Annotated in this window: 115 protein-coding genes and 2 pseudogenes (2 of these 117 running past the window's edge); 57 read left to right on the top strand and 60 right to left on the bottom strand. The window is 64.6% G+C overall.

Going from position 1 to position 108262, the window contains the following annotated elements:
* Positions 1-128 carry the 3' portion of a class II aldolase/adducin family protein gene (locus AC1RZR_RS15295; RefSeq protein ID WP_481828817.1) on the top strand. It extends 700 nt beyond the left edge of the window, so 128 of the gene's 828 nt are visible here — the last part of the coding sequence; its start codon lies off the left edge, out of view; the stop codon is at positions 126-128.
* 41 nt (positions 129-169) lie between these two features.
* Here the strand turns inward: AC1RZR_RS15295 and AC1RZR_RS15290 are convergent, their stop codons facing one another.
* A complete protein-coding gene (locus AC1RZR_RS15290; protein ID WP_481828816.1) occupies positions 170-754 on the bottom strand; it encodes a TetR/AcrR family transcriptional regulator in 585 nt (194 codons plus the stop codon).
* A gap of 203 nt (positions 755-957) precedes the next feature.
* Between AC1RZR_RS15290 and AC1RZR_RS15285 the strand changes: the two genes are divergently transcribed.
* Positions 958-2109, top strand: coding sequence for an alpha-hydroxy acid oxidase (locus tag AC1RZR_RS15285; RefSeq protein ID WP_481829066.1), 1152 nt, complete (start codon positions 958-960; stop codon positions 2107-2109).
* 6 nt (positions 2110-2115) lie between these two features.
* On the opposite strand, the gene AC1RZR_RS15280 is transcribed toward AC1RZR_RS15285, so the two are convergent.
* Positions 2116-2322 carry a hypothetical protein gene (locus tag AC1RZR_RS15280; protein ID WP_477278452.1) on the bottom strand — a complete coding sequence of 69 codons (207 nt, stop codon included), beginning with the start codon at positions 2320-2322 and terminating at the stop codon, positions 2116-2118.
* Between the two features lie 113 nt (positions 2323-2435).
* On the opposite strand from AC1RZR_RS15280, the gene AC1RZR_RS15275 reads away from it, so the two are divergent.
* Positions 2436-3974, top strand: a complete 1539-nt coding sequence (locus AC1RZR_RS15275) for a winged helix-turn-helix domain-containing tetratricopeptide repeat protein (RefSeq protein WP_477278450.1) — start codon at positions 2436-2438, stop codon at positions 3972-3974.
* 391 nt (positions 3975-4365) lie between these two features.
* Complete coding sequence (locus tag AC1RZR_RS15270) at positions 4366-5859, top strand: winged helix-turn-helix domain-containing tetratricopeptide repeat protein (protein ID WP_481828815.1); 1494 nt, start codon at positions 4366-4368, stop codon at positions 5857-5859.
* 290 nt (positions 5860-6149) lie between these two features.
* Here the strand turns inward: AC1RZR_RS15270 and AC1RZR_RS15265 are convergent, their stop codons facing one another.
* Positions 6150-6845, bottom strand: a complete 696-nt coding sequence (locus AC1RZR_RS15265) for an alpha/beta fold hydrolase (protein WP_481828814.1) — start codon at positions 6843-6845, stop codon at positions 6150-6152.
* A 176-nt stretch (positions 6846-7021) separates the two neighbouring features.
* Between AC1RZR_RS15265 and AC1RZR_RS15260 the strand changes: the two genes are divergently transcribed.
* Complete coding sequence (locus AC1RZR_RS15260; RefSeq protein ID WP_481828813.1) at positions 7022-8566, top strand: winged helix-turn-helix domain-containing protein; 1545 nt, start codon at positions 7022-7024, stop codon at positions 8564-8566.
* Positions 8567-8614: 48 nt separating this feature from the next.
* Here the strand turns inward: AC1RZR_RS15260 and AC1RZR_RS15255 are convergent, their stop codons facing one another.
* Entirely contained in the window at positions 8615-10237 is a 1623-nt protein-coding gene (locus tag AC1RZR_RS15255; protein WP_481828812.1) for an ABC-F family ATP-binding cassette domain-containing protein, read from the bottom strand.
* Positions 10238-10495: 258 nt separating this feature from the next.
* Between AC1RZR_RS15255 and AC1RZR_RS15250 the strand changes: the two genes are divergently transcribed.
* The gene (locus AC1RZR_RS15250) at positions 10496-10789 is read left to right on the top strand and encodes a hypothetical protein (RefSeq protein WP_481828811.1); all 294 of its coding nucleotides are present in this window, start codon (positions 10496-10498) and stop codon (positions 10787-10789) included.
* 10 nt (positions 10790-10799) lie between these two features.
* Complete coding sequence (locus AC1RZR_RS15245; protein WP_481828810.1) at positions 10800-11087, top strand: hypothetical protein; 288 nt, start codon at positions 10800-10802, stop codon at positions 11085-11087.
* A gap of 22 nt (positions 11088-11109) precedes the next feature.
* On the opposite strand, the gene AC1RZR_RS15240 is transcribed toward AC1RZR_RS15245, so the two are convergent.
* Positions 11110-11709 (bottom strand): YdeI/OmpD-associated family protein, encoded by a 600-nt coding sequence (locus AC1RZR_RS15240; RefSeq protein ID WP_481828809.1) that lies wholly within the window; start codon positions 11707-11709, stop codon positions 11110-11112.
* A gap of 205 nt (positions 11710-11914) precedes the next feature.
* Between AC1RZR_RS15240 and AC1RZR_RS15235 the strand changes: the two genes are divergently transcribed.
* Together AC1RZR_RS15235 and AC1RZR_RS15230 are read left to right on the top strand one after the other, a co-directional pair.
* A complete protein-coding gene (locus tag AC1RZR_RS15235; RefSeq protein ID WP_481828808.1) occupies positions 11915-12259 on the top strand; it encodes a VOC family protein in 345 nt (114 codons plus the stop codon).
* A gap of 100 nt (positions 12260-12359) precedes the next feature.
* Complete coding sequence (locus AC1RZR_RS15230; RefSeq protein WP_477278434.1) at positions 12360-12968, top strand: hypothetical protein; 609 nt, start codon at positions 12360-12362, stop codon at positions 12966-12968.
* Positions 12969-12996: 28 nt separating this feature from the next.
* Here AC1RZR_RS15230 and AC1RZR_RS15225 read toward each other — a convergent pair whose 3' ends face one another.
* A complete protein-coding gene (locus AC1RZR_RS15225; protein WP_481828807.1) occupies positions 12997-13470 on the bottom strand; it encodes a cupin domain-containing protein in 474 nt (157 codons plus the stop codon).
* Positions 13471-13535: 65 nt separating this feature from the next.
* Between AC1RZR_RS15225 and AC1RZR_RS15220 the strand changes: the two genes are divergently transcribed.
* Both AC1RZR_RS15220 and AC1RZR_RS15215 read left to right on the top strand, forming a co-directional pair.
* Positions 13536-13997, top strand: coding sequence for a MarR family winged helix-turn-helix transcriptional regulator (locus AC1RZR_RS15220; RefSeq protein WP_481828806.1), 462 nt, complete (start codon positions 13536-13538; stop codon positions 13995-13997).
* A 107-nt stretch (positions 13998-14104) separates the two neighbouring features.
* Entirely contained in the window at positions 14105-14833 is a 729-nt protein-coding gene (locus AC1RZR_RS15215) for an SDR family oxidoreductase (RefSeq protein ID WP_481828805.1), read from the top strand.
* 25 nt (positions 14834-14858) lie between these two features.
* Here AC1RZR_RS15215 and AC1RZR_RS15210 read toward each other — a convergent pair whose 3' ends face one another.
* Positions 14859-15821 (bottom strand): LysR family transcriptional regulator, encoded by a 963-nt coding sequence (locus tag AC1RZR_RS15210; protein ID WP_481828804.1) that lies wholly within the window; start codon positions 15819-15821, stop codon positions 14859-14861.
* A 22-nt stretch (positions 15822-15843) separates the two neighbouring features.
* Entirely contained in the window at positions 15844-16749 is a 906-nt protein-coding gene (locus AC1RZR_RS15205; RefSeq protein WP_481828803.1) for a S1C family serine protease, read from the bottom strand.
* A gap of 258 nt (positions 16750-17007) precedes the next feature.
* On the opposite strand from AC1RZR_RS15205, the gene yghU reads away from it, so the two are divergent.
* Positions 17008-17874: a glutathione-dependent disulfide-bond oxidoreductase gene (gene yghU, locus AC1RZR_RS15200; RefSeq protein ID WP_481828802.1), complete on the top strand. Its 867-nt coding sequence runs from the start codon at positions 17008-17010 to the stop codon at positions 17872-17874.
* 51 nt (positions 17875-17925) lie between these two features.
* On the opposite strand, the gene AC1RZR_RS15195 is transcribed toward yghU, so the two are convergent.
* The 3 genes from AC1RZR_RS15195 to AC1RZR_RS15185 form a co-directional block, all read right to left on the bottom strand.
* Complete coding sequence (locus tag AC1RZR_RS15195; RefSeq protein ID WP_481828801.1) at positions 17926-18723, bottom strand: hypothetical protein; 798 nt, start codon at positions 18721-18723, stop codon at positions 17926-17928.
* A gap of 398 nt (positions 18724-19121) precedes the next feature.
* Positions 19122-19424 carry a DUF1236 domain-containing protein gene (locus AC1RZR_RS15190; protein ID WP_481828800.1) on the bottom strand — a complete coding sequence of 101 codons (303 nt, stop codon included), beginning with the start codon at positions 19422-19424 and terminating at the stop codon, positions 19122-19124.
* A 693-nt stretch (positions 19425-20117) separates the two neighbouring features.
* Positions 20118-20336 carry an exopolysaccharide production repressor protein gene (locus tag AC1RZR_RS15185; RefSeq protein WP_481828799.1) on the bottom strand — a complete coding sequence of 73 codons (219 nt, stop codon included), beginning with the start codon at positions 20334-20336 and terminating at the stop codon, positions 20118-20120.
* Positions 20337-20642: 306 nt separating this feature from the next.
* Between AC1RZR_RS15185 and AC1RZR_RS15180 the strand changes: the two genes are divergently transcribed.
* On the top strand, positions 20643-21356 hold the full coding sequence (locus AC1RZR_RS15180; RefSeq protein WP_481828798.1) for an SOS response-associated peptidase: 714 nt from the start codon (positions 20643-20645) through the stop codon (positions 21354-21356).
* Here the strand turns inward: AC1RZR_RS15180 and AC1RZR_RS15175 are convergent.
* Together AC1RZR_RS15175 and AC1RZR_RS15170 are read right to left on the bottom strand one after the other, a co-directional pair.
* The gene (locus AC1RZR_RS15175; protein WP_477278413.1) at positions 21353-21613 is read right to left on the bottom strand and encodes a hypothetical protein; all 261 of its coding nucleotides are present in this window, start codon (positions 21611-21613) and stop codon (positions 21353-21355) included. The two genes, AC1RZR_RS15180 and AC1RZR_RS15175, sit on opposite strands and share 4 nt — an antisense overlap.
* Positions 21614-21616: 3 nt before the next feature.
* Positions 21617-21877 carry a hypothetical protein gene (locus AC1RZR_RS15170; protein ID WP_481828797.1) on the bottom strand — a complete coding sequence of 87 codons (261 nt, stop codon included), beginning with the start codon at positions 21875-21877 and terminating at the stop codon, positions 21617-21619.
* Between the two features lie 139 nt (positions 21878-22016).
* Here AC1RZR_RS15170 and AC1RZR_RS15165 point away from each other — a divergent pair, with 139 nt between their 5' ends.
* On the top strand, positions 22017-22193 hold the full coding sequence (locus AC1RZR_RS15165) for a hypothetical protein (RefSeq protein ID WP_481828796.1): 177 nt from the start codon (positions 22017-22019) through the stop codon (positions 22191-22193).
* Positions 22194-22665: 472 nt separating this feature from the next.
* Entirely contained in the window at positions 22666-22872 is a 207-nt protein-coding gene (locus AC1RZR_RS15160) for a hypothetical protein (RefSeq protein ID WP_481828795.1), read from the top strand.
* A 209-nt stretch (positions 22873-23081) separates the two neighbouring features.
* On the opposite strand, the gene AC1RZR_RS15155 is transcribed toward AC1RZR_RS15160, so the two are convergent.
* The 14 genes from AC1RZR_RS15155 to AC1RZR_RS15090 all read right to left on the bottom strand — a co-directional run bounded on the left by AC1RZR_RS15155 (position 23082) and on the right by AC1RZR_RS15090 (position 39346).
* Positions 23082-24302: an amidohydrolase family protein gene (locus AC1RZR_RS15155; protein WP_481828794.1), complete on the bottom strand. Its 1221-nt coding sequence runs from the start codon at positions 24300-24302 to the stop codon at positions 23082-23084.
* Positions 24303-24608: 306 nt separating this feature from the next.
* Positions 24609-25175, bottom strand: a complete 567-nt coding sequence (locus AC1RZR_RS15150; protein WP_481828793.1) for an isochorismatase family protein — start codon at positions 25173-25175, stop codon at positions 24609-24611.
* A gap of 43 nt (positions 25176-25218) precedes the next feature.
* The gene (locus tag AC1RZR_RS15145; protein WP_481828792.1) at positions 25219-26838 is read right to left on the bottom strand and encodes a WD40 repeat domain-containing protein; all 1620 of its coding nucleotides are present in this window, start codon (positions 26836-26838) and stop codon (positions 25219-25221) included.
* A gap of 148 nt (positions 26839-26986) precedes the next feature.
* On the bottom strand, positions 26987-27757 hold the full coding sequence (locus tag AC1RZR_RS15140) for an exodeoxyribonuclease III (protein WP_481828791.1): 771 nt from the start codon (positions 27755-27757) through the stop codon (positions 26987-26989).
* 4 nt (positions 27758-27761) lie between these two features.
* Positions 27762-28406, bottom strand: a complete 645-nt coding sequence (locus AC1RZR_RS15135; RefSeq protein WP_481828790.1) for an alpha/beta hydrolase family protein — start codon at positions 28404-28406, stop codon at positions 27762-27764.
* A 55-nt stretch (positions 28407-28461) separates the two neighbouring features.
* Complete coding sequence (locus tag AC1RZR_RS15130; RefSeq protein ID WP_481828789.1) at positions 28462-29139, bottom strand: hypothetical protein; 678 nt, start codon at positions 29137-29139, stop codon at positions 28462-28464.
* Between the two features lie 8 nt (positions 29140-29147).
* Positions 29148-30266, bottom strand: coding sequence for a tetratricopeptide repeat protein (locus AC1RZR_RS15125; RefSeq protein WP_481828788.1), 1119 nt, complete (start codon positions 30264-30266; stop codon positions 29148-29150).
* A complete protein-coding gene (gene ku / locus AC1RZR_RS15120) occupies positions 30263-31168 on the bottom strand; it encodes a non-homologous end joining protein Ku (RefSeq protein WP_378917904.1) in 906 nt (301 codons plus the stop codon). Before ku ends, AC1RZR_RS15125 begins: the two co-directional genes overlap by 4 nt.
* 233 nt (positions 31169-31401) lie before the next feature.
* Positions 31402-33900, bottom strand: coding sequence for a DNA ligase D (gene ligD / locus AC1RZR_RS15115; protein ID WP_481828787.1), 2499 nt, complete (start codon positions 33898-33900; stop codon positions 31402-31404).
* A 69-nt stretch (positions 33901-33969) separates the two neighbouring features.
* Positions 33970-34194 (bottom strand): hypothetical protein, encoded by a 225-nt coding sequence (locus tag AC1RZR_RS15110; protein WP_306280573.1) that lies wholly within the window; start codon positions 34192-34194, stop codon positions 33970-33972.
* A 112-nt stretch (positions 34195-34306) separates the two neighbouring features.
* Positions 34307-35524: a GNAT family N-acetyltransferase gene (locus tag AC1RZR_RS15105; protein ID WP_481828786.1), complete on the bottom strand. Its 1218-nt coding sequence runs from the start codon at positions 35522-35524 to the stop codon at positions 34307-34309.
* Between the two features lie 73 nt (positions 35525-35597).
* Positions 35598-36794 (bottom strand): GNAT family N-acetyltransferase, encoded by a 1197-nt coding sequence (locus AC1RZR_RS15100; RefSeq protein WP_481829065.1) that lies wholly within the window; start codon positions 36792-36794, stop codon positions 35598-35600.
* A gap of 48 nt (positions 36795-36842) precedes the next feature.
* Positions 36843-38135, bottom strand: a complete 1293-nt coding sequence (locus AC1RZR_RS15095) for an MATE family efflux transporter (RefSeq protein ID WP_481828785.1) — start codon at positions 38133-38135, stop codon at positions 36843-36845.
* A gap of 41 nt (positions 38136-38176) precedes the next feature.
* Positions 38177-39346 carry a glycosyltransferase family 4 protein gene (locus AC1RZR_RS15090; protein WP_481828784.1) on the bottom strand — a complete coding sequence of 390 codons (1170 nt, stop codon included), beginning with the start codon at positions 39344-39346 and terminating at the stop codon, positions 38177-38179.
* Positions 39347-39659: 313 nt separating this feature from the next.
* On the opposite strand from AC1RZR_RS15090, the gene AC1RZR_RS15085 reads away from it, so the two are divergent.
* Together AC1RZR_RS15085 and AC1RZR_RS15080 are read left to right on the top strand one after the other, a co-directional pair.
* On the top strand, positions 39660-40829 hold the full coding sequence (locus AC1RZR_RS15085) for a DUF1972 domain-containing protein (protein ID WP_481828783.1): 1170 nt from the start codon (positions 39660-39662) through the stop codon (positions 40827-40829).
* Positions 40826-42085: a glycoside hydrolase family 5 protein gene (locus AC1RZR_RS15080; RefSeq protein WP_481828782.1), complete on the top strand. Its 1260-nt coding sequence runs from the start codon at positions 40826-40828 to the stop codon at positions 42083-42085. Before AC1RZR_RS15085 ends, AC1RZR_RS15080 begins: the two co-directional genes overlap by 4 nt.
* Positions 42086-42259: 174 nt before the next feature.
* Here AC1RZR_RS15080 and AC1RZR_RS15075 read toward each other — a convergent pair whose 3' ends face one another.
* A complete protein-coding gene (locus tag AC1RZR_RS15075; protein WP_481828781.1) occupies positions 42260-43771 on the bottom strand; it encodes a winged helix-turn-helix domain-containing tetratricopeptide repeat protein in 1512 nt (503 codons plus the stop codon).
* Positions 43772-44114: 343 nt separating this feature from the next.
* Between AC1RZR_RS15075 and AC1RZR_RS15070 the strand changes: the two genes are divergently transcribed.
* Together AC1RZR_RS15070 and AC1RZR_RS15065 are read left to right on the top strand one after the other, a co-directional pair.
* Entirely contained in the window at positions 44115-44717 is a 603-nt protein-coding gene (locus AC1RZR_RS15070) for a DUF924 family protein (RefSeq protein ID WP_477278375.1), read from the top strand.
* 324 nt (positions 44718-45041) lie between these two features.
* Positions 45042-46001 (top strand): DMT family transporter, encoded by a 960-nt coding sequence (locus AC1RZR_RS15065; protein ID WP_481828780.1) that lies wholly within the window; start codon positions 45042-45044, stop codon positions 45999-46001.
* Positions 46002-46158: 157 nt separating this feature from the next.
* Here AC1RZR_RS15065 and AC1RZR_RS15060 read toward each other — a convergent pair whose 3' ends face one another.
* The gene (locus AC1RZR_RS15060) at positions 46159-47199 is read right to left on the bottom strand and encodes a LacI family DNA-binding transcriptional regulator (RefSeq protein WP_481828779.1); all 1041 of its coding nucleotides are present in this window, start codon (positions 47197-47199) and stop codon (positions 46159-46161) included.
* Between the two features lie 190 nt (positions 47200-47389).
* On the opposite strand from AC1RZR_RS15060, the gene AC1RZR_RS15055 reads away from it, so the two are divergent.
* Complete coding sequence (locus AC1RZR_RS15055) at positions 47390-47719, top strand: MoaF-related domain-containing protein (RefSeq protein WP_477278369.1); 330 nt, start codon at positions 47390-47392, stop codon at positions 47717-47719.
* Positions 47720-47752: 33 nt separating this feature from the next.
* On the top strand, positions 47753-48139 hold the full coding sequence (locus AC1RZR_RS15050; RefSeq protein WP_481828778.1) for a hypothetical protein: 387 nt from the start codon (positions 47753-47755) through the stop codon (positions 48137-48139).
* A gap of 127 nt (positions 48140-48266) precedes the next feature.
* Here the strand turns inward: AC1RZR_RS15050 and AC1RZR_RS15045 are convergent, their stop codons facing one another.
* The 4 genes from AC1RZR_RS15045 to AC1RZR_RS15030 are packed head-to-tail and all read right to left on the bottom strand — an operon-like array spanning position 48267 to position 52662.
* A complete protein-coding gene (locus AC1RZR_RS15045) occupies positions 48267-48824 on the bottom strand; it encodes a dihydrofolate reductase family protein (RefSeq protein WP_477278365.1) in 558 nt (185 codons plus the stop codon).
* Positions 48812-49180, bottom strand: a complete 369-nt coding sequence (locus tag AC1RZR_RS15040) for a hypothetical protein (protein WP_481828777.1) — start codon at positions 49178-49180, stop codon at positions 48812-48814. The genes AC1RZR_RS15045 and AC1RZR_RS15040 overlap by 13 nt, the downstream gene beginning before the upstream one ends.
* A gap of 25 nt (positions 49181-49205) precedes the next feature.
* Complete coding sequence (locus tag AC1RZR_RS15035; protein WP_481828776.1) at positions 49206-50552, bottom strand: VpsF family polysaccharide biosynthesis protein; 1347 nt, start codon at positions 50550-50552, stop codon at positions 49206-49208.
* A gap of 1 nt (position 50553) precedes the next feature.
* The gene (locus tag AC1RZR_RS15030) at positions 50554-52662 is read right to left on the bottom strand and encodes a GumC family protein (RefSeq protein WP_481828775.1); all 2109 of its coding nucleotides are present in this window, start codon (positions 52660-52662) and stop codon (positions 50554-50556) included.
* A 249-nt stretch (positions 52663-52911) separates the two neighbouring features.
* Here AC1RZR_RS15030 and AC1RZR_RS15025 point away from each other — a divergent pair, with 249 nt between their 5' ends.
* Together AC1RZR_RS15025 and AC1RZR_RS15020 are read left to right on the top strand one after the other, a co-directional pair.
* Positions 52912-54435 (top strand): glucosamine inositolphosphorylceramide transferase family protein, encoded by a 1524-nt coding sequence (locus AC1RZR_RS15025; protein ID WP_477278648.1) that lies wholly within the window; start codon positions 52912-52914, stop codon positions 54433-54435.
* 94 nt (positions 54436-54529) lie between these two features.
* Positions 54530-55750, top strand: a complete 1221-nt coding sequence (locus AC1RZR_RS15020) for an FAD-dependent oxidoreductase (RefSeq protein WP_481828774.1) — start codon at positions 54530-54532, stop codon at positions 55748-55750.
* 19 nt (positions 55751-55769) lie between these two features.
* Here the strand turns inward: AC1RZR_RS15020 and AC1RZR_RS15015 are convergent, their stop codons facing one another.
* From AC1RZR_RS15015 to AC1RZR_RS14995, 5 genes are all read right to left on the bottom strand, one after another.
* Entirely contained in the window at positions 55770-56624 is an 855-nt protein-coding gene (locus AC1RZR_RS15015) for a sugar phosphate isomerase/epimerase family protein (RefSeq protein ID WP_477278357.1), read from the bottom strand.
* Between the two features lie 5 nt (positions 56625-56629).
* A complete protein-coding gene (locus AC1RZR_RS15010) occupies positions 56630-57406 on the bottom strand; it encodes an ATP-binding cassette domain-containing protein (RefSeq protein ID WP_477278355.1) in 777 nt (258 codons plus the stop codon).
* On the bottom strand, positions 57403-58395 hold the full coding sequence (locus AC1RZR_RS15005; protein WP_477278353.1) for an ABC transporter permease: 993 nt from the start codon (positions 58393-58395) through the stop codon (positions 57403-57405). The genes AC1RZR_RS15010 and AC1RZR_RS15005 overlap by 4 nt, the downstream gene beginning before the upstream one ends.
* Before the next feature lie 81 nt (positions 58396-58476).
* The gene (locus AC1RZR_RS15000) at positions 58477-59466 is read right to left on the bottom strand and encodes a sugar ABC transporter substrate-binding protein (RefSeq protein WP_481828773.1); all 990 of its coding nucleotides are present in this window, start codon (positions 59464-59466) and stop codon (positions 58477-58479) included.
* Between the two features lie 76 nt (positions 59467-59542).
* A complete protein-coding gene (locus tag AC1RZR_RS14995) occupies positions 59543-60622 on the bottom strand; it encodes a LacI family DNA-binding transcriptional regulator (RefSeq protein ID WP_481828772.1) in 1080 nt (359 codons plus the stop codon).
* A 145-nt stretch (positions 60623-60767) separates the two neighbouring features.
* On the opposite strand from AC1RZR_RS14995, the gene AC1RZR_RS14990 reads away from it, so the two are divergent.
* The 3 genes from AC1RZR_RS14990 (at position 60768) to katE (ending at position 64653) form a co-directional block, all read left to right on the top strand.
* A complete protein-coding gene (locus AC1RZR_RS14990) occupies positions 60768-61799 on the top strand; it encodes a hydroxyacid dehydrogenase (protein ID WP_481828771.1) in 1032 nt (343 codons plus the stop codon).
* A gap of 377 nt (positions 61800-62176) precedes the next feature.
* The gene (locus AC1RZR_RS14985; RefSeq protein WP_019859538.1) at positions 62177-62392 is read left to right on the top strand and encodes a CsbD family protein; all 216 of its coding nucleotides are present in this window, start codon (positions 62177-62179) and stop codon (positions 62390-62392) included.
* A gap of 152 nt (positions 62393-62544) precedes the next feature.
* Positions 62545-64653: a catalase gene (katE, locus tag AC1RZR_RS14980; protein ID WP_481828770.1), complete on the top strand. Its 2109-nt coding sequence runs from the start codon at positions 62545-62547 to the stop codon at positions 64651-64653.
* Between the two features lie 57 nt (positions 64654-64710).
* On the opposite strand, the gene AC1RZR_RS14975 is transcribed toward katE, so the two are convergent.
* The gene (locus AC1RZR_RS14975) at positions 64711-64920 is read right to left on the bottom strand and encodes a hypothetical protein (protein ID WP_477278343.1); all 210 of its coding nucleotides are present in this window, start codon (positions 64918-64920) and stop codon (positions 64711-64713) included.
* A 329-nt stretch (positions 64921-65249) separates the two neighbouring features.
* On the opposite strand from AC1RZR_RS14975, the gene AC1RZR_RS14970 reads away from it, so the two are divergent.
* Positions 65250-65654: a hypothetical protein gene (locus tag AC1RZR_RS14970; protein ID WP_481828769.1), complete on the top strand. Its 405-nt coding sequence runs from the start codon at positions 65250-65252 to the stop codon at positions 65652-65654.
* Positions 65655-65699: 45 nt separating this feature from the next.
* Here the strand turns inward: AC1RZR_RS14970 and AC1RZR_RS14965 are convergent, their stop codons facing one another.
* The gene (locus tag AC1RZR_RS14965; protein WP_481828768.1) at positions 65700-65993 is read right to left on the bottom strand and encodes a hypothetical protein; all 294 of its coding nucleotides are present in this window, start codon (positions 65991-65993) and stop codon (positions 65700-65702) included.
* A gap of 270 nt (positions 65994-66263) precedes the next feature.
* Here AC1RZR_RS14965 and AC1RZR_RS14960 point away from each other — a divergent pair, with 270 nt between their 5' ends.
* Complete coding sequence (locus AC1RZR_RS14960) at positions 66264-66515, top strand: hypothetical protein (RefSeq protein ID WP_481828767.1); 252 nt, start codon at positions 66264-66266, stop codon at positions 66513-66515.
* A 99-nt stretch (positions 66516-66614) separates the two neighbouring features.
* On the opposite strand, the gene AC1RZR_RS14955 is transcribed toward AC1RZR_RS14960, so the two are convergent.
* Positions 66615-66830 (bottom strand): hypothetical protein, encoded by a 216-nt coding sequence (locus AC1RZR_RS14955; protein WP_481828766.1) that lies wholly within the window; start codon positions 66828-66830, stop codon positions 66615-66617.
* 476 nt (positions 66831-67306) lie between these two features.
* Here AC1RZR_RS14955 and AC1RZR_RS14950 point away from each other — a divergent pair, with 476 nt between their 5' ends.
* Entirely contained in the window at positions 67307-68050 is a 744-nt protein-coding gene (locus tag AC1RZR_RS14950; RefSeq protein WP_481828765.1) for a Crp/Fnr family transcriptional regulator, read from the top strand.
* Between the two features lie 4 nt (positions 68051-68054).
* On the opposite strand, the gene AC1RZR_RS14945 is transcribed toward AC1RZR_RS14950, so the two are convergent.
* Complete coding sequence (locus AC1RZR_RS14945; protein WP_481828764.1) at positions 68055-68444, bottom strand: hypothetical protein; 390 nt, start codon at positions 68442-68444, stop codon at positions 68055-68057.
* A gap of 41 nt (positions 68445-68485) precedes the next feature.
* Positions 68486-68746, bottom strand: coding sequence for a hypothetical protein (locus AC1RZR_RS14940; RefSeq protein WP_481828763.1), 261 nt, complete (start codon positions 68744-68746; stop codon positions 68486-68488).
* Positions 68747-69057: 311 nt separating this feature from the next.
* Here AC1RZR_RS14940 and AC1RZR_RS14935 point away from each other — a divergent pair, with 311 nt between their 5' ends.
* On the top strand, positions 69058-69720 hold the full coding sequence (locus tag AC1RZR_RS14935; RefSeq protein WP_481828762.1) for a hypothetical protein: 663 nt from the start codon (positions 69058-69060) through the stop codon (positions 69718-69720).
* A gap of 30 nt (positions 69721-69750) precedes the next feature.
* On the opposite strand, the gene AC1RZR_RS14930 is transcribed toward AC1RZR_RS14935, so the two are convergent.
* Positions 69751-70422, bottom strand: a complete 672-nt coding sequence (locus tag AC1RZR_RS14930; protein ID WP_477278327.1) for a GntR family transcriptional regulator — start codon at positions 70420-70422, stop codon at positions 69751-69753.
* Positions 70423-70561: 139 nt separating this feature from the next.
* On the opposite strand from AC1RZR_RS14930, the gene AC1RZR_RS14925 reads away from it, so the two are divergent.
* The 10 genes and pseudogenes from AC1RZR_RS14925 to AC1RZR_RS14880 all read left to right on the top strand — a co-directional run bounded on the left by AC1RZR_RS14925 (position 70562) and on the right by AC1RZR_RS14880 (position 81059).
* Positions 70562-71149 carry an amino acid synthesis family protein gene (locus AC1RZR_RS14925; protein WP_481828761.1) on the top strand — a complete coding sequence of 196 codons (588 nt, stop codon included), beginning with the start codon at positions 70562-70564 and terminating at the stop codon, positions 71147-71149.
* Positions 71142-72243: pseudogene (locus tag AC1RZR_RS14920) on the top strand (alpha/beta fold hydrolase); the annotation flags it as partial. The gene AC1RZR_RS14925 and the pseudogene AC1RZR_RS14920, both read left to right, overlap by 8 nt.
* Positions 72241-72666 (top strand): annotated as a pseudogene (locus tag AC1RZR_RS14915) (LLM class flavin-dependent oxidoreductase); the annotation flags it as partial. The pseudogenes AC1RZR_RS14920 and AC1RZR_RS14915, both read left to right, overlap by 3 nt.
* A complete protein-coding gene (locus AC1RZR_RS14910) occupies positions 72663-74141 on the top strand; it encodes an aldehyde dehydrogenase (protein WP_477278319.1) in 1479 nt (492 codons plus the stop codon). The pseudogene AC1RZR_RS14915 and the gene AC1RZR_RS14910, both read left to right, overlap by 4 nt.
* 82 nt (positions 74142-74223) lie before the next feature.
* Positions 74224-75258 carry an ABC transporter substrate-binding protein gene (locus AC1RZR_RS14905; protein ID WP_481828760.1) on the top strand — a complete coding sequence of 345 codons (1035 nt, stop codon included), beginning with the start codon at positions 74224-74226 and terminating at the stop codon, positions 75256-75258.
* A 67-nt stretch (positions 75259-75325) separates the two neighbouring features.
* Positions 75326-76186: an ABC transporter permease gene (locus AC1RZR_RS14900; RefSeq protein WP_477278315.1), complete on the top strand. Its 861-nt coding sequence runs from the start codon at positions 75326-75328 to the stop codon at positions 76184-76186.
* Position 76187: 1 nt separating this feature from the next.
* Positions 76188-76988, top strand: coding sequence for an ABC transporter permease (locus tag AC1RZR_RS14895; RefSeq protein WP_481828759.1), 801 nt, complete (start codon positions 76188-76190; stop codon positions 76986-76988).
* Positions 76985-78061, top strand: coding sequence for an ABC transporter ATP-binding protein (locus tag AC1RZR_RS14890; RefSeq protein ID WP_477278311.1), 1077 nt, complete (start codon positions 76985-76987; stop codon positions 78059-78061). Before AC1RZR_RS14895 ends, AC1RZR_RS14890 begins: the two co-directional genes overlap by 4 nt.
* Before the next feature lie 139 nt (positions 78062-78200).
* On the top strand, positions 78201-80279 hold the full coding sequence (locus AC1RZR_RS14885; RefSeq protein ID WP_481828758.1) for an acyltransferase family protein: 2079 nt from the start codon (positions 78201-78203) through the stop codon (positions 80277-80279).
* Between the two features lie 132 nt (positions 80280-80411).
* Positions 80412-81059, top strand: a complete 648-nt coding sequence (locus AC1RZR_RS14880) for a hypothetical protein (RefSeq protein ID WP_481828757.1) — start codon at positions 80412-80414, stop codon at positions 81057-81059.
* A gap of 72 nt (positions 81060-81131) precedes the next feature.
* Here the strand turns inward: AC1RZR_RS14880 and AC1RZR_RS14875 are convergent, their stop codons facing one another.
* Positions 81132-81881 (bottom strand): SDR family NAD(P)-dependent oxidoreductase, encoded by a 750-nt coding sequence (locus AC1RZR_RS14875; RefSeq protein ID WP_481828756.1) that lies wholly within the window; start codon positions 81879-81881, stop codon positions 81132-81134.
* 134 nt (positions 81882-82015) lie between these two features.
* Here AC1RZR_RS14875 and AC1RZR_RS14870 point away from each other — a divergent pair, with 134 nt between their 5' ends.
* A complete protein-coding gene (locus AC1RZR_RS14870) occupies positions 82016-82909 on the top strand; it encodes a LysR family transcriptional regulator (protein WP_481828755.1) in 894 nt (297 codons plus the stop codon).
* 80 nt (positions 82910-82989) lie between these two features.
* On the opposite strand, the gene AC1RZR_RS14865 is transcribed toward AC1RZR_RS14870, so the two are convergent.
* The 3 genes from AC1RZR_RS14865 to AC1RZR_RS14855 all read right to left on the bottom strand — a co-directional run bounded on the left by AC1RZR_RS14865 (position 82990) and on the right by AC1RZR_RS14855 (position 84558).
* Positions 82990-83592, bottom strand: coding sequence for a DUF6456 domain-containing protein (locus AC1RZR_RS14865; RefSeq protein WP_481828754.1), 603 nt, complete (start codon positions 83590-83592; stop codon positions 82990-82992).
* A gap of 80 nt (positions 83593-83672) precedes the next feature.
* Positions 83673-83978, bottom strand: coding sequence for a hypothetical protein (locus AC1RZR_RS14860; protein ID WP_481828753.1), 306 nt, complete (start codon positions 83976-83978; stop codon positions 83673-83675).
* Positions 83899-84558 (bottom strand): YdaU family protein, encoded by a 660-nt coding sequence (locus tag AC1RZR_RS14855; RefSeq protein WP_481828752.1) that lies wholly within the window; start codon positions 84556-84558, stop codon positions 83899-83901. Before AC1RZR_RS14855 ends, AC1RZR_RS14860 begins: the two co-directional genes overlap by 80 nt.
* A 74-nt stretch (positions 84559-84632) precedes the next feature.
* On the opposite strand from AC1RZR_RS14855, the gene AC1RZR_RS14850 reads away from it, so the two are divergent.
* Together AC1RZR_RS14850 and AC1RZR_RS14845 are read left to right on the top strand one after the other, a co-directional pair.
* Positions 84633-84935: a DUF982 domain-containing protein gene (locus AC1RZR_RS14850; RefSeq protein ID WP_481828751.1), complete on the top strand. Its 303-nt coding sequence runs from the start codon at positions 84633-84635 to the stop codon at positions 84933-84935.
* Positions 84936-85034: 99 nt separating this feature from the next.
* Positions 85035-85343 carry a DUF982 domain-containing protein gene (locus AC1RZR_RS14845; protein ID WP_477278647.1) on the top strand — a complete coding sequence of 103 codons (309 nt, stop codon included), beginning with the start codon at positions 85035-85037 and terminating at the stop codon, positions 85341-85343.
* Positions 85344-85518: 175 nt separating this feature from the next.
* On the opposite strand, the gene AC1RZR_RS14840 is transcribed toward AC1RZR_RS14845, so the two are convergent.
* Complete coding sequence (locus tag AC1RZR_RS14840) at positions 85519-86220, bottom strand: GcrA cell cycle regulator (RefSeq protein WP_481828750.1); 702 nt, start codon at positions 86218-86220, stop codon at positions 85519-85521.
* 612 nt (positions 86221-86832) lie between these two features.
* On the opposite strand from AC1RZR_RS14840, the gene AC1RZR_RS14835 reads away from it, so the two are divergent.
* Complete coding sequence (locus tag AC1RZR_RS14835; protein ID WP_481828749.1) at positions 86833-87528, top strand: XRE family transcriptional regulator; 696 nt, start codon at positions 86833-86835, stop codon at positions 87526-87528.
* A 55-nt stretch (positions 87529-87583) separates the two neighbouring features.
* Here the strand turns inward: AC1RZR_RS14835 and AC1RZR_RS14830 are convergent, their stop codons facing one another.
* A complete protein-coding gene (locus tag AC1RZR_RS14830) occupies positions 87584-87886 on the bottom strand; it encodes a hypothetical protein (protein ID WP_481828748.1) in 303 nt (100 codons plus the stop codon).
* Positions 87887-88072: 186 nt separating this feature from the next.
* Between AC1RZR_RS14830 and AC1RZR_RS14825 the strand changes: the two genes are divergently transcribed.
* Positions 88073-88441 carry a hypothetical protein gene (locus AC1RZR_RS14825; RefSeq protein WP_481828747.1) on the top strand — a complete coding sequence of 123 codons (369 nt, stop codon included), beginning with the start codon at positions 88073-88075 and terminating at the stop codon, positions 88439-88441.
* Between the two features lie 4 nt (positions 88442-88445).
* On the opposite strand, the gene AC1RZR_RS14820 is transcribed toward AC1RZR_RS14825, so the two are convergent.
* From AC1RZR_RS14820 to AC1RZR_RS14795, 6 genes are all read right to left on the bottom strand, one after another.
* Positions 88446-89462, bottom strand: a complete 1017-nt coding sequence (locus tag AC1RZR_RS14820) for an ABC transporter permease (RefSeq protein ID WP_477278285.1) — start codon at positions 89460-89462, stop codon at positions 88446-88448.
* Positions 89459-91111 (bottom strand): sugar ABC transporter ATP-binding protein, encoded by a 1653-nt coding sequence (locus AC1RZR_RS14815; protein WP_477278283.1) that lies wholly within the window; start codon positions 91109-91111, stop codon positions 89459-89461. The genes AC1RZR_RS14820 and AC1RZR_RS14815 overlap by 4 nt, the downstream gene beginning before the upstream one ends.
* 178 nt (positions 91112-91289) lie before the next feature.
* Positions 91290-92237, bottom strand: a complete 948-nt coding sequence (locus tag AC1RZR_RS14810; RefSeq protein WP_379098779.1) for a substrate-binding domain-containing protein — start codon at positions 92235-92237, stop codon at positions 91290-91292.
* A 264-nt stretch (positions 92238-92501) separates the two neighbouring features.
* Entirely contained in the window at positions 92502-92945 is a 444-nt protein-coding gene (locus AC1RZR_RS14805; protein ID WP_477278281.1) for an SRPBCC family protein, read from the bottom strand.
* A 79-nt stretch (positions 92946-93024) separates the two neighbouring features.
* On the bottom strand, positions 93025-94944 hold the full coding sequence (locus AC1RZR_RS14800; protein WP_477278278.1) for a diguanylate cyclase: 1920 nt from the start codon (positions 94942-94944) through the stop codon (positions 93025-93027).
* A gap of 233 nt (positions 94945-95177) precedes the next feature.
* The gene (locus tag AC1RZR_RS14795; protein WP_481828746.1) at positions 95178-96041 is read right to left on the bottom strand and encodes a LysR family transcriptional regulator; all 864 of its coding nucleotides are present in this window, start codon (positions 96039-96041) and stop codon (positions 95178-95180) included.
* A gap of 131 nt (positions 96042-96172) precedes the next feature.
* On the opposite strand from AC1RZR_RS14795, the gene AC1RZR_RS14790 reads away from it, so the two are divergent.
* Together AC1RZR_RS14790 and AC1RZR_RS14785 are read left to right on the top strand one after the other, a co-directional pair.
* Entirely contained in the window at positions 96173-97039 is an 867-nt protein-coding gene (locus AC1RZR_RS14790; RefSeq protein ID WP_477278274.1) for a class I SAM-dependent methyltransferase, read from the top strand.
* A gap of 114 nt (positions 97040-97153) precedes the next feature.
* On the top strand, positions 97154-97900 hold the full coding sequence (locus AC1RZR_RS14785) for a pseudouridine synthase (RefSeq protein ID WP_481828745.1): 747 nt from the start codon (positions 97154-97156) through the stop codon (positions 97898-97900).
* A gap of 62 nt (positions 97901-97962) precedes the next feature.
* On the opposite strand, the gene AC1RZR_RS14780 is transcribed toward AC1RZR_RS14785, so the two are convergent.
* Complete coding sequence (locus AC1RZR_RS14780) at positions 97963-98376, bottom strand: hypothetical protein (protein ID WP_477278270.1); 414 nt, start codon at positions 98374-98376, stop codon at positions 97963-97965.
* A gap of 334 nt (positions 98377-98710) precedes the next feature.
* Here AC1RZR_RS14780 and AC1RZR_RS14775 point away from each other — a divergent pair, with 334 nt between their 5' ends.
* The 3 genes from AC1RZR_RS14775 to AC1RZR_RS14765 all read left to right on the top strand — a co-directional run bounded on the left by AC1RZR_RS14775 (position 98711) and on the right by AC1RZR_RS14765 (position 101036).
* Entirely contained in the window at positions 98711-99457 is a 747-nt protein-coding gene (locus AC1RZR_RS14775) for an SDR family NAD(P)-dependent oxidoreductase (RefSeq protein WP_481828744.1), read from the top strand.
* 42 nt (positions 99458-99499) lie between these two features.
* Entirely contained in the window at positions 99500-100546 is a 1047-nt protein-coding gene (locus AC1RZR_RS14770) for an RNA polymerase subunit sigma-70 (RefSeq protein WP_481828743.1), read from the top strand.
* 76 nt (positions 100547-100622) lie between these two features.
* Positions 100623-101036, top strand: coding sequence for a VOC family protein (locus tag AC1RZR_RS14765; protein ID WP_477278264.1), 414 nt, complete (start codon positions 100623-100625; stop codon positions 101034-101036).
* 1 nt (position 101037) lies between these two features.
* Here AC1RZR_RS14765 and AC1RZR_RS14760 read toward each other — a convergent pair whose 3' ends face one another.
* On the bottom strand, positions 101038-101619 hold the full coding sequence (locus AC1RZR_RS14760) for a histidine phosphatase family protein (RefSeq protein WP_481828742.1): 582 nt from the start codon (positions 101617-101619) through the stop codon (positions 101038-101040).
* Positions 101620-101826: 207 nt separating this feature from the next.
* Between AC1RZR_RS14760 and AC1RZR_RS14755 the strand changes: the two genes are divergently transcribed.
* Positions 101827-102276, top strand: a complete 450-nt coding sequence (locus AC1RZR_RS14755; RefSeq protein WP_477278260.1) for a universal stress protein — start codon at positions 101827-101829, stop codon at positions 102274-102276.
* Here AC1RZR_RS14755 and AC1RZR_RS14750 read toward each other — a convergent pair.
* Together AC1RZR_RS14750 and AC1RZR_RS14745 are read right to left on the bottom strand one after the other, a co-directional pair.
* Entirely contained in the window at positions 102273-103022 is a 750-nt protein-coding gene (locus AC1RZR_RS14750; protein ID WP_481828741.1) for a sulfite exporter TauE/SafE family protein, read from the bottom strand. The genes AC1RZR_RS14755 and AC1RZR_RS14750 overlap by 4 nt on opposite strands.
* A gap of 27 nt (positions 103023-103049) precedes the next feature.
* Complete coding sequence (locus AC1RZR_RS14745) at positions 103050-103253, bottom strand: hypothetical protein (protein WP_477278256.1); 204 nt, start codon at positions 103251-103253, stop codon at positions 103050-103052.
* A 146-nt stretch (positions 103254-103399) separates the two neighbouring features.
* Here AC1RZR_RS14745 and AC1RZR_RS14740 point away from each other — a divergent pair, with 146 nt between their 5' ends.
* The 6 genes from AC1RZR_RS14740 to AC1RZR_RS14715 all read left to right on the top strand — a co-directional run.
* Positions 103400-104275 (top strand): LysR substrate-binding domain-containing protein, encoded by an 876-nt coding sequence (locus AC1RZR_RS14740; protein ID WP_481828740.1) that lies wholly within the window; start codon positions 103400-103402, stop codon positions 104273-104275.
* Between the two features lie 156 nt (positions 104276-104431).
* Positions 104432-104938 carry an Lrp/AsnC family transcriptional regulator gene (locus tag AC1RZR_RS14735; protein WP_379098735.1) on the top strand — a complete coding sequence of 169 codons (507 nt, stop codon included), beginning with the start codon at positions 104432-104434 and terminating at the stop codon, positions 104936-104938.
* The gene (locus AC1RZR_RS14730) at positions 104935-106095 is read left to right on the top strand and encodes a saccharopine dehydrogenase family protein (protein WP_481828739.1); all 1161 of its coding nucleotides are present in this window, start codon (positions 104935-104937) and stop codon (positions 106093-106095) included. Before AC1RZR_RS14735 ends, AC1RZR_RS14730 begins: the two co-directional genes overlap by 4 nt.
* A gap of 105 nt (positions 106096-106200) precedes the next feature.
* Complete coding sequence (locus AC1RZR_RS14725) at positions 106201-106989, top strand: ABC transporter substrate-binding protein (protein ID WP_477278250.1); 789 nt, start codon at positions 106201-106203, stop codon at positions 106987-106989.
* A gap of 102 nt (positions 106990-107091) precedes the next feature.
* A complete protein-coding gene (locus AC1RZR_RS14720) occupies positions 107092-107763 on the top strand; it encodes an amino acid ABC transporter permease (protein ID WP_477278248.1) in 672 nt (223 codons plus the stop codon).
* Positions 107760-108262, top strand: the 5' portion of a protein-coding gene (locus AC1RZR_RS14715; protein ID WP_481828738.1) for an amino acid ABC transporter permease. It continues 172 nt past the right edge of the window; the window shows 503 of its 675 coding nt (coding positions 1-503); the start codon lies at positions 107760-107762; its stop codon lies off the right edge, out of view. Before AC1RZR_RS14720 ends, AC1RZR_RS14715 begins: the two co-directional genes overlap by 4 nt.

The raw sequence follows: 108262 nt of genomic DNA, 5'->3' as shown, positions 1-108262 counted from the left end.
CACTGCAGGTCGACCCGGAAAATGCCCGTGCCACCCGCGCGGTGAACGGCACGCCCCTGGCCGGCTGGTTTCAATGCCAACCGCTCTGCGACCGCATCCTCAGGCAACAGCCGGATCTGCTTGGATAGGTCCGCGCGTGGTCGGCTGTTGGCCAGCGAAGGCTTGACCATCAGCCTCCAGCGGCAGGTCCATTTATGACCAGCCTTTTGGCGGCATCGGCCGCGGCGGTGCAATAGTCGCGGTCGCCATGGATCAGGATCATGACCATCGCACCCTCGACCAGCAGGAACAACTCGCGTGCCCGCTCGCGCGGCGATGCCACCTGCGCTTCGGCGAGAAGGGTTGCCAGATGCTGTTCCATCAAGGCTTTGTGCCGGCGCGCCATCGAGCGTGCCGGATGGCCGGAGAGATCGGCAAGCTCGATTGCCAGCCGGGTAAATCCCGATCCAGCCCAGCGCGGCTTGGCCGACCATTTGGCCAGTCCACCAAAGAGCTTGTCGACCAGTTGCTCCGGGCCGCCCGACAGGTCGATGCCGTAGGTCTGGAACTCGGCGAAGGCCCGCTCATGCTGTGATGCAAGCACCGCGGTCAGCAACGCGTCCTTGCTGTCGAAATGATAGTAGAGTGTGCGCTTGGTGACGCCTGCGGCACTCGAGATCTCATCCATGCCGACGCGAAAGAACCCCCGACGGCGAAAGAGCTTGTAGGCCGCCTGCAATATGTCTGGCCGGGTCTGGTCGGACGATCTGGGCACGGAGCGACGCTCATACCGATGGATGAATGTATACTCGCTAGTGAATTTACATCCGCGCGCGGGCGACATTCAATGGATCGGTCACAATATTCATCAGGGAGCCGACGATGGACAGGCTGGTCTCCGCAGTACCTGATCTTGGACAATCCACCGATGCTGCAACGTTTCGCGCCCAAATCAAGGCTTCAGCGGCGCCCTTGCGCCTGAAAAACATGACCTGCATCGAGGATCTTCGGCAAGCGGCCCGCCGCCGCGTTCCCAAGCCCTTTTTCGACTATGTCGAGGCAGGCGCCTATTCCGAACAGACCTTGCGCGCCAACAGCGCGGATCTGGAGCGCATGACGTTCCGCCAGCGCGTACTGGTCGACGTTTCGCAACGGGACACCGCGACAACGATCCTCGGCGAGAAGGCCTCGCTTCCGATAGCGCTGGCACCGATCGGCATTGGCGGGATGCAGTGGGCCGATGGGGAAATTCTCGCTTGCCGCGCCGCGCAGGCGGCCGGTGTCCCCTACACGCTCGGAACGATGTCGATCTGCTCGATCGAGGACGTTGCCGAGGCGGTCGAGAAGCCGTTCTGGTTCCAGCTCTATGTGATGAAGGACCGCGGCTTCGTGCGCTCGCTTGTCGAGCGTGCCGCGGCGGCCCGCTGCAGCGCGCTGGTGCTCACCGTCGACCTGCAGGTGCTGGGACAGCGCCACGCCGACGTGAAGAACGGGCTCTCGGTTCCGCCGTCGCCGAACCTGCGCAACCTTCTCGCACTCGCCACCAAACCCGCCTGGGCCTGGCGGATGCTCACCGCCAGGCGCTGGACGTTCGGCAATCTCGCCGGCCATGTGAAAGGCGAGCAAGGCGTCAAGGAACTCGCGGACTGGGTGTCGCATCAGTTCGATCCCACGCTCAACTGGAACGACGTCGAGTGGATCAGGAGCATCTGGCCAGGCAAGCTCATCATCAAGGGCATTCTCGACGTGGACGATGCGCGCACCGCCAGCAAGGCCGGCGCAACCGCGATCGTGGTGTCCAATCATGGCGGCCGGCAGCTGGATGGCGCACCATCGACGATCTCCAAGCTGCCGGAAATCGTTGAAGCGGTGGGCTGCGAAACCGAAGTGCTGTTCGATGGCGGCGTGCGGTCCGGTCAGGATGTGATGCGCGCGCTGGCACTTGGCGCGAGAGGCTGCCTGGTCGGCCGGGCATACATATACGGCCTTGGCGCCGGCGGAGAGGCCGGTGTGGCAACGGCCATTGAGATCCTTCGCAAGGAACTGTCCGTCACCATGGCGCTGACCGGCACAAGAAGTGTCGACGAAGTCGGCGTGCGGGTGCTGGACCAGCCGAGACCAACTGGATGACGGCCGTCACGATGTCCGGCGGGTCTGCCTGCCGTCCATGCCGTGGGGCACCTCGATTGCCTCGGCGCGGCGCTTCTGGCGGTCGATGTAATCCGTCATGTAGCGGTCGAGGGCGGCCCGGAATTCTACTTCGCGCGGGCGCGGTCTGCTCGCCGGAACCGCCTGGCTGGTCTCAGTCTCAAACTCGAAACGGTCAAAAACAACAGCGGACATTTTCGGCTCTCCTGTCTCGAAACGCGATGACAGGATGAGCCGGGCGCGCATTGTCGTCCCTGGCGCCTGGCCGAATAGTTCTAAAAAGCCCCGAAAATATGCTAGTTTGCACCATGGTGGGGAAGCGGTTTGCCTTCGGCCCGTTCGAGCTCAATCCGGAGGCGGGAACGCTGCTCCGGCAAGGCATGCCCGTTCCCGTCGGCTATCGCGGCGTGCTGCTGTTGGGAGCACTGGTGGAGCGGCCCGGCGAAGTGCTGTCCAAGGCCGAACTGATGGACGCGGCGTGGCCGCACGCGGCCGTCGAGGAAAGCAACCTCTCGGTCCAGATCGCCTCGCTCCGGAGACTGCTTGGATCGGGGTCGGACGACGCCGAGTGGATCGCCACCATCCCCCGTGTCGGCTACCGCTTCGGTGGCGTGGTGGATTGCCTCGACGCGGCCGCGGCCCCACCCGACAGCGCGGAGGCCGGGCCTTCGATCGCCGTGCTGCCCTTTGCCAATCTCAGCGACGATGCCGAGCAGCAATATTTCGGTGACGGCCTCGCAGAGGACATCATCACCCGCCTGGCGCGGCTGCGCTGGCTGTTCGTGTCGGCGCGCAACTCGTCTTTCACCTATGGCGGCAAGCCGGTCGACGTGAAGCAGATCGGGCGCGAGCTCGGCGTGCGCTATGTGCTCGACGGAAGCGTGCGCCGCTCAGGACAGCGGCTCAGGATCAACGCCAGGGTGAGCGACGCCGACGCCGGGCGCCAGATCTGGGCGGAGCGCTATGATGCGGAGATCGCCGACTTCTTCGCGCTGCAGGACGAGATTGCCGAGAGCGTGATCGGCGCCATCGAGCCCAGGCTCTACGTGGCCGAGCAGGAGCGGTTCCAGAGCCGGTCGCCCGGCAGCCTCGACGCCTGGGGGTTCGTGATGAAGGCGATGCCCTATGTCTGGACCTGGGCCTCCCTGCCGGATTTCGAGATCGCCGAGCGGCTGCTCAAGAAAGCCATCGACATCGACCCCGACTATCCGCGCGCCAACTGCCTGATTGCCTGGGGTCTCGCAGCAAAGGCGATGCTTGGGCTGGCTGATGCCGAAGCGGCCTTGCCGACCGCCCACGACATGGCGCAACGGGCAATCCGCAGCGACCCCGAGGACCCCTGGACGCACTTCGCCACGGGCTTCGTGCATATGGCCTCGCGCCGTTTCGATCCGGCCGTGAAGGCCTTGTCCGAGGCGATCACCCTCAATCCGAGCCTGGCCTATGCGCATATGATCCTTGGATCGACCTATGCCTATGCGGGGATGCCCGACGACGGCCTGCACCATGTCGCGCTGGCCGACAGGCTCAGCCCGCGCGATTTCACCCAGGCGGGCAGCCTTTCCGTCATTGGGCTCTGTCATTTCATGGCCGGGCGCTACGCCGAAGCAGCCGAGTTCGAGCGGCGGGCGGTGGATCTCAGGCAGAATTTCGGCACGGCCTGGCGCACATATGCCGCCTCGGCCGGCATGGCGGGCGATCGCGCCACCGCGGCCCACGCGCTATCGCAGGCACGACGCCTGCAACCAACCGTCTCCGTGGACTGGGTCGAGAAGTACCACCCCATCGTCCACGAAAAGGATCGTGCGCTCTATATCGAGGGGCTGCGCGTCGCCGGGCTCGACTGATCGGAGAGGCCGGCTCCGTCGTTGCGGAGAGATTCAGCAGAATTTCAGAAATTTTCCGGTACGCGCGCTTCCCTTGGCTTCATTGTTCTCACAACGAAACGGAGGAGGTCGAACATGTCACCGAATGAGAGCATGCGCCAAGCCGCCCGGCATGAACTCCTGGAATTTGCGTCCAGCGTCATGGCTGGGTCCCCTTGTGCCCCCATGCCTGGAACAATGTTCGAAATGCTCGAGATCATGGCCGTGGAGAGGCGTATGGCTTCCAGCCAAAGTGAAGGCGGGTCAAATTCTCCTGAACCCTTGACGTCCGCGCCGATTGAGACCCCAATCAGGCAGCGTTTGGTCGAGCTGGTCAGATCGGCATTCAATGTCGCGAGAAAACCCAGGGCACGTGGCACTTGGCAGTTGCGAGCTTGATCTTGCCCGTGGGCTGCTGCTGCGCGATGGGAAACCCGTTGCTCTCCGCTCCAAGGCTTTTGATCTGCTGACCTACCTCAGCAGGAATGTTGGGCGTGTCGCGACAAAGTCGGAACTGATGTCAGCGGTGTGGCCCGATGTCTTTGTGACCGAGGACTCACTGACGCAGGCTGTCAGGGAGTTGCGAAAGGCGCTGCACGACGAAAGCCAAACCATTATCCGCACGGTCGCCAAACGCGGCTACATCCTCTCTGTTCTCGATACGCCGGAGCAAGAGCGCTCCGGACAGCCGAGCGTGGCGGTACTGCGTTTCAGCAATGAAGGTGCGCCGGAAGACACCCCTTTGGTCGACGGTTTCGCCGAGGACATTGTCAATGCGCTGGCTCGCTTCGGAACAGTCGTCGTGCTGGCGCGCAATTCCGGATTTGCATTTGTCTCGGATTCCGCTTCCGATTGGCGTGCCGTTGGCGACAGCCTGGGCGCAACCTATCTGGTTCGCGGTAGGGCGACGACTCGCGCAGACGGCATGCGGGTCACGATCAGTCTCGTCGCTGCTTCGACGGGTGGAGTCCTCTGGAGCGATACTTTTTCCGCGTCCGGCGGCGAGATCTTCGACATTCAGGAAGAAATCGCCCGCCGTGTGGTGAACCGGCTGGTGGCTCGGCTCGACGACGCGGGTGTCAAGCACGCAACGCCAAAACCTCCCGAGAGCCTGGCCGCATACGAGCTTCTCCTGCGTGGGCTGGCCCGGCTGCGCGGTTATGGTGATGGTGACAATGAGGCTGCGCGCGATCTTTTCCAGGCTGCGGTCGAAAAGGACCCGACTTATGCCTTGGCGCATTCCTATATCGCGCTCGCCGATCTCATTATCGGTGGCTATGCCGAGGCATCCCCAGCATCGCTTGGTTCAGTGATCTACCGCGCGGAGTGTGCGGTGACCTTGGCACCGGAAGAGCCACGCTGCCATCGCGTACTCGCCCAGGCTTTGATCTATGCGCGTCGGTTCGACGCGGCTGAACATCACCTTCAACGCGCGCTCGACCTCAATCCATATGACGCCGATACGATTGCGCAAATGGGGTTCTTGCTGACGATGAGAGGCAGGCCTCTTGAAGCACTCGCGGCGCTTGACAGTGCAATACGGATCAACCCGATCCATCCGGACTGGTACCACTATGATCGCGCCATCGCGCTATACTCCGTTGGAGATTACAGGGCCGCGCTTGTCAGCATGTCCAAAGTCCCCTCGAAGACCCCCTGGCGACTTACAAGACTGGCGGGGTGCCACGCTCAACTCGGCGATCTCAAGGAAGCTCAGCGCATTATGGCGGAGGTCAAGCGGATAGCGCCGGATTATTCGCCATTGCAGTTTGCGCAAACCGGGATCGCATTCGAACATGAGAGTGATGTCGAACATCTCGTTGCCGGCGTCGCGAAAGCACTCGCAGCCTATGAAGAGCAACCCTAGGCGGCGCCAACGGTGCAGCCTTCGCCTTGGAAAGGCAGCTTCTCGCCGGGAGCGCTGGCCCAAGCTGCCGATCGATGGTGAACGAACCTGCCTCATCCCAGCAAAATCCGTCGTTCTCCGAGAGGCGGCGCGTTCTATGATCAGCATCTCCTTGGTGGCGATGTCGCGATGGTCGGTCGGCTCGTCCAGCACCAGGCGGCGAGTGCCCCGCAGCGCCTGGCCGGTGCGGGCTGGAACAGGAAAGCCTGAGCGCCGCCAGGCGCCCAGGCCGTCATCTCGGTGATCCGGGTTCAGTTCTTGCTGGTGGCCGCCTGTTCGATGAGCTTGGCAACCGCGCCGGGATTGGAGACGTAGACTGCGTGGCTGCCGGGCACTTCAACGACCGTCGCCTGGGCGCGGCTTGCCATGTTGCGCTGCGCCGGCGGTGGGATCATCCGGTCGTCGGTGGCGACAAGATACCAACTGGGCTTCACTTTCCAGGCCGGAGCGGTGACCTTGCCTTCCAGCGCCGCCACACCCCAAGGCACCTGCGAGTCCGCCATGAAGGCGGCGAGCGAGGGACGGACATCGGCGGCGAACGAGGCGGCGAACTTCTCCTTGTCGAGCATCAGGAAGCCGTCGACGGGCGGCAGGATCGGCGGCACCGACGCTCCGGGCGGCGGGTTGGCAATCAGGGTCGAAACCGACTCGCCGGCATCCGGCGCGAAGGCCGCGATGTAGACGACGCCCGCCACCTTGGGATCGGTGCCGGCCTCGGACACCACGACGCCGCCATAGGAGTGGCCGACCAGGATGACGTTGCCGGGAGCGGCGGCGATGGCGCGTCTGGTGACGGCGACATCGTCGGCGAGCGAGGTCGTCGGGTTCTGGACGATGGTCACGTCATAGCCGTCCTTCTTGAGGATCTGGTAGACCCCGTCCCAGCCGGAGCCATCGACGAAGCCGCCATGCACGAGGACGACGGACTTTGCTGCGGTGTTCGACATATGAGTTCTCCTGTTCAAATCGTTGGTTGCAGGAGGACTATGCGGCAGGGCTGGCGGGCGCGCTTTGAGGCGACTTTCAGGCTCTCTTGATTTTACCTTGAGACCGCTTTGATTTTGCGTCCACGACCCGGCTAAAGTGTCAGGCGTCGCAATTCCCCGCGGTCTGGAGCAGCAATTTGCCGTATCTCTTCGAGGATTTCGCCCTGGATGGCGATCGGCGCGAACTGCGTCGCGGCGACGATCTGATCTCCGTCGAGCCGCAGGTGTTCGACCTGCTGCAATATCTGATCCGCAATCGCGACAGGGTGGTCAGCAAGGACGACCTGATCGATGCGGTGTGGCAGGGGCGCATCGTCTCCGACGCGACGCTCGCCAGCCGCATCAACGCCGCCCGCAATGCGCTCCAGGACAGTGGCGAGGAGCAGCGGCTCATCCGCACCATCCTGCGCAGGGGCCTTCGCTTCGTCGGCTCTGTGCGCGAGGAGGCCGAGGCGGCCGCTCCGGTGGAGCAACCGAAGCCTGCCCTGGGCATTCCCGCCCGTCCGTCCATCGCCGTGCTGCCCTTCGTGAACATGAGCGGCGATCCCGAGCAGGATTATTTCGCCGACGGCATGGTCGAGGACATCATCACCGGCCTGTCGCGCATCCGCTGGCTGTTCGTCATCGCCCGAAATTCCAGCTCCACCTACAAGGGCCGCGCGGTGGACGTGAAGCAGATTGGCCACGAGCTCGGCGTGCGCTACGTGCTGGAAGGCAGCGTGCGCAAGGTGGGAAGCCGCGTCCGCATCACCGGCCAGCTCATTGACGCGGAGGACGGCAGCCATATCTGGGCCGAACGCTACGACCGCGAACTGACCGACGTGTTCGCGCTGCAGGACGAGATCACGGTCAGCGTGGTCGCGGCAATCGAGCCCAATCTGCGCCGGGCCGAGATCGAACGCGTCCGACGCGATCGTCCCGACAGTCTCGACGCATATGATCTTCTGCTGCGCGCGCTGCCCGATGTCTACACCTTCATGCCGCAGGGCGCCGCCAAGGGTCTGCCGATGCTCGACCGGGCGCTCGCCATCGAGCCGACCTATGCGCTTGCCCACGGCTTTGCCGCCTGGGCGCACCAGACGCTGTTTGTGCGCGGCGGCCTGCAGCCGGAGAACCGCGAGAAGTCGATCCGCCATGCCCATGCGGCGATCGAGCACGGCTCGGGCGACGCGATGGCGCTCGCTCTGGCCGGCTTCACCATTGGCCTGGTGGAGCATGACCGCGGGCTGGCCGACGAGGCGTTTGCGCAGGCTTTGACGCTCAGTGCCTCCTGCGCCTTCGTCTATACCTTCGGCTGCGTGCCGGTGGCCTATGGCGGCGACGCGGCGCGGGCAATCGACTGGTGCGAGCAGGCGATGCGGCTCAGCCCCCTCGACGCCATGAGCTGCGTGCCGCAAGGCATCATCGGCTTCGGCAACTTCCTGTCCGGCAGGCACGAGCAAGCCGTCACCGCCGGCCGGCGGGCGGTGGAACTGAACCCCGGCTTCAGCATCCTGCACGGATGGCTGGCGGCGCCGCTTGCCAGGCTCGGGCGGCTCGACGAGGCAAAGGGAGCGGCGACACGGCTCTTGTCGCTCGATCCGCATTTCAGCATCGGCCGCTGGTCCGCGGCCGTAGGACTTGCGCCCGATATCATCGATGACGTGACCGACGCCATGCGGATGGCGGGATTGCCGGCTTAGCTTGGTGAGGAACCAATGGCGGCTATCGACAATAGCCGCCCTGCCCGCTCAGCTCCGCAAGCCCGGCGCCTCATGCCCCGTCCGCTCGACATATTCGGTATAGCCGCCGCCATAGGTGTGGATGCCTTCGGGCGTCAGTTCCAGCACGCGGTTGGAGAGCGCCGCCAGGAAATGCCGGTCGTGCGAGACGAACAGCATGGTGCCTTCATACTGCGAGAGTGCCGTGATCAGCATCTCCTTGGTGGCGATGTCGAGATGGTTGGTCGGCTCGTCCAGCACCAGCAGGTTGGGCGGGTCGAACAGCATCAGCGCCATCACCAGCCGCGCCTTCTCGCCGCCTGACAGCACGCGGCATTTCTTCTCGATCTCGTCGCCGGAAAAGCCGAAGCATCCGGCGAGCGCGCGAAGCGGCGCCTGGCCGGCCTGTGGGAACGCGTCCTCCAGCGTCTGGAACACGGTGCGCTCGCCTTCCAGCAGTTCCATGGCGTGCTGGGCGAAATAGCCCATCTTGACGCTCGGGCCGCGCGCCACCGTGCCGGTGTCCGGTTCCGAGGCGCCGGCGACCAGCTTCAGCAGCGTCGACTTGCCGGCGCCATTGACGCCCATGATGCACCAGCGCTCGCGGCGGCGGACCTGGAAGTCCAGCCCCTCATAGATGCTGCGGCTGCCATAGCCCTTGTGGACGTTCTTCAGCGTCACGACATCCTCGCCGCAGCGCGGCGCCGGCTGGAAATCGAAGGAAACCGTCTGGCGGCGCTTGGGCGGCTCGACGCGATCGATCTTGTCCAGCTTCTTCACCCGGCTCTGCACCTGCGCGGCATGTGACGCCCGCGCCTTGAAGCGCTCGATGAAGGCGATCTCCTTGGCCAGCATCGCCTGCTGGCGCTCGAACTGCGCCTGCTGCTGCTTGTCGGCGATCGCCCGCTGCTGCTGGTAGAATTCGTAATTGCCGGAATAGGCGGTCAGCGAGCCGGCGTCGATCTCGACCACCTTGTTGACGATGCGGTTCATGAACTCGCGGTCGTGCGAGGTCATCAGCAGCGCGCCGTCATAGTTCTTCAGGAAGGATTCCAGCCAGATCAGGCTCTCGAGGTCGAGATGGTTGCTCGGCTCGTCGAGCAGCATGGCGTCGGGGCGCATCAGAAGAATGCGGGCCAGCGCCACGCGCATCTTCCAGCCGCCGGACAGCTTGCCGACATCGCCGTCCATCATCTCCTGGGAAAAGCCGAGACCGTCGAGCACCTCGCGGGCGCGGCCGTCCAGCGCATAGCCATCGAGTTCCTCGAAACGGTGTTGCGCCTCGCCATATTTTTCGATGATCTCGTCCATCTGGTCGGCCTGTTCGGGATCGGCCATGGCCGCCTCGAGCGCGGCCATCTCGGCCGCCACGTCGCTGACCGGCCCGGCGCCGTTCATCACTTCGGCCACCGCGCTGTGGCCTTCCATGTCGCCGACATCCTGGCTGAAATAGCCGATGGTGACGCCGCGATCGACCTGCACCTGGCCTTCGTCGGGCTGCTCCTGCCCGGTGATCATGCGAAACAGCGTCGTCTTGCCGGCGCCGTTGGGGCCGACAAGGCCGACCTTCTCGCCCTTCTGCAGCGCCGCCGACGCCTCGATGAAGACAAGCTGGCGGCCGTTCTGCTTGCTGATGCTTTCCAGTCTGATCATGCGGTGTCCGGGGCTTGGAGCTTGGAGGGATTTTCCCCGGGGCCATACGCGATGGCGAGCGCCAGAGGAAGAGGCGCAAGCGCCGCAGTGGCGGGACGTTTTGCCATCTCCCCCTGCGGGAGAAGGACCGTCCCCAGACACAACCCAGAAACAAGATTCAACAGTTCGGAAAAACTGGCGAAAAGATCGGCTGGCATAACCACCCCGCGGCGGCCGGAAAATGGTTGCGGCACAACGCGAACGGGATGGTTATCGGCAATGCAACGAGGTTCCAACCGATGGATGGGTGCCCTGCTCGGCATGTCGCTCGTCGTCACCGCGATCGGACCGTCGGAAGCCGCGATCACCCGCAGCGAACAATGCGACCGGCTCAGTCTTCAATTGGATCAGGCCATCCAGACCACAGCCGAGACGACCGAGGTCGCCGAGGCAACGACGCTGCAGAAGACGGCCGTCCGCTTCTGTGCCGAGCGCAAGCAGGCGCAAGGCATCAGGACGCTCGCCAACGCTCTGAAGCTGCTTGGGGTGACACCGGACGATCAAGCCCAATGATATCAAACCTTTGAAACCAGTTTTTGAAGCCCAGACTTTCAACATCCAGACCCCAAGGCATGTCAAAAAGGCACACCGGCAAGAAATACGGCGACGAGCACGCCAAGGCTTATTGATCCCCGATCTTCCTGACTTCCTCCCGGGAAAAGGCCGCACTCGCGAAAGCGAGGGCGGCTTTTTCTTGCGCGCAATTCAGGAAAAATGTGCAGCGGCTGTCCGCCCGGAATTGCGTAAAATCAAACAGTTGCAACGGTTCAACGATTCAGGCGTTGAGCCGCCCGAAACTAGGGATGGCTGAACCTGCGCTACGCCGAAGGGCCTTATTTCTTGCCCTGCGGATAGATCGTCTCGCCGCGCGTCAGCATCGCGACGAAGGTCTCGATCTTCTTCCTGCGGCCGGCCTCGGTCTTCATGTTGTGGGTGCGGAAGGCGAGCGCGAAGCGGTTCTGCGCGCTGAGCTTTGCCAGCATCTCCTTCGCCTTGGGTTCCGCGTCGATCGCCGCCTGAAGATCGTCGGGGATCTTCATCTCCTTGCCGCTGCCATAGGCGCGCGCCCAGCGCCCGTCGGCCTTGGCCGCCTCGACCTGCTTGAGCCCATGCTCGGTCATGCGACCTTCCTCGACCAGCCGCGCGACATTGTCGACGTTGATCAGGCTCCAGATGCTCTTCTTGCCGCGCGGCGTGTAGCGCTGCAGGAAGCTGTTGTCGTCCAGCCCCTTGCGCACGGCGTCGATCCAGCCGAAGCACAGCACCACGTCGATGGCCTCCTTGGGCGTGATCGACTTCAGTCCCGACCCCACCTTGTGGACCTTGATCCACACCTCGGTTTCCGTGGCGTGGTGCTTGCCGAGCCAGGCACGGAAGCTGTCCACGTCCGGGAACTCCCTGACCTTGTCGGGGTCGACCTTGACCGGCGCCATCAGCACACCTGCCCGTTCGTTGCTCTTGCCGCTCGCATCACTAACATCTTGCCTTCAGCACCGTGCCTAACATCATCCGTCAACAGCGTGACATGGCCCCCTGTCGGTTTCCGGCAGCAGAGACCCTTGCCGGCGGATGACGATGGAACGCACCACCCATCGCCGCGTTGCGGCTACAGTGCAACCCATCGGATGGAGGTTCGCGATGGCGATCCAGACCATTTTCGCCCATGTCAGCTGCTCCGACCTCGAAGCCAGCATCGACTGGTATGAAAAGCTCTTCGGCAAGGCGCCGCTGCGTCGGCCGATGCCGGGCCTGGCCGAATGGCAGTTCAGCGACAGCGCCGAGGTGCAGCTCTTCGAGGACAAGAACAAGGCCGGCACCAGCACGCTGACGCTGGGCGTGCTGCCGCTGGCGCCCGAAAGGCAGAGGCTGGTGGACGCCGGCCTCGAACCCGGCCCGATCGAGGAAGCCGACGATTTCTACATCATGCGCATGCGCGACCCCGACGGGAACCTGGTGGTGTTTGCGAGTGCGCAACGCCACTAGGCCGGCGTTCCTTCGCGGCCTCGCCCGAATATATTGCTCCGCCCCGCTGTAGAATTCCCGCAGACCTGCCATGGTCCTGTTCCAAACCTCGGAACATGCCATGAAATCTCTGTTGCTCGCTCTTGTTCTCCTGCCCACAGCGGCCCTGGCCGAACCCATCGAAACCCAAAAAATCATCACGGCGGTGACCGGCGACTTCAACGGCGACGGCGCCGTCGACCTTGCCATGGTGGTGGAGACCCAACCCGGCGATCCGATGGACATCCACTTCTTCCTCAGGGACAAGGAGCACAATTACCTCAAGCCCGTTGAAATCGTGCACGAACAGATCGATGCCGAGTGGAACGGCTACGACCGGCCAGGCTACGAGAACTCCGACACCGAGCCGGAGCTGACCATGCTGCCCAACGGCTCGATCAAATTCTATCTGCCGGCGCCGCCGATCGGCAGTGAGCGCACCAACCAGACGCTGACTATCGCCTACCGCAATGGCGCCTTCATCGTTGCCGGCTTCGCCTATGATTCGCAGGATTACCAGCAGGAGAATGTCGCCAGCGCCTGTGACTACAATGTGCTGACCGGCAAGGGCACCAGCTCGAAGACGCAGCCGGACGGCAGCACCAAGCACAAGACGGTGTCGGGCCAAGGCCAGATCGTTGCCTTCAAGGACTGGAACCCAGGCGACGCCTTCTCCGCTTGCCAGGAATAAGCGGCGCGCCCTGTCCCTCCGGCCGGCGTCAGGCCGGCGGCGGTGCCGCCGGTGTCAACCCATGGCGGCGCATGATCTCCATCATCTTGGCCTTGTCCGGCGGGCCACCGGCGGCGGCATAGAACATGGCGAAGATCTCACGGAAATAGTCCGGGCCGATCGCCGCCGGTGTGATGACACACAGTACTGTCGCGTCCGTGGTGCCCTTGTTGTCGAACCGGTGGACGGCGCCGCGTGGAATGCACAGCGCCTCTCCCGGTCCGACCTCGATCGCCTTGCCGTCGACGGTCCAGGTCAGCACCCCGTCGATGCCGTAGATCGTCTCTTCGTAATGATCGTGGCTGTGCGCCGGCGCCAGCAGACGTGATCCGCCGGCCACCTTCAACTCGAAAGCGGCGACGCTGCCGTTCGAACTGTCGCCGGTCACCAGGAAGCGAATGGATAGCCACTTGTCGCCGATGGTTTCGTTGGCTGGATTGATCTGGACGTTCATCACGGACATTGCGCAGAACCCTCCGATAAATTACATTTACTGGCTATCAGTAAACTCAATTTACCGAATCGTCAATGGCCACATCAACGGAAGTTCTCCAGACCAGGACCGAGGATCTGCTGATCGGCGCCCTCCTGCGCGTGCCGGCGCAGGCGATCCAGCGCCGGCTGATCAAGGAACTCAACGCCGCCGGTTTCGATGAATTGCGTTTGCCGCATATGGCCGTGCTGCAGTTTCCCGGACCCGATGGCGCACGTCCGGGCACCATCGCCGAGCGCGCCGGCATGAGCAAGCAGGCCATCAACCAGCTGCTCAGCAGTCTCGAAGGGTACGGCTATCTCGTGCGCTCCGACATTCCGGGCGAAGGCGGCGCGCGCGTGGTGCGGTCCACCGAACGCGGGCATGCCGCCTTCTGGAAAATGGTCGACATCCTGCGCGACATCGAGGAGGAGTGGCGCGCCGAGCTCGGACCGGAACGCTTTGCCCAGCTGAAGGCGCTGTTGTTTGTCGTCTGGGACAGCCCGCTGGCGCGCTGAGAGCAGCCATCGGCATTTCCGATAGCGCCATCGGTTTCTTCCGTTTTCCCTTGCCGCACCGAACTGCCAATCCCCTGCCTTGTCCCACCAAACAAAGGCAGAGCGAAATGAGCATTTCAAACCAGAAAATCCTGATCGTCGGCGGCGGTTCCGGCATGGGTCTGGCGCTTGCACGGCGATGCGTCGAGGCCGGTGCGGAGACCGTCATCGCCGGGCGCGGCGAGGACCGGCTGCGGCAGGCATGTGAGGCGCTGGGCAACCCAGCAAACTTGGAGGTAGCCGCCGTCGACATCACGCGGGAGGACCAGGTGGTTGAACTGTTCGCCCGGATCGGCGGTCTCGACCATATCGTCAGCACCGCCGCCGACATCGACGGCGCCTACCGGCTGTTGCCGGAGCTTGACCTGAAGGCGGCGCAACGGGTGGTGGAGAGCAAGTTCTATGGCCCGCTGCTGCTCGCCAAGCATGGTGCACCACGGCTTGGCGTCGCCGGGTCGATGACCTTCGTCTCCGGCATCGCCGCCTATCGGCCGGCAGCACGCGGCTCCGTCGTTGCCGCCGTCAATGCGGCGCTCGAAGGGCTGGTGCGGGCGCTCGCCGTGGAGCTGGCGCCAATCCGCGTCAACGCCGTGTCACCCGGCTGGGTCGACACCACGATCTGGGCGCAGGTTGCCGGCGACAGGAAGACCGAGACGCTGGCCGCGATGGCGCAACGGCTGCCGGTCGGCAGGATCGGCCAACCCGACGATATCGCCGACGCCATCTTCTTCCTGACCGGCAACGGCTTTACCACGGGAACGACGCTGCATGTCGAGGGCGGGCACCGGCTGATCTAGAATGGCCTGGTGTCGGGAATTGCTTTCAAAGCAAGGCTTTGGAGCGGTTCGCCGATTCAGCCTCTGAACTGGTTGGAAAGCGTTCCGAAACAGGCGCCAGCGTGTCGCGCACGGCGGCAAGAAGCCGCCTGAGCGCCGGCGGTTGAACACGCCGGCGCCGCCAGATCATCACCAGCGGTGCCGTCCGCATCGGGCTGGGCCATGGCAGTTCGGCGAGGTCGCCACGCGCCAGCGCGTCGCTGACGGCAAGGCGCGGAACGAGGCCAAGCCCCGCGCCGGCCGCGACCAGCCGCGCAATGGTGCCGATGCTGCTAACCTCGGCGGCAAGTTTTGGCGCGGCGACACCCGCCTCGGCAAAGGCGGTGTCGAACAGGTGCCGGTAGATGCATCCGGGCTCCGTAGCCACGAAGCGCAGCGTGGCAAGCGCGGCAAGGTCTGATGGCGCGGGTCCCTGCCCCGGAGCCGCGACGAGCACCAGCGGTTCGGCCACGATCGTGCGCCTGGCAAAGCGGTCGGCGACTGCACCCTTGGTGACGTCGCGGCGGTCGAAGCAGAACGCGACGTCGATGTCGCCATCCTCCAGCAGGTGCCGCAGCGCGCCGCTGTCCGCCACCTTCATCCGCACGGTGATGTCGGGATGGCGGGCCTGAAACCCCGGCAGCCAGGGCGCCAGCCGGGCCGAGGCAATCGTCTCCAGCGCACCGATGGTCAGCGATCCGCTCGCCTGCGCGGCGGCCGCCTGCACGGCCGCGCGCGCCTCGCCATCGAGCCGCAGCAGATCTTCGGCGATGGGCTTCAGCGCCAGTCCCGCCGATGTCAGGTCGAGGCCCGTCTTGGAGCGCGTGAACAGGGCAGCGCCAAGCTCCGTCTCGAGCGATTGGATCTGATCGCTGACACTCGATTGCGCCAGGTGAACCGCGTCGGCGGCGCGCGTGATATTGCGGCTCCGCGCCACCGCGAGAAAGGTCTTGAGCAGTCTGGGGTGCAACGAAGTGTCCTGGTCGATGCGCTTACTGCAGCTGCGGCTTCTTGAGAAAGCTGCCGCGGTCGGCGGACTTGACGCGCAGCCAGGTTTCGCGGCCGTCGCGCAGCACCCGCATCGGGATCTCCGCGCCGGCCGAACCGCTCTCCCACAGCTTGCGATAGAAATCAGCCAGCCCATCGACCGCGCCGTCGCGGATGTCGGAGATGATGTCGCCCTGGCGCAGGCCGGCCTTGGCGGCCGGGCCGCCTTCGGTCACGCTCATCACCACGACCTTGCCGTCGCTTTCGGCCGACAAGGCGCCGAGCCACGGGCGCGGTGGCCTGGCCACATGGCCGCGCGTCAGGAGGTCGTCGAGAATCGGCGGCAGCAGATCGATCGGCACCACCATGTTGATGTCGGCAACCTCGCCGTTGCGGCTCATCTGCAGGCGCAGCGAACCGATGCCGAGCAGCGAACCGTCGGCGCCGAACAGCCCGGCACCGCCCCAGGACGGGTGCGCGGGTGCGATGAAGATCGCCTCGTCGAGCAGATACTCCCAATAGCCCGCGAATTCCTGCTTGGTGACGATCTTGGCCTGGACCGAGCGGCCGATGCCGTCGGCAAGCACGACCGCATCGCCGATCCTGGCCTTGCCGGCATCGCCCAGCGCCACCGCCGGCAGCCCGAGCGGCGCCAGCGCCTGCACCAGGCCGAAGCCCGATTCCTGGTCATAGGCCAGCGCATGCGCCGGGATGACGCGGCCGTCATGGCTGGTCAGCCACACTTCCTCCGCTTCGGTGATGAGATAGCCGATGGTCAGCACCAGCCCGTCGTCGCGGATGACGACGCCGCTGCCTTCCCTGAGCGTGCCCAGCGCACCGGCGGTGAAGGCATCCTCGGGAACGGTGGCCCGCACGGCAACGACCGAGCGCAAATTGGGATTGAGGGTCATGCTGTCATTCCTGGGTAGGTGATACTTCTATAGGTATGCCGCGTGGGAGATGGTGCAAGGGGTGAGAAGCTGTTCGCGTAGCGAACGAAAAGACAATTGCTTGGCTTTTCGAGCTTCGAACGCCCCTGGGAAAGCGCCGGCAGGCGGACGCGGGGCAGCGCCGACATGAACAATAGTTCAACGCAAGTTGAACTTCCTCGTCGGCAGCCCTAGGTGTAGAGCGTCTTGCCCATCCTTCCCACGACACGAGGCCCCGAGATGACCGACTACACCCCGCCGAAAGTATGGACCTGGAACAAGGCGAATGGCGGCGCCTTCGCCAGCATCAACCGGCCGATCGCCGGACCGACGCATGACAAGGACCTGCCGGTCGGCAAGCACCCGCTGCAGCTCTATTCGCTGGCGACGCCGAACGGCGTCAAGGTGACCGTCATGCTGGAAGAGCTTCTGGCGCGCGGCCACAAGGGCGCCGAATACGACGCCTGGCTGATCCGCATCAACGATGGCGACCAGTTCGGCAGCGGCTTCGTCGAGGTCAATCCCAACTCCAAGATTCCCGCTCTGATGGACCGCAGCGGCAAGACGCCGGTGCGCATCTTCGAGTCCGGCTCGATCCTGGTCTATCTCGCCGAAAAGTTCGGCGAATTCCTGCCGGCCGAACAGCCGGCCCGCGCCGAAGTCCTGTCCTGGCTGTTCTGGCAGATGGGCTCGGCGCCGTATCTCGGCGGCGGCTTCGGCCATTTCTACGCCTATGCGCCGGAGAAATACGAATATGCCATCGACCGCTTCTCGATGGAGGTGAAGCGCCAGATGGACGTGCTCGACCGCCGGCTGGCCGAAACCGAATATCTCGGCGGCAAGGACTACAGCATCGCCGACATGGCGGTGTGGCCCTGGTATGGCGGGCTGGCGCTCGGCCGCATGTACAATGATTCCGCCGCGTTCCTGTCCGTGCAGGACTACAAGCATGTCCAGCGCTGGGCCCAGGCGATCGACGCACGCCCGGCGGTGAAACGCGGCCGCATGGTCAACCGCGCCTTCGGCGAACCGGCCTTGCAGCTGCATGAGCGCCACGACGCCCGCGACTTCGAAACGAATACGCAGGACAAGCTGGCAGCGGAGTGAGTTGAGCCGATAGCGCGCCGATCTCCCTCCCCGTGGGGGAGGTTGGCGGCTTCAACCCACCAGTCCCTTCTCGACGGCCGACATCCACAGTTGGTCGATGTCGGCCAGAAAGGTCTCGTCGATCTCATCGAGATGGTTCCAGTACATGCCATCCTCGTAGAAATAGCCGAGGTCCTTCTCGATCTCCTCGGCTTTTTCGGCCTTGTCGAGCCGGATGCCGGCAAGAATTTCCGCTTTCATTTCGGCAATCCGCGCCAGCGAAAGGCCGCCAAGCTCATCGAAGGCGAGACTGGGAAAGACCAGCCGGCTGCGCGGCAGGTCGGACAGATTGATGCACAGGCAGCCGTGCTTCAGGGCCTGGACAAGCAGGCGCGCCGACTTGGCCTCGAGGTTGCGCAGGGTGACGTCATCGCGCAATGGATCGGGTTGGCCGATGCCATAGAAATGGGTCTTGTCCGCCCGGTCGTAGATCATGTCGCAGCCCAGGAATGCCAGCACATCGGGCTTCTGGCTGTGAATGGTCCAATAGGCAGCGGTCAGCGCCATTGTGGCGCCGGCATAGACGAAGCCACCGAAGGCGTTCTGCGCCGGAACATAGTGCGCGGCGCTGAATATCTGAGCTCGCCGCGAGGTCGCGTCGTGAGGCAGCCGGTCCGATGGGAAATCACCGGCATGGATCAGGAAATCCCAATCGGGGCGCACCCGCCAGGCATTGTTGATGGCGACGATCCGGCTGAAGGCCTGCTTCGGCCAAGGCTCGCAACGCACTGCGTCGGGCGCACTGCCAAGCAGGAGGAGGATCCGGGGCGCGTCATTGCGAACATTCATCTCGACGGGCTGGATCGTCATCGAAGGACTTTCAGGTCTCCGGTCGAAAGGGCCGGCTTCGCATGCGATGCGTATGCCGGCTTCGTTGCCGGCGCGCGAATGTTTCGTTGCAACCCTGCACCCAGGCGGGCCGCTTTGCCAGCCCAATCCATGCGGCCGATCGCGCAGGCCGAGAGGCCGATCCGATCGATGCGCGCCCCGTGGGTGAGACGGGGCCGCATGGTGAACCGCGCCCTCGGCGAACCGGCCACGCGGCTGCATGAGCCGCCGCGACAGCAGCGATTTGAGACGAAACGCAGGACAAGCTGGCTGTCTGACAGACCACGGCAACGCCAGCCGTAAAAGAAAAGCCCGCCACCGGTGTTGGTGACGGGCTTCTCCCAAGGCTTACGCAGGCAATCCTGTGTCGCGGGCCTCACTCAGTGCAGGACTTCGACGATCTGACGGGTCTCCGGATCGACCAGGACAGTCCGGTCGTTGATCACGGCGACGCGATACTTGACGTCGGGCACCTCACGCAATTCGACCGTGTCCGGCAGCGACGAGCCGAGCTTCAGTTCGACGCCCAGAAGGTTCACCGACGCAAGCGGCTCCTTCTTGATGTATTCGCGAACAACCGTCTCCTGCTGCGGCTGGAGGACGACGACATTTTCCGCCAGCGCCACACCAATGCCACCCATCAGGACGACCGCGGCAGCCACACTCGTAAGATAATGTTTCATGATAGCCTCCATTATATTGATTGGAAAACCGCCCTGGATGAAAACTCCGTCGCCACAGTGGGGTTCCATCGAAATTTCTGAATTGAAGGCATCACAAAATCGAGATGACACTAATTCTTGTTGGCAAAATTCTCTGGAACAGAGGTGAAACAGCTTCCATGTTCGCGGATAAATTGTGCGGATCGATGCTGAATAGCGAACAAGTCTGGAGCGGAGACTGCAGCGGGAGGGTACCCTCCCGAGTCCAAAAGGCCATCAGCAGCGCCGGATCCGCCTCGGTATGGTCATGGCCTAACGTGGAGAGGGAGGTGTCGTTCCAGCCGCCTTTCTCGGGATCACAAAAAGCTCCGGCACGAAAAAGGCCCGCCCTGCCGGGAGCAGAGCGAGCCTTAGACGGCGCCGGCGGAGGTGGCAGCCTCACCGGTCACGCTCAAAAAACGCGAGCGTCAGGGGTTGGTTCCCACCCTTTGCAGCCGCGATGGTGGCAACGGATGCAACCATGTGGCCGGAATGACGTTGTGGCAAAAATCTGCAGCAAGGATGTGCCCGGATGGCTCCCCGACCCTCAGTGACCAAGTATCCGTTCACCTTGTTGTTTGTCGTGATCGCGCTGATGGCGCCGTTCGCCGGGCTCGCCTGGCGCACGCGCGAATGGATCGGCTGGTAGGAGGAATTGGACCCCACGCGCCGGCTTCAAAGCCAGGTACCGTCCCGGTGCAGCGGCGGCACAGCGTCGACCGAATTCTGATCTGTTGCCCCCTCCTGCGCGCTCTTGTAGATCAGCCTTGCGACGAGCACGAAATAGCCGACTTGCAGGACAAACAGAGTCCCTATCGTCCAGGCAAGCGCCTGCCAGAACGAACCGGTGGCCCTATAGGTCCAGACCGCGACGACGATGGTCGTGGCTGACATTCCCACCAGAAACTGCCCAAAATACATCTATGCTCAAATCGCCCGAACCGATTCCGGCTCGAAACGACTCCCCTGCTCAGATTCCCAATACCCGCGCAGAGCGTCCCATTATTTTAGCAACTACGCAACTATGTGATCGCCCCGCTCGGCAACGCCGCTCGAAACCTTAGCGGCCGCAAGACATCTGACGAAGCTGCGATCACCCGCCACCCGACCCGCGAGGGCCGGTTCGACGAGACGTGATGGAACGCTGGAAATTGCCCTCCCTTTCCCACAAGATGCGCAGGCATCGGGGAAGGGCTTGAGATGTGCAACCTCTATAACATCACCACCAGCCAGGAGGCGGTTCGCCAGTGGACGCGTGCGCTACGCGACATTCTCGGCAACCTCGAACCCTCGGTCGACATCTATCCCAACCAGCCCGGCCCGGTGGCGCGCAACGCCCCGGACGGCCAACGCGAGCTGGCCAATCTTTTGTGGGGCATGCCGACGCCGATCGAGCGGGTGAAGGGCAAGGCCGACTACGGCACCACCAACATCCGCAACCCGCAATATGGCCACTGGCAGCAATATGTCGGTATCGAGAACCGCTGCGTGGTGCCGGTGACCAGCTTCGCCGAGCCTTCGCCCACGCCGGGCGACAAGGACCCCGAGACCGGCATCCAGCGCAACGTCTGGTTCGCGCGCAACGAGCACAAGCCGCTGTTCTTCTTCGCCGGCCTGTGGACGCGCTGGCAAGGCGTGCGCAAGGTCAAGGACGGTCCAGGCGACTTCGAACTCTATGGCTTCCTGACCACGAAACCCAACGCGCTGATCGCACCGATCCACGAAAAGGCAATGCCGGTCATCCTGACCACACCCGAGGAAACCGAGACCTGGCTGACCGCGCCGTGGTCGCAGGCCCGCCACCTGCAGCGCACCGCGCCTGACGACGCGCTGGTGATTGTCGGCAAACCCGCCACGCAGATAAAATTTCCGCTGCAGGCTCCGCCGCCACCTGTGCAGGGTTCGCTATTTTAACCCCTCGCCTTCTGCAGCACCCAGATGTAGCCCTTCGGCGGATGGTCCTGGTCGATGAACTGGGTCCTCACCGTCGCATCCTTGCGGCTGCAGCGCTTGCAGCGAAAGCGAATAGTTTCCAAGGGCTTGTTCCAGCCCACCACCTTGGCCACGTCGTTGGCCCGGAAACGGCCGACATGCCAGCAATGTCCGCACTCGACGACCAGCAGCATGTTGGCCTTGGCGGCTCGCCCGACACTGTCCATTGGCCCGGCCATGGCTCATTTCCGGCTGGAATAATCCTCGGGCAGGGGCAGCAGGCCGAGCCATGCCGCGCGGAAATCGGGTTCCTTTTCCGCCACCATTCCCATCACCGCATGCAGTTTGTCCGTCAGCCCCACCAAGTGCCAGAACAGCTCGCCATTGGCCCTGAGGTTCAGCTGCGCCGCCAGCACCGTGGCGCGCAGGCGTAGCGCGTCCCGCAGGATCGCCTCCGCATCGCTCGCAAACAATCTGTCATACCGGCTCTTCCGTCTGCCCATCGCGGCTCTCCCTGACTTGCGAGCAACCGCCCCACCTCCTGACAAATAGGAACGTATTCCTTGCCAAGTCAATTCAAGCTTGACAGTTTTGTTCCGTTTTTGTTCACTATCCCTCATCAGGACATCAGGAGGTGCTGAAATGGCCCACATCGTAACGCTGGACAGCAACCAGGAGGCCGCGCTTCGCGCCGTCGCCGACAAATTCATCGCCCAGCACAAGGGCGACGCGGTAAAAGCTCTGAAGGAAATGATCGTGCTCAACGGGCACTTGCAGGAACGGCTGGATACGATGGAGAGGCGAAGGGTGGGAGGCTAGCCCCTCAAGCCGAAGTTAACCTATGCTAACGCGTTCACCAAGGCGCGCCACTACTCGGCGTGACCGTGATAGATCGCGTCCAACTGTCGAAATGCCTGCCCTAGCCCGCCCGCAACTGCGTGCTGTCGATCGCTTCGGAAATTGCAATCGGCCTCGCCAACGACACCATTTTCGGTTGCCGAGATTGCGGCGAAGACGCTTGTCCAGATAAATTCTTCCCGGTCCCGCCCCCTCGAAACAGCTGCGACATTATATCACGTTTGACTAAAATACCGGAACGTCCAATGGACATTGCCGGAACCGAACAGGGCCCCTCGGACCTTTGCGGCTGGCACCCAAGACCTTGGTCCTATACGAAAACGCAAAGGGCCGATGCGGCCCGGATTGAAGCCCGGACAAGGGAACATCTCACCTTGGCTGTCGTTTGTCGCGAGGTCTCGGCGTCGCCGGACCCCGTCTGGAGGACAAAACGATGCCGCATCGATCCACCATCGTCAAAACAGGCAACGGTCCGGTCACGGCGATTGCCGTGCTGATGGTGGGATTGATGGCGGTGGGCATCGTGTTCCTCGTCCTGGGCGGCTCGCTCTATCTCAGCGAGCCACCGTCGGATCAACGCGCCCTGTCTTCGCCACCCGCCCGATCGATTCAAGCGACCGATCGCAGTGCGACCAACTGATCGAACCCGGCGGAACATTCAGCCGTTTTTTGAATTCACCTCAGCCATAACTAATACTGCTGTCTGGAGTGCAGCGGTCGTCATGCTGGTGTTGATGGCGGCCCGAACGGTCGGCTTCTGACACCCACGCGCACGGCAAGACGGTCTGCGGCGCCGTAGTCAGCATCGATTGCCCTTTTCGGCGTGACGCTGCCGGCCGAGCGCGCGCCTCAAACCATCTTCCCATCTTTCGCCACCGCCCTGCCCCGGCGATACACCGTCCGGCCCTTCGGTACGGCGACCACCGCCTCGGGCACATGTTCGGCCTTCATGGTGACGAAGTCGGCGCCGGCGCCGACAGCGATGCCGTAGCTCTCCAGCCCAAGCGCCCTGGCGCCGGCATGGGTCACCACATCGAAGGCGGCGGCCAGATCATGGTCCTCGTAGAAGCCGGAGCGGTAGCCGATCAGGTTGGCCCGCGAAAGCATGTCACCATCGCCATAGGGCCACCAGGAATCGCGGATGTTGTCGGAGCCGCTGAACACGGTGACGCCGGCCTGCCGCAGGGCCGCCACCGGCGGGAAGGCGTGGTTGCCCGGCGCATTGGTCATGATCGCGACGCCGGCACCGGCGAGCATCTCGCCGGCCTTCAGCAGGGCGTCGGCCGGGATATCGCCCAGCCCATAGGCATGGCTCACGGCGACATGGCCCTGCATGCCCAGTGCCTTTGTCCGCGCCGCGATCTCCTCGACCTGGAACAGGCCAAGCGTGCCGCCATCATGCAGATGGATGTCGACGCCGGCGCCGTGCTTTTGCGCCAAGCCGAACACCACGTCGAGATGGCCCTTCACGTCGCGGTCGAAGCTGGCGGGGTCGAGCCCGCCGATCAGGTCGCAGCCGAGCTTCAGCGCCTCGTCCAGCAACTCAGCTGTGCCCGGCGAGGACAGGATACCGCTTTGCGGAAAGGCGACGAGCTGGATGTCGATGAGGTCGCGATACTCTTCGCGCACCGCCAGGATGGTCTGCAGATGCTTCAGCCCGACCGAGCCGTCGACCATCACATGGCTGCGCATGGCAAGGCTGCCATTGCCGATGCAGAGCTCGAGCTGGTTCTTCGCCCGCTCGCCCATTGGTGCTGCGGCGTCCAGGTTCCTGGCCTGGAAGGCGACCCGCTCGCGCACGTCGAAGCCGTTGCTGCACGGGATGTGCGGGCGCCAGACGTCGCCATAGAACGAGGTGTCGAGATGGATATGCCCTTCGACGAAGGCCGGCACGACGAGTTGGCCGCCAAGATCAACAATGGCAAGGTCGATGCTGGCGAGGCCGACCGAGGGCGTCTTCCCGGCCGGCGCGATGGCGCTGAAGCGCCCGTCGACAACGGTGAGGTCCACCCGCGACCCGTCGGCCAGTTTCGCGTTGAGGAAAATCGTCTGCTCGGTCAACGGCGCCATCCATCGGTTCAAGCGCCAGTCGTCGCCGCTCACCCGCCACAGGTCAATGCGGCAACGCTGAGAAACTGTTTCACGCTGCAATCGACCAGGGCGCCGAATCCGCACTTTGGCCCCGGCCTATTCCGCTTTCGCGGAAGTGTCGGCCGACCGGCGATGTGCAATGGTGGTGATGCGGCGGTACGAGCCGCCCTGGTTGACGCGGGCGCCCAAGCCATCCCAACAATGCGCCCCCCCGTCCGCGTCGACCAGCGCCGCGCGCCGGCAGACGCCGGACAATGCCACCGCGCTAAGCGGCGATCAGCCCTCTCACGAAGTTCGTTCTTCAGCCCCGACCAGCGCCTTCGTCGTCACCAGATTGACGCCGGCCTCGGCGAATTCGCCATTATCCCGGGCGATGATCTGCCGGGCGCTCTCGCTGGCATTGTCCAGCGTGCTGTGCGCATCGGAGACCACGGTGACGCCGAGCCCTCTGGCCATGGCGCCCTTGACGGTCGCCGCCACGCAAAAATCGGTCTGCGCGCCCAGCAGCACGACCCCACCGGCGCCCTGCCCGGCAACCCAGTCGCCGAAGGCGGGATTGCTGAAGGCATCGCGCACGGATTTGGCAAAGGTCGGCTCGTCCTCGGCCTGGCCAAGTGCTGGCCATACCGGCCAGCCCGGCTCACCGGGCGCCAGCGGATCGCCCGCCGGTCCGTCATGCCTGACAAAGGCGACCTTGCGGCCGCTGCGCCGCGCCCAGTCGATGACCGCGCGGGCACGCTCGACAATGGCTGACGCCTCATGGATCGGCGGCTCGTGCACGCCGTCGAACATGCCGGTCTGGAGATCGATGACGATGAGCGGCGCTTTGTCCGCGAGGCTGGGTGCTGACATGGTTTTTTACATAGCACGGCAGGCAAGGTGATCAAGGCTCCATTCACCCCGGCGCGCCGGCAAACAGCACCACGCCGTCGCCGCCCGCGGCCGGCCAGTCGCGGATGGTGCGGTCGTAGCCTCCGGTCAGCACCGTGCCGTCCGCGGCGAAGGCCACCGCGTAGATCGGGCCGGTCTGGCTGTCGAACATGGCGATCTGGTTGCCGCTTTCCATGTCCCACAGGCGCGCCGTGCCGTCGAGCGAACCGGAGACCAGGCGCTTGCCGTCTGCCGACAGCGCCAGCGTGTAGACGGTGCCCTCATGGCCCTCGAAGCGGCGCACTTCGCGGCCGCTGTCGAGGTCCCAGAGCTTGATCGTGTAGTCGCCGCTGCCGGTGATCAGATGGTGGCCATCGGCAGTGAACACGGCGCCATAGGTGCCTTGCTCATGCCCGTGCCAGCTGCGCAGCTGCTTGCCGCTGTCGATGTCCCAGAGCTTTAGCGTGCCGTCGATGCTGCCAGAGACCGCGCGGGTGCCGTCGGGCGAGACGGCCACCGCGCTGACCGACCAGTCGTGCCCGCTCATCACATGCAACACGGTGCCCTTCTCGAGGTCCCAGACGATGACGTTGCCGGTCTCGTGCCCGGTCACGGCGCGCTTGCCGTCCGGACTGATCGCCAGCTTGTTGACGCCGCCATTCGCGCCCGCCGAGTAGACGTGCAGCACCGCGCCATCGGAAAGTCTTCGCTGCACGATCTCGCCGTCGTCGCCGCCCGTCAGCGCACTGACGCCATCGGGCATGAACAGTGCCGTGCGCGCCATGTCCTTGTGGACGCCGAGCGTGCGGATCAGGTGCTTGCCAGCGATGTCCCAGAGCTTGATCGTGTGGTCGGTGCTGGCGCTCATGATCGTGTGCCCGTCGGCCGCCACCGCCAGCCAGACGACCGCGTCGCGGTGGCCCTCGGGCTGCGTCGGCAGCGCCGGCGGCGGTGGCGGCAGCGGCGCGACCGTGGGTGGTGGAATGACCGCGACCTCCGGCGGCGTCGGAGCGACAGGCGTTGGCGGTGTCGGCGGCACGGGCGCAGGCGGGGTCGGCGGTGCCGCGGGCGGGTTGGCCGCTTCCGGTGGTGGAGCCGGTGGGGCGACCGCAGGTGGCGCCGGCGGCGCGGCTGCTGGTGGAGTTACGGGTTCCGGTGCCGGCGGGGCGCTGGCGACGTCCTGCCCCTTGGGCTCGCCGGGTTTGGGTTCGCTTGGTTGTGGTTCATTGGGCTTCGGTTCGCTGGGCTGGCTGTCAACCTCGCCGCCATCATGCGTCCGCCCGGGGCCGAACCGGTCAACGGCCAGCGCCGCGACGACCACCAATGGCAGCACGAGAAAGGCCTTGCGCAGGCCGGGCCTGCCGGTGTCCTGCACGTCCGCCGCGCGGCCGAACAGCGGCGCCCCGGCGGCATGCGCCGGCCGCCCCGGCAGAAGACCGGCCCAGAACAACACCGCACCAATGAGACAAGCGAGTGCGGCCACCAGCAATCCGGCCAGCCGCAAGGTGGCGGGATCCCCGGCGAAAGACGAGACGCCACGCCAGACGACGACCGCATCGCCAGGCGCCAGCCAGGCGCGCCAGGCGCAAACCACGGCCACCACCAGCAGGATGAATGCAATCCGCCTGTCGACGACTCTGTTCATCGGCCCCCCTCGGCGTCATTCCAGGCTTCGCCCGAAATGGCACCCCCGCACAGTTCAGCTCATCAGATTACCCGTGGAAAAGGTGTTCGCAAAATGGCGTTTGCGAAAGGGATGGATGGCGAAGGTCTCCGGCACGTTCGCCCCGCGCTCACCTGACCTCCACCCAGACCGGCGCATGGTCGCTGGCGCCGTCTTGCCCGCGCACCTCGCGGTCGATGCCGGCGGCAGTGAGGCGGCGGGCAAGCGTCTTCGACAGCAGGATGTGGTCGAGCCTCAAGCCGGCGTCGCGCGGCCAGCGATTGCGGCGATAATCCCAGAACGTATAGAGCGTTTCCTTCGGGTGTTTCTTGCGCAGCGCATCCGTCCAGCCCTGCTCGAGCAGAGCGGCGAAGGACGCCCGGCTTTCCGGCTGCACCAGCGCATTGTCGTCATAGGAGCGGGTGGCGTAGATGTCGCGCGGCTCGGGTACGATGTTGTAGTCGCCACCCAGAACCACCGGCAGGCCGGTGTCCAGCAGCTGCTCGGCATGCGCCTCCAGCCGTTTGTGCCAGGCGAGCTTGTACTGGAATTTCGGGCCGGGCTGCGGATTGCCGTTCGGCGCATAAAGGCAAGCGATGACGATGCCGTTCACCGCCGCCTCGATGTAGCGGCTCTGCTTGTCGGCATCGTCGCCAGGCAGGACATCACGGGTCAGGACCGGTTCCGAGCCGAGCGCGAGGATGGCGACGCCGTTCCAGGTCGGCTCGCCCTTCCACACCGCGCCATAGCCGGCCGCCGCGAGAGCCGAACGCGGAAACTGCGTGTCGCGTGCCTTCAGCTCCTGCAGGCACACGACATCGGGCTTTGCCGCCGCCAGCCACACCAGCAAATTGTCCAGCCGGCTGTTGACGTTGTTGATGTTGAAGGAGGCGATTTTCATCGGCTCAGGAGACGATCCGGCCCGCCCACGCCTGCACCGCCTCGGCCAATGTCTTCAGGTGATCGGCGGTGGAGAAACCGGAGATGCTCTTGCGCGGCTTGAGATCATGGTCGCCATCCTCCAGCCAGACAATCTCGATCCGGTCGGAGAGCGCATAAGTCGCGACCTCGCCCTGCGTGCCAAACTCGTCCCGCGTGCCCTGAAAGATCAGCGTTGGCGTCTTGAGGTCGGCGAGATGTTTTGTCCGCAATTGCTCCGGCTTGGCTGGCGGATGGAAGGGATAGCCGAGGCAGACCAGCCCAGCGATCTCGCCCTTGGCGAACATCTCGTCGGCAACCATCGAGGCGACACGCCCGCCCATCGACTTGCCGCCGATGATGAGCGGGCCGCCGACGCCCTTCGCCCTGAGGTCGGCGATCGCCTTGACATACTCCGGGTTCACCGTCTCCGCCCGCGGCGGCGGCTTGCGGTGCCCATAGCGGCGGGCGGCCATATAGTGGAATTCGAAGCGGGCGACGCGGAATCCGGCCGCGGCCAGTGCCGTGGCGGTGGCGGTCATCGAGGCCGAGTCCATCGGCGCACCGGCGCCATGCGCGAGCAGGATGGTGACGGGGGCGGTGTCGGGGCCGTCGAAGAGGAAGGTGGTCATGGAGCGGCCTTCCGAAGCATGAACTTGCCAATCCTTCTTGAATTGCACCACTAGATTATTCGGGCGCTGCACCTGCACCACACACCTGCGACTGCAGATACTCCACCTGTGCGGCCAGATATCCTGGCCAACCAGTCGCATCGATACCGCCTATCCATTTGCAGGCAGCTTCACGCCCATGAACCTGCTCAAGCAAGCAGAAATAGGCGCTGTCTCGCCACGCGCCGCACAATTGCGAATTGCCATCCATCACATCCAGCGCCGACGCCCAGGTGAACCATCGCCTGATCCATGCACCAACCTTGCCGTCGAGATCGCTGACGCTCTGGGCTACAAACGCATCGATATCTGCTTCTTTCGCCACCCAGATAGTGTCACGACTTCGGACGAAATCCCCGTCGACGGCATGGAACCCTGCCCTAAGAAACGGTTGGCTCGACCGCCGAATGCTTTGGGTCCTGAATTGTGTCGCGCTTGGATCCTTGACCTCGTACCAGGCAAAGAAATCCTTGTCTAACTTCGCGAATTTCTTCCACTTGAACACCGCTACAAGTGCGCAGTCATACTCGCCGTAGCGGCGATCGGCGTAGCAATCCAGCTCGATGCTGAAATCGGTCAGGTTGTCCGTGGACGCGATGAGCAACTTGGCGCCGCCAGGCTTGAACCACTTCGCCCCAAGACGAGCTTGAAGTTCTTCCGCCACTTGCTTTCGAATGGTCTTCGCATCGAGCATGCCGTGTGTCACCCCGCTGATTTCTGCGCCAGTTGCAGATCGACGAACTGCACCCCCTTGGCCGCCACGCGCGCCCATTCCGAATCCGTATCGAGTTCGAGATAGCGCGCCCAGTTGCGGCGCGCCTCCAGCAGATTGCCGGCGTCGAATTCCAGCCGCGCGAGGTTGAACACCGGATCGGCATAGGTCCTGTCGAGCGCGATCGCCTTCTGCAGGTGCTTTCGCGCCGAGGCGTCGCGGCCTTGCTCGCTCATCAGCCCGGCAAGGTTGAACCAGGCCTCGACGAAGGCCGCGTCGAGTTTTATCGCTCTGATATAGTCGTGCGCGGCTTCCCGCCCGTGGCCGCCGGCGCGCAGGCAGTTGGCGCGATTGAAGGCGGCAATGGCGTCTGTCGGGTCGATGGCCAGACAGCGCTGGTAGAGTGCGGCCGCCCCGTCATGGTCGCCGCCCTCCTCCGCCTCTTCGGCCTCCGCGAACAATTCTTCCAGCGTGTCGTCGCCGGCAGAACCGGCGTTGCCCAGATCGAACAGCAATTGTCCGTCGAGTTCGCTCTGCCCGCCTTCGAGATAGATCGCATCGGAGCGGCGCCCATGCTGGGAGCCGACATTGAGCGACTTGGCGGTCAGCGATGCCACCGGACCGGAGCGGTGAACGGAGCGCGCGATCGCGCCCCACGTCGCCCCGCCGGCCACCAGCCCGGCATATTTGCGCGCCAGGATCAGGTCGCGGAAGGAATAGGGTTCGCCGTCATGCTCGAAGGCATCGAACAGCGACAACAGGTCGAGGTCGGCGCCCGACAGCCGCGACTGGTCGATCAGGGATTGCCTGGACAGCGAGGACGCCTCCGGCGCCTTCATCAGCCCGAGCAGGCGCAGGAAACCGTTCTCGCTGATCAGCATGCGCCCGGCCGTGCGCTCGGCAACGACGCGGCGCTCGATCTCGGCATCGCCGGATTTTCCCAGATGCGTCCGCCCGAACACGACATGCGTGGTGCGCCTGGTGACACCGCGCCGCAATTGGCCGTGCTGGCGCTCGACCTCGCGCGCCGCGAGCCGCAGCGGAAACGCCGCCAGCGCGCCGATCGTGCCGAAGACAGCCCCAGCGATCAGGACGGCTGGTGCCGTCATTTCTTGCTCTTGCCGACCGCCTTGAGCAGATTGGCCTTGAGCGGATTCTCAGCCGCACCGCCCGCTGCCGCCTTCTTGGCGGCGGGCTTGGCGGCCTCGTCGGCCTTGCTCATCGACTTGGCCGGCGGCTTCGACTGCGACAGGCTGGCCTTCAGCGCATCCATCAAATTGATGACATTGCCGCGCTCGGGGGCGGCCGCGATGATCGGCTTGTGGCCCTTCAGCTTCTCGCGGATCATCGTCATCAGCGCGATCTCGTAGCGATCCTCGTAGTTCTTCGGGTCGAAGGTGGTTTCCTTCTGCTTGATCAGCGCTTCGGCCAGCTGCAGCATTTCCGCGTCAGGTTTGCCGGCCGGGATGTTGCCAAAATATTCAGCTGTGCCACGCACTTCGTTCGGGTTCCTCAAGGTACACACGAACATGCCGTTCTCGCGCGCGCCGATCGTCACCACCCGCTCGCGGCTGGACAGCACAAGGCGCGCGATCGCCAGCTTGCCGGATTTGCGCATCGCTTCGCGCAGCACGGCAAAGGTCTCCTCGGCCATCGCGCCATCCGGCGCCATGTAATAGGGCGCATCCTGGTAGATGACGTCGACCTCGCCCTCGTCGACGAACGCCTCGATGTTCATCGTATGGTTGGATTCGATGCGCACCGCGTCGAGGTCGGCGTCATCGATGATGATGTACTGCTTGTCCTCGTACTCGTAGCCCTTGACCAGATCCGAGCGCTCGACCAGCCCCAGTTCAGGGTCGACCGGCTTCATGTTGATGCGGTTGTGGGTCTTCTTGTGCAGCTGGTTGAAGCTGATGCGCTCGCTGGCGCTGGTGGCGGGGTATAGCCGCACCGGACAGCTGACGAGGCTGAGCTTGAGGTAACCTTTCCAACTTGCCCTGGGCGCCATGAAACACTCCTACGCGGCCATGCACTGTCACACCGGTGCAGCGCTTTTCGTCCGAAGGACGAACGACGCCACGGAAATCCTACACCGACCCCGCACAATACAGGCAAATCCCTGACGAAATCTTCCATGAAGGCGCAGGCGTCACCGCAACAGAATAATTCAAATTGTCCGAACCGTCGATGGCGTGGAATTTGAACGCAGCGCGAAGGATCGCTGCAGTCCTCATTCTGCGACTACTTCCTCGTTCCCGGCATCACCGGCAAATCCCGCGCAAACTCCTCGATTTCAGCCCACGGATCGCCTGATGTCGCCAGCAGCCCCGGCAGCGAGGAATAGTTCAGATCCTGCGGCGCATCGATCGATTCCAGGTCCGCCCAGCTCACCGGTGTCGAGGCCGGCAGATTGGTGCGGGCGCGCAGCGAATAGGGGGCGGCCGAGGTGTGGCCGCGCGCATTGCGGTGAAAGTCGATGAAGATGCGCTTCTTGCGGTTGTCCTTGCCCATGGTGGTGGTGAAGGTATCGGGTGCGGTTGCCGCCAGATGCGTGGAAATCGCGCTGGTCGCCTGGTGCAGTTTCTTCCAGTTCTGCTTGCCCGTCACCGGCACGGTGATGTGGATGCCGCTGCCGCCCGAGGTCTTGGCGAACGGCACCAGCCCGAGCCCCTCCAGCTCACCCTTGATATGCACGGCCGCCTCGACCACCTCGCGCCACAAGATCCCCTCGCCCGGGTCAAGGTCGAAGACGATCTGGTCGGGCTTGTCGAGGCTTGTGCGGTGCGTGCCCCAGGTGTGGAACTCGACGACGCCGAACTGCGCCAGCGCCAGATAGCCCTTGGCGCCTTCGACCGAGAGATAGGACTTGGTCTCGCCTTCGGAATTGGTCGCCTCGAACGTCACCACCGAGGGCGGCATGCCGGTGAAGGCGTGACGCTGGAAGAAACAGTCCTTCGGCAGGCCGGTCGGGCAGCGCACCAGCGACACCGGCCGGCCGAGAATGTGCGGCAGCATGAAGTCGCCGACCAGCGCATAGTAGACGGCAATGTCGAGCTTGGTCGGTCCGGTCTTGCCGAACAGGCGCCGCGTCGGGTTGGTCACCCAGATGGTGGCGAGGTCGGCCTCCGAGATCAGCCGCTTGCGTTTGGCCGACACCGGCGTCGACAGGCCGACATCGCGCAAGCCGCGAAACACCGCGTGGCGCAGCGCATTGTCCGCGGTGCGGTTGGCAAAGTGGATATGGGCCGAAAACAGCGGCCGCACCCAGTGCATCTCGCGCATGACTTCGCGCGGCACGCCTTCGGGCGCCGTTGCGCCTGATGTGAGCGGCTCCAGCCTGGCCAGCAATTCGGCAGCGGTCCCGGCGGCGAAGCCGGTGCCGACCTTGCCGCGATAGTGCAGTTCGCCGTCCTCGAACTCGGCAAGCCCGAGCGCTGCCAGACCTTCGGCGGCGTCCGAAGTGGTGTAGCCGGCAATGACGAAGTCGCCGGTCTGGAGCGCCTTGGTCTTGGTCCAGCTTTTGGTGCGGCCGCTCTGGTAGGTCGCGGTGGCGCGCTTGGAGACGACGCCCTCCAGCCCGAGTTCCGACGCCTGGTCGTAAAGCGCCTGGCCCGAGCCTTCGACATGATCGGAAAACTGGATGGCGGAGTTGGCGCCGAGGCCTGACAGCATTTGCGCCAGCAGCGCCTTGCGCCGGACCAGCGGCACCTTGGTCAGGTCCCAGCCGTCGAGATAAAGCAGGTCGAAGGCGTAGAAATGCAGTTTGTTGCCGGCGCCCGCGGCCAGCGCATCCTGCAGCAGCGCGAAACGGCTGATGCCCTTGGCGTCGAGCACGACGATCTCGCCGTCGATGATCGCGTCGCGGTACGGCAGTTTCGCAAAGGCCTGCGGCAGGTCGCCATAGCGCTTCGTCCAGTCGATGCCGCCACGCGTGATCAGCTTGACCACGCCCTCGTTGAGATGCGCCATGGTGCGGTAGCCGTCGAACTTGATCTCGTGCAGCCAGAGCTCGTTTGTATTTTCCGCAGGACCTTCGCCGCCCGGCGGTTTCGGCACCTGCATCGCCAGTTGCGGCTCGATGCGGCTGAGCGCCGGGGCCTTGAAGGCGCCCGGCAGTGTGCCTGGCTTCAGCGAACCCGGCTTGGGCTTGGGCGCGGGTTTCGCAGGCGCCACCAGCTCTTCGATGCGCTTGCCGGACTTCACGCTCTCCGGCCGCGTCTCCAGGATGTCGAGCGCGGTGTCGGCGGCAAGATCACGCTCCTTGAACAGCAGCCAGTTCTTCTTGTTCTCGTCCTCGCCGGGTTTTGGTTTCAGCCTGGTCAGCATCCAGCCGCCATTGAGCTTCTCGCCGGCCAGCCTGAACTTGAAGGCGCCGGTCCGCAGGCTCTTCTCGACATCGTCCATCGGCGCCCAGCTGCCGGTGTCCCAGACGATCATCGGCCCGCCGCCATACTCGCCCTCGGGAATGACGCCCTCGAAGTCGATATATTCGAGCGGATGATCCTCGGTCTCGACCGCCAGGCGTTTGTCGGCCGGGTTGAGCGACGGCCCGCGCGGCACCGCCCAGCTCTTCAGCACGCCGCCGACCTGCAGCCTGAGATCATAATGATCGGCGGTGGCGTGATGCTTGTGGACGACGAAGCGGTTGCCTTCGTCGGTGACCAACCCGCCGGCCGGTTCCGGCGTTTTCGAGAATTCGCGTTTGGCGCGATAGGTTTTGAGCTTGGGGGGAGTCGTCATGGCATAGGTCGAAGCACGGCAGCCAAGTGCAAGCGTCCCGACAGAGCGCTACCTCCAGGCCTCACGCTCTCAATCGTCTGTGGCCGGTGTCAACTCGAGCTCGGCCGGCGACAGGCCCTGCTGCAACTGGGCGAGCCGGAACTCGTCGACCCAGTAGGCCTCGCCGTCGACCAGCACGCGTGCCTGGTAGGCGCCGGCCGAAAAACTCTGCGCGGTGATGTAGACCTTGTGGCGGTCAAGCGCCTTGCGCACCGCGGCGCGCTTGGAATTCTGGCCGATGACGGGACTGAACATGACACTGCCCTCGGTCGCCTGACACGCAACAAGGCCGCTGTCCGCAGCCTGGCGACTGGGCTCAAGGATGCCGGAGACCCGCCGTCCTGTCAATTTCGCGGGCAAACCGCCCTCAGCCCTTCAATCGCCGCAAGCGTTGCGTCATGCCCCGGACGGCCTTGAGCAACCGCGGACGGGACCGCACCCTGGCCTCGGCCCGGCTGCGAAACAAAATGGCTGCGTTCGCACCCCAGCCCCGCACCGTCAGCGGTTCGCAGATCTCGGCCAGAACCGAACTCGCGGCACCGATATGTTCCTTGTAGCCCTGGCTGCCGACCGACAGGTCGAAATAATCGAATCCCCGCTCGCGCCCCCACATCATCAGCTTGGCGATCGTCGTCAGGCCCGGCGAGGCATTGGAGACAGCATCCTGGTCGATCCCGAGCAGAATGCCGTGAAGCGTGCCTTTTCTGGCCAGCACAAGGATGGCGGCAAGCCAGGCTTGCCCGACGCGCAGTCCGAACAGCCGCACCGACCCGTCGGACAGGCCCTGGAGGGCCGCGTTCCGGTAGAAATCGACGGCCGATTGCCGGGTCAGGAGATCGAAACGCCCAAGCTCGCGAAAGCGCTTCAGCCGCAGCTCCAGCAGCCTCTGGAAGAGCTCCTCCACCAGGGCGGGCGTGTCGGCCTCGACCAGGCTGACGCCGCCCAGCTTCTCGAAGCGCCGGCGGTGCTTGTGGAAGGCCTTGGCGAAGGACGGCTTGCAGATGCGCCTGATGAGACCCTCGGGCTCGCCGTACATGACCAAGCCGGAGGTGATCTGGATGGAATCGCGCGTCGCCGAAAGCAGAGCCAGCGGATTGGCCACGCCGTGGACCTGTCGCGGGATTCCGGCGATGTGGATGCGGTCCGCTTGCGGCAGCACCGAACGGACCGCCGCCCAGGCGGCTTCGGCGCCCTGCGTGGTCCACGGGCTCGCATCCGCCAGCAGCGGCGCGGAATAGTCGCAGACGCCGCAGTTCAGCCATTCGATCACATGGTGGTGGAAGGCCTGGCGCCGCATCAGCGGCACCAGCATTCTGGGCTCGCCTGTCGCGGCGTCGCTCACCTCGACGATGAGCAGTTCCGCACCTTTGGGCATCAGCCGACCGACGATCCCCTCGGCCCATGCATAGTGCTGATGGGCGGTGCAGACGCCGTCCGTCTGGCATTGCAGCCAGAGCGGCTTGACGGTCTCGAGGTTGGTGTGCAGCCGGGCGGTGCAGGCACGCTCGTCGGCACCAGCGCTGGCGGCAGGCGGAGAAGCCTGCGCGCCAGCTATCGGCGCCATTCGCATTGCCCGGCTCGACATGTCTGCCTCCCACCATTGTCCCGCGGCGATCGGATGCGTCGCGGGCGATCCATGCCGGAGCTGTTTTTCCCCCTCAGCCCTTCGACCTCCGCAAGCGGCGCATCACGCCCTGAGCGGTCTTGAGCAGCCGCGGATTGGCGCGCACGAAACGCTCGGCCCGCTCGCGAAGCGAAGCGACGGCTGCCACGCCCCTGCCGAGAGGCGTCAGCGTTTCGTCGATCTTGGCCAGAACGAAACTCTCGGTGCCGAACTGTTCCTTGTAGGGCTGGCTGCCCACCGACAGGTCGAAATAGTCGAACCCCTGCCGAAGTCCCCAGCTCATCAACGTGCCGATGATCGCAATGCCCGGCGAGGCGTTGCTCACCACCTCCTGGTCCATTCCGATCAAGAGGGCATGCAAGGTGCCTTGCCGGGCCAGCATGTACTGGGCAGCGACCCAGTCCTCGCCTGCGCGCAATCCGAAGACCCGCACCGACCCGTCGGACAGGCCCTGAAGAGCTGCGTTCCGGTAGAAATCGACAACCGCCGGCTGCGCCAGGAGATCGAAACGGCCCAGTTGGCGAAAACGCTTGAGCCGCATCTCAACCAGGGCGTCGAAGACGCGCGCTAGCAAGGCCGGGGTGTTGGCGTCGACCAGATCCACGCTGCCGTGCCTTTCGAGCCGGCGCCAGTCCTTGTTGTAGGTCTTGACGAAGGACGGCCTGCCATGGCGCTTGATCAGGGTCTCCGGGTCGCCCTCCAGAGCAAGGCCGGAGGTGATCTGGATGGAATCGCGCGCCACCGAAAGCAACGCCAGCGGATTGGCCACGCCGCGGATCTGTTGCGGGATGCCGGTGATGTGGATGCGGTCCGCAGGCGGCAGCACGGAACGGATCGCCGCCCAGGCGGCTTCAGCGCCCTGCCTGGTCCACGGGCTCGCATCCGCCAAAAGCGGCGCTGAATAATCGCAGACGCCGCAGCTCAGCCATTCGACCACCCGATGTCCGAAGCTCGACCGCCGCATCAGCGGCACCAGCATCTTGAATTCACCGGTCCCCGCATCCGCCACTTCCACGACGAGGAGGTCGGCGCCTGCAGGCATCAGCCGCCTGGTGATCCCTTCGGCCCAAGCATAAAGCTGATGGGCGGTGCACACCCCATTCGCCTGGCATTCAAGCCAGAGCGGCTTGACGGTTTCCAGGCTGGTGTGCAGCCGTGCGGTGTAGGCTCCCCCGGCAGTGCTTCGGGACGCATGGATAGCCTGCCCGGCCGGCACTGGCGCTCCAGCCATCGGCGTATCGGGCGCAGTCGTCAATGTCTGGATCGACACGTCTGTCTCCTACCTTTTTCCGGTGGCAAGCGGGGCGGCGCCTCGCCACGACGTCGACTTGCTTCCATGGCGGCTATCCCCGCTGTCAAGCGTCCCGCTGTCGAGCGTCCCGCTCTCAAGCGCGAGCATGTGGCGGCGTGCGAAATACCATGAGGCCACGAGCACAACGGTCTCGGAGACCGCGGCACCCGCAAGCGACCATGTCGGGGAAGCGATAGCGAGCAGGATTGCGATCAGGACCAGCCCGACGACCGCGCCGGCCGTTGTGATGAACGCCACGACCCGGAACTCGCCGAGTATCTCGAGGATGATGCGCGGCATGATGTAGAGCATGATCGGTACGAAGTTCGCCAAGGCGAGAAGCCCGATGACGCTGACCGAAGCATCCGCGAGAGCCTGGGACCTTATCGTCGGCAGGACAAACAGGATGCCGGCTCCGTAGACCAGGCTCCCGAGCCCCATGACAAGGGACCAGAGCTTGGCGTGCATCCACACGCGCCCGACTTCATTGTTCGCCATCAGCTTCGCAAGCTCGGGCTGCAGCATGTTCACAAAGGCCAGGCTGACGATGCGCAACGGGGCAAACAGGACGAGAACCGCCGCGATAGGCGCGTAGGCCGCCGGACCGGCAATACCCGCGACCAGCAGCGCCAGGCACTGACCCTGAATGTTGGTGGTCGTCGCGCTGAATCCCGACCAGCGCAGTTGACGCCAGAGCCTGGCATAGCGTCGCCGCACAGGCGCTCGGAAACTGAGCCGTAGCGGACGGGGTGCCAGGCGCGCGAGCACGGCTATGCCGATCAGATTGGCAGCTGCAAGGGCGTAGAACACCATCTGCAGCACATTCCCCGCCGTCCAGATTGCCAGCGCTGTCATCGCGGCACCGGCGAGGGTGAAGGTGAAATCGCTTATGCTGACGACCATCTGCTGGCGGCGCGCGAAGAAAGCCGTACGCATATGGCTGCGCAGCGACCAGGCGCCGACGAAGCATCCGGCGGCGATACTGCCCGCGTCACCCCACAGCAGCATCAGCAGCGCGGTCGCCCCGCCCGCGATCGACGCGACGACCACCGCCGCCCCTCCGAACGTCACGTCATGCGCATCGACGCCGGCCCTGTTGGTGCTCTTGCCCATCCATATGCTGGCGGGGACGGCGGTCAGCGATCTGATGTAGGACAGGCCGACACCGCCCATCACCATCGCGATGGCGAAGATGCCGTATCCTTGTGCCGACAGCACGTGCAGCAGCGCGATGTTGAGCGCGAAGTGAAAGCCGCTCTGTATGGCCTCGCCGCCGATCATCAGCACAAGGCGCCGCAGCAGATGGCCAGGAAACGCGAACTTCACGAACTGGTCTCCGCTTCGCGGGCGGCATGCGCCCGGCCAGGCTTCGCCAGCGCCGCCCTCAGCTTGTCGGTGGCGATCGCCGCGATCGCCGCCGCCGCCACCTGCTCGCTGAAAATCTTCTCGTATCGCAACCGGCCAGCGGCGACGAAACCACGCCACGCATCTGGCCGCAGGATGATCTCGCGCAGTTTGTCGGCCAGGGCGGCTGCGTCGCCGGGCGGAACGTGCCAGCCGGTCCCGCCATTGATGACCACTTCCACCAGGCCGCCGATCGCCGACACCAGCGGCGGACGGCCATAGGCCATCGCCTCGATGGCGACGCGCCCCAGCGATTCCGGACGCCGCGACGGCACGGTGACGATGTCGGCCCAGCGGTAATGCGCCGAGGGATCTGCCACGACTGGCAATACGCTGACCCGTTCGGCCAGGCCCATGCTCCGGACCAGTTCGGCCAAAGCGCGTTCGCGCTCGGCGCTTTCGAAGGCGCCACCGACCAGCCGCACCTCGATCCTCGACCGCAATTCCGGCGGCATCGACGCGATCGCTTCGAGCAGGATCTCCTGGCCCTTGATCCTGTTGACGCGGCCGAGCAGCAGCACCCGCAAGGGCCGCTTGCCGTCGTAAGTCATGGGTTCGGCGGCCGCCGGCCCGGCGACACCGTTGTAGACGACATGCGTGCGCGAGATCTTGGGATCGCCGAACGCGGCGCGCGTCGCATTCGAGTTGAAGATGAGGTCCGCATGGCTCCACCGCATCAGGCCGACGAGGACCCTGCGCATGGCGCCTTCGGGGATCTCGTGGATATGCAGGACAGCCTTGTCGGGGAGAAGGCGCGCGGCCAGCGCATAGTCGGCCACGATCGAGGTGTTGACGTAGGTGAGATCGCAATCCCTGAGACGCCGCCAGGCTCTCAGCACCGCTATCGGCAATCGCGCCATCTCGACCGTCGCAAGGCGCGCGATGGCCTGGCGCCTCAACACCCAGAGCGGTTCGAAGACGATCCGGCTGGCATGGCGTTCCAGGATCTGCACGATCGGCCCGCTGCGCGGCAGCACCACCTCGATGTCGGCGGACGGAAACGCGGCGCGCAGCGCAGCAACGCTCTCCGCGAAGCTGCGGTCGGAACCATAGAGTTCATAACCCTGATGAACGCAGGCAATCCGCATCTTTGTATCCCGCCAGGTGCCGCACCATCGCGCCGGGCGGTGGCATGCAGGACCTTGTCGCAAGAACCATGCCTGGTTGAACCGTCCGGCTGCCGGACGCCACATCCTGGCAATGCCTCGTTTCGACACAGATACGCACAGAAGGGTTGACCGATAATGAAACAACCACCAGCTTCAATACAGTTTTTTTACAACCCGGCGCGATGATCATCCGCCCGAGCGCCGAAATCGTGAGATGGCACGGAAGTTGCCCGTCTGCTTCTTGATGATGCAGCAATCGCTAATATATTCAGATCTGAAAGTACTGCCGGCCATGAAACCAGAGAAGCCTGCCATTCTGATCCTGGGGACGCGCGGCATACCCGCGGCCCATGGCGGCTTTGAAACCTTCGCCGAAAGACTGGCACTTTTTCTTGCAGGGCGAGGCTGGAAGGTCGGCGTCTATTGCCAGGACGAGGTCGAGCGGATCGACCAGCGGGTGCGCAGCGAAACCTGGCGCGGCATCGAACTCATCCACGTCCAGGTTGCCTCGAAGGGACCGCGTGCGACCCTGGAATTCGATTGGCAATGCGTGCGCGACGCCGCCAGGCGGCCGGGCGTCTGCCTGGTGCTCGGCTACAACGGCGCGATTTTCCTGACCTGGCTGAGGCTGAAGGGGCGCAAGATCTTCACCAACATGGACGGCATCGAGTGGCGCCGCCCCAAATGGGGTTTGGCGGCCCGCACCTGGTTCTGGCTCAACGAATGGATCGGCGCCTGGGCCTCGCATCGCCTGGTCGCCGATCATCCCGCCATCGCCGACCATCTGGCGACGCGCCGGCCGCGCAGCGCCATCGCCACCATCGCCTATGGCGCCGATCCGGTGACATCGGCGCCGGAAGCACCGGTCCGGGCGCTCGGCCTGGAGCCCGGGCGCTATCTGATCTCGATCGCGCGCATCGAACCCGACAACAACATCCTGCCGATCGTCGAAGCCTTTTGCAGCCGCAAGCGCGACATGAAGCTGGTGGTGCTCGGAACGCTGTCCGACGAAATCCCCTATCATGTCGCCGTCCGCAACGCCGCGAACGGGTCGGTGGTCCTACCGGGTGCCATCTACGACCAGGCGACGGTGAAAGCATTGCGCTATCACGCGCGCGCCTATCTGCATGGCCACACGGTCGGCGGCACCAACCCGTCGCTGGTCGAGGCGCTGGCGGCCGGCAACATGGTGATCGCGCACGACAATCCGTTCAATCGCTGGACCGCGGGTGCTGCGGCGATCTACTTCACCGACACGGACAGTTGCGCCGAACGCATGCAACAGGCGCAGGACGACGATGCCCTGGTCAGCACCTGCGGCATCGCGGCCCGGGTGCGCGCCCGCGAGGCCTTCCGCTGGGAGGATGTCCTGATGGCCTATGAGCGTGAAGCCTATCGGCTTCTCGGTGTCACCGCCGACGAGGCCGTCGCCGTCGATCGCGCATCGCGCCGCACCGCATGACAGGTTGGTCGCGCCGGCGGGTGCTGCGGACGGCGCTGTCGACGGCGGCGGCACTTGGCTCCCTCTCGATCGCGCCGTTCGCCCGCGCCTCCGAGCCGCAGTTTCGGCGCGGCGTCAACGCCTGGCCCTGGTTCTCGCTGACACGCGAATTCCCGGCACCGCGCACCGACTATGGCTGGCCACCCTTCCAGTCGCAGCGGCCGGTTCCGACCGCGGACGACCTGCATCGGTTGCGCGAGACGGGGCTCGATTTCATCCGCCTGCCGGTCGATCCCGGCCCGTTCCTGGCAGCCGACGCCACCACCCGCGCCCTCTTGCTGGACATGCTGGACGCGGCGGTCACCGCCACCCTCGACGCCGGTCTCGGCATCATCGTCAACGTGCAAGCCAATGGCGCCACCCACTATTGGAATCCCGACCGCATGGTCGCCAGCGTCACCGCGCCCGCCTTTGATCTCTATCGCGGGCTGGTCGGCGAGCTTGCCGGCAGGCTGGAGCGCTTCCAGCCCCGCAAGGTAGCGCTTGAGCCGGTCAACGAGCCGCCGCAGGCCTGCGCTTCGGAGGTCTGGTCGCAGGTCCAGCTCGCGCTTCTGACCGCGGCACGGGCGTCGGCTGCAACCTTGCCGCTGGTCGTCACCGGAGGCTGCGGCTCGATGGTCGGCGGGCTGACTGCGCTCGATCCGGCGCCGCTGTCGCCGTTCGAGCCGATCCTGTTCACCTTCCATTTCTACGAACCCTATCTGTTCAGCCATCAGGGCGCGCCGTGGATGCGCGAACCCGTCTACCGTTCGCTCAACAATGTGCCATGGCCGGCATCCGCCGGCTCGTTGGAAGAGACGCTGGCGTCGGTCAGGGCGCGGATGGCGCAGGACACCGAAACCTCGGAGGCGGACAGGCAGGCCGCCTATGCGGAAACAGAGCGTGTGCTGAAGGTCTATTTCGACGCCCAGCCCGATCGGCGCTTTGTCGACAACTATATCCGCCAGGTTCGCGCCTGGGGCGACGGCCACGGCCTTGCGCCGGAGCGCATCATCATGGGCGAGTTCGGCGCGCTGCGCACCGACGCCCGCTATGTGGCGGCGCCCAATCCCGATCGGGCACGCTACATCGCCGACGTGCGCCAGAGCGCCGAGGATCTCGGCTTTGGCTGGGCATTCTGGAATCTCTTCGACGGCATGGGGATGATGGACGACACCACGCGGGCCCTCGACCCGGATATCGTCGACGCGCTTGGCCTGGCCATGCCGGCGGACTAGGCAAGACCCAATCCCTCCGAACGACCGAGTCGACCCAAAGCCGACTTACGTCTTCCCTGATGCGAACGGCAACTTTGCGCCGCTAAGCGGACATTGTCGTATCGACGCGCATCCGCGCGGCTTCCTTCACAGCGACTAGGGGAATATCCGAGGATCCACCACCGGAATTGTGTGCTAGATCGGCAGACCTGCTTTGGCGGCACCTTCAACAATTCGCTCCGGATCGGACGGACTGGCGAACCAGAAGTTCGAAAGGCGTTCCCGAAGTGAATAGGCCGGGTTGATGGCAGTTAGATCGTTCCAGACTCGGCGGGCCTCCTCCACTTGACCCAAATGACCAAGCGCCGAGCACAAGTAGCCGCGCGAAATATCGGTTTCTGGGACCAGCAGGATGCGCGCCCGGAGCAGCGATGCTGCCGTTTCGTAGCGTGCTCCGAAGAGGTATGCCGTTGCAAGGTGGTGCAGGTTCTGGTGAGTCAGCGCCGGGTCGAGCCGGATGGCTTCCTCAAAGTAAGGGATAGCTTCCAGTGGCCGGCCGCCATGCGTGAACGCATTGCCGCGTCCCACTTGAACGAGGGTATGGTTGGGGTTGATTTTGAAGGCCTTGAGGGAGTCGTTCTCGACGCGGGCGCCGTCCTTTTCCATCAAGGCCACAATCGAGGAGATGCCGTAGCCCAGTGCAAAGTCCGGATCGATTTTGACGGCGGCATCGGCGCATCGGCGTGCTTCAGCGACCCCGGCGGTGACGTCCGGTAGCCACCGGTTCACGGCCATGGTCAAGAACGCTATTGAAAGGGCGACGTAGGGCCCGGGCAGGGTGGGATCGACGGCAAGCGCACGGCGCATGAGTTCGATGCCGGCGCGCGCCCGGTCCGGAGATGGACTCTCTGAAAACAGTATCGCTCTGCCTCTAAGGGATAGGTCCAACGCTTCGAGGTTCGCCGACTTCCCTTCGAGCTCGGCTAGAGTGGTGCGCGGAGATATCGAAAGGCGAAGCGCGTCCGCGACTTCGCGAGCAACCTCATCCTGGATCGCGAAGATGTCGGTAAGATCGCGATCGAACCGCGTCGACCAGACCTGCGAGCCATTCGCGGCGTCGGCCAGCTCTACATACATGCGCAGCCTCTGGCCAGAACGCTGCACGCTTCCGGTCAGCACGAACCGGACCTCGAGGTCGGCGCCGACTTTTCTCACGTCAATGTTCCGGTCGCGATAAGCAAAGCTCGAGTTGCGCGCGATGACCGACAGTCCCGGAACCTTGCCCAAGACACCGATGATCTCTTCCGCCAGGCCGTCGGCGAAGTAGGCTTGCTCCTGGTCTTCGCTCAGGTTGAAGAAGGGAAGAACCGCCACCGACGGCCTTTCGCTGAGCGGCGAGGCAGGACGGCCAGAGGCGTCGGGTAATGCAAGGCGATATCCGATGCGGGGCACCGTAACGATGATGTCGCCGTGAGAGCCCTTGCCGAGGATCTTCCTTAGCGAGGCAACCTGTACCGAAAGGTTGCTCTCCTCTACGGCTCGCCCTTCCCATGCAGCATCCATCAGCTCCGATTTGGTAAGAATGTCACCGCGGCGCCTCAACAGGGCTGCAAGGAGACGGGAGCCTCGAGAACCGAGCGACCATGTTTGGCCGTTACGGCGGACCGATTCCGTCGCCGGATCAAATTCCAGATCGCCGATACTCAAGCGCGGGTGCATGTCGCCGGTCGACCTTGCTGGCTCACTTTTCGGAAGTATTTCGGACCCTCTTCGATACTCGATCCACGCCCTCAGGCCAATCTCCCATAATCATCAATCAATACGGGAGGAGGCCTGATGTTTCCCTACGTTTGGCATGACCCCTTCGCCGAGCTTGCACTGCTCCGTGACCCGAGTGCGCTGCAAAGAAGGACAATAGAAGCCCAGCACGAGGCAGCCAGGGGGCCATCGACATGCTTGGTGCTGGCGATCCTCTTCAACTTGGCAACGGTTGCGTTGGTGGTGGCGCACTGGATCTTCCAGCCCGCATCAATCGAGAGGAGCTCATCGGATGGACAAAGCGGATCTCAGCCACATCTACCAGTTCTGGTTCGGAGGACAGCGATGCACTGAGGCCATGGCAGGCGAGCGCGTCCGGGTCTGGATGGAACAATCCGACGAGACCGACAAGGTCATACGTCGAAGGTTCGGTCACTTGATCGCTGCAGCCGCTGGACAAACGTGGGCCCCGGAGCAACTGAGCCCTCAGGAAGCGATAGCGCTGGTCGTTCTTTTCGACCAGTTTCCACGCAATATCCACCGCGCCAGTGCCGAGGCATATGCCTACGATCCGCTCGCCCGAGATCTCGCGAGGATAATGGTTGCGGATGGATGGGAGGCTTATGAGACGCTCGAGCAATTCACGCTGGGCCTTCCTTTCGTGCATCACGAGGACCTAGACGACCAGAACTACATCCTGGGCCTAGCCGAAGGCAGGCTGGTGGCGGCGTCCGTCGAATCTCGGCCCCTCTGGCAGCCGACTGTCGACCAAATCCGGAAGCATCGCGATATTATTGCGCGCTTCGGTCGCTTTCCACATCGGAACGATGTCCTCGGGCGCCAGTCCACGGTCGAAGAAAGGGCTTTCTTGTCGAGGTGGGGGAGAGGCTTCTAACCAGTCGCACGCTAGCTCGCTACGCGGAATCACCAAGCCAGGTTAGGTTCCCATGCCACTCAGGCTGCATTGGGACCCGAAGCAGGCATTTGATTAGCCGGCACGAGATAGCCGCATGGCAGCGTCGGGAAGAAAATCGGCAGCTGACCACTCGAAGTCAGGACATCTCGACTCAGGGAAAGAATCTCCACCCTCCATCGAGAGACATAGGCAGCCGGGCACGGATTCCCCCTTTCGACCTCATCATTTCAAAACCAGATGCAGGATCCAAGGACGGGGGATATATTGCGTCCTTGGACTGACATTCACTAAGGGGGGCATGACATGCAGGCAATGCCGATAGCGCATCAAGCCACGCAACCCGTGGTCGGGCCCCTATCCTCCTTGACCGGCTATCCGGCCGCCGTCCTCTGCTGGCTGCTTTCGGCCGGGGTCTATATCGCGGCCAAATGGGTAGCGCCTGAAATGCCGCCCTGGGGCCTCTGCTTCTGGCGGCTGACGCTCGCTTTCGCCATCCTGCTGCCGATCGTGCACCATCATCACGAGGCGATGATCGGGCTTTTGCGAACTCGCGCCGTGGAGGTCGTCGCGGTGGGGGCGATCGGCCTCACGCTGTGCCAGGGCATGATCTACCATGGCCTCAATGACACCGACGCCACCACGGCCGGCATCATCATGGCGCTGTCGCCTGTCATGACGATGGTGCTCGCCCGTTTCGTGCTTGGCGAGCCGCTCGGGCTGTGGAAGTCGCTAGGCGCGCTGGTTGCGCTCGCCGGGATGATTTTCATCGTTGCCCACGGGAACCTGACGGCGCTGCTGCAACTCAAGTTCAACGCTGGCGAGCTGTGGATCGTCGGCAGCGCGTTCTGCTGGGGCCTGTACACCGTGCTTTTGCGCCGTGCCAAATTCGGCATCGAACTCTTGCCGATGGTCGTGCTGCTGCTCGGCGCCGGTGCGCTGGTCGCGCTGCCTTTCCATCTATGGGAACTGTTCAACGACGAACGCTCCACCATGGACGTCGACAGCATTCTCGCGCTCGCCTATCTGGCAGGCCCCGGCGGCGCCTTGATGTACTATCTCTACAACAAAAGCGTGGAAACGCTTGGTGCGAGCCGGGCGAGCATGCTGCTCTATCTGCAGACGGTGTTCGTCGCCATACTCGCCTATCTGTTGCTCGGCGAGGGCTTGCACGATTACGATCTTGTCGGTGCTGCCTTCATCGTCGCCGGGATCGTGCTCGCCACCGTGCTCAAACCCAGGACGACTCAACCACGCGTCGCGTAGTGGTCCTGCGAGTGACGGGCGAGGAATTGGCCTGAAGCGGAGCTCGATCATGCAGACGCCGCTTGCGGCGAGGCCGCAGGTCGACGCGCCACCACGAGTTAACTACCGCAGCAAATATGCTCCGGTGCGTCACGACGATGGAAGAGGTGACCCGGCATTAGCCGCGCGGCCGGGCGGTCGAGCCGCGGACCAAAAGTTCGACCGGTATGATCACCTGGTTCGGGGCGCCGTTTGCAAACACCGTCGTGGCGGCAAGTCTCCCCTTCCCGACAATGTCTTGAGCCACTGTCGTGAGCGGAGGCGTGGTGCGCGAAGACTCCGCGGTGCCATCGAAGCCGACGACCGACATGTGCTCGGGTATCTTGATATTGCGCCGACGCGCTTCGTCCAGGACGGTGATTGCCTGCCAGTCCGACATAGTCAAGATCGCTGTTGCTTGCGGAGCCCGGTCGAATACGACCGCTCCTGCCGAAGGCTCACCTGGGGTCGTCTCGATGATCGGGACATTGTCAATTGACAGACCGAACTCAGCCAAACCCAGGGCGAAGCCGGAGAGTCTCTCGTGATCGAGTTGAAAACCGGCAGAGATAGCGCGCGGGGCATTGCCCGGCAAATGGACGATGGGCGGCCCCGATGTGCGCCGAATGGACAGGATTGCAAAACGCTGATGTCCAAGAGCAGCCAAGTGCCTGATGGCCGCCAGAGCCCCGCTCCTGCCGTCTATCCGGATCGAATTGACGTCCGGACCGGCATCGCTTTCGAGGATGACGAAGGGCAGCCGCCGGCGCCGTAAAGAAGCGATCAGCTCGATGTCCGCGCTGTGGCCCAGGATGAAGCCGTCAACTAAGGCCTCTCGAATGGTGGAGGTGCGCGTTTCGTCCGTACCATTGACCAAACTCAGCGTCGCTCCAGCCTCGTCACAAGCAAGCGAAACGCCAAGCACCAGCTCCCGCAGATACGGGCTCCTGATCATGTCGGCAATGGCGTATGCACCCGGGGGGATCAGGCCGATGGCGTTGAACTTGCCGTCGCGCAGCACGCGCCCTCTCGGGTCGGGGCCATCGTAACCAAGCTGGCGCGCCGCGGCCTCGACGCGCTGGCGCAGATCGGACCGCACCAGATCCGGATGGTTGAATACGTTGGAGACAGTACCGCGGGAGACTCCCGCGACCCGGCCGACATCGGCGAGCGTAGGCATTTTGGAAGCATTCATTTCCCTCAGTTAGACAATTTTTTGGAGCGCTCCAAGTTTTTTCTTGACGCTAAGGCTTAAATGTTGGAATTTGCATTTGGAGCGCTCCAAAGATTGAAAAATTGCAAGGTTTCGGCATCTGTGCCGAACATCGGCCAAGTGTGCCTGATTTCGCAAATCATCAAGGAGGATTAGGATGGCTACGACCAATGGTGCCCCGACCTCGCTCGTCGGAAAGACTTTTGATTGCTCGTTCGGACAGTTCGTACCGAGGCTGACGGTCCTGTCGCCGACCGAATTGCGGGTGCAGGCGACGATCGGCGCTACCGAGATCGACGAGGTGGTTCAGAGCAATCTGACCGGCGTTCGACCCGGACTTTTCATCATGAATTGGACCGAGCAAGGCGGCAACTTTGTCGTGCAGGTTCAAGATCACGAGAACCAGATCGTTCATAACTATGCGCGACTGGCAGACGGGCAGCAGTTCTGCGCGCAAGGCACAATTCAACCAGTGACGACGGCGTGAGGGCCGCCTGTGTATCTGAGAGGAGATTGTGCCATGACCACCAACATGATCGACCAGACCGACCCTACGCAGTGGGACCCAAAGCTTGACGCCGTGATCGCGGCGCCCGCAAACCACAAGGTATTGTTTGAGAATGACCGGCTACGCGTGCTTGAAGTGATCCTCAAGCCTGACGAGGAAGAGCCGACACATCACCACCGCTGGCCTTCAGTATTCGTGTTCGATCAGGTGGAAGGCCCTATCCACGACTTCGCGCCGGATGGGACAATGATGCCGCCCAATCGAGATGTCATCCAGGCGGTCCAGGCATGGGATGGTCAAGGCTGTCTCGTGGTGCATATGGCCCCCCAACCGGCGGGTCGCGTGCTCAACGCTTCGAGCAAGACCCTGCATGGTATTCGTGTCGAGATGAAGTCATAAAGCAGATGTGATCCTGGCCCCCCGTGGACGACTTCGTAAAGAATAGCGGCAGGCGGAGGTCCGGCGCCTCGGTTTGGGAAAACGCGTCCTGGAGAACCATCAACAGGTGTTCCTCTCCTGCTCTGCGTCAGCGCGCGCGCCGGTAATGCATGGCGACCGCGCCGCTGCGGAGCGGCTTGGCCGAGATCAGCTCGAGCCGTCGCGTGCTGGGCAGCCCGCTCTGGTAGAGGGTCGGGCCGTGGCCCGCGATCCTGGGGTGCACGAGGAGCTTGTACTCGTCGATTAGATCCAGCCGGTCCAGCTCGGTCGCGAGCTTGCCGCTACCGAGGAGCACGCCGGCCGGGGTCGCGTCCTTGAGCCTCTGCACGCCCGTGCGCAGTTCGCCGCCGATGTGGTGGCTGTTGGTCCACGGGAAGGCCTTTCGCGTCGATGACACTACGTACTTCGGCTTGGCATCCAGCTTGACCGCCCACTCGCGTATCGCCGGTGGCGCCTCCTCGTCGCCGCGGGCGACCGCCGGCCAGTAGCTCTCCATCATCTCGTAGGTGACGCGACCCCACAGCATTGCTCCGCGTTCATCCATAAGGCGGGTGAAGAAGGCGTGCGTCTCTTCGTCGGCAATTCCCTCCTGGTGGTCGACGCAGCCGTCCAGGGTGACGTTGATGCTGAAGGTCAATAGTCCCATGCGGCGAGTCTAAGCCATACAATGGAGAACATGAAGGCCGATTGCTCGCGGTTGATGTTGAACTTCCGCAATGGGTCGATTTGAGAAGTTGGCGCCAGGCCAAAAACCCGCCCTTCGCGGCGGACAATCGGCGGCTCCAGGGAGCCTGCCGGATACACTGTCGTACAATGGCGCAGGTGCGCCCGTAGAGATTCGAACTGTCCTCGACTTTTTGGCTTGATCGCAGGCGCGACGGCTGCTTTCGAGAGGTTGCCGTTTAGTAGTGGACAGTCAGCTTTCGGCCCAATCCCGGCCATTGGCGGCAGCCAGTTTGATTGAGCTGGTACCCCACCCGGCACGTCAGTCGCGAGCGACACTTTCGGCTCTCCGTCCGCAATTGCGTTAAAAAGATAGAGAGCGGTTCTGCGTTTCCGCGACAGGACGAACCGCTTTGACCGGCCTGATCACCGAACGCGCCGGCCGGTAAAGGGCAAGGCACAGCACCATGATCTTGGTGAGGAGCGTCGTCTTGGAGGAGATGCTCTCCGAGGTGTTGAGAAGAATGAGCCAGCCCAGCATCGGCAGCCAGACGCCAGGATGGCAGCGGCGCGCCACCTCATGCATGAACAGCCCGAAGCTGGACATCATCAAAAGGGTGAAGAAGGCGCCCTGGTAGACTGTCATGCGGATGAATGGATTTTCGATACCCCATTCGAGGCCGTTGATGCGGCGCAGGCTCTCGACGAGGTCGACGCTCGGCCCGACGATCACATCGCGCAGTTCCAGATAGTTGAAGATCTCGAACATCTCGACGCGGGCATTGGCGCTGCCGCCATCCGAAACGAAGCGGCCGAGCAGCGCATCGAAAAAGCCCTCCGAGGCCAATATGGCGATGGCAGCCGGCAGCAGCGCGACCAGCATCATGGCCAGGGCGGCGCCGAGCAGGTTGACGCGCCCCGTGCGCAGTTTGCGAAAGCCGTGGAAAAGCACATAGCTGCCACCCAGAAGGATGGTCACCACCATCGCCGACCGGCCGCCGAACGCAACGAGCGCCGCGCATTGCAGGCCGATCATCGCCAGCCGCAGCGGAGCCGGCAGCGATCTCGCACCGCTCAAAAGGGCAAGCACGTAGATCGACGTCAGCGTGGCATTGACAAGTGGATGCCCCTGCAGCGCGCTCGAACGCAGGTCGGTGGCAAACACCTCGCCATCGAAACGATAGGGAAACACCAGTGTCTTGGTAGCGAATTCGACAAGGGCGAGCAGCGCATTGACCGTCATGACCGCGTGAATGACGGTGCGCAGCCGGGCGAATGTCCATTCGTCATCCTCGCCGAGCATGAGCACCAGCAGCCCGGACGCCACGAACGTGTCGACCATGCCGGCCATGCCTGGACGTTGCCTGACGATGACGACGACCAGCAACACGACGGCGATGACGATCATCAGCGCGGTGGCGGGCCGCCTGTCGGCGACGTGGACGCAATAGCCGACCGGATTGCCGAACGTGCATGAACGCCAGGCAAACAGCAGAATGATGAGATAGGTGGAGGGATGTATCTTGGTTGCCGCGCTGCCTGACAGGCCGTCGTAATTGTAGCCCAGGAGCCAGAGCATGCCGCCCGACACGCTGAACAGCACCACAACGGCCGCGATCAGTCCAAACTGGGTCACCGCATCGACGGAGGTGCCGGCGCGGGGCGCGGCAGCGCCGAAAGTCGAGGCGGTTCCGCTCCAGCCGGCGGCCATGTCAGGCCACCTCGTCGACCAGCAAGGCGCCTGTCGGCACCCGCCCCATGACGGAAATCGCCTGCACCGCCGCCGTCACATCGCGCATCGGCGTGGCGTTCAACCTGGCGACGAGCACGATCTCGTCGACCATGGCGACAAGCGGCGAGGCATTCAGATTCTCGGCCAGCGCGCCGCCATCGACGACGACGAGTTCGAAACTGCGGCTCGCCTGCGACAGCATGTGCTGCGCGAAGTAGACGCCGTGCGCTTCCTGGAAGATCGCCTTCGGCCGGCCCCTGCCCAGCAGGGCGACGTTGCTGCCCGGGGCGTACCGGCTGACGGCTTCAAACGCATACTCGCCGCGCAACACATCGAGTATGCCGGGCTGCGGATCCTTCTGGCCGCTGCCGGTGTTGGTATCGACGAACAGGACCCGGCTGCCCCTGGCCGCCGCGGCGTTGGCGATGAGCCGTGCGATCCTGTTGCGTTGCTGGCCGTCTTCCGGCGGCGATGTCACCAGGATCGACGGCACCAGCGGCCAATCCGGCGGACGCCGGCCCGAACTGAACATGCGCCGGAGCGCCAGACCGACGACAGCGTCCGTCTTCTGGCTGGACGCGACGGCCGGGCTCGTGCCGAAAGGCCACCAGCGCCATCCTGCCTTTCCTCCCGCCGGCAGGATGCCAAGCACGGGGGCATCGATGGTGAATTGCATCTGGTTGCTGGAAAGCACGGTCGGCGAGGAGTACTCCGCGATCAGCGCGAGGCCAGTGCCCAGCCCCAATCCGCCAAACACGGCGCCAAACAAAAGCAGCCCCAGCGGCGGCCAGCTCTTTTTCTGCGCTGGCATCGCATCCGAAATGACACGCGCGTTGGTGCTGTCGACATTGATCTGCTCGCGCGTTTCCTGGGCCCGCTGCAGGTAGGTTGCGTAGACCGAACGGACCGCCTCGAGATCGCGCTGCAATTCGCGCAGCCGCACGGATGCCTGGTCGGTGTCGAGCGATTTGTTCTTGAGGCCGGCGACCTTCGCTTCCAGCGCCTGCTGGTTGGCGAGCGCCCGCTCGTAATCGGTCTCGGCGGCCGTCCGGATCCGGCCGAGCTCGCGCGCGATCAGCTGCCGCGTGTCACGCAGTTGCTGCTGCGCGGCGATCATCGACGGATGGCGCGGTCCCAGTTCCGTGCCAAGCTGCGAGACCTGGTCGACAAGCGTTGCCTCCTGTGACCGCAGGCTCGAAATCACCGACGAGCGCATCGCTTCCGAGGTTGCGTCCGGCGTGCCGCTCTGCCTGCGCATCTGGTCGACCTGCGCCTTCAGCGTCGCGGTGCGGCTTTGCGCCGCCGACAGTTGCGTGTTGAGCTCGGTCAGTTCCTGGTCGCTGACCAGATTGCCCGCTGTCATCACCATGTTGTTGGCGGACTTGTAGGCCTCGACGGCATTCTCGGCCTGCTGGACGCGCTTGCGCTGTTCGTCCAGCCGCGCGGTGATCGACTCCGAGGCATCGGTGGCGGATTTTGCGCGCGCGCTCGCCTGGTCGGCCAGATAGGCTTGTGCGATGGCGTTGGCCAGAAGGGCTGCCTTGTCGGCGCTCTTGGCGGTGACGATGACGTCGATGACCAGCACCTTGTCCGCCCGCTTCACCGCCAGGCGCCGGCGCAGGCCGTCGAGCGTCTGCACCGTCCTGTCGGTCGCGGCCGGACCCGAACCGAGCAGGCGCGACAGCATGCCCTGCCCGTTGAACTCCGGGTCGTCCGTCAGATTGGTTGCCTTGATCGCCCGCAGCAACACGCCGGTCGACTGGACGACGCTGACCTGGCTTTCAACCTGCGTGATGCCGCCGTCGGGCGCCAGTCCGCTCGGATTGATATCGTTGGTGACGACTTGCAGATCCTGCGGATCGATGATGATTTCCGCCACCGAGCTGTAGAGCGCGGGGGTGAGCAGGCCGTAGAGCAGGGTTGCGAGCGTCAGCAGCACGGCGGTGCCGATGATCCAGACGCGGCGGCGCACCAAAATGCGCTTCAGATCGCCAAGCTCGACAGTCGAAGGTGCGTATGATCCCGCTGATTCCACCGATCCCGCTTCCGGAAAGTATTGCTGAGGCACCACGGGCAGAGATGATAGCATAGCTGCCTCCTACAATACTCCATTTGCCTGCAAGACAAAATTGCGGCGTGAGCCTAGCTATTCCTCCAATTGTTAAAACATTATTAATTATGTTCGGAGCTCGCATGAATTTTGGCACGGAGTTTGCTTAGAACGAAAACGGAGTGTTGAGATTGCAAAACTGAGCAGGAGACGGGCATAGATGAAGCAACACTTCAACCGGGCCGGCCGTGTCGGCGATGACATGCGCCAAACCGTCGGGCCTTCGATATGCGGGTAAGCCTTCGCCTGGACAGCCAATGCGTCCGCGCTTTTCATGTCCTGTTGCTTCAGCGCCTGGCCTCGCATCCGGGGGTGACGCTGGTCGTCGACGCCCGGCCGGCTGGCGGCGGCATCCCGCGCAGCGCCGAGGCCTTGTTCCAGCTTGAAACAGCAATACATGGCTTGTCCCGCGATGGGTTGGCCAGGCACGTGCCACTTTCGCAACTCGCTCCCTACCGCACGGAGCAGCCCTCACCCGACCTGGTGCTCGACCTCTGTGGTGACGTCAGGCTGGAAGGCACGCGAGTCTGGCGCGTCACCTACGATGGCGCCAGTGGAGAAGCGGCGCTGCTGGCCTTGATCCTCAACGGCCAGACGCCGCTTGCCCGGATCGAGGAAGACGGCGTTGCGATTGCCGCCGGGCGCCTGGGAACCGAGTATGGCGGCATCGCGCTGGCTTCCTTCCAGGACATGCTGGCGCGCACGGCGAGCCTGATCGTCGCGGCGATGACACGTGCGGCCAAGGCCGTGCCGGTGCTGCCCGACCTGACGCAGATGGGTGCCCCGCCGCCAATGCCCTCGGCCGGCAAGCTTGCCGTCAGGGCGGGCAAAGCGCTGGCGCGGCGGATCGTCCAGAAGATCTACCATCTTTGCTACAACGCCCCGCACTGGAAGGTCGGCTGGCGGCAAACCGGCGGCCAGGACCTGTACGACCTGCGCGTGCATCCGGCATCGGGCTGGCAGGTGCTGCCGGACGATGGCAGCCGCTTCTACGCCGATCCATTCCCGATCGTTTACCAGGGCCAGGTCACCCTGTTCGTCGAGGACTATATCCACCGGCTCGGCAAGGCCATCATCTCCGCCGTGCCCTTCGGTCCGGCAGGCCCGCTCGGACGCCCCGAGCCCGTGCTCGAACTGCCCTACCATCTCTCCTACCCCTTCGTCTTCGAGCGCGACGGTGAGGTCTGGATGGTGCCGGAAAGCTGCGCCAACGGCACGGTCGATCTCTACCGCGCGACCGCCTTCCCGGGTGGCTGGGTCAAGGAAGCCACACTTCTGTCCGGCGTCGTCGCCAGCGACGCCACGCTGGTCGAACATGGCGGCCGCTGGTGGATGTTCGCCACCGTCAGGGAGGGTGAAGGCACCATCCGGGATGGCGCGGGCGCCTTCTCCGACGCGCTTCATCTGTGGTCGGCGCCGGATTTTCGCGGCCCCTGGACGCCGCATCCGCACAATCCGGTGCTGATCGACATCGCCTCGGCGCGCCCGGCCGGCCGCATGGTGAAACGCGGCGACCAATTGCTGCGACCGGTGCAGGACTGCCGCAGGAGCTATGGCGCGGCTCTCGGCATTGCACGCGTTTCTCACCTTGATTTGATCGGCATGGAGCAGGTCGTTGAGACGATCTTAAATCCAGGTGCGCTATGGGGTGGGCGCAAGCTGCACACCCTCAACGAGGCGGGCGGCTTCGAGTTCATCGACGGTTCGGCGATCGCACCGCGCTGGAAGCAAGGAAGTGGCGGCCGGCATTAACCTAAAGATTGGTTACTACCAGTCGCGCGCGCAGGTTGCTTGAGGTTGATTTGGGTCCGGGCGTATTTTCCACCACAGATTGCAGAGCAGGAACATGACGAGCAGAAAGGGCAGCGAAATGACCATCGCAGGGGCTGGCCCAGCCGAAGTCGACGTGGCGATCGTCGGCGCCGGACTGGCCGGCACGACCTTGGCAATGGTGCTCGGAAGAGCCGGCCGCAAGGTGGCGTTGATCGATCCGCACCACACCCATCCCGATGAGTTCCGGGCCGAGAAGCTTGGCACGGGCCAGTCGCGCCTGTTCGAGAAACTGGGACTCAACTCGATCGTCCTGCCGCTGATGACGGCGATGGACGACATCCATGTCTTCCGCCTTGGCCAATTGTTCTCACGCGATCGGCGTCTGGAACATGGATTCTCCTATGGCGCGCTGATCAATGGCTTGCGAGCCGCCTTGCCGCGCGAGGTGCCGGTGACCGTGGCCAAGGTCGCCGAGATCACCACCGGGCCGGACAAGCAGCGGCTTGTTCTGACCACAGGCGACATCATCGACGCCCGGCTGGTGGTTGTGGCCACTGGCCACAGCGAGGCGGTGCGGCGCGCCGTCGGCGTCCGCCGCATCGAGGACTCCAAGGCTCATTCGCTTTCGATTGGATTCGATCTGGCCACGCCGCCGGGCGAATTCGGCTTCCAGGCCGTCACCTGTTTCGGCAGGCGGGCCGAAGACCGTGTCGCCTATCTCAGCGTTTTTCCCATCGGCGGCGTCATGCGTGGGAACATGTTCGTGTATCGGCAGGCGGGCGAGCCTTGGACTAAGGCGTTCCGCAAGGATCCGCAGAAAATGCTTTGCGAACTCATGCCGGAGATCGCCGCGCAGTGCGGGAACTTCAAGGTCGACGGGGCCGTCGAGATCAGGCCGATCGATCTGACGCGAACGGAAGGACATCGGCGTGACGGGGTTGTCTTCGTCGGCGACGCCTTCTGCACGACCTGTCCAACGCCGGGCGTCGGCATCGAGCGGGTGATGACCGATGTCGATCAGCTCCATTCGGTTCACATTCCGCGCTGGCTCGAAACACCAGGAATGGCGGCCGACAAGATCTGCGCCTTCTACGACGACCCGGTCAAGATCGCTGCCGATGAGCACGGCATGAGGGCCAGCGTCTATGCCAAGGCGATCACCACCGGCACAGGGCTGGAATGGCGCATCCGCCGCCTGCGCAACAACACCGCGCGCCAGCTGATGATCGTCGGCCGCAAGATGCGGCATTTGGGACAGCGGCGGGCGACGGCTGTCGGCGGCGAAGCGTCATAGAACAACCCCGTCGCCTGGGTCACCCCAGCGTCAATCCAGCCTTGCGCGCCTCCTCGCGCAGGAACGGCAGCCCGACGCCGATCACATCGTCCGGATTGTCGGCCACCGGCCGCCATACCGCCAGCCCGCCGGCTATGTCGACATCGACATGGTTCATGCTTTCCAGCGTGATGGCGCCGGTGTAGCCGATGGCGGCGATCGCCTTCATGCAGGCCGCCCAGTTGAGCATGCCGCGGCCCGGCACGCCACGATTGGCTTCCGAGACATGGACGTAGCCGAGATAGGGCGCCGCGGCGCGGAAGCCGGCCTCGAAACTCTCCTCCTCGATATGCATGTGGTAGGTGTCGAGATGGATGAAGATGTTGTCGGCGCCGACGCGCTCGATGATGTTTGCCGCATCGATGCCGCGATTGATCAGGTGCGTTTCGTAGCGGTTGCAGGGCTCGATGCCGAGCTTCAGCCCATGCGTCTTGGCTGCTTTCGCGGCGCGCGTGAGGAAGCTGCACATGCCGTCGATTTCTTCCGCTGTCGGCGCGCGTCCGGACGTCTTGCCGATCGTACCGTAGGTGACGCCGCCGAGCGCTTCACTGCCCACCGCTTCGCAGACGGAAAAGGCCGGTTCCAGGAAAGCCAGCGCCTCGTCCGGCCGCGCCACCACGTCGAGCGAGGCAGGCAGGCCGAGCGACGGGATAAGTTCGACGCCTTGGCGCTCGGCGAAGGCGCGCGTGCGTTTGGTGTCGATCTCCTCGGGGCGCAGCAGCGGGATCTCCAAGAGGCCGATGCCGAGCCCTTTCAGCCGCTCCATCTGCGGCTCGATCAGGTCGAGGTCCCAGACCGGTGCGATGGCGAACGTGTGCAGTCCAAAAACATTCATCAGCTCTAGCCTCTCTGTTCGTGCGCCGCCGCGGCGCTGGTGTCGCCGCCGCCGACGATGCGGCCGACGACTTCGTTCATGTTGGTTTTGGCGGTGACCAGATTGGCCTCGGCGCGGCCATGGCGCAGGACCACGATGCGGTCGGTGACCGCCAGCACGTCGTTCAGCCGGTGCGAGATCAGGATGACGGCGATGCCTTCCGACTTCAGCCGGCGGATGAGATCGAGCACGCTCTGCACCTCACGCACGGCGAGTGCCGCCGTCGGTTCGTCCATGATCACCAACCTCGGGTTGAAGGTCAGCGCCCTGGCGATCGCCACCGTCTGCTGCTGGCCGCCCGAGAACGAGCCGACCGAGCGGTTGATCGATGGCAGATGCGCGCCGAGCCGCTCGATCATCTTGCCCGCCTGACGGTCCATCTCGGCCTTGTCGACGAAACCCGGAATGAGCCCGAACAGCTTCTTCGTCGGCTCGCGGCCGAGGAAGATGTTGGCGGCCACGTCCTGCTGTTTGGCCAGCGACAGGTCCTGGTAGATCATCTCGATGCCGAGCTGGCGCCGCTGGCCGGGGTCGAGCGGCAGGATGTCCTTGCCGCCGAGCTCGATCGAGCCGGCATCGGCGCGGTAGATGCCGGTGATGGTCTTCATCAGCGTCGACTTGCCGGCGCCATTGTCGCCGACGAGGCCGATCACCTCGCCGGCCTCGACACTGAGGTCGACGCCATGCAGCACGTCGACCGCGCCAAAGCTCTTGCGGATGCCGTGCAGGGTGAGAAGGGTCATACGCGTGACTCCTTCCTGACCTGATACTGGTCGATGAACACCGCCAGGATCAGCACCGCGCCGATCGCCATCTGCTGGTAGTAGGATTGCACCGCCAGCAGCGTCAGCCCGTTCTGCAGCACGCCCATGATCAGCGCGCCGATCATGGTGCCGAGGATCGAGGCGCGGCCGCCGAACAGATTGGTGCCGCCGATGATCGCAGCGGTGATCGCGGTAAGCTCATAGTTGATGCCGGCGGTCGGGTCGCCGGCATTGACTCGGGCGGTGAACAGCAGGCCGGCAAGGCCGGCGAGCGCCCCCGACAGCGTGTAGATGATGCGGCGATGGTGTTCGACACGAATGCCCGCGGCGCGCGCCGCGCCCTCGCTGTCGCCGAGCGCCAGCGTGTGGCGGCCAAAGCGCGTGTAGGCCAGCAGGCAGTGCGCGACGATGGCCGTCAGCACCAGCAGGATGACCGGCATCGGAATGCCGAACGGCCGGCCCTGGCCGATATAGACGATCTCGGGCGGCAAGCCGTAGATCGCCCTGCCCTGGGAGATGACCAGCGCCAGCCCGCGCGCCAGGCCCAGCATGCCGAGCGTGACGATGAAGGCCGGCACGAAGGCGCGGGTGACGAGCTGGCCGTTGATGTAGCCGGCAAGGCCGCCAGCGATGATGCAGGCGCAGACCGCGAACACCGACGGCCAGCCGAGATTGACGGCAACAAAGGCCCCGGCGACGCCGGCCAGCCCCATCACCGAACCGAGTGACAGGTCGAGCCCGCCCGAGCCGATGACAAAGGTGGCGGCGATCGCCAGCACGCCGATGGTTGAGGTGGCCAGCAGGATGTTGAGGAAATTGCTGAGCGACAGGAAGTACGGCGACAGCACCGCCATGACGGCGCTCAGCGCCACCAGCACCAGCAGCGATTCGAGCCTTATATGCAGCCGCTCGACGGATGCACGCTGCACCCGGGCCCAGAAACCGGGCTGCGCCATTTCGGAAGCCATGCTTTTACACCTTTGAGAGAGGTGGCCGGCGCGGAAGTCCCGCGCCAGCCTTCGGGGAGTTACCCCCAGTCCTGGGAGGGACTATTTCACATATTCGAGCATCGGCTCCTTGCCGGCGTCGAGCACATCCTTGGTCAGCACCAGTGTCGGCACGGCGATGCTGTCCTCGACCTTGTCGCCGGCCAGTGCCTTCTTGACGTTCTCGACCGCCTGCTTGCCGACGAGGTAGGGCAGCTGTGCCACCGAGGCATTCAGCCGGCCATCCTTGATCGACTTGACCGCATCCGAATTGCCGTCGACGCCGATGATCGTCACCTGCGGGCCTTTGCCGGCGGCGTAGACGGATTCGACCGCACCCAGCGCCATGCCGTCATTGGCACAGAAGATGGCGACGAGATCGGGATGCGCCGTCAGCGTGTCGGTGGCGATCGAGGCCGCCTTGCCGCGATCCCAGTCGCCCGGCAGCGAGGCAACGATCTCCAGCCCCGGCGCCAGTTCCTTGAGCTTGTCGGCAAAGCCCTTGGCGCGCTTCTCGCCGGTGATGTTGCCCGACAGGCCCTCGATCACCAGCACCGGCCCCTTGGCATCCTTGCCGAGCTTGGAGACGAGATAGTCGGCCCCTTGCGCGCCGGCCGCACCATTGTCGGAGCCGATGTGGAAGGTGACCTTGATGCCTTCCTTGTCGAGCACTGCCTGGTCGAGATTGTTGTCGAGGTCGACGATCTTGACGCCGGCCTCCTGCGCCGCCTTCAGGCACGGCAACAAATTGGTCGAGTTGATCGCCGCGGTGATCATCGCCGCCGGCTTGCGCTCCAGCATGGTGTTGCACAGGTTGAGCTGCGGCTCCGCCGCCTGGTCGCTTTCGGCCGCCTGCTGGAAATACTTGACGCCGGCCTCCTTGGCGCCTGCTTCGACGCCCTGGGCCATCGCACCCCAGAACGGGTTGGCCAGCGTCTTCATCAGCACGCCGTATTCGGCTTCGTCGGCCTTGGCCACGGAGATGGCCGAGAGCGCGATTGCCGCACCCAAAGCCAAAGTAAATCGATTTATCTTCGGAACGAACGATGTCATTTTATTTTCCTCCGGTTGATGTCACGTGCCGCGAGCCAAGGCCAGGTGCAGCGCTACTGCCTGTCGACAATGGGGGCTATTGTCGGTTTCCTCCCCCGGAATGCGGGCCGTTGCCTGGCGAGCCAACGGATTCCCGCATCAAAACCTGGCACGGTTCGAGCCGCGCTAGCGGCGGCCCCTCCCCGCCTTCAATCCTGGCAAACAACGCCTCCATGGCGTGGCCGGCGATCTGGCGCACCGGCTGCACCACGGCGGCGATGGCCGGCCATGTCACCTGCATCCATTCGGCATCGTCGAAGCCGACCAGCGAAATGTCATTGGGGCAGTGCCAGCCGCGCCGGCGGAATTCGGACAGCGCCACCAGCGTGCCCTTGAGGAATAGCGAATAGACGGCCGTCGGGCGTTTGCCCCCGGCCTTCCCTTCGCACTTGTCGAAGTAGTCGCGCAATTGTGCCCGCAGCGGTTCGACATTGCTTTCGGCGAGCACGACGTCGATGCGCATGTCCAGCGCCAGCGCCAGCGCGGTGCCGCGAAACCCGTCGAGTCGGGCGCGCACGGTGGCGGCCTGTTCGCCCAGGCCGATAACAAGGATGTGGCGGTGGCCCTTGCCGATCAGTTCGCGCGCCACCTCGGCACTTGCGGCCGCACTGTCGGCCGATACCGTGTCGAAGGCGTCGTCGGACAGCACGCGGTCGATCAGCACGCCGGTCATGCCGTTGGCCTTCATGAATTCGGCCGCCGGGCCATGCTCGTTGCGCACCGGCGCCAGCACCACGCCGGCGACGCGCCAGTCATGCATGCGTTCGAGGATTTCCTTCTCGCGCGCTTCGGATTCACGGCTCGAGGCGGCCACCAGCGTGTAGCCGCGCTGCTCGGCCAGGCTTTCGAGCTGGGTGACCATCTGGCCGAAGAATTCGCTTTCGAACTCCGGCATGATGGCGCCGATGATGCGGCGCTTGGCCCGCCGCATGTCGGAGGCCAGCGGATCGACACGGTAGCCCAAATGCTCGACGGCATCGAAGACACGCTGCGCATTCTCGGGCTTCACCGTGGTGACGCCGGCCATGACTTTCGAGACGGTGGCGGCCGACACGCCGGCACGGCTTGCCACGTCGTGGATCGACGGACGCCGCTGCTGGCCCTGCCTATGCGCCATTGGTCCTCCTCCCGAGGCGCGAACGTCAGCATTTTTCGTCCGCTGCCAAAATGAGTAAATCGATTTTTCGCAGTTGTAAATCGTTTAATCGGAGGTAATTTACACCTCGAAAAAGCGCGATTGGATCGCGTCGGGAGGAATTGCCATGTCCAACAGCGCCTTGCCGCTGGTCATCAGCGCGCCGGAACCACGCACGCTCGACCTCATCTTCACGCCGCCGCAGCTGGCGCGCTTGCGGAAAAAATACCGCATCGTCGAGACCACACCCGACGGCGTGGCGAAGCTGCCGGCCGATGTGCTGGCGGAAGCCCGCTACATCGTCGGCCAGCCGCCGATCCCGCCTGAAACGCTCGATCAGATGAAGGCGCTGCGTTGCGTCTTCAATGTCGAGACCAATTTGATCAACAACATGCCCTACGAGACGCTGTTTGCACGCGGCATCCATGTCGTCACCACCGGCCTGGTCTTCGCCGAGCCGGTGGCCGAGCTTGGCCTGGCCATGGCGCTCAACCTCGCCCGCAACATCGTCGACGCCGACCTCGCCTTCCGCCGCGGCGAGGAGCTGTGGGGCGGCGACGGCAACCAGACGGCCCGGCTGCTGTCGGGCGCCGATGTCGGCATCGTCGGCTTCGGCGATCTCGGCCGCGCGCTGAACCGGCTGCTGTCGGGGTTCCGCACCCGCACCAAAGTCTTCGATCCCTGGCTGCCGCCGTCGATCCTGATCGACAATGGCGTCGAGCCGGCCTCGCTCGACGAGGTGCTGTCGCAAAGCGATTTCGTCTTCGTCGTCGCCTCGGTGACCAGCGAGAACCAGGGGTTTCTCGGTGCTGATGCGTTCGCGACAATGCGCAAGGGCGCCGCTTTCATCCTGCTCAGCCGCGCCGGCGTCGTCGACTTTCCCGCGCTGATGGCGGCTGTGAAAAGCGGCCACATCGTCGCCGCCAGCGATGTCTTCCCGGAAGAGCCGCTGGCGCCGGACCACCCCGTACGTGCCCTGCCCGGCTTCCTGCGCTCGGCCCATCGTGCCGGCGCCCTCGACATCGCCTTCAAGCGCATGGGCGACATGGTGCTGGAGGACATGGACCTGATCGATCGCGGCCTGCCGCCGCTACGCTCGAAGCGCGCCGAGCGCGAGACGGTGTCGCGCATGCGCTCGAAGCCGGTGGACAAGAATTGACGGGAGAGGTTGGAGCCCGCTCATCCCCGAGCACCGGAACCTTTTGCGCGGCGTTTGCGTTCTTCACCCGGATCGTTTCCCATTCGATCCGGAGTTCCTCCAATCAGATGCCCCGTCAGGCTCCAGCCGGCGGGGTTTTTTTATCCGCGCGGCCAGGACCGAACGCACCGATTTCCTGTTTTCGGAACAATCGTCCCGCCGTGAAGTTTTGAAAGCAGCCGGGCGGTGGGAAGCCCGGTCTACTCCAGAAGGCCCGTCACGATTCGCGTCGGTGGCGGGCCTTTTTCGTTCCGTCCCCTCGCGGCGTGCGGAACCTTCCAAACAAGGCGACGTTGGTCCTCGCCGGTCAGGCAACAATCCGCGAAAGGGAAAACTCCATGGGAAGCACCAGCGACAAGGCTTCGGGTCTCGCCAATCAGGCCGTAGGCAAAGCCAAGGAAGGTGTCGGCAAGGCCGTCGGCAATGACCGTCTGCGGGCCGAAGGCGCCGCGCAGGAAGCCAAGGGAAAGGTCCAGAAGGCCGTTGGCGACGCGAAGTCCGCCGTCAAGGACGCGACAAACAAGACGGCAGCCGCGATCAACAAGAACCTGTGAGGGTTCTTTGCCCTTTGTAGGCAACCGAAGGCCGCCCGTGCGAACGGGCGGCCTTCGCCGTTCAACGATCTGAAATCGCAAGGAACGCATTGCCATCCGGGAGATTGAGCCAACAGCGCAGCCCGCGCGTTCAATTCCGAAGGGTTACCGGCATGGCGAAGCAAGCATCAAAATCGGTTGGTATGGCCGCGACGATTCACGATCAGAAACTGCAGCGCGGCGCAGGAGGAGAACTGCACCAGGTCGCATCCGGCTCGACGCCGGTGCTGACAACCGCCCAGGGCGGAGCGGTTTCCGACGACCAGAATTCTCTCAAGATCGGTGCCCGGGGTCCGACGACGCTGGAAGACTTTCACTTCCGCGAAAAAATCTTCCATTTCGATCACGAGCGGATTCCCGAGCGTGTCGTCCATGCCCGTGGCTATGGCGCTCACGGCTATTTCGAAACCTATGAATCGCTGGCGAAATACACGCGTGCAGACATCTTTCAGCGCGCCGGCGAAAAGACGCCGGCTTTCGTCCGCTTCTCCACCGTCGCCGGCAACAAGGGCTCTGCCGATCTTGCCCGTGACGTGCGTGGCTTCGCCGTCAAACTCTATACGCAGGAAGGCAACTGGGACATCGTCGGCAACAACATGCCGGTGTTCTTCATCCAGGATGCGATCAAGTTTCCCGACCTGATCCACGCCGCCAAGGCCGAGCCCAACAGCGACTTCCCGCAGGCGCAGACCGCGCATGACAATTTCTGGGACTTCATCTCCCTCACCCCGGAAAGCATGCACATGATCATGTGGGCGATGTCCGACAGGGCGATCCCGCGTTCCCTGCGCTTCATGGAAGGCTTCGGCGTTCACACGTTCCGGCTGGTCAACGCCAACGATGAATCGACCTTCGTCAAATTCCTCTGGAAGCCGAAGCTCGGTCTCCAGTCGGTCGCCTGGAACGAAGCGGTCAAGATCAACGGCGCCGATCCCGACTTCCATCGCCGCGACCTGTGGGACGCGATTCACGCGGGCAACTTCCCCGAATGGGAACTGCAGCTGCAGCTTTTCGATCAGGCGTTCGCGGACAGCTTCGACTTCGACATCCTCGATCCCACCAAACTCATCCCCGAGGAAGTGCTGCCGCCGATCGCGGTCGGTCGCCTGGTGCTCGATCGCATGCCCGACAATTTCTTTGCCGAGACCGAGCAGGTCGCGTTCATGACGCAGAACGTACCGCCCGGCGTCGACTTTTCGAACGACCCGCTGCTGCAGGGCCGAAATTTCTCCTACCTCGACACGCAGATCAAACGGCTGGGCAGCACCAACTTCACCCACCTGCCGATCAACGCACCCAAATGCCCCTTCCACAATTTCCAGCAGGACGGACACATGGCGATGCGCAACCCGGTTGGGCGTGCCAACTATCAGCCGAATTCATGGGGCGAAGGCCCCCGTGAATCACCGGCCAAGGGGTTCCGGTCGTTTGCCGAGGTCGAAGACGGACCAAAGGCTCGGTTGCGGTCGGAAACCTTTGCCGATCATTACAGCCAGGCACGCCAGTTCTACATCAGCCAGCAGCCCGTGGAGCAAGGACACATCGCCTCGGCGCTGACTTTTGAGCTGAGCAAGGTGCAAACCCCGGTCATTCGCGAGCGTATCGTTTCCCATCTTCTGAACATCGACGATGGGCTGGCCGGCAAGGTGGCGGACGCGCTCGGCTTGAAAACGATGCCCAAGCCCGCCGATGCGGCCGTTGCGACGCGCCGGGATCTCGCTGCGTCGGACGCGCTCAGCATCCTCAAGAACGGCCCTGGCCGTTTTGAGGGTCGCAAGCTCGGAATCCTGGTGACCGATGGAACGGATGCCGGCGTGCTGAATGCCGTCAAGCTGGCGTTGACCAAAGCCGGCGCCAGCTTCGAGATCATCGCGCCAAAGGTCGGCGGAGCCAAGGCCAGCGACGGCAGCTGGATCGAGGCTCAGCAGATGATATCAGGCGCGCCATCGGTTCTCTACGACGCCATTGCGCTGTTGCCGGCAAAGCCGGCGATGGCAGGGCTGTTGAAGGAATCCACCGCCCGCGACTTTGTCGCGGATGCCTTCGCGCATTGCAAGTTCATCGGCTTCGTCGAAGCGGCAGCTCCGCTGTTGTCCAAGGCCGGAATTACCGAGGATGAGGCGGTGATTCCACTGTCATCCGCCAAGGATGTCGCTGGCTTTGTCGCAAGGCTCGGCGAGTTGCGCTGGTGGGCACGTGAGCCGAAGGTGAAGTTGGGGTGAATTCGGCCTGCACCGGTGACGCGCAGGGATCAGGCAGGAGCCGGTGCCGACTGCGCCTCACGCATCCGAAGGATCGCTCCCTGCGGCATCGGCACCCCGACCGGTCGGAAAGATCCGCCTGAGGATGTCGCGCGCGATCTCGGCCCGGTGCTTGTCCTGGCCGCGCAACTCGACGCCGCTGAGTTTTGCCGGAGCGCCGTCCGCATGGTCCCACACCATCCAACTGCCAGGTGTCTCCTGCAGGCACTCGAATCTGTCTCTTGGCATCAGGCGAGTCTGTCTCTCGGCATTAACTGTCCCCCGTTTGCATAACCCGGCGATCGAGGCAGCGTTGGCCGACGCGGGGAATTGGATTGAGCGGGGGCCCGGGTCCCGCGTCGGCCAAGGCGGCTCCTGAGGTCAGCTGCGTTGCTAACCTAGCGAGTTGCCGGCGGCCGAACAATTGCACGGGTTGCTGGGTACGGTTTCGGACAGTTCGCCGGGGACTCGCTATGCGATTGTCGGAAGCGTACAGTCGCTTTGTCGCTGGCCACTCAATGGGCGCTGGCGCTTGAAAGAGCCGATCGCGCTTTCGCCCCGAGGATGGGACAAGCGCAGTGACCTTCAACGGCTCAGCGGATTCAGATCAGCTTTCGATTCTTTCCAAAGTGCTCGATGACTACTGCCGTCAGGCCGGCATTGCCGCGGGTCACCCGGCCAGGGAACGTCTTGGACGCCGCGTCATGGAACTGTTCCAGGGCGGCATGGACAAGGCCGAGGACCTGCCTGCGGCCATGAACGCCAGCTACGACGAATGGCTCGGCGAGGTTGATCTGCCGTCATCATCTTTACAGCAGGCCGCTTTGTGGGCGGATGACGACCAGTCAGCAATCACGGAACCATCCTCTGCCGAGACAGTTGGTTCGGGTGGCGGCGGAGCATCGCGCTTCCCTCAAGCTGATATAGCGGAGCATTCCGCTAATTCGTCGCCACGCCCGCTCCAGGGAAGAGATCCGGAATAGCAGCGCGTTCTGGCCAAGGGCGCTTGCCGTCATCCCAGGCGCGGCTCAGGCAGCGCGGCCAAACTCGCTCTCGACGATATCGAGAAGCAGGCCGTCATTGTCTCGGCCGACGGGCTCCCTCATTCGCCAATCGCACCCCGACCGGTCGAATTCGATGGGCGCCGAATAGAATTCGGCGAAACCGAGAACCAGTCGTTCCGCGTCAGCCACGGACAGACCGCTGTGGCGATCGGCCACCTGCGCCGCCAGAACCGGTATGTTGACGATTCCAAACTCGTAGATTGTCTTGACCAGCGTGTGGTTCAGGTCGTCACGCAGCTCGATCGGGTAGTTGTTCATGGCAAACTCCTGTCCTTTGGACTGGGTTTTCCCTCACTTTCACCATGCGCCGACGGCTTCGTTAAAGCAAGACAATTCGTAAATTTTCATTAACAAAATCAATTAGTTAGTATGTTTAGCCGGTGGCACAACCCAAGCACTGTGAGTACGTGGTGCAACAAAAGCGTTTGACTGTCTCGGAACCAAATCGGCCATTGGCAGATTGTGAGCCACATAAGTCACTTACTCATTCGGCTCACCGGCCCGCACGCCGGCAGAAGGAGGCCCACAATGACCGACAATCTTGAGCGCCCCGAACGACTGCAGGTCATGCTGAACGAGGAAGAATTCGCCGCGCTCGACACTTGGCGCTTCGACAAGCGGATGCCGAGCCGCGCGGCCGCGGTGCGTGAACTGCTTCGTCGCGGCCTGGCCGCGGAGGGCTTTCTGCATGCCAGCAGTGGAACGCGTTCCGCCGACTTCGGTCTACTGAGAGGTGAAGAAGACAAGCTTGCCGGCAAGGCAAAGGTTACAGGCGGATGAAAAAGCGCCTCCGGCTGTCTGGCGCCCTGCGGCTTGATAGGGCCGGCAGGGGTTGAAACGTCTCAGTCTTGGATGCCGAGGATTTGGCCCTGACCCTGGTCAATGGCGTAACCGCCTGAAACTCTCAAGCAATTCGCTTTCATTGCTGCAGCCATTCTCGAACAGCCAGAACACCGTGGCTGCGAGTTGCTGCACGTTCGGCTCCAGAGACATGCGGTCAAGTTTGCGTTCGCAGCAGATCTGATCGAAGACGCGCTGGCACGGTTGCAGATCGGACGGATAGAAGCCGGGATGGCGCTTGTTAAGGCTCGACATGAGAAGCTCCTCGCGGAGCAGCGACCCATTTGCCTGACGCTGTGAATCGAAAAATGAAATCGGCCGCGGGCAGAGTCAATATCCACGCCACCGACCGTAAGAATCGTACAATCCACACCGCCGATGGGGTGATTACGAGGGGTCATTCGCCACGCGTCCGAACGAGCCGCCGGACCAGATGTGACGAAGCGCGTTTGTCATTAGTCGGCGGATATTGTCGATCATCACCGGGATCCGACGCTCCAACGGGATATGTCGGTTTTGTACCAAGAGGCGCTTGGTACGTTTCCGACACTAACGTTCCGATCGATCTTTTCGTATGCGAACGACGTTGGGGGGCGCCGTGCATCGAATTTCAGACCGTATTTCTAGGTTTCTTCGTTCCGAGCCCCCATATACAGGCCATCGTCGGCACGTTGATACGGGCGCGGACGGCTGGGAGATCGAATGGCTCTTGCCCTGCATTGGGCCGCGCCATGACTAATCCCGACAAAAACCCTGATCCCGATAAAGGCCACCAATTCCGAAATGAGCTGTTGAGGCGCATGAGCGCGGACGATCTTGCGCTGCTCAAGCCGCATATGCAGCGCTGCGATCTGCCGTTGCGCATGATGCTGGTCACCCCCAATGTGCCGATCGAGGCGATCTATTTCATCGAACAGGGCATTGGCTCGGTGGTCGCCAGGACGACGAGTGGCCACGAGGCCGAAGTGGGCTTCATCGGCTTCGAAGGCATGACGGGATCTTCGCTGGTGATGGGCGACGACCGTGGGGTGCATGCGTGTTTCGTGCAGCTCGAAGGCGAGGCCATCCGCATCGCAGCCAGCCCTTTCAACGCGGCGCTTGCGGCAAGTGCGACCTTGCGAATGTTCCTGCTGCGCTTCGTCAACGCCCTGCAGACCCAGACCGGCTGCACCGCGCTCGTCAACGCGCGGCTGAAGCTCGAGGAGCGGCTGGCGCGGTGGCTGCTCATGTGCGACGACCGGGTGCCCGGCGAACGCCTCGCCATCACGCACGAATTCCTGGCCATCATGCTTGGTGTGCGGCGGCCCGGCGTCACCGTTGCCCTGCAGCTGCTGGAAGGCCGCGCGCTGATCCGCTCGCGTCGCGGTGAGATCGTCATTCGCGACCGCGCCGGGCTGGAAGAACTCGCCAATGGCAGTTACGGCGAAGCGGAGGCCGAATATGCCAGGCTGATCGGCGCGGTCGACGCCGGCTGACGCATCATGCGTCGTTGTCCGGTCCGCCGGCCTGAAGCACTGCTTGCGACGCAGCGGCGCCGGCGCCGCGGTCGATGTCGTCTTGGACGACAAGCCGCACCGGCGGCGAATAGGGTGGCATGCTGATCTGGTGCCATAGCCCTTCGAACTCGTCCTTTGTGCCCGGATGCTCGAAGAATGGCACGCGGAGATCGAGCGGCGTAACGTCGAAGCGTTGCCCCGTCAGGATGTTCTCGACGATGAAATGCTTGTCGAGAATGCCGCCTGGGGACATCAGCCAGCCTCGGACCACGCGATAGCCGGGGCTTTCCGCGACAAGGTCATCGGCATTCTCATGCGCGTCGTAGCCGCCCGGGAGCCCCGAACGCAACTTGACATATCTGTAGGGGATCAAGACGGCAGACCTGCTGCCGGCGCGAAGCCTTGCAAAAAGACTCAAGACGCGCGCCTGGCGCGCGGCATCGGGCTCCCGGTGGCCGGCTTGCCCGACGGCGTGACGTCACTGTCCCGGGCAATTGGCATACCGGCATGCTCCAGGCTTGCGAGCTTGCATTTCGTCTGTTCGGCCGCCGCCCCGACCAGGCAATCGATGGTGAACATGGCGCCGGCGTGATCGCTCGCGGCGACCGCCTGGCGTATCTTGCTCAATTGCGCTTGCGTATAGTCCAGAAGCTCGACCAGGCCGGTATGATCCAAACCGCCCTCCATCACAGGATGTCGAGTGGCCGATCCAGGTCGCTCTTGGCAATGGATTACGCCTATTTGCATGGCTTGCATAGGCGGATTGTCAAAAACGTACAGTCTTCGTGTCGCCGGCTGCGGTATTGTCCGAAGGTCCCATTCGCGAAATCAATGCAATGTGCGAGATTGCACGAACATAAGCTATCGCTTGAATAACGGTCCGTACGTCCGTCGCGGGGGCGATGTGCCAATTCGCGAGAACCTCGCCGCCAACCTCAGGCGGCTGATCCAACGCCACGCCTCCGTGAGCGCGGTGTGCCGTGAGCTTGGCCGTCGTCCTTGGCCGCCGCGGCAGCGGGCTCACGGTACAACTCATTCTCGTCGATCTTGAAGAAGGCGCAGATCAGCCTGGCGGTGGTCTTGTTGGGAATGGCGTGGCCTTGCAGGTAGCGCTCGAACTGGGTGCGGTTGACGTCCACGCGTCGCTGCGCCAGACGCTTTACGAAACCATGGTGCGCCCGCCTTCGCCCGCCATCGCCGGTGGCACCTATTTCACCTATTTCTCGATCCCCGGCCGCCCCGAACTTCTGATGCGCTCGGTCACCTTCGTGCGGCGTGAGGCCGAGCTGGTCACCTTCAGGCGGGTGACGCGGTGGGCCCCGGGCGATGGCCAGGGCGGAGCACGGGTGCCCGGCGACCACTACGGCGTGGTGATCTCGCGCCTGAACTGGATCTATTTCAGCGGCGTCAACCGCCGCCAGACCAGCGAGCCGACGATCGTTGCCGTGCAGTGGGCCCCGATCTCGGAGCCGGTTCTGGTCGGCAGCGCCTTCGTCCTGACCGGATCGGGACCAGCCTGCGTGTCGGCCATCATGCGGCAGGACGTCACCCGGATCAGCAAAAGGCGAGCGATGCAGATGGCCCATATCGTCAGGCTCGATGACCCCAGCGTCGATCGGCTGGTGGTCAGTCTCGCGCACGAGGCCTGATCCACCGGCGGCGGCCGAGAACGTTCGCGCTCAGCCGAGGCGGAGCGTGTCGCGTGCGATCTGCCATGCGGATTCGACGTGCCGGCGGGCCGCGGCCTCCGCCTGGTCTGGCTTGCGCGACCGGATGGCATCCATGATTTCGGTCATCTCGGCGATCGCCGGCTCGCGCCGGTTCTGCGACGCGATGGTCATCGAGCGGAGCTGGTTGATGCGGACATTCAGACCCGTCACGATTTCCCAGGCAATGCGCTTGTCGGCCGCCTCGAACAGCGTTTCGTAGAATTTGGTCGTCGCCCGCATCACCTCGACCGGCGCGCCTGACGCCCACGCGTCAAGCAGGTTCGTCAAGGCGGCATCGAGCGAAGCGATCTGCGCGTCGGTCGCCGATAGTGCGCAAGTCCGCGCCGCGATGCCCTCCAGCAGAGCCCGCAACTCGTAGATTTCGTCCGTGCGGCCGAGATCCGGCCTGGCGACGGCAGGGCCATGGCCCGGTATCATCTGCACCAGGCCTTCCGCCTCCAGTTGCCGCAGGACCTCGCGCACGACGGAACGGCTCACCCCGAGCTGATCGCAAAGCGGCCGCTCGACCAGCCTTTCACCGGGCTGGAAATGGAAACCCATGATCGCCTCGCGCATGCGCTCCAGCGCCAGCGTCCTCAACGTCTTGGCAGAGCGGTCGATCCGCAGCGTATCGTCTGACATGTCTTCTCCGCCTTCCCCGCCGTCACAAAACAGATTCCGAAGCCGATTGACAAGGTCTTTGGCGCTCCATAGCATGGTATACCATAAGACGATACAGTGATGACGGCGCCGCATAGCGCCCTCGCGACCGAGGACTTTCATGAAACCGGCCATTCGGAAGACCGTCACCTACATCGAGAACACTCTTATCGAGGGCGGCAAGGCGGCGCCGAAACCGTTGCGCCTGATCGGCGTGGCCGCCGTGCTGACCAACCCCTGGGCCGGCCGCGGTTTCACCGACGACCTGTCGCCCGAGATCCGCGCCTTTGCTCCCGTCCTCGGCGAACTGCTGACCCGCGAAATCATCGCCATCGCCGGTTCGGGCGAGGCGATAGAAGGCTACGGCAAGGCTGCGATCTGCGGGACTTCGGGCGAGATCGAGCACGCATCCGCGCTGATCCATACGCTGCACTTCGGCAATCACTACCGTCGCGCGGTCGGCGCCAAGACTTATCTCGCCTTCACCAACCTGCGCGGCGGGCCGAACACGCCGATCATGATCCCGCTGATGGACAAGAACGACGAGGGCCGCCGCTCGCACTATCTGACCGTGCATTTCCAGATCGGCGACGCGCCCGCGCCCGACGAGCTGGTGGTGGCGCTTGGCGCTTCGATCGGCGGCCGCCCGCACCATCGCATCGGCGACCGCTACCAGGACCTCAAGGAGGTCGGAGATCTGCATGGCTGATATCGCCGCCCCCGCATGGGTCCGCAACACGGCTCCGGACGGTACCGGCTTCATCCGCGCCGGCTCCGGCGCGCCGGTTCTGCTCATTCACGGCGTCGGCATGAACGCGACGATCTGGCAGGATCAGATCGCTCAGATGCAGGACCGCCACGACCTGATCGCCATCGACATGCTCGGCCACGGCGTTTCACCGCTGCCACCCGAACATGCCGCCCTGTCGGATTTCGCCGATCAGGCGCTGCGCCTGCTCGACCATCTCGATCTCCCTTCGGTATCGATCGTAGGTCATTCGATGGGCGCGCTGGTCGCCCTGGAAATCGCCCTTCGCTCGCCTTCGCGCGTCGACTCCATCGTCTGCCTCAACGCTGTCTTCCGCCGCCCCCCGGGCCTGGCGCAGGCGGTGCGCGAACGCGCCGCCGCGCTCGGCACGCATGGCGATGCCGCGGCCGTCGCGGCAACGCTTGCCCGCTGGTTCGGCGACCCGCTGCCGGCCAGCCTTGCCGGCGCGGCCGCAACGGCGCGCGCCGCCCTTGAAGGCGTCGACGCTCAAGGCTACGCGCGCACCTATCGCCTCTTTGCCCATGCCGATGCCGCCCACGCCGACGCCCTGGCGGGGCTGGCGGCGCCAGCCTTGTTCATGACCGGGTCGCAGGACAGCAATTCGACCCCGGCCATGTCAGCCGCGATGGCGCGGCTTGCGCCGCGTGGTCAATGCCTGGTGCTCAGCGGAGAAAGGCACATGATGGCAATAGCTTCTCCCGAGAAAGTGACTCAACACATCAGCGCCTTTCTCGACGCCGGGGAAGCCGCGAAGCCGCAGGCCGATGCCACGTTCGACAGCGGCGAATTCCGGCGCGCGCTCGGCTCCTTCCTGACCGGCGTCACCATCGTGACCACGATCGGCGCCGAAGGCGACCCGCGCGGCTTCACCGCCAACTCCTTCACCTCGGTCTCGCTCGAACCGCCGCTGGTGCTTGTTTGCATCGCCAAGCCAGAAGGCCCACTCCGGCATCTTTGCCTCCAAGGCCGCCGACAAGTTCGAGAAGGCGCTGGGACACAGCGCCTTCTCGACATCGAAAGGCTTCGCCATCAACGGAGCTTGTGGTGCCCACCCCGACACAGCGCGGCCCGAAATCATGCTCCTGATGCATACATTCGTCGCCGAGGACGCGGCCGACGCCGACCGCCTCGCGCAGGATCTGTCGCAATTCTACTGCCAGTTCGGCGCCTGGTTCCAGAACAAGAAGCCGGTGCGCCAGGGCATATTGGAAACGCTGACCGATGCCGAGATCGCGGCCATGCCGCAATATGCGCCGGACAAGATCAGGCAGAACCTCGTCATCGGCGAAGCCGACGAGGTGATCGCCAGGCTGAAGGCCTACGAGGCGCTCGGCTACGACCAGTATTCGATCTGGATCGACAGCGGCCTTTCCCATGAGCGCAAGAAGAAGTCGCTGCAGCTCTTCATCGACAGGGTGATGCCGGCCTTCTGCGAGCCGAAAGCGGGATCGCAATGAGCACCGCCGAATTCAGGAACTACATAGACGGCAGCTTCGTCGATGCGGCGGCGACCTTCGACAGCATCGACCCGTCGACCGGCACGGCATGGGCCACGATGCCCGCCGCATCGTCCGATGACGTTGACCGCGCCGTCGAAGCCGCTCACCGGGCGCTGCGCTCCGGCCCGTGGGCGGCGATGACGGCGACGGCGCGTGGCAAGCTTCTGGTGCGGCTCGGCGACCTGGTGGTCGCCAATGCCGATCGGCTGGCCGGACTCGAGACGCGCGATACCGGCAAGATCATCCGCGAGACCCGCGCCCAGATCGCCTATGTCGGCGACTACTACCGCTACTATGGCGGGCTGGCCGACAAGCACGAAGGCTCGTTTGTCCCCATCGACAAGGCGGACATGGAAGTGACGATCCGGCCCGAGCCGATCGGCGTCGTCGCCGCGGTCGTGCCGTGGAATTCGCAACTCTTCCTGTCCGCCGTCAAGCTCGGGCCGGCGCTGGCGGCCGGCTGCACCGTCGTCCTCAAGGCGTCCGAGGACGGCCCTGCCCCGCTGCTGGCTTTCGCCGAGCTCGTCCATGAGGCGGGCTTTCCCGCCGGCAGCGTGAACATCGTGACCGGCTTCGGCCATGATTGCGGTCACCGCCTGACCAGCCATCCGCTCGTCGCCCGTGTCGCCTTCACCGGTGGTCCGGCAACCGCCCGGCAGATCGTCAGGAACACCGCGGAAAACCTTGCCTACACGACGCTCGAACTTGGCGGCAAGAGCCCGGTCGTGGTGTTTGCCGATGCCGATCTCGACAGCGCCGCCAACGCGGTCGTCGCCGGCATCTTCGCCGCCACCGGCCAGAGCTGCGTCGCCGGCTCGCGCCTGCTGGTCGAGCGTTCGGTGAAGGACGAATTCCTCGCCCGGCTCAAGCACAAGGCCGAGGCGATCCGGATCGGCGATCCGCAGGATCCGGCAACCGAAATGGGGCCGCTGGCCACGTCGCGGCAGCGCGAATGGATCGAGAAGATCGTCGCGGCAAGCCTTGCCGCAGGGGGACGGCTGGTCACCGGCGGCGAAAGGCCCGCCGGTCACGCCGGCGGCCTCTACTACGCGCCGACGATCATCGATGCCAATGACAACACCGGCTTGCCGTGCGTGCGCGAGGAGCTGTTCGGTCCCGTGCTCTCCGTGATCGCCTTCGACGCGGAAGCCGAAGCCCTGGCGCTGGCCAACGACACGCCGTTCGGCCTGGCGTCCGGCGTGTTCACCACCAATCTCGCGAAAGCCCATCGCATGGCGCGCGGCATCCATGCCGGCGTAGTCTGGATCAACACCTATCGCGCCGTCTCGCCGCTGGTTCCGTTCGGCGGCTATGGCCAGTCGGGCCTCGGCCGCGAAGGCGGCCTCGATGCGATCCGCGACTACACGCGTTCGAAGTCGGTGTGGATACGCATCTCGGACGACCCGATTCCCGATCCTTTTGTCATGCGGTAGCCGCCGCGGACGGGGATTCGCGATCAAGGCGAAAACGCCGATTGCGAACAGCCAACAACGAAAACAAACAGAGGAGAACGACATGAAACTGATCATCACCGGCGCCCTTGCCCGCCTTCTTGCAACCACACTGCTCGCAACAACCCTTCTGGCAACGACGGCCGCAAAGGCCGAGGACATGGTGTTCACCAGCTGGGGCGGGACGACCCAGGAAGCGCAGACCAAGTCCTGGGCCGAGCCGTTCACGGCCGCCTCAGGCATCAAGGTCATGCAGGACGGCCCGACCGACTACGGCAAGCTGAAGGCGATGGTCGACAGCGGCAGCGTCAACTGGGATGTCGTCGACGTCGAGATGGATTTCGCCATCAAGGCGGCCAAGGACGGCTTGCTCGAGCCGATCGACTTCACTGCTGTGCCGAAGGCCGACCTCGATCCGCGCTTCACCACCGATCATGCCGTCGGCAGTTTCTACTATTCCTTCGTGCTCGCCTGGAACAAGGGCGCCGTTTCGGGCGAACCGGCCGGCTGGGCCGACATGTTCGACCTGAAGAAATTCCCGGGCAAGCGGACCTTCTACAAATGGTCGGCGCCCGGTGTCATCGAGATCGCCTTGCTGGCCGATGGCGTTCCGGCCGACAAGCTCTATCCGCTCGATCTCGATCGCGCCTTCAAGAAGCTCGACACCATCAAGTCGGACATCGTCTGGTGGGGCGGCGGCGCGGAGTCGCAGCAATTGATCGCGTCCGGCGAAGCGACGTTCGGCCAGTTGTGGAACGGCCGCGTCTTCGCGCTGGAGAAGGATGGCGCCGATGTCGGCGTCTCCTGGAACCAGAACCTGACCGCCGCCGACGTCCTGGTGGTGCCGAAGGGTGCCAAGAACAAGGCCACGGCGATGAAGTTCCTCGCCGCGGCGAGCAGCCCCGCCGGCCAGGCGAAATTCGCCGAGGCCAGTGGCTATGCGCCTGTTAACACCAAGGCCAAGGCCGAGATGCCGGCCGATGCCGTCAAATCGCTGCCGGACGCCCATGTCGACGGGCAGATCAATCTCGACATGAACTACTGGGCCGCCAATCGCGACACCATCGCGGCGCGCTGGTATGCCTGGCAGGCGAAGTAAGCCCGCCCTTGAACTGCAAGGAACGAGACGGCGCGCGCCGTCTCGTCCCGTAGCCCGGATCGCTGCCATGTCGGTCGAAACACGTCGGAATTTTGGAACGGTGCGGCTGCCGGCAGGCTTCAATGGCCTGCTGCCGGCCCTGGTTCTGATCGTGCTGTTCTTCGTCGTCCCGGTCCTGGCCCTGCTTTTGCGCAGCGTCACGGAGCCCGAGCCCGGCTTGCAGAACTACGCGGCCCTGCTTGGCGACGGCACTTATGCGCGGGTGTTCTTCAACACCTTCCTGGTCGCGTCGGTGGTCACGATTGTCACGGTCCTCGTCGCCTTTCCGGTTGCCTGGATGCTGGCGATCATGCCCTCGGCGCTGGCCTCGATCGTCTTCGGCGTCATCATCCTGTCGATGTGGACCAATCTCTTGACCCGCACCTATGCCTGGATGGTGCTGCTGCAGCGCACCGGCGTCATCAACCGGACGCTGATGGCCGCCGGGATCATCGACCAGCCGCTGCCGCTCATCAACAATCTCACCGGCGTCACCATCGGCATGGTCTACATCATGCTGCCCTTCATGATCCTGCCGCTGGTCGGCACGCTGCGGGCGATCGATCCGATGACGCTGCGCGCGGCGGCACTGTGCGGCGCCAGCCCTTTCCAGGCATTCCGCCGCATCCTTTTGCCGCTGTCGCTGCCCGGCGTGGCGGCCGGCGGCCTGATGGTCTTCGTCATGTCGCTCGGCTACTTCGTCACGCCGGCACTGCTCGGCGGCACGTCGAACATGATGCTCGCCGAAATGATCGCGCAGATGATCCAGTCGCTGCTCAACTGGGGGCTCGGCAGCGCCGCGGCCTTCATCCTGCTTGTCGTCACCATGGCGCTCTACGCACTGCAGCTGCGCCTCGTCGGCGCCAGGCGCATGAGCGGAGGCATCTGAGATGCTGCTCGACTATGACCGCATGGGATGGCTGAAAATCGCCCTGCTCGGCTTCACCGCGCTGGTCGCCGGCTTCCTCCTGTTGCCGGTCGTCTTCATCGTCCTCCTCTCCTTCGGCTCGTCGCGCTGGCTGGCCTTCCCGCCGCCCGGCTGGACGCTCAAATGGTACCAGGAGCTTTTTGCCGATCCGGCCTGGCTCGATGCGGCGCTGACCAGCGCCAAGATCGCCACCATGACGGCGATGCTGGCGGTCGCGATCGGCCTGCTCGCCTGCTTTGCCCTGGTTCGCGGGCAGTTTGCCGGGCGCGAGATCCTGCGCGGCCTGCTGCTGACGCCGATGGTGCTGCCCGTCGTCGTCTTCGCCATCGCCATCTATGCCTTCTTCCTTCGCCTTGGCCTCGGCGGCACCAGCATCGGCTTCGTCATCGCCCACACCGTTTTGGCACTGCCCTTCGCCATCATCCCGATCGCCACCGCACTCGAAGGCTTCGACAAGTCGATCGAGGACGCGGCGATCGTTTGCGGCGCAAGCCCGCTCGAAGCCAGGCTCAGGATCACCTTGCCGTCGATCCGGATCGGCATCTTCTCCGCCGCGATCTTTTCCTTCCTCGCCTCGTGGGACGAGGTCGTGGTGGCGATCTTCATGGCCAGCCCCAGCCTGCAAACCCTGCCCGTCAAGATCTGGGGCAGTCTGCGCTCGGATTTGAGCCCGGTGATCGCCGCCGCCTCCAGCCTGCTGGTCGGGCTGACGCTTGCCCTGATGGTGGTGACGGCGCTGCTGCAGCGAAAGTTCCGCACATGACCCAGCCCTTCCTCTCCATCCGCAATCTGCGCAAGGCGTTCGGGGCGATCACCGCCGTGCACGACGTCACCCTCGAGATCCCCAAAGGCGAGTTCCTGACCTTCCTCGGGCCTTCGGGTTCGGGAAAATCGACGACGCTCTACGCGATCGCCGGCTTCCAGGATCCGAGTTCAGGCGATGTGCAGCTGGAAGGAAAGTCACTGCTCGCCGTGCCCTCGCACAAGCGCAACATCGGCATGGTCTTCCAGCGCTACACGCTGTTTCCGCATCTGACGGTGGCCGAGAACGTCGCCTTTCCGCTTCGGGTTCGCCGCCGGCCGGAAGCAGAGGTGAAGAAGAAGGTCGCCGACATGCTGGCGCTGGTGCGGCTCGAAAGCTTCGCCGCGCGCTTGCCGGGCGCGCTGTCGGGCGGCCAGCAGCAGCGCGTCGCACTGGCCAGGGCGCTGGCCTACGATCCGCCGATCCTTTTGATGGACGAACCACTGTCGGCGCTCGACAAGAAGTTGCGCGAGGAAATCCAGGGCGAAATCCGCCGCATCCATCGCGAGACCGGCGTCACCATCCTCTACGTCACCCACGACCAGGAGGAAGCGCTGCATCTGTCGGACCGGATCGCCCTGTTCCGGGACGGCCGCATCGAGCAGACCGGCAGCGGCGAGGACCTTTATCTGAGGCCGGCGACCGATTTCGTCGCCGGTTTCATCGGCAATTCGAATTTCCTCGCCGCCGAACATCTCGATACCACCGACGGCACGGCGACGATCCGGCTGGCCGACGGTTCTGTCATCTCCGGCGTCAGGGCCAACGGCACGTTTGGCAACGGCCAGAAGACCAGGCTGATGATCCGGCCGGAGGCGTTTGGCATGGAGCGGAGCCAGGCGAGCGCCGAACTCAACGTCGAAATTGTCGATGTCGCCTTCTATGGCGAACGTCGGCGCATCGTCGCGCGCACCGCCGCCGGCGAGGGGGTCGACATCAGGCCGACCTCCGCCGCCATGCCGTCGCAGGATATGTCGTCCTGCAGCCGGCAGGTCTTTTTCGACCCGGCGGCAGCGTTTCTGTTTCCCGCCTGACGTGCCGCCTCCCTTTTCCTGCCATGTTGCACTGCGATAGATTTGTTGCATTGCGATATCATCCTGCCCGGCCGACCCTGCCAATGGGGCCGGGCCGATGGGGCTGGGCCAAAGGGTGGGCTTGCACGAAGGAGCCAAGGTGGCAGCATCGTTCCGGCCGGACATACAGGGATTGCGCGCACTCGCCGTCGGCGGCGTCGTCGCCTTTCATTTCGGCCTCTCCGGCCTGCCCGGCGGCTTTGCCGGCGTCGACATCTTCTTCGTCATCTCCGGCTGGCTGATCACCACCCACCTCATGCAGGAGATCGGCGACACCGGCGGGCTCGACCTCTGGCGCTTCTATGCCAGGCGCGCCCGGCGCCTGTTGCCGGCGGCACTGTTCGTCATCCTGGCCACGCTGGCGGCCGGTTATTTCATCCTCTCGCCGCAGGAGCAGGCGCTCTATTCGGGCGGTGCGATGTTCGCCTCCGCCTACGCCATCAATCTGTGGCTGCTGCGCTGGTCGTTCGACTATTTCGCCACCGATGCCACCAGCAATCCCTTCATCCACTTCTGGTCGCTGTCGGTGGAGGAGCAGTTCTACCTGGCCTGGCCGGCACTGCTGCTGCTGGCCGCCTGGCTGCGGCCGGGCCGGCGCACGGCCGTGGTTGTGATCGGCGCGGTGGGCGTCGCCTCCTTCGCCGCCTGCGCCTGGCTGACCAGCGCAGCACCGGCCTGGGCCTTCTATTTTTCGCCGCTGCGTGCCTGGGAGTTCGCCGCCGGCGGCCTGGCGACACTGGTCCCGGCGGCTTTCCCCGGGCACCGCGCAGGACTGCGGGCTGCACTTGGCTGGCTCGGCCTGGCGCTGATCGCGGCGGCCTATCTGTGGCTGAGCGAGGACCTGCCCTTCCCCGGCTATTATGCGCTGCTGCCGGTCGCCGGCACGGTGCTGGTGCTGTTGAGCGGCGCCGGCGAGGAGCAGGCTGGCAGGCGGATCAACGGGAGCACCAACTGGCAATCCTTTGGCCCGGCCGCCGCTCTGTCGCTGACGCCGCTGCAATGGATCGGCGCGCTGTCCTATTCGCTCTATCTCTGGCACTGGCCGGTCATCGTCTATGCGCAGATGCTGGTGCCGGATCTCACCGGCCCGCAGCGCCTCGGCTGCGGCGCGGTGGCGCTGGCGCTGTCGGTGCTCACCTATCATCTGATCGAAAACCCGGGCCGGCGCGCCGGCTGGCTGACGGCGGGCGCCCCAGAGCAGTTCATCGTTTCAAGGAAACGTCGAACCGCTCTGGCTCTTTTTCCTGGCGCAATTCCGGACGGAAAACCGCGTCTCACTTTTCCTGGAATTGCGCTGGTGCCCGCGCTGGCATTGACCGGTGCCGGCGTTGCGGTGGCGTATGCCAATGCCCATCTGGCACAGCGCAACATCGACCCTGAGCAGCGCGGCATCGAGCAGGCGGCCGAACAACCCTCCATCGCACGCGCCATCGACAAGAGCTGCCTGCTCGACTTCCACACGGTGACGCCAAAACCCTGCACCTTCGGCGCGGCCGACGCCGCCCACACCATCGTGCTGTTCGGCGATTCGCATGCCGACCACTGGTCGACGCCGCTGATCGAGGCGGCGAAACGCAACGACACCAAAGTGGTCACCTATCTCAAATCATCGTGCCGCGCCTCACGGCTCTCCACCTTCAACACGGTGCTGAAGCGCGACTACACCGAATGCGACGCCTGGCGCGAGCAGGCGATATCGGACATCATCGCCCGCAAGCCGCGCCTGGTGGTGATCTCGGAATTCTCCATCGGCAATCTGACGCGCGACATGCCCGCCGCCAGCCGCACCGCCGAGACCGCGCGCTGGCAGGCCGGCCTGCGCTCGACACTGCAGGCTTTCAGCCGCGCCGGCGTCGAGGCCGCGGTGATCCGCGACACGCCGATCAGCGACAGCTTCGCCGACTCCTGCGTGGCGCGCACGCTGTGGTGGCGCGAGGCGCCGTCGCCGCACTGCGACACGCCAAGGGCCGAGGCCGCCAATGACGGCGCCGCCGCCGCCGAGCGCGCCATCGTGACCAGCGTGCCCGACACGCTCTACGTCGACCTCACCGACCGCTTCTGCGGGGCGACCGCCTGCCACGTCTTCATCGGCGGCAAGCTAGCTTTCCGCGACCGCCACCATCTCGCCACTGCGTTTGCCGAGACGCTGGAGGGGCCGCTGGAGCGGGCGTTGTTTTGAGAGCGGCGAAGCGGTCCGCGCAAAACGGCGATCGGTGCCTCGCGCTCCAGAATCCAGAGATAGGTAATCCTCGCCCAATTGATCTTCGCCAGCTACACCGCTAGCTGAGGACTGTCCTTCTGGAGCCAGGTCATGCGCCATCTCGTTTCCTTCGAGCATTTCCTCTCGACTGGCACGCTGGGGCCGCTTTCCGCCGATCTTAACCTGCAGCAGGTCGCCGCCCTGCTCGGCCCCCCACAGCACTGGATGACCAAGAACGTCGAAGCCTATCCGCTCTACTGGATCTATGGCGACACGACTCGCTGGCTCAAACCGGCATTGGAGGTGGAGTTCTATCCGGACGCGCCGCATGCGATGCATATGTTTCAATTCGAGCATGCAGACATGCTTGAACACGAAGTCCATACTTTCGGCCAGGAGCTTGCGGTTTCAATGGATGGCTTCACCGGCTCGACCAGACCTTCGGAATTTCTGAAGCGCGACATGTGGAAGGGCCGCGACGTCAGGGTCTATTTCACCACGCATCATTTCGAAGTGACGATCGTCGCTGGTCAGGTGATGGTGCACTTCATGATCCACGACGGCGACCAATATGACGAGACGGAAAAGCAGACCTACCTGGAAGCATTCGGCGCCGATAGCCGCTTCGGCGACATCGACCAGCGCTGCGAACTGAACAGCATTGCAGCTGTGCCCAAGGGCGAGAACACCTCCCCTGGGCCCTATTTCGACATGAAGAACTGTTCTGGCCAAGAGTATTTGAAGGCGTTGGCGGGTTGATAACGCACGCTGCACTCTTCTTGCCGCTGGCGGCCAGCGCTGCCGGCCCCGTGCTTGCGGTATATCCGCCCCCTACCGCCACCCACCCGACGCCACAATCCGCTCCCCGGTCACCCAGCCCGCCTCGTCGGAGGCCAGGAACACCGCCACCTTGGCAACGTCCTCGGGCTGGCCGAAGCGGCCGAGCGGGGTGATCGCCACCAGCGCCTTTTCGTGCTCGCTGCCAACGATGCCGACGCGCTGCAGCCCTTCGGTGTCGACGCCGCCCGGCGCGATCGCGTTGACGCGGATGTGGCGGCTGCCAAGCTCGCGCGCCGTCGACAGCGTGATCGAATCCACCGCCGCCTTGGTGGCGGCATAGACCAGCGAGTTGGGCTGTGGGTTGAAGCTGGCGACCGAGCTGATGTTGATGATGCTGCCGCCGTCCGGCCCGAAATGCTTCACGGCTTCCTGGATGGCCAGCACGATGCCCAGTACATTGGTGTCGAATTCGCGGTGGAACTCGGCCTCGGTCACCGCCTCCAGCGGTTCGAACTGGAACACGCCGGCATTGTTGACGAGGATGTCGACGCCGCCGAACGAAACCTTCGCCGCTTCGAACAGGCCGCGCACATCCGCCGCCAGCGCGACATCGCCCTTCACCGCCACCGCCCGGCCGCCGGCAGCCTCGATGGCTCCGACGACGTGCTCGGCGCCTTCCCGCGACGAGGCATAATTGACCACCACAGCTGCGCCTGCCGCCGCCAGCCCCTTGGCAATTGCCGCACCGATGCCCTTCGAGGCGCCGGTGACGATGGCGACCTTGCCGTTCAGACTGCTCATCCATTCTCTCCTTGTGACCGTGACGATGAGCGGTATTTAAGCGCACCGAAAAAGCGTATTAGGCAGACCACCGGCTGTTCTTTCATGCCCAGAATTCCGGAATAAACCCGCTCTCGATAGGCGATGATGCCGCCATGACCACCATCCTCGAAAAAACCGCTGGCCTCGTCGCCTTCGTGCGCACGGTGGATGCCGGCTCCTTCCAGGCCGCCAGCCGGCTGATCGGCTCCAGCCCGTCGGCGGTGTCGAAAAGCGTCGCCAAGCTGGAGCGGCGACTTGGCGCAAAACTGATCCAGCGCTCGACACGCAGGCTGGGGCTGACCAGCGAAGGCATCGCCTATTACGAGCGCGTGGCGCCGCTGCTGCGCGCGCTCGACGATGCGCAGGATATCGTGCAGAGCACCGGCACGGCGCGCGGCCTGTTGCGCGTCACCGCCCCGGTCGAACTCGGCCGCGGCCTGATCGCCTCATGGGCGCAAGCGTTCCTGGCCGAGCAGCCCGAGGTGAAGCTGGAGCTCAGCGTCACCGACCGCCACGCCGACCTGATCCGCGAGAATTATGACGTGGCGGTGCGCATGGGCGCGCTGGCCGATGCCGGCCTCACCGCGCGGCGCATCGCCAGCCTGCCGATCGTGCTGGTGGCCGCCCCCGCCTATCTCCAGCGTCGAGGCCTTCCAGCCTCGATCGCTGACCTGCAGCGCCATGATGTCATCCGCTATGTCTCCGCCGGCCGCCCGCGGCCCATCACCTTCACCGACGGCACGCAAATCGTGCCCGACGGCCGCCTCGACACCGACGACGGCGGCGCCATCCGCAACGCCGCCCTGGCCGGCGCCGGCATCGCCCACCTCATGCAAGTCGCCGTGCAAGACGACCTCGACACCGGCCGCCTCGTGCGCGTCCTGCCTGATGTGCCGATGCCGACCATCCCGGTGCACATCGTGCATGCTTTTGGCCGGCAATTGCCGGTAAGGGCAAGGCTGTTCGTGGAGTTTCTGGCGAGGCAGATGGGGCGGTTGGGAAGGTAGCTCCCTTCTCCCCGTTCTACGGGGAGAAGGTGCCGGCAGGCGGATGAGGGGCAGCGCCACCATCGGAGGGCAGCCAAGGCTCACCCCACCCTCCGCCCCACCATCATCCCATAGTGCACCGCCAACAAATCCAGCCCCACCTTCAACAGCTTCGTCACCACATCCCTGCCCTCGCCGGTCTGCTCGGACAGGCTCTTGATCGAGCCGCCGGCGCAACAGACATTCTGCACCACGGCGGCGACTTCCCAATGGCAGAGCGCCCGGGTGGCGGCGGCGTGCGCGCGGCCGGCGGCCGCCACGCTGTCGGCGATGCCGCCGCCGTGGCGGCCGCCGTCGACGCGCTCGCTCCAGCGCATCGGCTTGACGCTGGCCTGCTGGCTGCAGCGGAAGTCCTCGCGGTAGCGCAGGCCGGCCTCGCGCTGCTGGCGCGACAGCGAGGTGATGCCGATGAGCGGGTCGACAGTGCGCACCCGCACGATGCCGCCGGTGGCGGTGTAGCCGTCGTTCGACACCTCGTAGACGCGGCTGGCCTCGAGCGTCCCGGCGGCCAGCCGCGTGCGGCCGAATTCGTCGTCCTTCAGCGCGAAATCATGGCCGATCTCGCGGCGGATGCGCACCTGCTCGGCCTCGCCCTTCGGCAGTTTTGGCCCCTGCGGCTTGGCGGGTCTGGTCTTCTTGCTCATGGCGTGGCTCCTCGGTTGGGCGGTGGGGTTATTTGGACGGGGCTGGCGGTCCTTCGCGCCGACCTGTCGATCAGAGATCGTCACCCTTTCAGTGGCCGCCCCAGCGTGCCCGCCGCCCTTCTCGCCAGCAGTTCGCGGATGGCGCGGCGTTCGCGCAGCTCGACGCAGAGCTGTGCGCTGGAGGGGCAGAACTGGGCGTTGCCGGTCTTCACCTCGCCGCGCATGAAGCGCTGGATGGCGGCCTGCAGGTCGGCGAGCTCGGCATCCTGCACGGCGCTGAGATAGCCGCGCATCTGCATGTCGACGTCAGTCAGCGCGGATTGCGGGAAGCATGAGAACATCGCGGCCAGCGCCTTGGTCGCCTGCTGCAATTCGGCTGCGGTCATGGTTGCGGATCTCCTCGATGATGGCGTTGGCGGCGTCGGTATGGGTTTTCGGCTGGTGCCAGCCGGTTTTCGGACTGCGCTGCGAAGAACGCTGCGCGTTCTCGCTGGAAAAATGCTGCGCGTTGTCGGGGCAAAAACGCCCCGCGTTTTCCCGGGAAAAGGCGCCAGCCTTTTCCCTATGGTTTCTGGACTCTGGAAGATGCCGCGGCAAAGCGCCGGCATTTGCTGACCCGTGCGCCTTTGTTTTCAAGGCGGTGGCTGCCCCGCCACGTGCGCCGGCGGCGGCCCTCGCCTCGCTCTTGACCTGGGCTTTGAGCAGCTCCCTGGTCAGCCGCTTGTGGCCGATCTCGCCGCCCTCGCGCTCGAAAAAGGTCAACAGATCGGCGCTGATCGCGCGCCACTTCTTCGCCGACAGGCGCGCCACCCGCGCCAGCTTGGCATCGTCGTCGGGCAGGCTGCCGCCGGCGTTCCACATCGCCATCAAAAGCAGCATGTAGGCGCCGATCTGCTCGGTCGAGAACTGCAGCGTGTCGCCGACGAAATCGGAGACGTAGAGCTGCATGAAAGGCCGCTCGCTCATCGCAGCACCTGCGCAGCCATATCCGCATCCGGGCTAAGGGAACCAGTGCGAATTCGCGACGTTATGCGGCGTCGATGAACACGGGAGACGTGCCGATGACCGCCTTCATGCCGATTACCCTGCGCTTTTGCGACAACACGACCATGCTGGTCGGCTCGGTGGCCGAAGCCGCCACGGCGCTCGGCAAGCAGTGGCCCGACAAGACAGCACCTGGCTATGTCGCGGCGGCCCGGCTCGTCGCCCTGGCCGTGGATGGCACCTGCAGCCAGCGCATCGCCTTCGACGCCCTCACCAGGGCGGCCAGGCAACAGAACATATTGCTGGCGAGACCCAAAAGCCGCGCCTATGACTGGCTGGACGCCGTTGCCGGTTCGTGAGCCGGGCGAAAATGTGATGCAACCGCCCGCCAGCATGGCGCGTTGCTCATAGCGAGGTTTCTTGACCCGCGCAGAGTGAAGGTGAACGCCGTGGGTACGATGAAGACCGGAGTGCCGCTCAAGGTGCGGATGGACGGGCAAATCGAAGAGATCGACTGCGTCAGCGAGGCCGCCGACTTCCTGCAGCGCTGGCCGCTCGAGCGGCGCGGCCATGTCTACCGCAGCGCGCTCAACGCCTGCAGTGCGGCCATTGCCGCGCAAATCTCCGAATCCGACGCCATGAAAGTGTTCACCGGCTTTGCCAGGGTGGCCGACATCCTGGAAGCCGAAGGCGGGCCAGCCATGATACTCGAGCCCAGGACCGTGCAAAGCCGCATGCCCAAGCAAGGCCGCCAGGCGCCGAAATAGGCTTGCTGCGCTTTCATTTCGATTGAGCGTCATCTCAAGATCCTCACACTGACGCTGCGATAATTGGCGGTTGAACCACTCGATGTGTCGGCCAGGCTAACAGCGCTGGCGCCGCCCCTCATCCGCCTTCCGGCACCTTCTCCCGTATAGTGACGGGGAGAAGGGATGCTCACCCCTACGTCGTCTCAAAAACGCGGCGGCGGAAGCGGGCCTGGTGGTAGGTGCAATAGCTTTTCAACGCCTTGGTGCGCATGCCGCAGCACAGCATGTCGGCACCCGGCCGGCCGCCTGGCGCATCCCCCTCTTCGGCAATGGAATTGTCAGGATCCTCTTGCAGCGTCAGGTCCAATGGCGCGCGGCAGCGGTCGAACAGGCAGTCGATGAATCGCATCGCCACGCCATGCGGCTGGCGGCCAACGACGGTGCGCTGCGGCACCGGCACCTTGAGGCGATAGGCTTCGCCGTCGGCCACCAACACGCCCACTTCGCGCACGAACAGGCGCGGCGGCAGCCAGGCCGGAGGCGGTTCGCGCCTCGGTCGGGTGACCGGTTTGCGCACGCCAGCGCCATTGGCCGCAAACGCAACGTCAACCCTGCCGGCAACCGCCTCGGCGGTCGTCCCGCCCTTGGCCGGCGTTCCGTTCGCCCGCTTGCTCACCGTGCGTTTGCCCGCAGCCCGCTTGGCTGCTGCCGGCCTGCCATTGGCAAGGCCGATCGCGCCCAGCATGGCGTTGCGGTGTACGATGCCGATGATGGCGTTGCGTGATACGCGCGCGCCGCGCAACGCAGTGAATGCCGCCGCGATCTTCGAGGCGGAAAGCCCATCCTTCAGCCAGCGGGCGATCTCTTGCAGTTCCGCGTCGGTATAGCTTGCCATCTCCAGGCTCCATCCAAGGTTCCGCCTTCGGCCTCGAGCCGTCAGGCAAGCGTCAGGGGTCGGCCCGGTTGGGCGGGCCTGGTCAGGGTTGTCTTGTCCGAGGGTCGGCTGGCGCCGGCTCCGCCTCAGCCGGATCTGGCTAGCTGCCCGGCCGGTTCAACAAGGTGCGAAAGCCGCGCCTCTGCCGTCTTATTGTCGAGGGCGCAAACCGCCCTGCCCGTCAGCGGGTCGAACGTGATGACGGTGCCGTCCTGCGTGCGGACGCAGGAGCGGCCAGAGGAACCGACAGAATCCGCGCCAGCGCCTTGCCGGCCGAATTGGGGGCCGGAGCCGCTGGGAGCGGCGGCTCCGGCCGTTCCGGTCGCCGGTGACAGGCGGACCGGACCCGAGGCTGTCGAGTCTTGAGCCTCGGGCTTCGCCCCGGCCGGGGAGGAGGACGGCCGGGACGGAAGGCTGGCGGTGACAGCCGCTGGATGTGCCTCATGCGAGGCCGGCGCCACGGCGCCATCGAATCTGGACAGGTTTTGCATGGTCATATATAAGCATAACTCAAAAACTTATGCAAGCCATTCTTTCATAGACGAGAGCCGCTTTCATCGCTCACATGGCGCCATGGCAAAAACGCAACTGTCGATCAAGGTCGGGGCAGCGATCCGCCAGGCGCGCAAGCAGCGCGGCCTGGTCATGCGCCACATTGCCGAGCACAACGACACCGATGTCGCCGCCGTCGGCAACTGGGAAACCGGCCGCAACCTGCCCAAGACCGAGAACCTGCTGAAGACCGCCGCCTTCCTGGGCGTCGATCCGGTGGCATTGGGCAAGGGCGAGGTCGTCTTCCTCGACGATGCCGGCCCGATTGCCGATGCGGAGATCGTCACCGATGCCGCTCCCCTGCCCGCCGGGCCGATGGACATCGAGCTGCTCGGTGCGGCGGTCGGCGGCGACGACGGCGATTTCACCTTCAACGGCGAGGTCGCCGGCTACGTCCAGCGCCCGCCCGGCATCGCCCATCTGCGCAAAGTGTTTGCGCTGCACGTGCTGTCCGATTCCATGGTGCCGCGCTACGAGCCGGGCGAGATGCTCTATTGCGGCGGCCGCGACGCCGTGCCCGGCGACCATGTGGTGATCGAGACCTTTCCGGAAGAAAACGAGCGCAACGGCAAGGCCTTCATCAAGAAGTTGGTCAAGCGCACCGCCGCCGAGCTGGTCGTCGAGCAGTACAATCCGCCCAAAACGCTGACCTTCAACCGTTACGCCATAAAACACGTCTGGCGCGTCATTCCGCTCAAGGAACTGCTGGGGTATTGAGGGCGTCTGTCCCTTCTCCCCTTGCGGGAGAAGGGAAACCAGCGCCGCCCCCCTCTCAAGCCCGCCTCGACCCCTCCAGCGGCACGTCGCGGTCGCTCAGCATCTGGGCTTCGCTGCGCACCCGCTGGCGCTCGTCGATGAACGCTGCCTGGATCGAAACCGCCACGCCCGGCAGCCCCTCGGCACGGCAGGCCGAACAGACAATGCGGCCTGAAAGGGCGGCCAGCGGCGTGTTCCCGGTCACCCCGAACCGTTTCAGCTGATCGGGCCGCCACCACCTGTTGCGGCCGCAATCGGCGCACTCGACCGATATCGAGGCGACATGCGCGATCACTGGTTCCTTGCCTGGCAATGCCATCGCCCCTCCTCGCCTTTTGTTCCTGATTTGTTCGTATATTCCTGCGTTTTCAACCCGGAGTCGAGTCGCGCTTTTCAAAGATTCCCAAAAAGTTTCTCTTCTGCATTTATTTGAGTTATGCTTATATCAACTCATAAATGCGAGTCGGGCGCGAACCACCCCGGCGCATCATATCCGGGAGCAACGATGGACGCCCTTGCCGCCGATTTCGCCCGCGCCTGCGGTTATACCGGCGACAGCCCCGCTCTGCTCGAAGCCTTCGAGGCGATCCGCCGCAACGGCATCGAGCGCGCCCGCCAGGATCATCTGAGACGCAAGGCCGTCATCGATGAGTTGAAGCATTCAGAGGCGCTGTTCCTGGCGGCGATCGGCCCGGCGCTGTCGGCGGAGGAAGCCATCGAAGACGCCGCCCGCTTCATCGCCTTCTGGCGCAACATGCCGCGCTGGCGCCAGGAGCGCCGCCTGCCCGACCTCATCAGAGCCAGACAGCAGCGTCTGGTGGCGCGCTACTTCCGCCGCTACGGTCACCTTCTGTGGGCGCTGGCAGCGGCCTGACGCCTCACCGTCGCACTCGCGACTTCAGCCAGCGGTCAAACGCCACCGCCAGGATCAGGATCAGGCCGATGACGATGCTTTGCGTGTAGGACGAGACGTTGTTGAACTGCAGCCCGTTCTGCAGCACGCCGATCAGGGCCGCGCCCACCACCGTGCCGCCGACCGATCCGATGCCGCCGAAAAGCGAGGTGCCGCCGATGACGACGGCCGAGATCACCGTCAGCTCGTAGCCGATGCCGGCCACCGCTTCGGATGAATTCAGCCGCGCCGACAAAACGAAGGCGGCAAGCCCAGCGAAGAAACCGACGATGACATAGACCGAGACCAGGATGCGGTCGACGCGCAGGCCCGACAGCCGTGCCGCCTCGGCATTGCCGCCGACGGCATAGACGGCGCGGCCATAGCGCGTGTAGCGCAGCACGATGTGGCACAGGATCGCGGCTGCCGCGAAGATGAGCGCCGGCACCGGCACCGGGCCGATCAGGCCGGTGCCGAACCAGCGCATCGAGGCGTCGAAGCCCGAGATCGGGCCGCCATTGGAGATGGTCAGCGTCAGCCCGCGAAACACCGTCAGCCCGCCCAGCGTGACGACGAAGGGCGGCACTTTCAGCCTGGTGATGACAAGCCCCTGCATGCCACCGGCAGCCGCTCCCACCACGACGGCGGCGAGCAGCGCTGCAAACCAGCCATAGCCCTGCGTGCCTGAGGTCGACAGCGACAGCGTGTTGGCGGTGCCGCCCTTGGCGACGACGGCAGCGACCATGCCGCAGAAGGCAAGCAGCGAGCCGACCGAAAGGTCGATGCCGGCGGTGAGGATGACGAAGGTCATGCCGAGCGCGATCAGCCCGGTGATCGAGATCTGCCGCGTGATGTTGAACAGGTTGATCGGGTCGATGAAGCTCGGCTTCAGCACGGTGAAGACGACGACCAAGGCGGCCAGGAACAGCAGCGGCCCGAAGCTCATCAAGAGCCGCGTCATGTTGATGCCGCCGCGCTGGTTCTGTTCTCCCGCCACGCTCATCGTGCCTGCCCCTTCGCGTCCTGCCCCCTCGCATCCCGCTTGTCGAGCGCCATCAGTTCCATCAGTTTTTCCTCGTTTGCCTCGACGCCCGGCATCTCGCCGGTGATGCGTCCCCGGCGCATGGTGACGATGCGGTCCGAAACCGCCAGCACCTCGGGCAGTTCGGACGAGATCATCATCACCGCGATGCCGCGCGCCGCCAACTGCACCAGGATCTGGTGCACCTCGGTCTTGGCGCCGACATCGACGCCGCGCGTCGGTTCGTCGACGATCAGCACCTTTGGATCGCGCGCCAGCCAGCGCGCCAGGATCACCTTCTGCTGGTTGCCGCCCGACAGGCCCTCGATCGCCTGCTCGGCCGAGGCCATGCGGATCGACAGCATTTTGCGAAAACCGGCAAGCGCATCGCGCTCGCGCCGCTCGGCCATGAAGCCGAAACCATTGCTGAAGCTGCCGAGCGAAGCGACGGAGAAATTCGGCAGGATGCCCAATGCGGCAAAGATCGCCTGGTGCTTGCGGTCCTCCGGCACCAGGCCGATGCCGAGCGCGATGGCGTCAGCTGGCGACGCCGGCGCGATCGGCTTGCCATCGAGCGTGATGGTACCGGCCGCGATGCGGTCTGCGCCGAAGATGGCGCGCGCCAGTTCGGTGCGGCCGGAGCCGACCAGGCCGGCGACGCCGAGGATCTCGCCGGCCTTGAGGTCGATATCGACACCGTCGAGCACGATCGCGTGCGGCGCCTCGGGGTCGCGCACCGTGCGCAGGCCGCGCACCGAAAGCCTGACATCGCCGGCGACCGCGCGCTGCGCCGGCCGTGCATAGAGTTCGGATGCGGCGCGACCGACCATCTTCTCGATGATTTTCGGCAGCGCGATCGGTCCGCCTTCGCGGTCGAGATGCCCGGCAAGCCTGCCGTCGCGCAACACCGTCATGCGGTCGCAGATGGCTGACGCTTCCTCCAGCCGGTGGGTGACGAACATGATGGCGACCTTGTCCCCGCGCAGCCGGTCCATGATCGACAGCAGCCGCTGCACCTCGGTCTCGGTCAGCGCCGAGGTCGGCTCGTCCATGATGATCAGCCGGCTTTTCAGCGACAGCGCGCGGGCAATTTCGACCAGCTGCTGCTCGGCCACCGACAGTGCCGACACCGGCGTCATCGGGTCGATGGAGAGACCGACGCGGGCGATGATCGCGCGCGAATCTTCCTCCATTCTGCGCCAGCTGACCAGCCCAAGCGGGCCGGTCGGCGCGCGGCCGATAAAGATGTTCTCGGCCACCGTCAGCGTCGGAATCAGGCTCAGTTCCTGGTAGATGGTGACGATGCCGAGCCGCTTGGCGTCCTGCGGGCTGGATGGATGATAGTCGGCGCCGTCGAAAATGATGTGCCCGCTCGACGGCGGCATGACGCCCGACAGGATCTTCAGCAGCGTCGACTTGCCGGCGCCGTTCTCGCCCAGAAGGCCGAGGATTTCGCCGGGCCTTATGTCGAGCGAAACGTCGCTCAGCGCCGTGACGCCGGAGAAATGCTTGGTGACACCCTCGACGGCAAGCAAGATGGGCTCGGGCGATGCGGCTTCAGCTGGTGGCAAGGGTTGCTCCCGGATTGCTGCAGGCGGCGGGACAGCGCCCCCCTCTGTCCTGCCGGACATCTCCCCCATTTGGGGGGAGATTGGCAGTCTTGCCGGCAGCGCCTCTTCTGCAAGGCTGGCGATTGGCGAAAGCCAAAGCGAAGGCCGATCTCGCCCCTCGTGGGAGAGATGTCCGGCAGGACAGGGGGAGGCGCGACAAAGCGCGACCTCCATCCGCCATGCGCCTGACTCTCACGGACTACTTCGTCTCGCCAATCCGCTCCGCCTTGTCGAGATTGTCCTTGCCGATGACGATCGGCGTCAACAGCACCAGCTTCTCCTTCGGCTCGGTCTTGTCCTTGGCATAGGCCACCGCGATGCGCACCGCGGTGCGCGACTGCTCGCCGGGGAATTGCTCGACAGTGCCGGCAAGCTTGCCGTCGCGCACCGCGACCAGCGCTTCCGGTAGCGCGTCGAAGCCGTAGATCTTGACGTCCGTGAAGTTGCGCGCCGCGCACGCCTCCATGGCGCCGAGCGCCATGTCGTCATTGGCGCAGACGATGGCATCCGGCTTGCCGTTGGCGGCAAGGCCGGCCTCGGTCACCGACAGTGCTTCGGCGCGGGCGAAGTTGGCGGTCTGTTCGAAGACGATCTGATACTTGTCCTTCAAGGGATCGAGCACATTGTGGACGCCCTTGTTGCGGTCGATCGCCGGGCCGGCGCCGGGCTGGCCCTGCAGGTGGAAGATCTTGGCGCCATTCGGGAACGCGGCCACCATGGCGCTGGCCTCCGCCTCGCCGCCCTTGACGTTGTCAGCGCCGACATGGGCCAGAATGCCCTCGACACCATCGACGCGGCGGTCGATCGTCACCACCGGAACACCAGCCTTGACCGCCTCCTCGATCGCCGGCGCCAGTGCGTTGACGTCGAGCGGTGAGATGACGATGGCGTTGACCTTCTGCACCAGCGCCGCCTCGATGTCGGCGGTCTGCTTGGTGGCCGAATTCTGGCCGTCGCTCTCGGTCAGGTTGACGCCTTGCGCGGCGGCCTCGGCCTTGATCTCGTTCAGCATGTGCACGAAGAACGGAAAGCCGAGATTGGGCACAGAGCCCAGGATCGTAAGCTTGTCCTCGGCAAACACCGAGGGTGCGGCAAGCATCATGGCGCCAAACGCCGCGGACGACAGCAGGACTTCACGTCTGTTCATAGGATCCTCCTCCACAGAGACGCATCATCCCCAAGGCCGGGATCGGTCTTGGGAAGGGATCATGCGCCGGTTCAAAGTGTTGGAGCATCCTCCGTGCGCCCGAAGACGCGTGCTGCTCCAGCTGGTCGCCGCTGTTGAAAAGTGCCTCCCATCGACGTCAGCGCGGGGATGCTAACCCAGGGGCAACACCTTGCGCAATAATCGATGGAACGGAACTGTCGGGCAAATTATCGGAATTGTCGGATTTTTCGCGCGGGCGCCGCCTTACCGCTCGCAGACCGCTTTCAGAATGTGCAGGGTCGGGCCCCAGTAGAGATCGGCATGCGGGCGGATCGATGGCTCGGCGAAATCGCTCAAGGTCAACGTCAGCAGCGTCCCGCCATCCGCCGGCGTCAGTTCGAAGCTGACCACCGGGTGGTTTTCGGGCGCGTCCGACAGCCGCGAGGCCGACAGCGTGCTCCAGTAACCGTACGCGAAGCTGCTTTCCGGCGCGAACGCCCGGATGGTACCGCGGTTCTCGAACGGCATTCCATGCAGCAGTCCGCGGATCACGATCTCCCCGCCGACGCGGTCCTGCAGGCTGACCGTCAGCTCCTCGTCGGACATCCATTGCGGGATCATCCCAGGCGTCGTCAGCACCTGCCAGACCCTGGCCGGCGCGGCTGCGATGACGACGGTCTTGATGATCGGCGCGGAGGAAAGGCTCATGCCAATTGGCCCTGTCAGGCCGACTCGGGCGCCAGCGTCAGCCCGATTTCTTCGGCCGCCTGCGCGGCGTGGCGTCGGCTCATGGCCGGCGACGTGCACCAGCGGCGTGTGGCTCGCTGACATGCGGGCGCCAGCCATGGACCCGGTCCCGCCCCGCCACCTTGGCGCCATAGAGAGCCTCGTCGGCGCGCCTGAGCAGGTCGGCGATCTCGATCGAGGCGCTGCCCGGATCGAAGGTGCCCACCCCGATGCTGACGGTGACGATGCCTTTTTCGCTGCCGGCGTGTGCGAGCCGCAGGTCGCGCACGCCGCTTCTGAGATTTTCGGCGATCACGAACGCGCCCCGCGCGCCGGTTTCAGGCAAGATGAGGGCGAACTCCTCTCCGCCATAGCGGGCTGCCGCGTCGGCCGGCCGCCGGGCGGTGGCCTTGATGCAGCCGCTGACGGCGCGCAGGCATTCGTCACCGGCGGGATGGCCGTAGTGGTCGTTGAACCGCTTGAACCAGTCGACGTCGATGATGAGCAGGCTCAATGGCGTTGCGTTGCGCATGCCGCGGGCATATTCGCGCGCCAGAGCTTCGTCGAAGGCCCGGCGCGTCAACAACTCGGTCAGGCCGTCACGGTTTGCCAGCAGGTTCAACTTCTCGTTGGCCGCCATCAGCTCCGCCTCGACATGCTTGGCCTCGGTGATGTCGGAATAGACGCTCAGGCTGCCGCCATTGCTGGTCGGCCTGGTCCTGACATCGAGCCAGCGCCCGTCGGCGAGCCTGACCTCCTGGCGGTTGCTGGGAAGCCTTCGCGATGCCACGATGTCGCCGATCCAGTCCTCGACCTTGTCCGGCGGCACCATCTGTTCGCCGCGCGCGGCAGAGGCGCGCAGGATATCGCGATAGTCGGCACCGGGCACCCGGATGTCGGCCGTGTGGGGAAACATGGCAATGTATTGGGCGTTGCTGAGCACCAGTTTGCCGTCCCGGTCGAACATCACCAGGCCGTCGGCCATATGCGTCAGGGCGTCCGCCAGCGTGACACGGCTTTCCGCCAGTTCGGTCTCCAGCTGCTTGCGCGTCGTGATGTCGCGATTGTGCGTGATCAGCCCGACGATGGTTCCGCCATGATCCCGAAAAGGCGCCTTCAATGTCGACAGCCAGCCGTTGGTCCCGTCGTCATGATGAAGGCGCTGTTCGATGGTGGATGGCACGCCCGCCGCGAGAATGGCAAGCTCGTCCTCGCGGAATTTTCGCGCCGTTTCCTGCGGGTAGAAATCGAAATCTGTTTTGCCGATCAGCGCCTTGGCGTTTGTTGCATGCATCAGGTCCGCCGTTGCCGGATTCGCGGCGATGAACCGCCCGTCCAGGTCCTTGACGTTGAGGCAATCCGGCAATGCCTCCACCACCGCCTTGAAGATGCGCCTGGACTGCAGCGCCTCAAGGCGGCGCCTCTCCTGGTAGAGCGCCAGCCCCGACAGCATGATCGAGACGAAGATCAGCAGCGAAGTCGGCAGCGCCACTTGCGGCAGCACCGCCTGCATGATCTCCCGTGGCAAGGCGAGCAGGCTGAGCAGCGAGCCGGCTGCGGCCGTCGCGGCCAGGATCAGGACGTCGACGCGTTCGGGGGCGCGGCCTCTCAGCACGAGATGGCCGGCAATACCGATCAAAGTAGCGATCGAGATTCCCATGGCGCCGGCGAACACGCCGATACCGCCTTCATGGAAGCGGAACGCAACCGCAAGCAGCCCGGCGATGACGCAAGCGACCGGGCCGCCGAAGAAGCCTGCCAATGCGATCATCGTGCCGCGCAGGTCGATGAAGACGCCCGGCTGCAACTGCATTGGCGTCAGCATCAAGGTGACAGCGCCGCCGCCCATCAGCAGGCCGAAGGCCGTCGCTCTCGTCAAGGCAGCCTTGCGATCCAGCCAGACATGCGTGTGGATCCACACCGAGACGAACATCGCAACGACAGCAAGATTGGCCAGCAATTCGGACCAGGGCGAACCCATGCGCGCCTTTCCTTTTTGCATCGGCTTTCGCCGCATCGCCTCCTCGATATGCCTCCAATGACAACAAAGTGTTACGTCAGGCCAATTGGCCGGCGAACAGAAAAGCGGTCAGGCGCGGTCGGCGGGCCGCTCGGCGTCGGTTTGCTGGCTGGACGTGATCCGCCGAGCAGGCAGGCTGACGACCTCCGTCATCGCGGTGACCGGCTGTGTCACGGTCCAGCGGAAACCAGACCTCATCGCTGCGGCAGGCTGCCCTCGAACAACGCACTCTGGTCGCGGATGCGTGCCACCAGATGTTCACGAAACACCCTGACGCGCTTGGTTCGCCGCAGGTCCGGATGGTAGAGCAGCCAGAGTCCGAGATCGTGGATCGGATCCGGTTGGCGAAAGCGCTCCAGTTCCTCGGCGCAGTCGCCCATGAAGCATGGCAGATAGGCCAGGCCGAGCCCTTGTTTCACGGCGGCGAGCGTCAGCAGCGTGTCATCGACAAAGAAACTGTGCCGGTGATCCGGGCATGCCGCATGCGTCCAGGACTGATGGAAGGCGCAACATTCCACGTCGATCCAGAGCGGCCTGGCGCCGCTGGCGCGCAGCCCCTCCAGGTAACGCCGTTCTCCGTAGACGGCCGACGCCACAGTGGCGAGCCGGGTGCCGACCAGCGTGTCGAGCGGCGTGTTGGTCAGCCGGATGGCGACGTCGGCATGGCGTTCCGCCAGGCTGACATATTTGTTGGAGACCTGCACATGCAGCTGGATGTCCGGATAGGCCTCGCTGAAGCCGGCGAAGATCGGCATCAGCACGGATGAAGCCATGTTGTTGATCGCCGATACCCTGAGTTCCCCGGCGACACGGTCTTCCTGACCGCCGAGCGCGCCCTCGACCTCGAGCACCTCCAGCTCCATCTTGCCGGCCGCCATCCTCAGCTCGTCGCCGGCCGGGGTCAGCTCGTATCCGGATTTCTTGCGCTCGATCAGCCGCGTGCCAAGCTGCGTCTCCAGCAGCCGGATGCGGCGCGACACGGTCGAGTGCTGGATGTTCAAGCGTTTTGCGGCGCCGCTGATCGAGCCGTCGCGCGCGACGGCCAGGAAAATCCGCAAGTCATCCCAATGCATCCTGGACCCGATCCGTGCAAATTTGCAAAATGGGCGTCGAGATTTCGAGAATGGTACCAGAACTACGCGATCACTACGGTTTGCGGCAAGGCAATACTGCCTTTGAGGAGCAAGCCATGACCGTCCAGCAACCGATTTTCGATCCGGTCAAGTTCAAGGACACCACCCGAAAGCAATGGGACAGCGCTGCCGAAGCCTGGAACCGCTGGGGTCCGCTGCTGACCCGCTGGCTGGGGCCTGCCACCGAACTCATGCTTGACATGACCGATATCGGCAAGGGCAGCAGGGTCCTCGATGTCGCCGCCGGTGCCGGCGAACAGACGCTGACCGCCGCGCGGCGCGTCGGGCCGACGGGCTATGTGCTGGCCACCGACATTTCGCCGGGCATTCTCGGCTTTGCCGCCAGCAACGCCAGGCTGGCCGGCCATGCCAATGTCGGCACGGTCGTCGCCGACGGCGAAATGCTGGATGCCATATCGGCCGAACCGTTCGACGCCGTTATCTCGCGCGTCGGGCTGATCTATTTTCCCGACCAGAACCGGGCGCTGGGCGGCATGCGCGATCACCTCAAGCCGGGCGGCAAGGTCGGCGCCATCGTCTATTCCACCGCCGACAGGAACCCGTTCTTCTCGATCCCGGTCGGCATCATCCGCCGCCGCGCCGCCCTGCCCGCGCCGCTGCCCGGCCAGCCCGGGCCGTTCAGCCTGGGTGACCCGGCGGTGCTTGCCAAGCGCCTGACAGATGCCGGTTTCCACGACGTGCGCATCGAGAAGGTCGACGCGCCGGTGCGGCTGCAATCGGCCCTCGAATGCCTGCAGTTCGAGCAGGAGTCTTTCGGCGCCCTGCACCAGATGCTGGCCGGCCTGTCGCCCCGCGAACAGGACGACGCCTGGGCGGAGATCGAGACCGCGCTCGGCCAGTTCGAGCATGACGGACAATTCGAGGGGCCGTGCGAAATGCTCGTCGCCGCCGCCACCAGATAGTCGGCCCTGCCAGTGGCTTGAGCCGGACGGGATGCGCGTGATAGCCAAGGCGCGTCGGCAGGTCCGCCGGCGCGTACCTCAACCGGACACATCGTCCGGAATGACAAAGCAGACATGACATCACGCCAGCCACGAACCACAGGCAAGCCAGCCGGCGTCAGCCTCAACCGCGCGCTGTCGAAGCTCGGCCTGTGCTCGCGCACGCAGGCCGAGGCGCTGATCGCGGAAGGGCGCGTGCGCGTCGGCGGCAAGGTGGTGCGCGATGCCTCGCTGCGCGTCGACCTCAACCGCGACCGCATCGTCGTCGACGACAGGCCGGTGGTTGCCGAGCGCAAGGTCTATCTCATCCTCAACAAGCCGCGCGGGCTGGTCACCACGCGCGACGACCCGCAGCAGCGCGACACCGTCTATGCCTGCCTCGAAGGGCTCGACCTGCCCTTCGTCTCGCCGGTCGGCCGCCTCGACAAGGCGAGCGAAGGCTTGCTGCTGATGACCAACGACACCCAGTTCGCCAACCGGCTGATGGACCCGGCCTCGCATCTGCCCAAGACCTACCACGTGCAGGTCGGCACGGTGCCCGACGCTGCGATGCTGGAAAGATTGCGCGCCGGCGTCACCCTCGACGGCGAGACCCTGACCACCAACGCAATCGAGCTTTTGCGCAGCGGCGGCCGCACCGCCTGGCTGGAAATCGTGCTCGACGAGGGCCGCAACCGCCACATCCGCCGCCTGCTCGCCGCCCATGACATCGAAGTGCTGCGCTTGATCCGCATCGCCATCGGCCGCCTGCAGCTCGGCGACCTCGCCAAGGGCACGGCGCGGCACCTGACACCGGAGGAGTTGGCGCTGCTGGGCGGATGAAATGGCGGCCTCCAGGAGCGCTCTATGGCGCCCACGCCGGTCCGGCCTGCGCTCTGACTGTCCTATTCGACAGTTACCTTCACGACCACGCTGCGGGCGTTTCCCGAGAACGTGTGGATCGAGAGACTGACCTGGTCCTGCCCCTTGAAACCTGGGGCTGACTTGTAAAACGCCTGTACTCCGTCATCGCCCTGCAGATTGCATTTGTAGCGCTCGCTGTCCTTGGGGAAGTTAGGATAGACCTTGCCATCCACGATCCGGATCGATCCGTGGCTTGGCCCCGATGTCGCCTGCACGTCGTCCAGGCCTGCACTCGTGCAGTCCGGGTTCAGGTTGGCATCCTCGAAAATATAAATCTCCTGCCCGGAAAGTGCTGTCTTTTCATAGGTTATCGGCCGGCTGCTCCCGGCCATCGCATAGCCAGTAAACCCAACCATTGCAGTCATTGTTATGATACAAGCCATCCGGCGCGTCATTTAGCCTATCCTTCAGATGATAGAGTATTACCTCTAGTTTTTCTATAGAAACCGCAAACAACACGCCTTGAATTGGCGGCGTGATCGTCCGCACTATTTCAGATACCTGAAGCAGAAGCGTCTATTTTAGCATTTTTAGCATTGTATAATCTTTCCGGCTGCCTTTGTACTGATACGCACGATCAAATTTCCGTCAGGGCCAGCGACAAACGCCGTTCACCCGGGAGCGCCCCGCCAAAGTTTCTTTTTGCCCCCACCGATGATTTCCACCCGCCCGCGCTGTCTTCACCTACAGGCGCCGGAATCCTCCGAGCCGGAAGAAGCGAGGTGAGCCATGCATTCGTTGAAAGGTCAAAATGTCGTCGTGATCGGAGGCAGCCGAGGGGTGGGCCGCTCGATCGTGGAAGCTGCGCTCGGCGAGGGAGCAACCGTACTTGCCGTTGCCCGCGGCGCGGCCGATCTGAAAGAACTCGCCTGGGAGGCGTCAGGCGTGAAGACGCTTGCCGCCGACGCCACGCAGGAGGCGGCGCCCGATGCGGTGTTTGCCGCACTTCAGCCGGACGTGCTGGTGATCTGCGCCGGCGCGTTGGCCCCGTCCGCCCCCATCCCGGAACAAAGCTGGGAGGACTTCTCGGCGAACTGGGACATGGACGTCAAGGCGTCGTTCCTGTTCTGCAAGGCAGCACTGCAGGGCCGGCTGAAGCCGGGCAGCCGGGTGGTGCTGATCTCCAGCGGCGCCGCACTCAGCGGCGGGCCGCCGAACTCCGGCGGCTATTCCGGCGCCAAGCGCATGCAGATGTTCCTCGCCGGTCACAGCCAGAAGGAGGCCGACCGGCTTGGCCTTGGCCTGCGCTTCATGGCGCTGGTGCCGATGCGGATCATGCCGGGCACCGGCGTCGGCCAGCGCGGCATAACAGGCATTTCGGCCTATCTCGGCATCAGCCCGGCGGACTTCCTCGCCAGCATGACCGATGTGCAGACGCCGGCCGATGTCGGACGCGCCGTGGTCACGCTCGCCGGCGGCAAGACGCAAGGCATCTCCTTCACGGTCAGCGGCAGCGGACTTGCGGCGGCGGCATGAGGCGCGCACGATGCCAACCGAAATCAGCACCACAGGCTCGATATGACAGACGCTCCTGGCCCGCTTGAGCCGTTGGGCACGCAAGGCCAGCCGATCCTCGATCGGCTGGCCTTCGAGCGCCTGACGGCAGCCCACCGCCGCGCGCTCAAGCTGCACTGCTACCGGATGATGGGCTCGCTGCACGAGGCCGACGACCTTGTCCAGGACACGTTTCTGAAGGCATGGCGCGGCCGGTCGCAATTCGACGGACGCGGCTCGCTGCGCGGCTGGCTCTACACGATCGCCACCAACGCCTGCCTCAACGCCATCAAGGCGAGATCATCGGCGCATCGCCTTGTCGAGCCGCCCGGGCGGCCGCCCACCGAGGGGCGCGCCGTCGGCGGGCCCGCCGCCGAACTCGCCTGGCTGGAGCCCTACCCGGACACCGAGCTGCCGGACATCGTCGACGGCGAGCCCGGCCCGGAAGCGCGCTACGAGACCCGAGAGGCCGTGCAGCTTGCCTTCGTCGCCGCGATCCAGTTGCTGCCGCCCAGGCAGCGCGCCGCGCTTTTGCTGTGCGACGTGCTGGGCTGGTCGGCGCTCGAGACCGCGCAATTGCTGGGCGGCTCGACCGCTTCGATCAACAGCGCCCTGCAGCGCGCCCGCGCAACACTTGGCGAGCGTTATCCCGAAGGGCGCCCCCTGCAGCGCGGGCGGCCGAACCGCGAAGAGAGCCTGCTGCTCGAACGCTACATGCAGGCCTGGCACGCCGCCAATCTCGACAGCTTCATCGAACTGCTCCGCGAGGATGCCACCTACCACATGCCGCCATGGCTGGACTGGTATCAGGGCCGCGAGGCGATCCACGGTTTCTTCAGGACTGTCTGGGGCAATTTCGCCGGCTACCACGCGGTCGCCACCCGCGCCAACGGCCAGCCCGCGGTCGCGGTCTACGCGCGCCGCCATCAGGATCCCGCATGGCGCGCCCAGTCGCTGCATGTCATCGAGCCGGCCGACGACAGGATCGCCTCGCTGACGGTCTATGTCGGCCCGCTCGGCCCAGGCCTGTTCCCTGCGTTCGGCCTGCCGCCTATCTGGCCCCGCTCCTGACAGCAGGCTGTCATTAGGCCTGGTCTATATCTGCTCATGGGCCCGGCCGTGGCTCGAGCAATCAGGGAACAAAACAATGAATTTCGTCTCCGTCCGCATCATCACGTCAGACGTCCAGCGACTCGTGCGCTTCTACGGCGAGATCACCGGCATGCCCGTGACCATGTACACGGAGGACTTCGCGGAACTGGTGACGCCGGCCTGCACGCTGGCGATTGGCAGCACGCGCACCTTGCAGCTGTTCGGCGGCGACGTCGCCCGCCCCGCCGACAACCACACCGCCATCATCGAATTCCGCGTCGGCGACGTCGATGCGGAATTCACCAGGCTGTCGGACACCATCAAGGACGCAACCGTGCAGAAACCGACCACCATGCCCTGGGGCAACCGCTCGCTGCTGTTCCGCGACCCGGATGGCAATCTGGTGAACTTCTTCACGCCCGTGACCGCCGAGGCGATCAAGAAATTCGACAAGCAGGTTGTTGCCTAACCTACTTCTGGTTCCATTTGCGGATGACCGGCTCGGTCAGATCATGCTCGTAGCCGAGCACGCTGATGCTTGCGGTGTCCAGCACAAACAGTGCGCCGCCGTCCGGCGGCAGGCCGATCCAGCGGGCCGCCAGCACGCGCAGGAAATGCGCACTGGAAAACACCAGGATGTCGGCACCGGCCTTGCGCAGCCCGGCGATGATCGTATCGGCGCGCGCGCCGACATCGGCCGCCATCTCGCCCTTCGGGCAACCGTCGCGAAACACGTTCCAGCCCGGCCGCTCGGCCAAGATCTGTTTTGTCGTCAGCCCCTCATAGGCGCCGTAGTCCCATTCCTGCAGATCGTCCTTCTTGACGCTCTCGGCACCAAAGCCGGCCAGCACGCTGGTGTTGTAGGCGCGTTGCGACGGGCTCGACCACACCGCCGAAAACGACAGGCCCTTCAGCCGATCGGCGACACCGCGCGCGGCGGCCTCGCCTGCCGGCGTCAGCGGCATGTCTGTGCGGCCGGTGTGCTGCCCCGAAAGGCTCCACGCCGTCTCGCCATGCCGGACCAGGTGGATCTGCGGAAACGCGTTGCTCATAGGGTGCCCCTCAAAATCGCCGGCACCTTAGATGACGATTTGCCGAAGGGGAATCCGGCTGACGCGAAAGTGTCTGGTCGCCTGGCCTTGATCCGCATCAAGCCGGCCCTGTGATGGGCCCGATGGCGCAACTATATCAAGGTCAGCCCTATCAAGCGGCTCCCGCCACCCAAGGGCTTTGGCCCTTGCACAACAGGTCGCATCATCATGTACACACATTTGCTGATTGCCACGGACGGATCGGAACTCGCCGACAAGGGCGTTGCCCATGGCCTGGCGCTGGCCAGCCGCCTCGGCGCCACCGTTACCTTTGTCAACGTCACCGAGCCATTCCCGATGTTCGCCTGGGGCGGCGCCATGGCCGGCTATGCCGCGGGCGATGAATTGGCTGCCTACAAGGAAGAGGCGGGCCGATTTGCCAAGGACGTGCTCGACAAATGCAAGGCGTCGGCGGACCTGGCCAACGTGCGCGCCGAGGTGGTGCATATCGAGGACAAAAAGCCCGCCGAGGCGATCCTGGAATTGTCGCAGGCCGAAGGCTGCGACCTGATTGTGATGGCCTCGCACGGGCGCCGGGGACTGGGCAGGCTGCTGTTGGGCAGCCAGACCGCCGAGGTGCTGTCCTACACCGAGATCCCGGTTCTGGTGGTGCGCTAGATCGCGGCCTCGCCCGCGAGATAGACCCCCAGCACCAGCAGCCCGACGAAGAACACCGTGCGGAAGGTCTCGACGCTCATCCGCTGGCGCAGCATCTGGCCGATGAACATGCCGGCCAGCGCCGGCACAAGGGCCGCGACCGACCCCGCCAGCTGCGCGGTTGGCGAGGCGAAGGCGCCGGTCCGGAACAGGCCGATGGCAAGGGCTGCCGTCGATACGGTGAAGGACAGGCCGAGCGCCTGGATCAGGTCTTCCTTGTCAAGCCGCAGTGACTGCAGATAGGGCACCGCCGGGATGACGAAGACGCCGGTGGCGCCGGTGACCAGCCCGGTCGCCACGCCGACCAGCGGCGACGCCCACGCCTCGTGGCGCGCCGGCGTGGTGAAGCCGGCTTTGGCGAGGCCGACAAGGGCATAGAGCACCAGCGCCGCGCCCAGCCCTGCGGACGCCAGCGCCGTATGCGCGCCGGTCAACAGACCGGCGCCGGCCACGGTGCCGAGCACGACGCCGGCCATCATCGTCCACAGCCGCTTGCACAGGCCGGCGAAGGACGGGCCGGTGAGCAATTGCCAGAGATTGGTGACCAGCGACGGGATCAGCAGCAAGGCGGCGGCCTGCGCCGGCGGCATCGTCACCGCCAGCAGCCCCATCGCCACGGTCGGCAGCCCCATGCCGACGACACCCTTGACCAGGCCGGCGGCAAGAAAGACGGCGCTGGTCCAGGCGATGACGCCGGCGCTCAGCACGGTGACAGCTTCAAAACAGCGGCCGGGTCAGTCATGCAGCAGCATGTCCGTCGCATCGGTATCCGGGCCGGTGGCATCGGGTACCGGCGCACCATCGCGGCTGACAGGGGTCGCCGTGCATCCCCGCAGGCCGGGTTCCGCCCGCGCCATGGCAAGGCAGGCCACCGCGATGGCCAGCACGATCGCCGTGCTTTCAAGAATGCCAAGTCTGCCTGATGCTCGTTCGCCCATCGCACATCTCCACCCAAAAACGTTTGACGCAGATGCAGGCCGGCCACAATGTGGACGTTACACGGTCAGCCTTCGGCCTGGACGAAGGCTGGAGCTGGACGCCGCCCGGCTTTGCCAGGCTGCCAACCGTTTTGCAGGAGCAAGAAATGCGCTTCGACCTGGTCGATCTCCGGCTGTTCCTGCTGGTGGCCGAACGCGGCAGCATCACCCATGGCGCCGAACTCGCCGGACTGGCCCTGGCTTCCGCCAGCGCCCGCATCAAGGGCATGGAAGAGCGGCTCGGCGCGCCGCTGCTGGAGCGTCGCCGCCGCGGCGTGGTGCCGACGGCGGCCGGGCAGGCGCTGCTGCATCATGCGCGCGCCGTGCAGAACCAGATCGAGGCGATGGCCGGCGACCTCGCCGCCTATGCCGCCGGCCTGCGCGCCCGCGTCCGGCTGCTTGCCAACACCGCCGCCACCGGCGAATTGCTGCGCGACATCCTGCCGGCTTTCCTGGTCGCGCATCCCCGGATCGACATCGATCTCGACGAGCGCCCCAGCCACGAGATCGCCGAGGCGGTGGCCAGCGGTGCCGCCGATCTCGGCATCGCCGCGACCTGGGCCGGCCTTGCGCATCTCGAGCAGAAACCGTTCCTCATCGACCGCCTGGTGGTGATCGCCGCGCGCGACTGGCCGGGGCTCGCCGGCCTGCGTACCGCCGGCCTCGCCGACATTCTCGGCCAATCCTTCGTCGGCCTGAGCACCGGCCATGCGCTGCAGGAGCACATCACGCGCCAGGCCGCGCGCCTTGGCGGCCACCTGCATATCCACATCCGCGTGCCCGGCCTCGACAATGTCTGCCGGCTGGTCGCGCAAGGTGCGGGCATCGCCATCGTGCCGGAAAGTGCCACGCGCCGCTCGGCACGCACGCTGCGCTGCCTGCGGCTGACCGACGACTGGGCGACGCGCCAGCTCAATCTCTGCGCCCGCCGCTTCGACGAGCTGACGCCGCAAGCGAAATTGCTGGCCGCCGCGCTGGTCTGAAGCCACGCCGGCGCCCGCAACCGCACGCCGGCCGGCGCCGACATATCCCATCGACGCGGAATCATTACCTTGCATTTCAAAAATCTGTGACGTAGCTTGTTTGCACATTGGCAAAGAATTTGCCGTCATTTTTTCTTTTTATGAAAGACAAGGCCTTTGCGGGAACATCTCGATCTGACCGATCGGCGGCTCGTCAAACAGCTGTCGCAGGACGCGCAGCCGGGCATCAACCGCCTCGCCGAGATGTTGGCGATTTCGGTGCCGACGGTGCGCACGCGGCTGCGCAACCTGCTCGACCGCAACCTGCTCAAGATCGTCGGGCTCTTGAACCTGACCGAGCGCCCCGAGCTGATTTCGGCCATTGTCGGCATCAACGCCCAGGGCCGCGGCCGGGCCCGCGAGCTGGCGCAGCGCATTTCAGAACTGCCCTTCGTCAACTCGGCCTCGGTGGTCACCGGGCGCTTCGACATCATCGTCGACGTGACGGTGGCCGGTGACGTCGCCGATCTCTACCGCGTCACCAGCGAGTTGATCCCGGGTGCCGGCGAGCCGGGCGAAGTCGTGCGCAGTGAGACCTTCGTCGTCATGGCGTCCTGCAACAAATGGGTCAGCCTGCCGGAAGGCTGCTGGTCTGACGACAGCATCCGCAAGGAGCCGGCATGAGAATAGCGGTTCTCGGCGGCCTCGGCCTGCAAGGCCGGGCGGCGATCGCCGATCTCGTCGCCAGCGGTGTCGAGGACGTGGTTTGCGTCGACACGGCACCGGATGCTGCGGCTCGCCTTGCCGGCCTGACCGATCTTGCTCGCGTGCGCTTCGTGGTACCCGAGGGCGCGATCGGCCCGGCGCTGGCCGGCGTGCTGGCGGACGTCGACGCCGTCATCGACCTGTTGCCGCAGCCGCTGATGCGCGAGGCGATCCAGGCCGCGATCGCAACACGCACGCCGCTGGTCACCACCAATTACGGCAAGGCCATCGCCGACCTGGCGCCGGCAGCCGAACAGGCCGGCGTCTCGATCATGACCGAATGCGGGCTTGATCCCGGCATCGACCTTGTGCTCTACGCCCGCGCCGCAAGGCAGTTCGACAGCATCGCCTCGATCGATTCCTATTGCGGCGGCATCCCCGAACCGAAGGCGATGGCCAAGCCGCTGTGTTACAAGGTGAGCTGGAACTTCGACATGGTTCTGGTCAGCCAGAACCGTGACAGCGTGATGATCGAGGACGGCGAACGCGTCGCGGTGCCGGCCGGCCAGCAGCACGACAATCCTTTCATCCACGAGATCGAGGTCGCCGGCCTCGGCCGGCTTGAAGCCTTCCCCAATGGCGATGCGCTGCACTATGTCGAGATGCTGGACTCCGCCAAGGGGCTGCGCCGCTCCGGCCGCTACACGCTGCGCTGGCCGGGATGGTCGGCGTTCTGGGCGCCGCTGAAGGAGCTCGGTTTCCTCTCCGAAGACAAGGTTTCCGGCACCACGGTGAGCCCGCGCGAATTCCTCGGCCGGCTGCTCGGCCCGCAATTGCAATATGGCCCGGACGAGAAGGACCTGTGCGTGATGCGCAATGTCTTTTCCGGCCTCGAAGGCGGCCGCCGCAAGACGGTGACGTCGGACCTGATCATCGAGCGCGACCTGGCCTCGGGTCTGTTCGGCATGAGCCTCGGCGTCGGCTACCCCGCCAGCATCGTGGCGCAGATGCTGGCGCGCGGCGACATCAGCAAACCCGGCCTCCTCAACCCGCTGCTCGACGTGCCCGACGGTCCCTTCTTCGACGAACTGGCCAGGCGCGGCATCACGGTCGCCGAGACGGTGGCCTGGGACTGAGGATTTTCGAACGGTGGCCGCCGCCGGCAACGGCGCTGCCGCTCAAAAAAGCACCCCGAAGGGTGAAACAACAACGTGGAACGATAAAACAAGGAGGAATGCCAAATGAAGATTGCCAGACTTTTCATCGCCGGACTTGCGCTCGCCGGGCTGACCACTGCGGCCAGCGCCGGGACGCTGGACGAAATCACCAAGCGCGGCGAACTGCGCGTCGCCGTGCAGACACAGGGACCGCCCTTCTCGCTGGTCGGCGCCAATGGCGAACGCACCGGCAGTTCGGTTGAACTGGCCGAGCTGATGGCCAAGGAAATGGGCGTCAAGATCACCTTCCTCGATTTCGACTGGGACGGGCTGATCCCGGCACTGCTGTCGGGCAAGGCCGATCTGCTGGTCGCCGACATGACGCCGACACTGGCGCGCGGCATGAAGGTCGCCTTCACCACACCTTACATGTATACGGGCAGCACCGTCTTCACCAAGGCCGACAGCAAGTTCAAGTCGACCGACGACTGCAAGGCCAAGGGCACCAAGATCGCCGTTCTGCTCGGCGCCACCGGCGAAAAGGAAGCCAAGACCGCCTTCCCCGATGCCGACATCAAGAGCTACAAGGGCGGCGGTCCGCTGCTGCTCGACGCCGTCAACAACGGCCAGGCCGATTGTGGCGTCAACGACGTCTCGGCGGTTAAGGGCCAGTCGACCGCCTATCCGGCCGGCACCTTCACCATCATGCCGGATCTCTTGTCGAAGGAGCCGCTTGCCTTCGCCACTCGCTATGACGAGCCGGACCTGCTGGTCTGGATGAACCTGTTCCTCAACCAGGTCAGCATCGACGGCCGGCTGCAGAAGAACCTCGACTATTGGGTCAATTCCGACGCCTGGAAGAAGGACCACTAAGCAGCACTTCGTTCGGACGAAACCGCGCCAGACTGGATCGGCGCGGTTTCGTCCAACACGCTGCCGTCACGGATAGACTTCGCTCTGGGGACTCACCCAACGATGCTCGAAAATTTCAGTTTCCGCACCATCGTCGAATACCTGCCGCTGTTCGGGCAGGGCCTGGTCACGACCGTCTGGCTGTCGGCGCTGTCCTTTGTCGGCGCGCTTGTCGTCGGCATCGTGCTGTGCGCCATGAACCTGCAGCGCGGCTGGCTGTTTCGTACGCCGGCCAAGGCCTATATCGACGCGGTGCGGGCCACGCCCTTGCTGGCGCAGCTCTATTTCCTCTATTTCGGCCTGCCGCGGCTCGGCTTCGTGCTGCCGGAGCTGGTCGTCGGCATCCTCGCGCTGTCACTCAACAGCGGCGCCTATGTCGCTGAAATCATTCGCGCCGGTATCCTGTCGATCTCGCGCGGCCAGGTCGAAGCCAGCGTCGCCTCGGGCATGACCTATGTCCAGCGCATGCGCCTGGTCATCCTGCCGCAAGCCTTCAAGGTGACCATCCCGCCGCTGCTCGGCCAGGCGATCGTGCTGGTCAAGGATTCCGCACTTCTGTCGCTGATCTCGGTTGCCGAGCTGACGCGCGCGGGCCAGTTGCTCGCCTCCGACCGCTTCATGCCGGCGGAAGGTTTTCTCACCATCGCCGCATTCTACCTCTTGCTCTATTACTGCCTGAAGGGACTGGCTTCCCTGTCCGGCCGCTGGCTCGGCACAGCGGGGGCGCGGACATGATCTGGCAACAGCTGCAAAGCCTCGTCGGCAGCTATCCGCTGGCACTGCGCGGCCTCGGCATGACGGTGGTGCTGTCGCTGATCAGCCTGGTGCTCGGCACCCTGCTCGGCTTCGGCCTCGGCATCCTGCGCACCGGCGGCAACCGGCTGATCGGCAGCGTCATCGGCGCCTGGGTCGACCTGATCCGCGGCACGCCGTTCCTGGTGCAGATCTTCCTGATCTTCTTCATCCTGCCGGAGTTCGGCATCGAGCTCGATGCCTTCACCGCCGGCATCATCGCGCTGACCAATCTTGCCGCCTGCTTCATCTGCGAGATCGTCGCCGCCGGCATCCGTTCGGTGCCGACCGGGCAGGTCGAGGCGGCACTGGCGTCCGGCCTGTCGCGCTGGCAGCGCATGCGCCAGGTGGTGCTGCCGCAGGCGATGCGCATCGTGCTGCCGCCGCTGGTCGGGCAATATGTGCTGCTGATCAAGGATTCTTCGGTCGTCTCGGCGATCGG

It is taken from the genome of Mesorhizobium bavaricum (assembly GCF_056781655.1).
Note: the sequence above shows the minus strand (reverse complement) of the source record. Positions and strands in the feature narration are given on the sequence as shown.

What these genes read in the sequence shown, in the direction of transcription:
- AC1RZR_RS15055 (WP_477278369.1), top strand. Translation starts at nt 47,390, where the DNA reads ATGGCTACGACCAATGGTGCCCCGACCTCGCTCGTCGGAAAGACTTTT.
- AC1RZR_RS15230 (WP_477278434.1), top strand. Translation starts at nt 12,360, where the DNA reads ATGAAATCTCTGTTGCTCGCTCTTGTTCTCCTGCCCACAGCGGCCCTG.
- AC1RZR_RS15145 (WP_481828792.1), bottom strand. Translation starts at nt 26,838, where the DNA reads ATGAACAGAGTCGTCGACAGGCGGATTGCATTCATCCTGCTGGTGGTG.
- AC1RZR_RS15275 (WP_477278450.1), top strand. Translation starts at nt 2,436, where the DNA reads ATGGTGGGGAAGCGGTTTGCCTTCGGCCCGTTCGAGCTCAATCCGGAG.
- AC1RZR_RS15015 (WP_477278357.1), bottom strand. Translation starts at nt 56,624, where the DNA reads ATGAATGTTTTTGGACTGCACACGTTCGCCATCGCACCGGTCTGGGAC.
- AC1RZR_RS14900 (WP_477278315.1), top strand. Translation starts at nt 75,326, where the DNA reads ATGTCGGTCGAAACACGTCGGAATTTTGGAACGGTGCGGCTGCCGGCA.
- AC1RZR_RS15100 (WP_481829065.1), bottom strand. Translation starts at nt 36,794, where the DNA reads ATGGCTGGAGCGCCAGTGCCGGCCGGGCAGGCTATCCATGCGTCCCGA.
- AC1RZR_RS14870 (WP_481828755.1), top strand. Translation starts at nt 82,016, where the DNA reads ATGACCACCATCCTCGAAAAAACCGCTGGCCTCGTCGCCTTCGTGCGC.
- AC1RZR_RS15030 (WP_481828775.1), bottom strand. Translation starts at nt 52,662, where the DNA reads ATGCTATCATCTCTGCCCGTGGTGCCTCAGCAATACTTTCCGGAAGCG.
- AC1RZR_RS15180 (WP_481828798.1), top strand. Translation starts at nt 20,643, where the DNA reads ATGTGCAACCTCTATAACATCACCACCAGCCAGGAGGCGGTTCGCCAG.
- AC1RZR_RS15050 (WP_481828778.1), top strand. Translation starts at nt 47,753, where the DNA reads ATGACCACCAACATGATCGACCAGACCGACCCTACGCAGTGGGACCCA.
- AC1RZR_RS15020 (WP_481828774.1), top strand. Translation starts at nt 54,530, where the DNA reads ATGACGAGCAGAAAGGGCAGCGAAATGACCATCGCAGGGGCTGGCCCA.
- AC1RZR_RS15255 (WP_481828812.1), bottom strand. Translation starts at nt 10,237, where the DNA reads ATGATCAGACTGGAAAGCATCAGCAAGCAGAACGGCCGCCAGCTTGTC.
- AC1RZR_RS15010 (WP_477278355.1), bottom strand. Translation starts at nt 57,406, where the DNA reads ATGACCCTTCTCACCCTGCACGGCATCCGCAAGAGCTTTGGCGCGGTC.
- AC1RZR_RS15025 (WP_477278648.1), top strand. Translation starts at nt 52,912, where the DNA reads ATGCGGGTAAGCCTTCGCCTGGACAGCCAATGCGTCCGCGCTTTTCAT.
- AC1RZR_RS15125 (WP_481828788.1), bottom strand. Translation starts at nt 30,266, where the DNA reads ATGACGGCACCAGCCGTCCTGATCGCTGGGGCTGTCTTCGGCACGATC.
- AC1RZR_RS15220 (WP_481828806.1), top strand. Translation starts at nt 13,536, where the DNA reads ATGGCCACATCAACGGAAGTTCTCCAGACCAGGACCGAGGATCTGCTG.
- AC1RZR_RS15280 (WP_477278452.1), bottom strand. Translation starts at nt 2,322, where the DNA reads ATGTCCGCTGTTGTTTTTGACCGTTTCGAGTTTGAGACTGAGACCAGC.
- AC1RZR_RS14720 (WP_477278248.1), top strand. Translation starts at nt 107,092, where the DNA reads ATGCTCGAAAATTTCAGTTTCCGCACCATCGTCGAATACCTGCCGCTG.
- AC1RZR_RS15070 (WP_477278375.1), top strand. Translation starts at nt 44,115, where the DNA reads ATGGACAAAGCGGATCTCAGCCACATCTACCAGTTCTGGTTCGGAGGA.
- AC1RZR_RS14785 (WP_481828745.1), top strand. Translation starts at nt 97,154, where the DNA reads ATGACATCACGCCAGCCACGAACCACAGGCAAGCCAGCCGGCGTCAGC.
- AC1RZR_RS14950 (WP_481828765.1), top strand. Translation starts at nt 67,307, where the DNA reads ATGACTAATCCCGACAAAAACCCTGATCCCGATAAAGGCCACCAATTC.
- AC1RZR_RS15170 (WP_481828797.1), bottom strand. Translation starts at nt 21,877, where the DNA reads ATGGGCAGACGGAAGAGCCGGTATGACAGATTGTTTGCGAGCGATGCG.
- AC1RZR_RS14790 (WP_477278274.1), top strand. Translation starts at nt 96,173, where the DNA reads ATGACCGTCCAGCAACCGATTTTCGATCCGGTCAAGTTCAAGGACACC.
- AC1RZR_RS15215 (WP_481828805.1), top strand. Translation starts at nt 14,105, where the DNA reads ATGAGCATTTCAAACCAGAAAATCCTGATCGTCGGCGGCGGTTCCGGC.
- AC1RZR_RS14975 (WP_477278343.1), bottom strand. Translation starts at nt 64,920, where the DNA reads ATGCCAAGAGACAGATTCGAGTGCCTGCAGGAGACACCTGGCAGTTGG.
- AC1RZR_RS15160 (WP_481828795.1), top strand. Translation starts at nt 22,666, where the DNA reads ATGCCGCATCGATCCACCATCGTCAAAACAGGCAACGGTCCGGTCACG.
- AC1RZR_RS14830 (WP_481828748.1), bottom strand. Translation starts at nt 87,886, where the DNA reads ATGGCATTGCCAGGCAAGGAACCAGTGATCGCGCATGTCGCCTCGATA.
- AC1RZR_RS15135 (WP_481828790.1), bottom strand. Translation starts at nt 28,406, where the DNA reads ATGACCACCTTCCTCTTCGACGGCCCCGACACCGCCCCCGTCACCATC.
- katE (WP_481828770.1), top strand. Translation starts at nt 62,545, where the DNA reads ATGGCGAAGCAAGCATCAAAATCGGTTGGTATGGCCGCGACGATTCAC.
- AC1RZR_RS14910 (WP_477278319.1), top strand. Translation starts at nt 72,663, where the DNA reads ATGAGCACCGCCGAATTCAGGAACTACATAGACGGCAGCTTCGTCGAT.
- AC1RZR_RS14800 (WP_477278278.1), bottom strand. Translation starts at nt 94,944, where the DNA reads ATGGGTTCGCCCTGGTCCGAATTGCTGGCCAATCTTGCTGTCGTTGCG.
- AC1RZR_RS14925 (WP_481828761.1), top strand. Translation starts at nt 70,562, where the DNA reads ATGAAACCGGCCATTCGGAAGACCGTCACCTACATCGAGAACACTCTT.
- AC1RZR_RS14860 (WP_481828753.1), bottom strand. Translation starts at nt 83,978, where the DNA reads ATGACCGCAGCCGAATTGCAGCAGGCGACCAAGGCGCTGGCCGCGATG.
- AC1RZR_RS15265 (WP_481828814.1), bottom strand. Translation starts at nt 6,845, where the DNA reads ATGTCGAACACCGCAGCAAAGTCCGTCGTCCTCGTGCATGGCGGCTTC.
- AC1RZR_RS14760 (WP_481828742.1), bottom strand. Translation starts at nt 101,619, where the DNA reads ATGAGCAACGCGTTTCCGCAGATCCACCTGGTCCGGCATGGCGAGACG.
- AC1RZR_RS15150 (WP_481828793.1), bottom strand. Translation starts at nt 25,175, where the DNA reads ATGTCAGCACCCAGCCTCGCGGACAAAGCGCCGCTCATCGTCATCGAT.
- AC1RZR_RS14745 (WP_477278256.1), bottom strand. Translation starts at nt 103,253, where the DNA reads ATGGGCGAACGAGCATCAGGCAGACTTGGCATTCTTGAAAGCACGGCG.
- AC1RZR_RS15095 (WP_481828785.1), bottom strand. Translation starts at nt 38,135, where the DNA reads ATGATCGGCGGCGAGGCCATACAGAGCGGCTTTCACTTCGCGCTCAAC.
- AC1RZR_RS14725 (WP_477278250.1), top strand. Translation starts at nt 106,201, where the DNA reads ATGAAGATTGCCAGACTTTTCATCGCCGGACTTGCGCTCGCCGGGCTG.
- AC1RZR_RS15110 (WP_306280573.1), bottom strand. Translation starts at nt 34,194, where the DNA reads ATGTTCAGTCCCGTCATCGGCCAGAATTCCAAGCGCGCCGCGGTGCGC.
- AC1RZR_RS14850 (WP_481828751.1), top strand. Translation starts at nt 84,633, where the DNA reads ATGAACACGGGAGACGTGCCGATGACCGCCTTCATGCCGATTACCCTG.
- AC1RZR_RS15195 (WP_481828801.1), bottom strand. Translation starts at nt 18,723, where the DNA reads ATGACGATCCAGCCCGTCGAGATGAATGTTCGCAATGACGCGCCCCGG.
- AC1RZR_RS14845 (WP_477278647.1), top strand. Translation starts at nt 85,035, where the DNA reads ATGAAGACCGGAGTGCCGCTCAAGGTGCGGATGGACGGGCAAATCGAA.
- AC1RZR_RS15185 (WP_481828799.1), bottom strand. Translation starts at nt 20,336, where the DNA reads ATGTCAGCCACGACCATCGTCGTCGCGGTCTGGACCTATAGGGCCACC.
- AC1RZR_RS14895 (WP_481828759.1), top strand. Translation starts at nt 76,188, where the DNA reads ATGCTGCTCGACTATGACCGCATGGGATGGCTGAAAATCGCCCTGCTC.
- AC1RZR_RS15065 (WP_481828780.1), top strand. Translation starts at nt 45,042, where the DNA reads ATGCAGGCAATGCCGATAGCGCATCAAGCCACGCAACCCGTGGTCGGG.
- AC1RZR_RS14780 (WP_477278270.1), bottom strand. Translation starts at nt 98,376, where the DNA reads ATGACGCGCCGGATGGCTTGTATCATAACAATGACTGCAATGGTTGGG.
- AC1RZR_RS14805 (WP_477278281.1), bottom strand. Translation starts at nt 92,945, where the DNA reads ATGAGCCTTTCCTCCGCGCCGATCATCAAGACCGTCGTCATCGCAGCC.
- AC1RZR_RS14820 (WP_477278285.1), bottom strand. Translation starts at nt 89,462, where the DNA reads ATGAGCGTGGCGGGAGAACAGAACCAGCGCGGCGGCATCAACATGACG.
- AC1RZR_RS15105 (WP_481828786.1), bottom strand. Translation starts at nt 35,524, where the DNA reads ATGTCGAGCCGGGCAATGCGAATGGCGCCGATAGCTGGCGCGCAGGCT.
- ku (WP_378917904.1), bottom strand. Translation starts at nt 31,168, where the DNA reads ATGGCGCCCAGGGCAAGTTGGAAAGGTTACCTCAAGCTCAGCCTCGTC.
- AC1RZR_RS14855 (WP_481828752.1), bottom strand. Translation starts at nt 84,558, where the DNA reads ATGAGCGAGCGGCCTTTCATGCAGCTCTACGTCTCCGATTTCGTCGGC.
- AC1RZR_RS14755 (WP_477278260.1), top strand. Translation starts at nt 101,827, where the DNA reads ATGTACACACATTTGCTGATTGCCACGGACGGATCGGAACTCGCCGAC.
- AC1RZR_RS15205 (WP_481828803.1), bottom strand. Translation starts at nt 16,749, where the DNA reads ATGACCCTCAATCCCAATTTGCGCTCGGTCGTTGCCGTGCGGGCCACC.
- AC1RZR_RS15085 (WP_481828783.1), top strand. Translation starts at nt 39,660, where the DNA reads ATGAAACCAGAGAAGCCTGCCATTCTGATCCTGGGGACGCGCGGCATA.
- ligD (WP_481828787.1), bottom strand. Translation starts at nt 33,900, where the DNA reads ATGACGACTCCCCCCAAGCTCAAAACCTATCGCGCCAAACGCGAATTC.
- AC1RZR_RS14825 (WP_481828747.1), top strand. Translation starts at nt 88,073, where the DNA reads ATGGACGCCCTTGCCGCCGATTTCGCCCGCGCCTGCGGTTATACCGGC.
- AC1RZR_RS15080 (WP_481828782.1), top strand. Translation starts at nt 40,826, where the DNA reads ATGACAGGTTGGTCGCGCCGGCGGGTGCTGCGGACGGCGCTGTCGACG.
- AC1RZR_RS15060 (WP_481828779.1), bottom strand. Translation starts at nt 47,199, where the DNA reads ATGCCTACGCTCGCCGATGTCGGCCGGGTCGCGGGAGTCTCCCGCGGT.
- AC1RZR_RS15000 (WP_481828773.1), bottom strand. Translation starts at nt 59,466, where the DNA reads ATGACATCGTTCGTTCCGAAGATAAATCGATTTACTTTGGCTTTGGGT.
- AC1RZR_RS15130 (WP_481828789.1), bottom strand. Translation starts at nt 29,139, where the DNA reads ATGCTCGATGCGAAGACCATTCGAAAGCAAGTGGCGGAAGAACTTCAA.
- AC1RZR_RS15235 (WP_481828808.1), top strand. Translation starts at nt 11,915, where the DNA reads ATGGCGATCCAGACCATTTTCGCCCATGTCAGCTGCTCCGACCTCGAA.
- AC1RZR_RS14965 (WP_481828768.1), bottom strand. Translation starts at nt 65,993, where the DNA reads ATGAACAACTACCCGATCGAGCTGCGTGACGACCTGAACCACACGCTG.
- AC1RZR_RS14770 (WP_481828743.1), top strand. Translation starts at nt 99,500, where the DNA reads ATGACAGACGCTCCTGGCCCGCTTGAGCCGTTGGGCACGCAAGGCCAG.
- AC1RZR_RS14815 (WP_477278283.1), bottom strand. Translation starts at nt 91,111, where the DNA reads ATGTCCGGCAGGACAGAGGGGGGCGCTGTCCCGCCGCCTGCAGCAATC.
- AC1RZR_RS15165 (WP_481828796.1), top strand. Translation starts at nt 22,017, where the DNA reads ATGGCCCACATCGTAACGCTGGACAGCAACCAGGAGGCCGCGCTTCGC.
- AC1RZR_RS14840 (WP_481828750.1), bottom strand. Translation starts at nt 86,220, where the DNA reads ATGGCAAGCTATACCGACGCGGAACTGCAAGAGATCGCCCGCTGGCTG.
- AC1RZR_RS15250 (WP_481828811.1), top strand. Translation starts at nt 10,496, where the DNA reads ATGCAACGAGGTTCCAACCGATGGATGGGTGCCCTGCTCGGCATGTCG.
- AC1RZR_RS14930 (WP_477278327.1), bottom strand. Translation starts at nt 70,422, where the DNA reads ATGTCAGACGATACGCTGCGGATCGACCGCTCTGCCAAGACGTTGAGG.
- yghU (WP_481828802.1), top strand. Translation starts at nt 17,008, where the DNA reads ATGACCGACTACACCCCGCCGAAAGTATGGACCTGGAACAAGGCGAAT.
- AC1RZR_RS14810 (WP_379098779.1), bottom strand. Translation starts at nt 92,237, where the DNA reads ATGAACAGACGTGAAGTCCTGCTGTCGTCCGCGGCGTTTGGCGCCATG.
- AC1RZR_RS15090 (WP_481828784.1), bottom strand. Translation starts at nt 39,346, where the DNA reads ATGCGGATTGCCTGCGTTCATCAGGGTTATGAACTCTATGGTTCCGAC.
- AC1RZR_RS14880 (WP_481828757.1), top strand. Translation starts at nt 80,412, where the DNA reads ATGCGCCATCTCGTTTCCTTCGAGCATTTCCTCTCGACTGGCACGCTG.
- AC1RZR_RS14890 (WP_477278311.1), top strand. Translation starts at nt 76,985, where the DNA reads ATGACCCAGCCCTTCCTCTCCATCCGCAATCTGCGCAAGGCGTTCGGG.
- AC1RZR_RS15155 (WP_481828794.1), bottom strand. Translation starts at nt 24,302, where the DNA reads ATGGCGCCGTTGACCGAGCAGACGATTTTCCTCAACGCGAAACTGGCC.
- AC1RZR_RS14875 (WP_481828756.1), bottom strand. Translation starts at nt 81,881, where the DNA reads ATGAGCAGTCTGAACGGCAAGGTCGCCATCGTCACCGGCGCCTCGAAG.
- AC1RZR_RS14730 (WP_481828739.1), top strand. Translation starts at nt 104,935, where the DNA reads ATGAGAATAGCGGTTCTCGGCGGCCTCGGCCTGCAAGGCCGGGCGGCG.
- AC1RZR_RS14985 (WP_019859538.1), top strand. Translation starts at nt 62,177, where the DNA reads ATGGGAAGCACCAGCGACAAGGCTTCGGGTCTCGCCAATCAGGCCGTA.
- AC1RZR_RS14960 (WP_481828767.1), top strand. Translation starts at nt 66,264, where the DNA reads ATGACCGACAATCTTGAGCGCCCCGAACGACTGCAGGTCATGCTGAAC.
- AC1RZR_RS15035 (WP_481828776.1), bottom strand. Translation starts at nt 50,552, where the DNA reads ATGGCCGCCGGCTGGAGCGGAACCGCCTCGACTTTCGGCGCTGCCGCG.
- AC1RZR_RS14955 (WP_481828766.1), bottom strand. Translation starts at nt 66,830, where the DNA reads ATGTCGAGCCTTAACAAGCGCCATCCCGGCTTCTATCCGTCCGATCTG.
- AC1RZR_RS15175 (WP_477278413.1), bottom strand. Translation starts at nt 21,613, where the DNA reads ATGGCCGGGCCAATGGACAGTGTCGGGCGAGCCGCCAAGGCCAACATG.
- AC1RZR_RS14990 (WP_481828771.1), top strand. Translation starts at nt 60,768, where the DNA reads ATGTCCAACAGCGCCTTGCCGCTGGTCATCAGCGCGCCGGAACCACGC.
- AC1RZR_RS14775 (WP_481828744.1), top strand. Translation starts at nt 98,711, where the DNA reads ATGCATTCGTTGAAAGGTCAAAATGTCGTCGTGATCGGAGGCAGCCGA.
- AC1RZR_RS15225 (WP_481828807.1), bottom strand. Translation starts at nt 13,470, where the DNA reads ATGTCCGTGATGAACGTCCAGATCAATCCAGCCAACGAAACCATCGGC.
- AC1RZR_RS14835 (WP_481828749.1), top strand. Translation starts at nt 86,833, where the DNA reads ATGGCAAAAACGCAACTGTCGATCAAGGTCGGGGCAGCGATCCGCCAG.
- AC1RZR_RS14740 (WP_481828740.1), top strand. Translation starts at nt 103,400, where the DNA reads ATGCGCTTCGACCTGGTCGATCTCCGGCTGTTCCTGCTGGTGGCCGAA.
- AC1RZR_RS14995 (WP_481828772.1), bottom strand. Translation starts at nt 60,622, where the DNA reads ATGGCGCATAGGCAGGGCCAGCAGCGGCGTCCGTCGATCCACGACGTG.
- AC1RZR_RS14865 (WP_481828754.1), bottom strand. Translation starts at nt 83,592, where the DNA reads ATGAGCAAGAAGACCAGACCCGCCAAGCCGCAGGGGCCAAAACTGCCG.
- AC1RZR_RS15045 (WP_477278365.1), bottom strand. Translation starts at nt 48,824, where the DNA reads ATGGGACTATTGACCTTCAGCATCAACGTCACCCTGGACGGCTGCGTC.
- AC1RZR_RS15140 (WP_481828791.1), bottom strand. Translation starts at nt 27,757, where the DNA reads ATGAAAATCGCCTCCTTCAACATCAACAACGTCAACAGCCGGCTGGAC.
- AC1RZR_RS15240 (WP_481828809.1), bottom strand. Translation starts at nt 11,709, where the DNA reads ATGGCGCCGGTCAAGGTCGACCCCGACAAGGTCAGGGAGTTCCCGGAC.
- AC1RZR_RS15190 (WP_481828800.1), bottom strand. Translation starts at nt 19,424, where the DNA reads ATGAAACATTATCTTACGAGTGTGGCTGCCGCGGTCGTCCTGATGGGT.
- AC1RZR_RS14905 (WP_481828760.1), top strand. Translation starts at nt 74,224, where the DNA reads ATGAAACTGATCATCACCGGCGCCCTTGCCCGCCTTCTTGCAACCACA.
- AC1RZR_RS14765 (WP_477278264.1), top strand. Translation starts at nt 100,623, where the DNA reads ATGAATTTCGTCTCCGTCCGCATCATCACGTCAGACGTCCAGCGACTC.
- AC1RZR_RS15005 (WP_477278353.1), bottom strand. Translation starts at nt 58,395, where the DNA reads ATGGCTTCCGAAATGGCGCAGCCCGGTTTCTGGGCCCGGGTGCAGCGT.